Origin of the sequence: Acinetobacter sp. TY2 (genome assembly GCF_046269225.1) — a bacterium.
Lineage (GTDB): Bacteria > Pseudomonadota > Gammaproteobacteria > Pseudomonadales > Moraxellaceae > Acinetobacter.
Genome location: NZ_JBJZOR010000009.1, coordinates 1 through 115343 on the forward strand (window position 1 = coordinate 1; position 115343 = coordinate 115343).

General features: G+C 37.5%; 94 protein-coding genes, 2 tRNA genes and 1 pseudogene (1 of these 97 running past the window's edge). 46 read left to right on the forward strand and 51 right to left on the reverse strand.

Annotation, left to right across the window (positions count from 1 at the left end; genetic code table 11):
• Positions 1 to 4642 (reverse strand): GLUG motif-containing protein (locus ACK1JC_RS07395; RefSeq protein WP_409511223.1); only part of this gene is annotated, 4642 nt, incomplete at its 3' end.
• Between the two features lie 513 nt (positions 4643 to 5155).
• Here ACK1JC_RS07395 and ACK1JC_RS07400 point away from each other — a divergent pair.
• The gene (locus tag ACK1JC_RS07400) at positions 5156 to 7885 is read left to right on the forward strand and encodes a M66 family metalloprotease (RefSeq protein ID WP_409511224.1); all 2730 of its coding nucleotides are present in this window, start codon (positions 5156 to 5158) and stop codon (positions 7883 to 7885) included.
• Positions 7886 to 8391: 506 nt separating this feature from the next.
• On the opposite strand, the gene ACK1JC_RS07405 is transcribed toward ACK1JC_RS07400, so the two are convergent.
• Together ACK1JC_RS07405 and greB are read right to left on the reverse strand one after the other, a co-directional pair.
• Positions 8392 to 8481: transfer RNA gene (locus ACK1JC_RS07405), tRNA-Ser, on the reverse strand.
• Between the two features lie 102 nt (positions 8482 to 8583).
• Positions 8584 to 9063: a transcription elongation factor GreB gene (gene greB, locus ACK1JC_RS07410; protein ID WP_409511225.1), complete on the reverse strand. Its 480-nt coding sequence runs from the start codon at positions 9061 to 9063 to the stop codon at positions 8584 to 8586.
• Positions 9064 to 9417: 354 nt separating this feature from the next.
• On the opposite strand from greB, the gene ACK1JC_RS07415 reads away from it, so the two are divergent.
• Complete coding sequence (locus tag ACK1JC_RS07415) at positions 9418 to 10530, forward strand: transglycosylase SLT domain-containing protein (protein ID WP_409511226.1); 1113 nt, start codon at positions 9418 to 9420, stop codon at positions 10528 to 10530.
• A 133-nt stretch (positions 10531 to 10663) separates the two neighbouring features.
• Here ACK1JC_RS07415 and ACK1JC_RS07420 read toward each other — a convergent pair whose 3' ends face one another.
• Positions 10664 to 11047 (reverse strand): SCP2 sterol-binding domain-containing protein, encoded by a 384-nt coding sequence (locus tag ACK1JC_RS07420; RefSeq protein WP_409511227.1) that lies wholly within the window; start codon positions 11045 to 11047, stop codon positions 10664 to 10666.
• A 233-nt stretch (positions 11048 to 11280) separates the two neighbouring features.
• Positions 11281 to 12189, reverse strand: a complete 909-nt coding sequence (gene ttcA, locus ACK1JC_RS07425; RefSeq protein ID WP_409511228.1) for a tRNA 2-thiocytidine(32) synthetase TtcA — start codon at positions 12187 to 12189, stop codon at positions 11281 to 11283.
• Between the two features lie 591 nt (positions 12190 to 12780).
• On the opposite strand from ttcA, the gene ACK1JC_RS07430 reads away from it, so the two are divergent.
• Positions 12781 to 13575, forward strand: a complete 795-nt coding sequence (locus ACK1JC_RS07430; protein ID WP_409511229.1) for a lytic transglycosylase domain-containing protein — start codon at positions 12781 to 12783, stop codon at positions 13573 to 13575.
• Between the two features lie 322 nt (positions 13576 to 13897).
• On the forward strand, positions 13898 to 14803 hold the full coding sequence (gene htpX, locus ACK1JC_RS07435) for a protease HtpX (RefSeq protein WP_409511230.1): 906 nt from the start codon (positions 13898 to 13900) through the stop codon (positions 14801 to 14803).
• 106 nt (positions 14804 to 14909) lie between these two features.
• Here htpX and ACK1JC_RS07440 read toward each other — a convergent pair whose 3' ends face one another.
• Genes ACK1JC_RS07440 through ACK1JC_RS07450 form a run of 3 tightly spaced genes read right to left on the reverse strand, consistent with a single transcriptional unit; the run spans position 14910 to position 19042 of the window.
• A complete protein-coding gene (locus ACK1JC_RS07440) occupies positions 14910 to 15263 on the reverse strand; it encodes a hypothetical protein (RefSeq protein WP_409511231.1) in 354 nt (117 codons plus the stop codon).
• A gap of 35 nt (positions 15264 to 15298) precedes the next feature.
• On the reverse strand, positions 15299 to 15883 hold the full coding sequence (locus ACK1JC_RS07445; protein ID WP_409511232.1) for a DUF4112 domain-containing protein: 585 nt from the start codon (positions 15881 to 15883) through the stop codon (positions 15299 to 15301).
• A 54-nt stretch (positions 15884 to 15937) separates the two neighbouring features.
• Positions 15938 to 19042, reverse strand: a complete 3105-nt coding sequence (locus ACK1JC_RS07450) for a multidrug efflux RND transporter permease subunit (RefSeq protein WP_409511233.1) — start codon at positions 19040 to 19042, stop codon at positions 15938 to 15940.
• 289 nt (positions 19043 to 19331) lie between these two features.
• Here ACK1JC_RS07450 and ACK1JC_RS07455 point away from each other — a divergent pair, with 289 nt between their 5' ends.
• Positions 19332 to 20483 (forward strand): glycerophosphodiester phosphodiesterase, encoded by a 1152-nt coding sequence (locus ACK1JC_RS07455; protein WP_409511234.1) that lies wholly within the window; start codon positions 19332 to 19334, stop codon positions 20481 to 20483.
• A gap of 140 nt (positions 20484 to 20623) precedes the next feature.
• Positions 20624 to 20998, forward strand: a complete 375-nt coding sequence (locus ACK1JC_RS07460) for a diacylglycerol kinase (RefSeq protein WP_409511235.1) — start codon at positions 20624 to 20626, stop codon at positions 20996 to 20998.
• Between the two features lie 113 nt (positions 20999 to 21111).
• On the opposite strand, the gene ACK1JC_RS07465 is transcribed toward ACK1JC_RS07460, so the two are convergent.
• Positions 21112 to 22266, reverse strand: a complete 1155-nt coding sequence (locus ACK1JC_RS07465) for an MFS transporter (protein ID WP_409511334.1) — start codon at positions 22264 to 22266, stop codon at positions 21112 to 21114.
• 212 nt (positions 22267 to 22478) lie between these two features.
• Between ACK1JC_RS07465 and ACK1JC_RS07470 the strand changes: the two genes are divergently transcribed.
• On the forward strand, positions 22479 to 23249 hold the full coding sequence (locus tag ACK1JC_RS07470) for an AraC family transcriptional regulator (RefSeq protein WP_409511236.1): 771 nt from the start codon (positions 22479 to 22481) through the stop codon (positions 23247 to 23249).
• A gap of 98 nt (positions 23250 to 23347) precedes the next feature.
• On the opposite strand, the gene groL is transcribed toward ACK1JC_RS07470, so the two are convergent.
• The 4 genes from groL to ACK1JC_RS07490 all read right to left on the reverse strand — a co-directional run bounded on the left by groL (position 23348) and on the right by ACK1JC_RS07490 (position 27221).
• A complete protein-coding gene (gene groL / locus ACK1JC_RS07475) occupies positions 23348 to 24982 on the reverse strand; it encodes a chaperonin GroEL (RefSeq protein ID WP_409511237.1) in 1635 nt (544 codons plus the stop codon).
• Positions 24983 to 25051: 69 nt separating this feature from the next.
• The gene (gene groES, locus ACK1JC_RS07480; RefSeq protein WP_409511238.1) at positions 25052 to 25342 is read right to left on the reverse strand and encodes a co-chaperone GroES; all 291 of its coding nucleotides are present in this window, start codon (positions 25340 to 25342) and stop codon (positions 25052 to 25054) included.
• 201 nt (positions 25343 to 25543) lie between these two features.
• A complete protein-coding gene (locus ACK1JC_RS07485) occupies positions 25544 to 26302 on the reverse strand; it encodes a metallophosphoesterase family protein (protein ID WP_409511239.1) in 759 nt (252 codons plus the stop codon).
• Positions 26283 to 27221: a diacylglycerol/lipid kinase family protein gene (locus tag ACK1JC_RS07490; protein WP_409511240.1), complete on the reverse strand. Its 939-nt coding sequence runs from the start codon at positions 27219 to 27221 to the stop codon at positions 26283 to 26285. The genes ACK1JC_RS07485 and ACK1JC_RS07490 overlap by 20 nt, the downstream gene beginning before the upstream one ends.
• A 409-nt stretch (positions 27222 to 27630) precedes the next feature.
• On the opposite strand from ACK1JC_RS07490, the gene ACK1JC_RS07495 reads away from it, so the two are divergent.
• Positions 27631 to 29460, forward strand: coding sequence for a phosphoenolpyruvate carboxykinase (GTP) (locus tag ACK1JC_RS07495; RefSeq protein WP_409511241.1), 1830 nt, complete (start codon positions 27631 to 27633; stop codon positions 29458 to 29460).
• A gap of 130 nt (positions 29461 to 29590) precedes the next feature.
• On the opposite strand, the gene ACK1JC_RS07500 is transcribed toward ACK1JC_RS07495, so the two are convergent.
• Positions 29591 to 30145, reverse strand: a complete 555-nt coding sequence (locus ACK1JC_RS07500) for a flavodoxin family protein (protein ID WP_409511242.1) — start codon at positions 30143 to 30145, stop codon at positions 29591 to 29593.
• 230 nt (positions 30146 to 30375) lie between these two features.
• On the opposite strand from ACK1JC_RS07500, the gene ACK1JC_RS07505 reads away from it, so the two are divergent.
• Positions 30376 to 30756 carry a winged helix-turn-helix transcriptional regulator gene (locus ACK1JC_RS07505; protein ID WP_409511243.1) on the forward strand — a complete coding sequence of 127 codons (381 nt, stop codon included), beginning with the start codon at positions 30376 to 30378 and terminating at the stop codon, positions 30754 to 30756.
• 83 nt (positions 30757 to 30839) lie between these two features.
• Here ACK1JC_RS07505 and ACK1JC_RS07510 read toward each other — a convergent pair whose 3' ends face one another.
• From ACK1JC_RS07510 to rplU, 8 genes are all read right to left on the reverse strand, one after another.
• The gene (locus tag ACK1JC_RS07510) at positions 30840 to 31319 is read right to left on the reverse strand and encodes a tRNA (cytidine(34)-2'-O)-methyltransferase (RefSeq protein ID WP_409511244.1); all 480 of its coding nucleotides are present in this window, start codon (positions 31317 to 31319) and stop codon (positions 30840 to 30842) included.
• 89 nt (positions 31320 to 31408) lie between these two features.
• Entirely contained in the window at positions 31409 to 32803 is a 1395-nt protein-coding gene (gene cysG / locus ACK1JC_RS07515; RefSeq protein ID WP_409511245.1) for a siroheme synthase CysG, read from the reverse strand.
• An 11-nt stretch (positions 32804 to 32814) separates the two neighbouring features.
• Positions 32815 to 35730, reverse strand: coding sequence for a UvrD-helicase domain-containing protein (locus ACK1JC_RS07520; RefSeq protein WP_409511246.1), 2916 nt, complete (start codon positions 35728 to 35730; stop codon positions 32815 to 32817).
• A gap of 104 nt (positions 35731 to 35834) precedes the next feature.
• On the reverse strand, positions 35835 to 37106 hold the full coding sequence (gene serS, locus ACK1JC_RS07525) for a serine--tRNA ligase (RefSeq protein WP_409511247.1): 1272 nt from the start codon (positions 37104 to 37106) through the stop codon (positions 35835 to 35837).
• 144 nt (positions 37107 to 37250) lie between these two features.
• On the reverse strand, positions 37251 to 38051 hold the full coding sequence (locus ACK1JC_RS07530; protein ID WP_409511335.1) for an RsiV family protein: 801 nt from the start codon (positions 38049 to 38051) through the stop codon (positions 37251 to 37253).
• 198 nt (positions 38052 to 38249) lie between these two features.
• The gene (gene lolA, locus ACK1JC_RS07535; RefSeq protein ID WP_409511248.1) at positions 38250 to 38945 is read right to left on the reverse strand and encodes an outer membrane lipoprotein chaperone LolA; all 696 of its coding nucleotides are present in this window, start codon (positions 38943 to 38945) and stop codon (positions 38250 to 38252) included.
• A 234-nt stretch (positions 38946 to 39179) separates the two neighbouring features.
• Entirely contained in the window at positions 39180 to 39434 is a 255-nt protein-coding gene (gene rpmA / locus ACK1JC_RS07540) for a 50S ribosomal protein L27 (protein ID WP_409511249.1), read from the reverse strand.
• 19 nt (positions 39435 to 39453) lie between these two features.
• The gene (gene rplU, locus ACK1JC_RS07545; protein ID WP_005011534.1) at positions 39454 to 39765 is read right to left on the reverse strand and encodes a 50S ribosomal protein L21; all 312 of its coding nucleotides are present in this window, start codon (positions 39763 to 39765) and stop codon (positions 39454 to 39456) included.
• A gap of 489 nt (positions 39766 to 40254) precedes the next feature.
• Between rplU and sdsA the strand changes: the two genes are divergently transcribed.
• The 9 genes from sdsA to ACK1JC_RS07590 all read left to right on the forward strand — a co-directional run bounded on the left by sdsA (position 40255) and on the right by ACK1JC_RS07590 (position 52183).
• A complete protein-coding gene (gene sdsA / locus ACK1JC_RS07550) occupies positions 40255 to 41238 on the forward strand; it encodes an All-trans-nonaprenyl-diphosphate synthase (protein WP_409511250.1) in 984 nt (327 codons plus the stop codon).
• A 21-nt stretch (positions 41239 to 41259) separates the two neighbouring features.
• Positions 41260 to 43314, forward strand: coding sequence for a site-specific recombinase (locus ACK1JC_RS07555; protein ID WP_409511251.1), 2055 nt, complete (start codon positions 41260 to 41262; stop codon positions 43312 to 43314).
• Positions 43315 to 43476: 162 nt separating this feature from the next.
• A complete protein-coding gene (locus ACK1JC_RS07560; RefSeq protein WP_409511252.1) occupies positions 43477 to 44088 on the forward strand; it encodes a phosphatase PAP2 family protein in 612 nt (203 codons plus the stop codon).
• Positions 44089 to 44114: 26 nt separating this feature from the next.
• Positions 44115 to 45362, forward strand: a complete 1248-nt coding sequence (locus ACK1JC_RS07565; protein ID WP_409511253.1) for an efflux RND transporter periplasmic adaptor subunit — start codon at positions 44115 to 44117, stop codon at positions 45360 to 45362.
• A 12-nt stretch (positions 45363 to 45374) separates the two neighbouring features.
• A complete protein-coding gene (gene adeJ, locus ACK1JC_RS07570) occupies positions 45375 to 48554 on the forward strand; it encodes a multidrug efflux RND transporter permease subunit AdeJ (RefSeq protein WP_409511254.1) in 3180 nt (1059 codons plus the stop codon).
• Positions 48554 to 50014 carry a multidrug efflux RND transporter AdeIJK outer membrane channel subunit AdeK gene (adeK, locus tag ACK1JC_RS07575; protein ID WP_409511336.1) on the forward strand — a complete coding sequence of 487 codons (1461 nt, stop codon included), beginning with the start codon at positions 48554 to 48556 and terminating at the stop codon, positions 50012 to 50014. The genes adeJ and adeK overlap by 1 nt, the downstream gene beginning before the upstream one ends.
• A 191-nt stretch (positions 50015 to 50205) precedes the next feature.
• Positions 50206 to 50574, forward strand: a complete 369-nt coding sequence (locus ACK1JC_RS07580; protein ID WP_409511255.1) for a YbjQ family protein — start codon at positions 50206 to 50208, stop codon at positions 50572 to 50574.
• 3 nt (positions 50575 to 50577) lie between these two features.
• The gene (locus ACK1JC_RS07585; RefSeq protein ID WP_409511256.1) at positions 50578 to 51012 is read left to right on the forward strand and encodes a YbjQ family protein; all 435 of its coding nucleotides are present in this window, start codon (positions 50578 to 50580) and stop codon (positions 51010 to 51012) included.
• A gap of 139 nt (positions 51013 to 51151) precedes the next feature.
• Positions 51152 to 52183, forward strand: coding sequence for an agmatine deiminase family protein (locus ACK1JC_RS07590; RefSeq protein WP_409511257.1), 1032 nt, complete (start codon positions 51152 to 51154; stop codon positions 52181 to 52183).
• Positions 52184 to 52304: 121 nt separating this feature from the next.
• Here the strand turns inward: ACK1JC_RS07590 and ACK1JC_RS07595 are convergent, their stop codons facing one another.
• The 3 genes from ACK1JC_RS07595 to ACK1JC_RS07605 form a co-directional block, all read right to left on the reverse strand.
• A complete protein-coding gene (locus ACK1JC_RS07595) occupies positions 52305 to 53003 on the reverse strand; it encodes an ATP-binding protein (RefSeq protein WP_409511258.1) in 699 nt (232 codons plus the stop codon).
• Positions 53004 to 53005: 2 nt separating this feature from the next.
• Entirely contained in the window at positions 53006 to 53803 is a 798-nt protein-coding gene (locus ACK1JC_RS07600; protein WP_409511259.1) for an SDR family NAD(P)-dependent oxidoreductase, read from the reverse strand.
• 114 nt (positions 53804 to 53917) lie between these two features.
• Positions 53918 to 54619, reverse strand: coding sequence for a hypothetical protein (locus tag ACK1JC_RS07605; RefSeq protein WP_409511260.1), 702 nt, complete (start codon positions 54617 to 54619; stop codon positions 53918 to 53920).
• A 374-nt stretch (positions 54620 to 54993) separates the two neighbouring features.
• On the opposite strand from ACK1JC_RS07605, the gene ACK1JC_RS07610 reads away from it, so the two are divergent.
• The 3 genes from ACK1JC_RS07610 to ACK1JC_RS07620 all read left to right on the forward strand — a co-directional run bounded on the left by ACK1JC_RS07610 (position 54994) and on the right by ACK1JC_RS07620 (position 59841).
• Positions 54994 to 57888 carry a valine--tRNA ligase gene (locus tag ACK1JC_RS07610; protein ID WP_409511261.1) on the forward strand — a complete coding sequence of 965 codons (2895 nt, stop codon included), beginning with the start codon at positions 54994 to 54996 and terminating at the stop codon, positions 57886 to 57888.
• 64 nt (positions 57889 to 57952) lie between these two features.
• A complete protein-coding gene (locus ACK1JC_RS07615) occupies positions 57953 to 58840 on the forward strand; it encodes a hypothetical protein (RefSeq protein ID WP_409511262.1) in 888 nt (295 codons plus the stop codon).
• Positions 58841 to 58845: 5 nt separating this feature from the next.
• Positions 58846 to 59841, forward strand: a complete 996-nt coding sequence (locus ACK1JC_RS07620; RefSeq protein ID WP_409511263.1) for a 5'-nucleotidase — start codon at positions 58846 to 58848, stop codon at positions 59839 to 59841.
• A gap of 46 nt (positions 59842 to 59887) precedes the next feature.
• On the opposite strand, the gene ACK1JC_RS07625 is transcribed toward ACK1JC_RS07620, so the two are convergent.
• Complete coding sequence (locus tag ACK1JC_RS07625) at positions 59888 to 60946, reverse strand: molecular chaperone DnaJ (protein WP_409511264.1); 1059 nt, start codon at positions 60944 to 60946, stop codon at positions 59888 to 59890.
• 181 nt (positions 60947 to 61127) lie between these two features.
• On the opposite strand from ACK1JC_RS07625, the gene ACK1JC_RS07630 reads away from it, so the two are divergent.
• The 3 genes from ACK1JC_RS07630 to ACK1JC_RS07640 all read left to right on the forward strand — a co-directional run bounded on the left by ACK1JC_RS07630 (position 61128) and on the right by ACK1JC_RS07640 (position 64663).
• Positions 61128 to 61667 carry a hypothetical protein gene (locus ACK1JC_RS07630; RefSeq protein WP_409511265.1) on the forward strand — a complete coding sequence of 180 codons (540 nt, stop codon included), beginning with the start codon at positions 61128 to 61130 and terminating at the stop codon, positions 61665 to 61667.
• Positions 61668 to 62551: 884 nt separating this feature from the next.
• Positions 62552 to 63739 carry an ammonium transporter gene (locus ACK1JC_RS07635; RefSeq protein WP_409511266.1) on the forward strand — a complete coding sequence of 396 codons (1188 nt, stop codon included), beginning with the start codon at positions 62552 to 62554 and terminating at the stop codon, positions 63737 to 63739.
• Between the two features lie 201 nt (positions 63740 to 63940).
• Positions 63941 to 64663 (forward strand): phosphatase PAP2 family protein, encoded by a 723-nt coding sequence (locus tag ACK1JC_RS07640; RefSeq protein WP_409511267.1) that lies wholly within the window; start codon positions 63941 to 63943, stop codon positions 64661 to 64663.
• 120 nt (positions 64664 to 64783) lie between these two features.
• Here the strand turns inward: ACK1JC_RS07640 and ACK1JC_RS07645 are convergent, their stop codons facing one another.
• The 4 genes from ACK1JC_RS07645 to ACK1JC_RS07660 all read right to left on the reverse strand — a co-directional run bounded on the left by ACK1JC_RS07645 (position 64784) and on the right by ACK1JC_RS07660 (position 69947).
• On the reverse strand, positions 64784 to 66109 hold the full coding sequence (locus ACK1JC_RS07645; protein WP_409511337.1) for an ATP-binding protein: 1326 nt from the start codon (positions 66107 to 66109) through the stop codon (positions 64784 to 64786).
• 3 nt (positions 66110 to 66112) lie between these two features.
• Entirely contained in the window at positions 66113 to 66796 is a 684-nt protein-coding gene (locus ACK1JC_RS07650; protein WP_409511268.1) for a response regulator transcription factor, read from the reverse strand.
• Between the two features lie 27 nt (positions 66797 to 66823).
• Positions 66824 to 68488: a phosphoethanolamine transferase gene (locus ACK1JC_RS07655; protein ID WP_409511269.1), complete on the reverse strand. Its 1665-nt coding sequence runs from the start codon at positions 68486 to 68488 to the stop codon at positions 66824 to 66826.
• A 187-nt stretch (positions 68489 to 68675) separates the two neighbouring features.
• Positions 68676 to 69947 carry an MFS transporter gene (locus ACK1JC_RS07660; protein WP_409511270.1) on the reverse strand — a complete coding sequence of 424 codons (1272 nt, stop codon included), beginning with the start codon at positions 69945 to 69947 and terminating at the stop codon, positions 68676 to 68678.
• Positions 69948 to 70158: 211 nt separating this feature from the next.
• Between ACK1JC_RS07660 and ACK1JC_RS07665 the strand changes: the two genes are divergently transcribed.
• The 5 genes from ACK1JC_RS07665 (at position 70159) to putP (ending at position 75139) form a co-directional block, all read left to right on the forward strand.
• Positions 70159 to 70794 carry a 1-acyl-sn-glycerol-3-phosphate acyltransferase gene (locus tag ACK1JC_RS07665; RefSeq protein WP_409511271.1) on the forward strand — a complete coding sequence of 212 codons (636 nt, stop codon included), beginning with the start codon at positions 70159 to 70161 and terminating at the stop codon, positions 70792 to 70794.
• Between the two features lie 56 nt (positions 70795 to 70850).
• On the forward strand, positions 70851 to 71768 hold the full coding sequence (locus ACK1JC_RS07670) for a patatin-like phospholipase family protein (protein WP_409511272.1): 918 nt from the start codon (positions 70851 to 70853) through the stop codon (positions 71766 to 71768).
• 208 nt (positions 71769 to 71976) lie between these two features.
• Positions 71977 to 72453, forward strand: coding sequence for an NfeD family protein (locus ACK1JC_RS07675; protein ID WP_409511273.1), 477 nt, complete (start codon positions 71977 to 71979; stop codon positions 72451 to 72453).
• A gap of 10 nt (positions 72454 to 72463) precedes the next feature.
• A complete protein-coding gene (locus tag ACK1JC_RS07680; protein WP_409511274.1) occupies positions 72464 to 73318 on the forward strand; it encodes an SPFH domain-containing protein in 855 nt (284 codons plus the stop codon).
• A gap of 324 nt (positions 73319 to 73642) precedes the next feature.
• A complete protein-coding gene (gene putP, locus ACK1JC_RS07685) occupies positions 73643 to 75139 on the forward strand; it encodes a sodium/proline symporter PutP (RefSeq protein WP_409511275.1) in 1497 nt (498 codons plus the stop codon).
• A 109-nt stretch (positions 75140 to 75248) separates the two neighbouring features.
• On the opposite strand, the gene ACK1JC_RS07690 is transcribed toward putP, so the two are convergent.
• The 3 genes from ACK1JC_RS07690 to prpF form a co-directional block, all read right to left on the reverse strand.
• On the reverse strand, positions 75249 to 76160 hold the full coding sequence (locus tag ACK1JC_RS07690) for a polyprenyl synthetase family protein (RefSeq protein ID WP_409511276.1): 912 nt from the start codon (positions 76158 to 76160) through the stop codon (positions 75249 to 75251).
• 190 nt (positions 76161 to 76350) lie between these two features.
• Positions 76351 to 77313, reverse strand: a complete 963-nt coding sequence (locus tag ACK1JC_RS07695; protein ID WP_409511277.1) for a GGDEF domain-containing protein — start codon at positions 77311 to 77313, stop codon at positions 76351 to 76353.
• 427 nt (positions 77314 to 77740) lie between these two features.
• Positions 77741 to 78928, reverse strand: coding sequence for a 2-methylaconitate cis-trans isomerase PrpF (gene prpF, locus ACK1JC_RS07700; RefSeq protein ID WP_409511278.1), 1188 nt, complete (start codon positions 78926 to 78928; stop codon positions 77741 to 77743).
• 313 nt (positions 78929 to 79241) lie between these two features.
• Here prpF and ACK1JC_RS07705 point away from each other — a divergent pair, with 313 nt between their 5' ends.
• Both ACK1JC_RS07705 and ACK1JC_RS07710 read left to right on the forward strand, forming a co-directional pair.
• Positions 79242 to 80594, forward strand: a complete 1353-nt coding sequence (locus ACK1JC_RS07705; protein WP_409511279.1) for an amino acid permease — start codon at positions 79242 to 79244, stop codon at positions 80592 to 80594.
• An 86-nt stretch (positions 80595 to 80680) separates the two neighbouring features.
• Positions 80681 to 80756: transfer RNA gene (locus tag ACK1JC_RS07710), tRNA-Arg, on the forward strand.
• Between the two features lie 33 nt (positions 80757 to 80789).
• Here ACK1JC_RS07710 and ACK1JC_RS07715 read toward each other — a convergent pair.
• Entirely contained in the window at positions 80790 to 81554 is a 765-nt protein-coding gene (locus ACK1JC_RS07715; RefSeq protein ID WP_409511280.1) for an SDR family NAD(P)-dependent oxidoreductase, read from the reverse strand.
• A 1374-nt stretch (positions 81555 to 82928) separates the two neighbouring features.
• Here ACK1JC_RS07715 and ACK1JC_RS07720 point away from each other — a divergent pair.
• Together ACK1JC_RS07720 and ACK1JC_RS07725 are read left to right on the forward strand one after the other, a co-directional pair.
• On the forward strand, positions 82929 to 84398 hold the full coding sequence (locus tag ACK1JC_RS07720; RefSeq protein WP_409511281.1) for a long-chain fatty acid transporter: 1470 nt from the start codon (positions 82929 to 82931) through the stop codon (positions 84396 to 84398).
• A 321-nt stretch (positions 84399 to 84719) separates the two neighbouring features.
• Positions 84720 to 85841, forward strand: a complete 1122-nt coding sequence (locus ACK1JC_RS07725) for an OmpP1/FadL family transporter (protein ID WP_409511282.1) — start codon at positions 84720 to 84722, stop codon at positions 85839 to 85841.
• A 64-nt stretch (positions 85842 to 85905) separates the two neighbouring features.
• On the opposite strand, the gene thrH is transcribed toward ACK1JC_RS07725, so the two are convergent.
• Complete coding sequence (gene thrH, locus ACK1JC_RS07730) at positions 85906 to 86523, reverse strand: bifunctional phosphoserine phosphatase/homoserine phosphotransferase ThrH (RefSeq protein ID WP_409511283.1); 618 nt, start codon at positions 86521 to 86523, stop codon at positions 85906 to 85908.
• 198 nt (positions 86524 to 86721) lie between these two features.
• Here thrH and ACK1JC_RS07735 point away from each other — a divergent pair, with 198 nt between their 5' ends.
• Complete coding sequence (locus ACK1JC_RS07735; RefSeq protein WP_409511284.1) at positions 86722 to 87456, forward strand: phosphoadenylyl-sulfate reductase; 735 nt, start codon at positions 86722 to 86724, stop codon at positions 87454 to 87456.
• 171 nt (positions 87457 to 87627) lie between these two features.
• Positions 87628 to 88983: pseudogene (locus ACK1JC_RS07740) on the forward strand (WS/DGAT/MGAT family O-acyltransferase); the annotation flags it as partial.
• A 263-nt stretch (positions 88984 to 89246) separates the two neighbouring features.
• On the opposite strand, the gene ACK1JC_RS07745 reads toward ACK1JC_RS07740, so the two are convergent.
• The 6 genes from ACK1JC_RS07745 to ACK1JC_RS07770 all read right to left on the reverse strand — a co-directional run bounded on the left by ACK1JC_RS07745 (position 89247) and on the right by ACK1JC_RS07770 (position 94002).
• Entirely contained in the window at positions 89247 to 89420 is a 174-nt protein-coding gene (locus ACK1JC_RS07745) for a PA1571 family protein (RefSeq protein WP_409511285.1), read from the reverse strand.
• A 129-nt stretch (positions 89421 to 89549) separates the two neighbouring features.
• Complete coding sequence (gene rng, locus ACK1JC_RS07750) at positions 89550 to 91004, reverse strand: ribonuclease G (RefSeq protein ID WP_409511286.1); 1455 nt, start codon at positions 91002 to 91004, stop codon at positions 89550 to 89552.
• A 38-nt stretch (positions 91005 to 91042) separates the two neighbouring features.
• Positions 91043 to 91609, reverse strand: coding sequence for a Maf family nucleotide pyrophosphatase (locus ACK1JC_RS07755; RefSeq protein ID WP_409511287.1), 567 nt, complete (start codon positions 91607 to 91609; stop codon positions 91043 to 91045).
• Positions 91597 to 92094 (reverse strand): rod shape-determining protein MreD, encoded by a 498-nt coding sequence (gene mreD / locus ACK1JC_RS07760; RefSeq protein ID WP_409511288.1) that lies wholly within the window; start codon positions 92092 to 92094, stop codon positions 91597 to 91599. The genes ACK1JC_RS07755 and mreD overlap by 13 nt, the downstream gene beginning before the upstream one ends.
• Positions 92081 to 92938 (reverse strand): rod shape-determining protein MreC, encoded by an 858-nt coding sequence (gene mreC / locus ACK1JC_RS07765; RefSeq protein ID WP_409511289.1) that lies wholly within the window; start codon positions 92936 to 92938, stop codon positions 92081 to 92083. The genes mreD and mreC overlap by 14 nt, the downstream gene beginning before the upstream one ends.
• Positions 92939 to 92955: 17 nt before the next feature.
• The gene (locus ACK1JC_RS07770) at positions 92956 to 94002 is read right to left on the reverse strand and encodes a rod shape-determining protein (protein ID WP_409511290.1); all 1047 of its coding nucleotides are present in this window, start codon (positions 94000 to 94002) and stop codon (positions 92956 to 92958) included.
• Positions 94003 to 94135: 133 nt separating this feature from the next.
• On the opposite strand from ACK1JC_RS07770, the gene gatC reads away from it, so the two are divergent.
• The 4 genes from gatC (at position 94136) to ACK1JC_RS07790 (ending at position 98213) form a co-directional block, all read left to right on the forward strand.
• Positions 94136 to 94450 (forward strand): Asp-tRNA(Asn)/Glu-tRNA(Gln) amidotransferase subunit GatC, encoded by a 315-nt coding sequence (gatC, locus tag ACK1JC_RS07775; RefSeq protein WP_409511291.1) that lies wholly within the window; start codon positions 94136 to 94138, stop codon positions 94448 to 94450.
• Between the two features lie 49 nt (positions 94451 to 94499).
• A complete protein-coding gene (gene gatA / locus ACK1JC_RS07780; RefSeq protein WP_409511292.1) occupies positions 94500 to 95978 on the forward strand; it encodes an Asp-tRNA(Asn)/Glu-tRNA(Gln) amidotransferase subunit GatA in 1479 nt (492 codons plus the stop codon).
• Entirely contained in the window at positions 95978 to 97453 is a 1476-nt protein-coding gene (gatB, locus tag ACK1JC_RS07785; protein WP_409511293.1) for an Asp-tRNA(Asn)/Glu-tRNA(Gln) amidotransferase subunit GatB, read from the forward strand. The genes gatA and gatB overlap by 1 nt, the downstream gene beginning before the upstream one ends.
• A gap of 97 nt (positions 97454 to 97550) precedes the next feature.
• Positions 97551 to 98213 (forward strand): hypothetical protein, encoded by a 663-nt coding sequence (locus ACK1JC_RS07790; protein ID WP_409511294.1) that lies wholly within the window; start codon positions 97551 to 97553, stop codon positions 98211 to 98213.
• A 118-nt stretch (positions 98214 to 98331) separates the two neighbouring features.
• Here ACK1JC_RS07790 and ACK1JC_RS07795 read toward each other — a convergent pair whose 3' ends face one another.
• Positions 98332 to 98511 carry an ATP-binding protein gene (locus ACK1JC_RS07795; RefSeq protein WP_409511338.1) on the reverse strand — a complete coding sequence of 60 codons (180 nt, stop codon included), beginning with the start codon at positions 98509 to 98511 and terminating at the stop codon, positions 98332 to 98334.
• A gap of 43 nt (positions 98512 to 98554) precedes the next feature.
• The gene (locus ACK1JC_RS07800; protein WP_409511295.1) at positions 98555 to 99073 is read right to left on the reverse strand and encodes a hypothetical protein; all 519 of its coding nucleotides are present in this window, start codon (positions 99071 to 99073) and stop codon (positions 98555 to 98557) included.
• 157 nt (positions 99074 to 99230) lie between these two features.
• On the opposite strand from ACK1JC_RS07800, the gene ACK1JC_RS07805 reads away from it, so the two are divergent.
• Both ACK1JC_RS07805 and yddG read left to right on the forward strand, forming a co-directional pair.
• Positions 99231 to 100025: a DUF4850 domain-containing protein gene (locus ACK1JC_RS07805; RefSeq protein ID WP_409511296.1), complete on the forward strand. Its 795-nt coding sequence runs from the start codon at positions 99231 to 99233 to the stop codon at positions 100023 to 100025.
• A 158-nt stretch (positions 100026 to 100183) separates the two neighbouring features.
• Positions 100184 to 101101 (forward strand): aromatic amino acid DMT transporter YddG, encoded by a 918-nt coding sequence (gene yddG / locus ACK1JC_RS07810; protein ID WP_409511297.1) that lies wholly within the window; start codon positions 100184 to 100186, stop codon positions 101099 to 101101.
• A gap of 24 nt (positions 101102 to 101125) precedes the next feature.
• On the opposite strand, the gene ACK1JC_RS07815 is transcribed toward yddG, so the two are convergent.
• Together ACK1JC_RS07815 and ACK1JC_RS07820 are read right to left on the reverse strand one after the other, a co-directional pair.
• Complete coding sequence (locus tag ACK1JC_RS07815; RefSeq protein WP_409511298.1) at positions 101126 to 102127, reverse strand: hypothetical protein; 1002 nt, start codon at positions 102125 to 102127, stop codon at positions 101126 to 101128.
• 189 nt (positions 102128 to 102316) lie between these two features.
• A complete protein-coding gene (locus tag ACK1JC_RS07820) occupies positions 102317 to 103201 on the reverse strand; it encodes a LysR family transcriptional regulator (protein ID WP_409511299.1) in 885 nt (294 codons plus the stop codon).
• Positions 103202 to 103348: 147 nt separating this feature from the next.
• On the opposite strand from ACK1JC_RS07820, the gene ACK1JC_RS07825 reads away from it, so the two are divergent.
• Both ACK1JC_RS07825 and ACK1JC_RS07830 read left to right on the forward strand, forming a co-directional pair.
• Positions 103349 to 103960, forward strand: a complete 612-nt coding sequence (locus ACK1JC_RS07825) for a chromate transporter (RefSeq protein ID WP_409511300.1) — start codon at positions 103349 to 103351, stop codon at positions 103958 to 103960.
• A gap of 3 nt (positions 103961 to 103963) precedes the next feature.
• A complete protein-coding gene (locus ACK1JC_RS07830) occupies positions 103964 to 104485 on the forward strand; it encodes a chromate transporter (protein WP_409511301.1) in 522 nt (173 codons plus the stop codon).
• Positions 104486 to 104535: 50 nt separating this feature from the next.
• Here ACK1JC_RS07830 and sbmA read toward each other — a convergent pair whose 3' ends face one another.
• A complete protein-coding gene (gene sbmA / locus ACK1JC_RS07835; RefSeq protein ID WP_409511302.1) occupies positions 104536 to 105732 on the reverse strand; it encodes a peptide antibiotic transporter SbmA in 1197 nt (398 codons plus the stop codon).
• A 226-nt stretch (positions 105733 to 105958) separates the two neighbouring features.
• On the opposite strand from sbmA, the gene ACK1JC_RS07840 reads away from it, so the two are divergent.
• Entirely contained in the window at positions 105959 to 106537 is a 579-nt protein-coding gene (locus ACK1JC_RS07840; protein WP_409511303.1) for a DJ-1/PfpI family protein, read from the forward strand.
• 108 nt (positions 106538 to 106645) lie between these two features.
• Here the strand turns inward: ACK1JC_RS07840 and ACK1JC_RS07845 are convergent, their stop codons facing one another.
• The 3 genes from ACK1JC_RS07845 to mtgA all read right to left on the reverse strand — a co-directional run bounded on the left by ACK1JC_RS07845 (position 106646) and on the right by mtgA (position 110604).
• Positions 106646 to 107170, reverse strand: a complete 525-nt coding sequence (locus tag ACK1JC_RS07845) for an aldehyde dehydrogenase family protein (protein WP_409511304.1) — start codon at positions 107168 to 107170, stop codon at positions 106646 to 106648.
• 459 nt (positions 107171 to 107629) lie between these two features.
• A complete protein-coding gene (gene ppk1 / locus ACK1JC_RS07850; RefSeq protein WP_409511305.1) occupies positions 107630 to 109708 on the reverse strand; it encodes a polyphosphate kinase 1 in 2079 nt (692 codons plus the stop codon).
• 221 nt (positions 109709 to 109929) lie between these two features.
• Positions 109930 to 110604, reverse strand: a complete 675-nt coding sequence (mtgA, locus tag ACK1JC_RS07855; RefSeq protein ID WP_409511306.1) for a monofunctional biosynthetic peptidoglycan transglycosylase — start codon at positions 110602 to 110604, stop codon at positions 109930 to 109932.
• Between the two features lie 73 nt (positions 110605 to 110677).
• On the opposite strand from mtgA, the gene ACK1JC_RS07860 reads away from it, so the two are divergent.
• Positions 110678 to 111490, forward strand: a complete 813-nt coding sequence (locus ACK1JC_RS07860) for a rhomboid family intramembrane serine protease (RefSeq protein ID WP_409511307.1) — start codon at positions 110678 to 110680, stop codon at positions 111488 to 111490.
• Between the two features lie 85 nt (positions 111491 to 111575).
• Here the strand turns inward: ACK1JC_RS07860 and ACK1JC_RS07865 are convergent, their stop codons facing one another.
• Together ACK1JC_RS07865 and ACK1JC_RS07870 are read right to left on the reverse strand one after the other, a co-directional pair.
• Positions 111576 to 114113: an ABC transporter permease gene (locus ACK1JC_RS07865; protein WP_409511308.1), complete on the reverse strand. Its 2538-nt coding sequence runs from the start codon at positions 114111 to 114113 to the stop codon at positions 111576 to 111578.
• A gap of 11 nt (positions 114114 to 114124) precedes the next feature.
• Entirely contained in the window at positions 114125 to 114892 is a 768-nt protein-coding gene (locus ACK1JC_RS07870) for an ABC transporter ATP-binding protein (RefSeq protein WP_409511309.1), read from the reverse strand.
• Between the two features lie 82 nt (positions 114893 to 114974).
• Between ACK1JC_RS07870 and ACK1JC_RS07875 the strand changes: the two genes are divergently transcribed.
• Positions 114975 to 115343, forward strand: partial view of an arylesterase gene (locus ACK1JC_RS07875; protein ID WP_409511310.1) — the 5' portion only. Its footprint extends 210 nt past the window's final position; 369 of the gene's 579 nt are visible here — the first part of the coding sequence; the start codon lies at positions 114975 to 114977; the stop codon falls past the right edge of the window.

Below are 115343 nucleotides of genomic sequence, written 5' to 3' on the forward strand. Positions count from 1 at the left end.
TGGCTTGGGTTTGCAGATTCGTTGAAAGCGCGTAGTTGCCTGCATCTGTACCATTTAAAGCACCTGATACATTCACACTCTTATTTGAGCCTGCAGTTTTATCGCTAAATTGACCTTGTGCTGTGATATTGACATTGTCACCACTAATCACACCATTCAGACTACCATTCACAATCGCATTGGTCGTGCCATCGTAGACTTTGTCTTGTGCACTAATTGAGCCTGTGATTTGTTTTTTGGCAATATCCAATACGCCATTTTCATACACAATATTATAGTTAGCACTAGACTCTGCACCTGATACTGTATTCTGATATTGGCCTGCATTTTTACCACTTGCAGCCGTATTGCCAATATTACCTAAAACACCTTGTTTATCATTACCTTTCAAACCTGAAACGACATATCCACCTTGGTTTTGTACTATTCCATTATAAGTCGTATCGAGATTATTTCCTTTGACAGTGGCATTGGCTTTGGTGATGGTATAAGTTCCTTTTTGGAAGGTAATATCATAATTTTTATCACCACTTCCATTTTTATATGCAGCCAAATGATCGTAGGTGCCTGCATCTTTACGTGTAGCAAGTGCATTCACACTGTTGGCTAAAACACTTTCATTCTCACCATCGACCAAACCTTCAGCCTTAAAACTATTTATCTGTTGATTAAATCCATTATATTCACGAGTTTCATCTAGAGCAGTGACAGTAATTTTTTTCTTATTAATAATAAATTTACCATCGACATAGACAATGTCGTAATTCTGAGTTGACTGATTTTCACCTGTCACTTTATTGTCATAAGTTCCTGCGTCTTTACCTGTTACACCTGAAGCCGAAATTGAACCCAATAATATTTCACTCTCACCATTGACCATACCACTCACGGTATAGTCTGGACGGCTCATGGACTGATTTTGACCATTATAAATTTTGTCCGTTTCACTCGAACCAGTCACAGTGACTTTTGCTTTATCGATGGTTAAAGTGCCTTCATTTCCAATAAAGTCGTAGCCTTGTTGATCATCTGAATAATAGGTCGCTTTATAGTCGCCTGCATTTGTTCCACTAACTTGACCTTGAGCTTTATACTTAGACTCATCTAATCCCCAAACATCTGCGAAATGCTGTTCCTTACCGTTATAGATGGTATTTTTATCTTTGAGCGATAAATCAACTGTTGTTAAGTACCGACGTAACAAGGGGCTTGTATTTCCCTCATAGATTCGCCAAACCGTATCTTTACCGCCTAGTTGACTATCTTCATTGAGGAATGAAAAGTTTTTAGCATGTTTCATTTGTTCAGTAGTCAGACCTATTGCATCACCTAAACCTTCGCCTACACCTTTCGATGTCGTTTGTTGATGATCGGTATTCCAATAGGTTGCTACCAGCGTACCGTCATTTTGACCAACTACACCACCGACTTTGCTTGCTCCCGTCACAGTTCCTGTTGTAAAAGCATTTTTAATATTCGCATTTTGGCTATTAAATCCGACCAAACCACCAACCTGATCGACACCTTTGACATCTCCAGTACTATAAATATCCTGAAGTATTCCTGTGTTTTGTCCAACTAAACCACCGACTTGCTGTTGTCCACTTACATTCGCAGTGCTATACACTTCATGTACAGTCTGATTGTTACTTCCGAGCAGCCCACCTACATGCTTCTGCCCCGTAATCGTACCAGAACTATAGATTTCACTCACTTGCCCTTCGTTTTGACCAATTACACCACCAACAAAATCACGTCCCGTAATGTTGGCATCTTTTATACTGAGATGATTAACTGTGCCCTGATTGATTCCAATTAAACCCACTTGGTCGCTATTTTTTCGGTCTATATACAGTTCTTTTATCTGATGACCTAAACCATCAATTACACCTGTAAATGCAGTGTCTTGATCACCAATAGATTTAAAACCATTACCTTCAGAATCACCCCAACTTTGCGTAGCACTGGCATCAATGTCATTACCAATAAGATAATGCCCATCGAGTTGATTATTCACCGCTTGTAATTGTTGAATGGTTTGAATCACACCATAAAAGGCGCCTGTAACATCATCTTTCTTAATGACCTGATTGCTACCTTTGTGATTTTGTAAATATGGCGTGGTTTGATCATTGGCATTTCCCCAAACGGTGTCAAAATCAAAACCGATAAACTGATCTGCTTTGAACATATCCTGACTTGCTAGACCATTTTTATTTGCACTGCCTGCACTCGTCGTTTGACCTGTTCGGTCTTTGTCCCAATAACTGTTATTTACAGTGCCTTGGGTATTTTTCGCGACCAAACCACCTGCAGTCTTATCTGTCGCTGCAACTTTACCTAAGGCATAACTAGTATTAATACTCGCAGCAAGATTTTCACCGACTAATCCACCCACAATGTTATTGCCTGTCACTGAACCGACTGCATAACTGTCTTTAATTTCTGAACCGTAATATGAGTTTCCAGCTAAACCTCCGACATTGCTCCCCCCTGTAACTTGACCTGTTGCATAACTGCGATCAATCACGGCATTGTTATTATTATCTCCGACGAGTCCACCGACAATTTCATCACCTTTCACTGTCCCAGTGGCATAGGAGTTTTCAATCTGAGCGTTGTCATTTGCACCTGCTAGACCACCTACATACAGTGAAAAATCTCCACCTGTTACATTTCCTGTCGCATGAGAATCTTGAATTTGACTGCCATCGTAGTTGCCTCCGACCAAACCGCCAATCGTCGCAATTCCTTCCACATTGGCACGGCTAAAGCTATTTTCAATCAAGCTATTGTGACTTTGTCCAACCAAACCACCAACAAAACTATCACCACGAATGCTGCCACTTTGAACACCAACATTTCGAACAATAGCATCTTGGATTGAGCCAAATAACCCTACACCATAAGCATAGCTTCGATCGATATTGAGACTAGAAACCTTGTGTCCTAAGCCATCAAAACGTCCTGTAAAACTGCCATCCCACTCATTGCCAATTGGGTTAAAACCTTGTTCATCAAAACTCCCCCAATCTTTCGTTACAGTCGCATCAATATCTGCACCTAAAACATAATTTCCAGATAAATCGCCATTGATCCCCTGTAAGTCTGTACCTGATGTTGAGCCCTCATTCCCTAACTGTGTAATGACTGTATAATCAATACGATTGACTGTATTTGTGCCTTTTTGGGTACTAAAATTTTGACCTGCTTGTAAATTGATTTGAGCATTATTATTTAAATAATAGTTGGCATTTTTTTCACCATTTTGCCCATATAGTAGTTCAACTTTTCCATCTTGATGTTGAGCTGTAATATTGGCATTGATGTTGATATCGTTATGTGCTTTTAGCGTAAGTGTAGTGTCTTTATTCCATGTCACTGCTGCGTTGACATGGATATCACCTTTTTCACTTCCTGTATTTTGTGTTTCAAGCTGAATTGAGGTGTTATTCAAATTATTTTGTAATGTGATCGCTCCAATTCCGCTACCCGTTGCTGCCCCTGTGCCCCCATGAATAGTGAAATCAGTTGGATCGATAAGCCATGTACCTGTCTTGGCACCCTCGGCCTTGGTCGATACCTGAGTATCTTGTCCAATATGAACCGTAGCAGCTGAGGTTTCAATAAAGCCTCCATCTTGCCCATTTTTTCCTTCAGCTTTCAGCACACCATTAATATTGGCTGTACCTTGCTCCATATCCGCGAGAAGGACAATTTCACCTTTGGCATTTTTCGTTAAACGGTTGGCTTCGATAATCCCGCTATGATTAACAACTGCTTTACTTAAACTATCTTTGGCTTTCGCAGTTAAATATACAGCGCCATTATTAGCGAGAATAGCGCCTTGGTTGTCAATCAAACCTTGTAAAGTTCCAATATCGACTTGATATTCAGTCAATTGACCATCTTGTAAATGCAAAGTTACCTGATCTGCGGCAGTAAAATGAATCACGCCATTTTTAGACTCAACATTCCCCGTATTAATCACATTCGGCGCAATAAAAGCAATCACACCACCATTGGCAATAATGGAACCATGGTTTTCAACTTTACCTGCACCACCCTGATTTTTTAGAGTAAAGTTGCCACTCATAATATCGCCATCTGTTACATTTAATGTCGATGCAACAATCCCCCCGACATTCACTTGAGCCGTTTTTGAAAAAATGACACCATTCGGGTTCAGTAAAAATACCTGACCATTGGCGTTCAATTTCCCCATAATTTGGCTAGCATTACTATCTAAAACACGGTTTACAGCAATAGAAGATGAATTTGGCTGATGAAAGTTAACCGTAGCATTTTGTCCAATATTGAAATCATTCCATTGAATTCCAACATTTTGACTATTTTGATGAACATTCAGCGTATTGTTATTTTGACTAATTTGAGCCGAGCCAACAGTTATATTGCCTCCTGTTGGTAACTGAGTATCGTAAATACTTGCCCATACAGATAATGGAAGTAGGGCTAAACTTAATAAGGCTAGTCGAGCAAAATCAAACCAATTTTTTTGTACTTCTACAGGTTTGACTTGGGATGAGGACTGACTGTTTTTTGAATACCCTCTACTTTGTTCAGAAGTTACTTGAGAGCAATTTAGACGCTTATTCCATACTGTCTTATAAACCTTATTCATTTATAGCCTACCTTCAAATTTAATTTTAACACTGAGTATCTATTTCTGTTTTATTTTCAATCAGAAAATGTATTCACAATTTAAATTATGTGACCTCAATATCATTTCCGATAAAAAATAATAATAGATTATTATTAATAAAGTAAGAAAACCAACAACAAAGAAAGATACATTGTTTTAATTAATATAAATATACAAAAAATTAAAAATAAAAGAACAAATAATAAAAATTGATCATTTATAACAATAATTGTCAAACTACTATTCAAACTCACACATTATAAATTAACAAATAATAAATAATTTCAACAAATTAACAAGATGTAGTTAAAATAAAAATAAAAAAAATTGACTTTTTCTATGTTTTAAAAATAAAAACAACAACAAAATCACATATTATAAAAATCTAATTATCTACATTTAAATAATATTTAATATATTATTTAAACAACATCCAAATAATATACAGAACATATTATTTATCAAAAAATCATCAATTTGGTCAATATTGGTATGAAAATCTCAAGAAAATATTCAATTAGTACATTATCACTTTGTATATCGGCACTATTATTTGCCGCATATGATGAAAACTCACAAAATACAACGGAGAATAATCATTTAGAATTAATACCTAGTTCTGCACCAGTACAGGCATCTATTGAGTCACGCACATTGACAACCTATGCTACATATCCAGAACCAACTAAGGATATTTTTGACGACGCAACACTCGGCTTTTATGATCAAGACGCAACTGGAAATACTCGTGTGGTTCGTAATGACCTCACGGGTAATTTTGCAGCGATGATTCAATTTGCACAAAACCATACGGTTGATCCACAAGGCAATGCAGCAAAACAAATGCCTCGTTTAACCAGTGAAAAAGATGCGCTGTTATTGGTCACGCCCACCCCAGAAATGGGCGAGATAGAAAGCTTAAATGCTGAGATTTATTTGAATAGTCGATTAATACGCCGTATAGCACTACAAGATCCTACTCAAATCCCTGCTTCTGACCAAACCAATACCGATCGACCAGCCGTCCAGTATTCTAAACGTGCCTGGAGCGCAGCTTTAAAGTGGGATGAGGTAAAACCCGGTTTAAATATTAGAATTGTAGATGCAAAGTCTCGTAAAAATGGTCGTTTAGCAGCTGATTTAATTGATTTTGCTGCACCGGGTGAGTTGCTTGTCCAATCTATTCGTTTAGGTATGTTGACCAATCCACCTAATGGCAATTATTTATTTTTGAACCAACCTGAGCAGGCTGGTTCAGATTATTTACAGACGATTCCTGCTGCAAAAATTACTGTTAGTCGATACGATGATATGATTTTAAACAGAGTCATGGTGGGATCTGGCAAGATTTATGATGCCATCAGTGATACTAGCGGTGATGTATATGGTGGTGACATGCGTGGTGATACTGCAAAATCCACCTTTAGTACAGGGATCAATCTCGCTAACTGGGGTGTTACTAGCTCAGGTATGGTGAGTCAGCAGCAACCGCAAGTGACCCAAAGTGTCGTGATTCACCATGCACGTGGCAAATACCAAAATGGAGATGTTACACATGGTTTAAGTGGAGGAAATGGAATTCTAACGCTGATTGATTCTGTAGATAATGAATTTAGTCATGAAATTGGTCACCACTATGGTTTAGGACATTATCCTGGTCAAAGTGGTGAGAACTATTTTTGGGCCTCTCATCACCACGACAGCGGTTGGGGATATATGGCACATCGTGATCGTATGCGAGGCAATATTCGTTGGAATGTTACAGATTTATCAAACCGTCTAAACGGTACAGTATTATTCAATAATCAATATACATTTGCACCTGATTCAATGGCTGGGGGAAGTTTCCAAAGCTCATTATCACGTTATACGCATTATACGGGTTATAGTACCTATCATAAAATTCAGCCTGCTTTTAGCAAACCCGTTTGGGATCAAACTTCTCCAACAGGGTATAAAGTTTGGAATGCGACTACACGTCAAATGGAAGTTTATCAACCCAAAGTACCTAACTCGAATCAAGTTTGGTATAACAGTGTAGATGGTAATTTTTTAAAACCGACTCAGTTTGGTGTGCCTGTGTTTACCATAGTCGGTGGTTATGATCCTATTGCTAATACAGGTCTTCTATATCCTGCCGCACGTGGTAATTGGGGTAATGTATTTAGTCTACCAAAAACCAATACCAATCTGAATAATGCCAGCTGTTGGTTACATATTAATTATAGCAATAAAGCAGCAGAAGACATTGCTTTAGCACCTACACGTATGGGCAGCAACGCCAATAAAATTCATGTGAATTTAGCACAAAATGACAACCCTCAACAAGTTGATTTATATTGTAAACAGGTGAACCAACAAGCCATTAAGCTATCATCTATTAATATTCCTGTGTATGCAAACCCATTACCACCAGCGGTTATATTTGGTCAGAAATATGGTTTTGATGCACTACGTAAAGTCGAATTACCAGAGCTGGAGCTAGCTTTGTTAAACAATCAAGGTAAGGCTATTCCAAGCCTATCTACGCGTAATAAAGTACTTTACAAGGCTTATCGTGACTATAGACAAGAGTTATCACCTGCTGCCTCTGCTGAATTAGATCGCTATGAAGCACAAGAAAAAATATTGTATCGTTTAAATCGCTGGATCAATGTCTATCATACTGATTTAAAGGGTAATGTTAACGCAGCGAATATTGCTTTGAAAAATTTTGTCAGTACGCTTGGTCTCAATAACAGTGATCCTATGGCTGGGGCAACCATGTTGGTCATGCCAAATATGAATTCCGCTTGTATGAAAACTGAAATTTCGACAACAACAGGATTACCTGAAGTCTTTATCAGTGGTAAAAACGGTTGTGATGGCAGTAACTCAACGTTATGGATTCATGATGCCGTAGGTAAGGTCCATAGTGTTCAATATCCTGCATATTGTTTATCTGGAGCTGCGCTAGCTCAATGTAATAACAATACGAGTAATCAAATTTGGGAAACACCTATTTCAGGCTCTACTCAGCAATTTCGACAAAACAACAGTTGCCTTGATTTGAGTGGTGGTTGGACGCCTACACCAGATGGTCGTGGTAAATTAATCACTTATGGTTGTGGTGGTGGTAACAACCAAAAATGGACAATTACTCAACAGAGCCAAAACTTTATTCTCGCTGCAGCGACAGGGCAAAACCTTCCACTTTTAAATAATGCATTGAACTCTCAATAAAATTAATTTTTTCATTTCGAATAGGAGGATTTATTATCCTCTTATTCGAGTCACTTTTTATAAAAACTCTATTTTATGTTTAATTTTAATAATTTGTTATTGATTAAATTATAGACACTTTAAAATAACTAAATTATTTCATTCCTTCAAGCATTTAAAGATCATCTTATTGCGAAATATCGCTATTAGATCTCGAAAATGCTTTAGTCAATATCATCTAATATCTCATGATTTAAATACATATTTGCACAACCAACTCAGTGTTTTATTTTCTTATTATTTTCATCATAAGCTAATCACGCATATTCTGAAATAACATCTTCCCTAATGACAACTCATTCTTTTTATGTAGAGTTAGACTATCTGTATCACTTTTTCACTTTAAATCAGCTCCTGTATGAAATGATAAATACTATTTATTGTTAAAAACTCTTCATACGAATTATTTTTTGTTATAAACATAAATGAAAAAAAGCCCTTGCAAATACAAGGGCTTTTTAGATATTTGGCGGAAGCGGTGAGATTCGAACTCACGGAGGACTCACACCCTCGTCGGTTTTCAAGACCGGTGCATTCAACCGCTCTGCCACGCTTCCATGGGCGTCATAATATAAATAATTTTGATTATAAGCAAATACTTTCACCTATTTTCAAATCAAGTGGGTAAATTTAGAACAATTTTAACGCCATTGTATAGTTTAATCCTGTTTGTAGCGAATTGAGTTGATATACCAATGCTTTTTACCCAACGGCGTTACCACCTCAACCTCATCATCGACCTGTTTCGATAACAAAGCTCGAGCCATAGGTGAATCAATGGAAATATTTTGAGGATGGTGATCATAAATTTCATCGATACCGACAACACGCAATGTTTTAACATCACCCTCATCATTTTCAATATCAACCCATGCACCAAAATAAACCTTACCATCCTGTTCAGGTGAAAAATCAATGATACGTAATTCTTCCAAACGCTTACCCAAATAACGTACACGGCGGTCAATTTTTCTAAGTATTTGTTTATTGTACTGATAATCAGCATTTTCCGATCTATCACCAAGGCTTGCTGCCCAATTTACTTTTTTAGTAATTTCAGGTCTTTCTTCATGCCAAAGCCGCTTTAATTCCGCGACCAATAAATCATGTCCCTCACGGGTAATTAAGTTTGATTTCATAATATAGTCTGTGATCAATCTTACATACGTTTACTTAATATCGCATGTTATAACGTATTTTAATTACTAAAGTTGGTAAATATTTTTAATATTATATATCAACAACTTAAATCATTACAAAATACGTAAAATTGTACAAAATTTGACAAGTCAAAAAATAAGCAGTATTATACGCGCCATCTTTAGTAACATTACTATTTATTTTTGTAGTTTTTCTACAAATATTTCCCATATGTCATTATGAATGACGTCCATGAATTGCCCACCCTTATTGTATTTAAACACTTTTAAGAATTCATTTGGCTCCATAGCTGTGAATTTTTCTGGGCAGTAATTACCTGTAGCGGAGACAACATGCACAGTAGTTCAACTTCTGGGTCGAGGCTTAGCCTAAACTCATTTTTTCAACCACTCCCTCTGAAAATTCTTGTATTAAGTTGCTTATTTGTTCCATTCCACACAATCAATGCAACAAAAGCAAATCAGTACAATACCGTACTTAACTCAAACAAACTGACCGTAGTTGCTGTATCCAATCCATCTATTGTCTTTAAGGATGGTCGCTTTAAACATGGTTTTGCACACGACCTTGCGAACAACTACGCTCGTAGTCTAAATGTAAAACTTGATTTGAAAACAGTTCCTGATAATGCCACTGCATTGAAAATGGTTTCACAAGGTAAAGCAAGCTTTGCCATTACTACAGCCGATATCCAAACCATTGAGGAAAAAAAACTCACAAGTTTTTCAGCAACCTGTGGAGATTTTAGTAGCCTGAGTAAAAATGGTCTGAGTAATAAGATCAATTGGGTATTCAAAAGTAGTGAAGACCCTTTGACCGATACTGCAAGTGGTTTTATCTGTCAAAGTAAACAGAATGGTTCAATTCAACAACTTGCCTCTTTTTATAACCGTAATGTGATTAAGCAGCAAGATTGGAATATCATTCAACGTGATCTGAGCAAACGCATGCCCATCTATAAGGCAAGCTTTCAGAAAACGGCACAGCAATATGATCTAGATTGGCACTTCTTGGCAGCCATTGGTTATCAAGAATCATATTTAAAACCCGACTCTGTTTCTCCCACAGGTGTTCGTGGCATTATGATGCTGACTAATAATACGGCGAAAGCGATGGGCGTAAGCAACCGTACTGACCCTGCTCAAAGTATTCAAGGCGGCGCAAAGTATTTTGATCAAATGCTGTCTCGCTACTCCCACATTCGTAACCCCGATCGTAACTGGTTTGCGTTAGTGGCTTACAATATGGGGCCAGGTGCTGTAGATGGTATTCAAAAACGTCTACGTGCTCAGGGCAAAAACCCAAATGATTGGATGACGATGTATAACTTTTTACAGCACAATCAGGCGAGTAATGGACGTTATAAACAAGCCGTTCAATATGTAACGCGTATTCGGTCATATCTCGAACACATTAAGACTTCACCGAAATTACTTGAAATTTAAGTCATCTCGTTTCAGCAAATCTACATTCTAAATGAATAGGCTTCTACGTCATTTCATTTAAGCAAAAAAAAAAGCTTATCTCTAGACTAGAGATAAGCTTTTTTTCAATACTGTAATTGATTTAGAGCTTCAATTACGCAGTTTGTTCAAGAACTTTCTTGAATAAATCTTTTTGTTCTTGGCTTGGTTTTGCAGTTTGCAAAGCCATAAGTTGAGACATATCACCTTGAACTTTTATTTTACCTGTCATGAATGCTTGCATTGCGGCAGCCATATCGAACTCTAAGAATACTTTACGTAACGTTTCAGCATCCATATTTAGTGTTGTTTTAGCACTTGCAGAACTACCTTTAACAATCTTTCCGCCATCTAAAGCAAGTTCTGTATCACCAGACGCATCAGAAACAACTAGGTTAATTGCAAGACCAGCCAATGCAGGTGGCAAGTTTAAATCACCAGCTTCTGCTGTAAGTTTTTCGACAGTTGCAAACCAATCATCAGTTAAAAATGCAGCCATGATCATTCCTCAATGTATTTATTCAATTTATTGTGTTGTCTATCCCAACAACATCAGGGTGAAGCTTTTTTGCTTGCATAATGTTATAGCATGATAATTTTACTTTGGGCTAACGTTTTTTGTACGCAGTGTTCAATTTTTACATGATTGAACAAAATTCAAATAAAAATCAGGCACTCACTATAAAATGAATGCCTGATCAATGGTTTTTTTAAATGTTTTAGTACAACAAATTAATCTGCTGCAATACTCAAATTGACCACATCAAGACGATTTTTCGTTTCTTCTGTATCGCATTTCATATCAAACTCTCGTTGCTCATCTAACTTTTCAAAGTCAAACAATTCACGGTCAGCCAGTTGTGATGGCGATACATTTTGTAAAGCACCAAAAATACTATGTAAACGTTTTGGATGTTGTTTATCCCAGTCACGTAACATGTCATTCAAAATTGCACGCTGTAAGTTTTCCTGAGAACCACACAAATTACATGGAATAATTGGGAACTTACGCATTTCTGCATACTTGATGATGTCTTTTTCCTCCACATAAGCAAGTGGACGAATCAGGATATTTTTCTTATCCGAAGACAACAATTTAGGTGGCATGGCTTTTAAGCTACCACCATGAAACAAGTTTAAGAAGAATGTTGCCAAAATATCATCACGGTGATGCCCAAGCGCTACTTTGGTTGCACCAATCTCTTGCGCAAAGCCATATAGTGAACCACGGCGTAAACGTGAACACACTGCACAGTAGGTTTTACCTTCAGGTGTAAGACGCTTAGTAATCGTATAGGTATCTTTTTCCAAGATGTAATACGGAATATTGTTTTCTTCCATATAACGTGGCAAAACATCTTCTGGGAAACCAGGCTGTTTTTGATCTAAATTAACAGCAACGACATCAAAATTGATGGGTGCAATACGTTTAAACTGCAACATAATATCAAGCAATGTGTAACTGTCTTTGCCGCCAGAAACACAAACCATCACCTTGTCACCTTCTTCGATCATTTTAAAATCACGAATCGCATGACCAACCTGACGACGAAGCTTTTTCAATAGACGATGATAAGCCGAACTATCTGGTAGTTCAGGCTTGAAATTAAACCCTTGATCGGACTCAACTGGCGAGTACATAGACGAGTATTACCCATAAAAAAATACCGCACGATTTTATCTGATTTCACCTCGCTACGCATCTAAAGATTATTTATTTTTACTACAGCCTACCTTTCGTCATCTTTTTGACATCATGTGAACTTTACAATCATTGGGCTTCACTTATTTTGGCTAATTAACACCCAAGTTGCTTATCTTTTGGACTTTTCCACAGTTCTCCACAAAATCTGTGGATAAAAGTGTGGATTCTTTAGGGCTTGACAGCGCTATGCCCCTAGATAATGGGCATCCTGATTAAATTGATCACTTTTTAACCACTATTTTTTTCACATTAAAATCATATGCTTACTCAAGTCAATAGACCTATATGAAAAAATAAATTAAATATTTTTTGATTATTAAGCCAACAATAACGACTTGATTTTTTCAAAAGATTTAGGTAAAAATTAATTCAAGGTTTTTCTTCTGAATTAACTTTGATAAACTCCTGCTTGTCAGTTGAGGTTAAAACTAATTACTACAATGAAAAAATTTATTCAAAATTCATATTTTTTAATTTTTGGGGTGATCGGTGCTACATCGGTAAACCTATCTGCCTACGCAGGCCAAATGTATATTTATAAAGATAAGAATGGCAGCACATTGCTCACCAATCGCAAAAGTTCAGATCAATCGCTCACTAAAGTTAAAGCGACCTATTATGCTGACAGTAACATTCACAGTTATAGCAATTGGGGGAATTCTGAAGCAGCGGTATTACCAAGTTATAGCCGTGGCAAAAATGCGTATGACCATATTATTCGTCAAGCAGCACAAACGCATGGTGTTTCGGAAGGTTTAATTAAAGCTGTTATGCATACAGAGTCGGGCTTTAATTCAAATGCTCGCTCGCCAGTTGGTGCGCAAGGACTAATGCAACTCATGCCTGCAACAGCACGGCGTTTTAATGTTTCTAATGCCTACGATCCACAACAAAATATTTTCGGTGGAGCAAAGTATCTAGGTTGGTTAATAAAACGGTTTAATGGCAATACCTCACTTGCATTAGCGGCTTACAATGCGGGTGAAGGAAATGTTGCAAAATATGGTGGTATTCCACCTTTTCGTGAAACACAGGATTACGTTCGCCGTGTTACGAGCCGTTATTCCAATTTATATGCTGGTGGAATTTCTTCAGCCAATAGCAATACTAATGCCTTAGTCAGCGAATCAGCACCACAAGGGCAACTGATTGCTTCAGGCTCATCAAACAATTCCAACAATAGTCGTAACAACACATCAAATTCGAATAGTCATTCACCACGTCAAATTATTGTTTCTTCAGATGGTACATTTACAGATGCTCCTGGCTCATACTCAACCAATAATGCAACAGCATCTGCACGTATTACAATTGAAAATTAATACCTAATTTAGTTCTAATTCAATATAGCGCTACATTAAAAGTTCAATCTGCGTTTAAAAAAAAGCCAGTATGAGTATTTTTAAACTATTCAATATATTTAAAATAAACGCTATTCTCTAAAAATGAGAATAGCGTATATTTTACATTTTAATTATTTGTTATTTATGCACCTAATATCGATATAAATAATTACTCCTGCCCCACAGCCACATCGTTTTTTTCGATTATTCTTGAATTTTCAAAGGCTAAACCGCATATTAATTTAAGATTTATATTTTTTATAAATTACCCTATATCATTTTTAATAAAAGGATACTCTCAATGATGCGGATTGGTTTGTTTTTGCTAACCAACCTCGCTGTGGTTGTAATCGCTGGTATCATCCTGTCTGTACTGGGTGTTGGTAGCTATCGCAGCGCCGGCGGTTTAGACCTAAGCAATCTCTTAGTGCTATGTTTTGTCTTTGGTATGGTTGGCTCAATTGTGTCGCTGTTCATGTCGAAATGGATGGCGTTAAAAACAACAGGTACTGAGTTAATTGACCCTAATGCCCCACGTAACCAAGCAGAGGCATGGTTGCTACAAGAAGTTGCTCAACTTTCAGAGCGTGCAGGCATTAAAATGCCTGACGTGGGTATTTTCCCATCGTATCAGTCGAATGCTTTTGCAACGGGCTGGAACAAAAATGATGCACTAGTTTCCGTGTCTACAGGATTACTTGAGCGTATGAACCAAGATGAATTGCGTGCTGTTCTTGCGCATGAGATTGGTCACGTGGCAAATGGTGACATGGTTACCCTTGCGCTGATTCAAGGTGTAGTCAACGCCTTTGTCATGTTCTTTGCTCGTATTGTAGGTGACTTCATTGACCGAAATGTCTTCGGTCGTGCCGATGATGCACCTCCAGGATTGGCATTTATTGCAATCACGATGGTACTCGATATTGTATTTGGTATTTTAGCGTCTTCAATTGTCATGTGGTTCTCACGTCAACGTGAATACCGTGCCGATGAAGCAGGTGCTCAACTTGCAGGTAAAGAAGCAATGATTTCAGCTTTATTACGTTTACAAGCTGAGTCTGAAATGCCTGATCAAATGCCAAAAGAAATGAAAGCATTTGCAATTACTGAAGGTAAAGAACAAGGTTTCAGTTTGGCTGCATTATTCCAAACGCATCCAAGTATTGAACAACGTGTTGCGGCTTTACGCCAATTGAATGTAAATTAAGTCAGAAATCTAAGCAATTTCATATTTTCATAATAACAAAGCCTCCTTAATGGAGGCTTTGTTATTTTATATCCTAAAATGCAAAATACGATTTTTTATATAAAAATTAATCTATTTGAATACATCGTATGAGACTTCCATTGGGGTCAATGACACAAAATAGCTCTATTTCCTCTGAACACTCTATTTCGGTGATTCGTGCATTTGGAAACTTTGTCCAATCCAATGCTTGCCAAACATGAAAAAGATCATGCATTGTATGTGTTCTTAAACACGCACTAAACCATGACTCTTTTCGGTCAAGTTGAGGATGATGAAAAAACTCTAGCATAAGGCTATCTTTGCTTAAAATCATCCATTGTTCAGATTGATAATCACACTTAAAACCTAAAAATGCATAAAATTGACGTGTATGATCAAAATCAATGGCAGGAAGATTTGCCGAAATATAGTCTTGCATAACATCACCCTATTTTATCGACCTACGCTTTAAAATCATGTCGCCTTTAAACTTTGATACCAATCCCACAACACATTGAGCCCAAACCACATCGCTAGGCCAATCAAAATTAAGACAATAAGTCCCAATAGATCTGGAATATGTAGCCATACCCAAACCACAATGGGATTACGCCAAAAAGCTGAATTTTGCTGCTTTTGTTCAAGTTTTTCATGTAAAAATGGATGTACGATATGATCATCAGACTGAATTTGGTATTCTGTACGAATATGATCATGCACGACATCTAAAGCACGGCGACTTGGTCTTATAAAAATATCAAATATTGTCCCCACAATCGGGATTAAACCTACGACACCATCCATAACAGCAAGCTTCAACACACCATTGAGCTTACTTTGCGGCACACCAATTTGTTTGGCTTTATACACCGCATAACAGGTTAATATAAAGCCTGCTACATCACCCGCTACAGGAATCGTACTCAATGCAGCATCGGCACCTACACCTTGCTTAGTGAAAGGGATACGTACCACCGAGTCCATCATATTGGCAAACTTCGCTAAATCTCGCTCTAAGCGGATGACATCTTGAGTCGCTAATTTTTTTTCTTGTCTCACAACGCCCTACTTTTCATAAAATGATGCCGAATGTTCAGTATCAGTATAAATGATTTATTCTATAGGTTGATCTAATTTTGCTTTAAACAAAGTACGTATCAGTACATACAAAAACGGAATAAACAACAATACTAAAACCGTACCAAAGATTACCCCGCCCAATACGCTCACACCGATTTCTTGACGACTTGCAGCACCTGCACCAAGCGCAAAAACTAAAGGAAGTACACCGGCACCAAAAGCTAAAGATGTCATCAGAATTGGCCGTAAACGAAGCCCTGCTCCTTCCAGTGCTGCAGCAACTGCTGTTTTACCTTTCTCTTGTGCCAAAGCCGCAAATTCAACAATCAAAATTGCATTTTTACATGACAAACCAATGGTCGTGAGAAGTGCAATTTGAAAGTAAATATCATTTGGGAAGCCAACTAATTTACTGAATATAATATTTCCACCTATCCCTAAAGGGATCGCTGCAATCACAGCTGTCGGAATCGTCCAACTTTCATATAAGGCTGCCAAACAGAGAAAAATAAAGCCGATGGAAATGAGATACAGTAAACCTGATTGCCCACTCGATTTTTGTTCCTCAAAAGATAGACCACTCCAAGCCACATCCAAACCATCATTTTGATTGACCAAGTGTTGGATATCACTCATCGCTTGACCAGAACTGCTGCCCTTAGCATTGATCGCTTCCATTTGCACAGCCGTATAACCTTGAAATCGATTCACAACATCAGGACCACCTTCCCATTCAATCGTAGCAAAGTTACTAAAAGGAATCATTTGATTCTGTGCATTGCGAACAGTCCACGTTTGTAAATCTTCAGGCTTTGAACGGAACTCGGCATCGCCTTGCATCATCACCCGTTTAATTCGTCCACGATCAATAAAATCATTCACATACGAACCGCCCCATGCCGTTGATAAAGTACTGTTAATTGCAGTTTGTGACAGACCATTTGCTAATGCTAGTTTCTGATCTACATAGATTTTCAACTTGGCTTTATCAGGATTAGAGCGTTTATCTAAATTTTCAAAAGAGCTAAATTGTTTCGCTTGCTCTTGTAAAGTGCTGAATTGTTGATTTAAATACTTACGCCCCTGTCCATTTACATCTTGCAACCAAAACTCCAAGCTATCACTATCACCTAAACCGTTCACAGAAGAAGGTAAACTGATGGTAATGCGTGCATTGGGGTTTTGACTAAAATATTTCATGGCACGTTCACGAATGGCTTGTGCAGAATTATCAGTTCCTGAACGATCATTCCAATGTTTTAATGCAATAAATCCCGTTCCTAAATTTTGTCCTGTTCCTGAAAAATTTCGACCATAACGAATTAAGACAATCTCTACATTTTGCTTTTCTTGATCTAAGAAATACTCTCGAATACTTTCTCCAATCTTCTGACTGCTCGACATCGGCGCACCATCGGCTAAACGGAACTGTACACTGAGCATGCCTTGATCTTCACTTGGAATAAAACTTGTTGGTAATGTCCGATAGGTCAGCGCAAACACTGCCATTAAACCGACTAACAGCGTTAGAACCACCCATTTTAAATTTAAGGTTTTTTTGATAAGGGTAATATAAGCCAGTTTTAAATTTTCTAGTTTTTCATTAAACCATGTTGCCCAACGCATCGGCTTTGGATTAGGTTTCAAAATGATGGCACATAAGGCAGGTGTCAGAATCAAAGCCACCAAGAGTGATAAGGTCATCGCAGCCACAAGTGTGATGGAAAATTGCCGATAAATCACACCCGTAGACCCTGTAAAAAATGCCATCGGAATAAATACAGCAGTCAAAACCACGGTAATCCCAATCAATGCACCCGTCATTTCCTGCATTGACTCAATTGAAGCTTCTTTAGCAGTCAAACCTTGCTCATGCATAAGCCGTTCAACATTTTCCACGACGACAATTGCATCATCGACCAACAAACCGATCGCCAATACTAAAGCAAATAAAGTTAATGTGTTAATACTCATACCAAGCACATTCAACACAGCAAATGTACCCAAAATTACAATCGGCACAGTAATAGTTGGTATCAACGTGGCACGCCAACTTTGTAGAAAAATGAACATTACCAAAACCACTAAAATGATGGCTTCTAATAATGTTTTTATGACTTCTTTAATCGACTCTTGTACAAATGGTGTGTTATCTCGTGGATAAACAATTTTATAACCTTGAGGCAATTTTTCAGAAATTTTTACCAATTCAGCTTTTATTAGAGCTGAAGTTGCTAGCGCATTTGCACCTGAAGACAATGAAATTGCCATTCCCGAAGATGGATAGCCATTAATAGTATTAAAAGATTGGTAGTTTTCCGCACCCAATTCAATACGAGCAACATCTTTTAAGTAGACATAACTGCCATCAATATTGGATTTGACAATGATATTTTTAAACTCATCGACCGTTTTTAAACGCGAGCCCGCAGTGACCTTAGCATTTAGATATTGATCTGCCACAACCGGTAAATCACCGACACCGCCTGCAGCCACTTGAGTATTTTGTGCTTCAATTGCACTACGAACATCACTTGGCATCAGTTGATATTGACGAAGTAAATTCGGATTTAGCCAAATTCGCATGGCATATTGCGAACCAAACACATCCAATTCACCAATGCCTTCAATTCGTGATAATTCATCTTCAATGTGATCAGATAAATAATCACCCAATTCGATGTTGTTACTTTTGCCTGTTTCATCGTACAGCCCAACCACCATAAACGTATCACCGAGTGATTTATTTACCGTAACTCCTTGACGTTGCACATCGTCAGGTAATCGATTCAGGACACCATTAATACTATTTTGTACTTGGACTTGTGCAGTATCGGGATCTGTACCGTTTTCAAAACTAATGCTAATTCGAGCGCGACCTGAAGAATCACTACTCGAACTAAAATAAAGTAAATTATCAATCCCTTTAATTTGCTGCTCTAAAACCTGAGTCACGCTTTCTTCAACAGTTTCGGCATCTGCCCCTGTATAAGTGGTGGATACAGAAATTCGAGGTGGTGCAATATCGGGGTAACGCTCAACGGGCAAATTTAAAACCGAAAAAATACCTAAAGCCATCACGATAATGGCAAGTACACAAGCAAAAATGGGACGTTGAATAAAAAATTTTGAGAGCATCAGATTAGGTTCTGTGTCAAATGAATGTGATTAATGTCACTGCCAATCATCACTAGCAATAAGTAATTCCGTTTCTTGCAATGATCTTGTGTGACTTAAGGCAAAAATTCAAGAGAAATAACAGAAATCCGAATCATCAAGCCAAATATGGAGAGATTGTGAATATGCGATTCGAGTTAACCTAAAAATAACGAGTCGATTTCATCAAATTTTCACCGTACTGTCGTCATATTGTCAATTTCTAGCGACATAGTCATTTGCAGTTTATAAAGAATGATCCGAGTTAAAAATGATGAAAAAAACATTACTCACAACGGGTTTCGTTGCTTTATTGTCTGCGTGTAATGATGACAATAACGACTATCGCTTTGAAGTAGAAAAAGACAATAAAGAACCTAAAATTATTGTGGTTGGACATCGTGGTGCAAGTGCTTTACGTCCTGAACACACCCTAGAAAGCTATCAAAAAGCCATTGATGATGGTGCTGATTTTATTGAACCCGACTTGGTTTCAACCAAAGATGGTGTTTTAGTCGCACGCCATGAAAATGAAATTAGTGGAACAACCAATGTCAGTACTTTGGCACAGTTTGCAGACCGTAAAAAAACCAAAATTATAGATGGTGTTGAACTGACTGGTTGGTTTACTGAAGATTTCACTTTAAGTGAGCTGAATCAACTCAAGGCTCGTGAACGGATTCCTGCATTACGTCCTAATAATGTCCAATATAATGATCAGTTTAATATTCCAACTCTTGAACAAATTATTGAACTTGCAGAAAAAAATTATAAAAAAACTGGCAAAATGGTAGGTCTTTATATTGAAACCAAACACCCAACTTATTTCCAACAACAAAATTTAAGTTTAGAAGATCCATTACTCAAAACTTTGGCTAAATATAGCTATACCCGAGACATTGCACCCATTTATCTACAATCTTTTGAAGTCACTAATTTAAAATATTTCAAAGACCAACTGACGCTACATAAAACATTAAAGCGCGCTAAAATTATTCAACTATATGATGAAAAATCTATGCGCCCTGCTGACTTTGTTGCACAAAACGTGAATATCACTTATGCAGATATGGCAACAGCACAAGGACTCAAAAATGTAGCAACCTATGCCAACGGTGTCGGTCCATGGAAACCATATATTTTTAATGACACTTATACAGCACCATCAGACTTTATTAAAAATGCACATGCAGTAAATCTAAAAGTGCATCCTTATACTTTCCGTCCTGAAAATAACTTCCTTGCTCCAAACTTAAAGTGTAATGGTCTTGCTGAAAATGCGGCTCAACGCTGTGAAACAGGTGCAAATAAAGAATTTGAAATGTATTTTAAAGCAGGTGTTGATGGTATTTTTACTGATGATCCTGCTTTAGGACGTAAAGCTGTTGATGCTTATCTAAAAGCCAATTCAACTACTATGTAAAATGAGATATTAATCATCGTTAAAGCAAGCCATTCATCGGTTTGCTTTATTTTTCTTAACTTGTTTGATTTTTTTTCAAATTAAGACCAAATTAAGTTTAAAATAATACACTTGTTCAAAAATATAGTGGCATTGATTTTATGAGTGATTATTCACCGTTTAAGGGTACGACAGGTTTTAAACGCATTTTAAATGCAACAGGTTATTCTTTAGCAGGTTTTAAAGCTGCTTATCAAAATGAAGCTGCTTTTCGTCAAATTATATGGATTAATATTGTCTTAATTCCGATTACATTTTTTGTAGATGTCACGCCTATCGAACAAGCCCTCATGATTGGTGTCTGTTTATTTGCAATTATTGTCGAACTTTTTAACTCAGCCATAGAAGCTGTAGTAGACCGTGTTTCCTTAGAACGCCACCCGCTGTCTAAAAATGCCAAAGATATGGGTAGTGCAGCACAGTTTGTGGCGCAAGCGATTATTTTCTTTACTTGGGTGATTATTCTTTTTAACTGATTGAATCATAACTTATTATAAAAATTAAATATTTAATTTTTATCGACAATAAAGCGCCGATCAGATTCAGGCGCTTTATTGTTATAAACCACATCAAACTCAATCAAAAATACTTAAGATTTTCCATTGGTTTTCGGCAAGAAAACTGTTGCTAAACCTAATAACGGAATAAATGAACATAGTTTAAATACCCATTCAATCCCATGCTGATCTGCCAAAGCACCCAGTGCTGCTGCTGCAATCCCACTGATTCCAAACATTAAACCAAACATCATGCCTGCAACCATGCCTACACGCCCTGGAACAGCTTCTTGCGCATAAACCACCATGGCTGCAAATGCAGAAGAAAGAATCAGCCCAGCAAGCATTGCAAAAACAACTGTCCAAAATAAATTGGCGTGTGGCAACATTAAAGCGAATGGAAGCATGCCTAAAAATGAAATCCAAATCACGGCTTTACGCCCAATTTTATCCCCAATTGGTCCACCACCAAAAGTCCCAACAGCAACAGCTGCTAAAAATGCAAATAGGTACAATTGCGCATGTTGTAGCGATACTTGGAATTTATCCATCAAATAAAAAGTATAATAATTACTTAAACTTGCGATATAGGTAAATTTCGCCAATACTAAAATACACATTATAACTAAAGCACGAATCAGCATTTTACCTTGTAATTTATATTGGGTCGATGCTGCATTGCTGACGATTTTATGCGCATATTTTACCGTCCATTGACTAACTTTAAATAAAACACATACCGCAATAAATGCAAAAATCATAAACCATGCAGTTGCCATCTGCCCATACGGAACAATAATGATGGCTGCCAACAATGGGCCAATTGCAGAACCTGAATTACCACCAACCTGAAATGCAGATTGAGCTGTGCCAAAGCGACCACCCGATGCAAATCTTGCCACACGAGAGGCTTCTGGATGAAAGGTCGAAGAGCCGATTCCAATTAAGGCAGCAGCAACCAATAAGATCGTAAAACTTGGGGCAATTGCCAAAATACCAATACCGATCAAGGTCACAATCATTCCCAGAGGTAATAAATAAGGTTTTGGATGCTTGTCTGTGTATAGCCCAATCCACGGTTGTAATAGTGATGCAGTAATTTGATAAACCAGTGAAATTAAACCTATTTGGGAAAAACTCAGCGAGAAATTATCTTTTAATAATGGATAAATTGCAGGCAATGATGCTTGAATCAAATCATTAAGTAGATGAGCAAATGCCACTGCACAAATAATTGAGACAACCATATTTTGCGCTTTATCTTGGCTAGTTCCGTGTATAGTTTCTTGGGTTTTTTCGATATTTGATGATGATTGAGCAGGTGCTTGCATGAAATATTGCCCTCCTTTACGCTTAAGTTTATTATTTTAATTTGTCATCCATAAGCTTAAGTTCCAACATTCATCGTATAAGTGACAAATTTAAATATTTTAGTATCCCTTTTTGATTTGAGGTTTTTATGATTCAGGACATTAAACCTTCTCAAAAGCTCATAGTGGGTTTAGGTTCTCAACATACGTATCGCAGTAATATTGCACCACATACTCATAACCGTGCCCAGCTTTTATATGCTTCTGAAGGTGCAATTCGTGTTTATACCGCAGACAATGTTTGGATTGTTCCACCGCAATGTGCGTTGTGGATTCCTGCGCATATTGAACACAGTGTTGTTTCTCTAAGCGAAGTACGTTTAAGCACAGTGTTAGTGGAAAAAAATGCAGCTAACTCTCTTGGAAATCATTGTTTTATTGTTCGAATCAGTAAACTTTTGCGTGAATTAGTTTTACGTTTTAATCAATTAGATTATTTGGAGTTTGAACCAAACCTTAAAGAAAGTGAAATTGAAAAATCTTTACAGCTGTTGATTTTTCATGAAATCAAGCAGGCTTCTTCTTTTCCGATCGTAATTCCTTGGCCTAAAAATCCTCGTTTAATTCGCATATGTGAAGAGCTGATGGAACATCCTGACAATCCTAAAAATTTAGGTGCGTGGGCAGACCAAATTGGCACCAGTAGTCGAACACTAATTCGGCTTTTTCAAAAGGAAACGGGATTGAATTATCGTACTTGGGTTCAACAAATGCACATAGCACTTGCTTTAGGTAAGTTGTCACGAGGTGAATCTATTTCTAGGATTGCAATCGCTTTAGGTTACTCAAATCCTAGTGCATTTAGTGCCATGTTTAAAAAGCATTTAGGTGAAGCACCACAGCATTTTAGGAAAGAATAATTTAATAGAATAACGCACCTCGTTCTAGCTACTTATCAAAATAAAAAAATCCCCGCTAAAAGCGAGGATTTTTTTTAGATTATATAGTCTAAATGATATTACATCATTCCGCCCATACCACCCATGCCGCCCATATCAGGCATAGCTGCTTTATCTTCTGGAATGTCTGTGATCATACATTCAGTCGTCAACATCAAACCTGCTACAGATGCAGCATGCTCAAGTGCAGAACGCGTAACTTTAGCAGGGTCAAGAATACCCATTTCAAGCATATCGCCATACTCTGAAGTTGCAGCGTTATAACCGAAGTTACCTTCACCGCTTTTCACAGCATTGATCACAACTGATGGCTCATCACCCGCATTTGCAACAATTTGACGAAGTGGTGCTTCAATTGCGCGACGTAAAATGTTAATACCTACAGTTTGGTCATCGTTTGCACCAACAATACCATCAAGCGCTTTAGCAGCACGTACGAGTGCAACACCACCACCTGCAACAACACCTTCTTCAACCGCAGCACGCGTTGCATGAAGTGCATCGTCAACACGGTCTTTCTTCTCTTTCATTTCAACTTCAGTTGCAGCACCGATTTTGATCACTGCAACACCGCCTGCCAATTTAGCAACACGTTCTTGAAGTTTTTCTTTATCGTATTCTGAAGTAGATTCTTCAATTTGCGCACGGATTTGAGTAACACGTTCAGCAATTTGAGCTGCATCACCTGCGCCATCAACAATCACAGTATTTTCTTTAGAAACAGTTACTTTATGTGCTGTACCTAAATCTTGAAGACCTGCTTGTTCTAAAGTCATACCCACTTCTTCAGAAATCACAGTTGCGCCTGTCAAGATCGCGATATCTTGTAACATTGCTTTACGACGGTCACCAAAACCAGGGGCTTTAACCGCACATACTTTAATAATACCGCGCATGTTGTTCACTACAAGTGTAGCTAACGCTTCACCTTCAACATCTTCAGCAATAATAAGAAGCGGCTTACCTGTTTTAGCTACAGCTTCAAGCACTGTAATCAATTCACGAATATTGCCAACTTTTTTATCAACAAGAAGAATGAATGGGTTTTCAAGTTCAGCAGTCAAAGTTTCAGGTTTGTTTGCAAAGTACGGGCTAATATAACCACGGTCAAACTGCATACCTTCAACAACATCAAGCGCATCTTCAAAGCCTGAACCTTCTTCAACTGTAATTACGCCTTCTTTACCAACGCGTTCCATTGCTTGTGCAATAAGTTTACCTACAGTTTCATCAGAGTTTGCAGAAATCGAACCCACTTGTTCAATTGCTTTGGTATCTGAAGCAGGTTTTGCAGTTGCTTTAATTTCTTTAACTAATGCTTTAACAGCAAGGTCAATACCACGTTTTAAATCCATTGGGTTCATACCTGCAGTTACAGATTTGATCCCTTCATTTAAAATCGCTTGAGCAAGTACAGTTGCAGTAGTCGTACCGTCACCTGCGATGTCATTGGTTTTTGAAGAAACTTCACGAACCAATTGAGCGCCCATATTTTCAAATTTATCTTTTAGAGAAATTTCTTTAGCAACCGTTACACCATCTTTAGTGATGTGCGGCGCACCGAAAGAACGGTCGATAACAACGTTACGACCTTTAGGACCTAAAGTTACTTTTACTGCATCTGCAAGGACATTTACACCTGCGATCATTTTTGAACGCGCTGAATCACCAAACTTTACATCTTTAGCTGACATGCTTATCTCCAAATATTTTTAAATTTTTCAATTCATTGATTGTTCAGAACAATCAAATTCGTTCTGCAATTAGCCTTCAAGTACAGCAAGGATGTCAGATTCTTTCATCACAAGAAGCTCTTCACCATCAACTTTTACTTTAGTACCTGCATAAGCACCAAACAATACGTTGTCGCCAACTTTTACATCTAATGGGCGTACACCTGTATCAGTTACTTTACCGTTACCGACAGCAAGGATTTCACCTTGAGCAGGTTGTTCAGCAGCTGAAGTGCTTAGAATTAAACCACCCGCAGTTTTAGTTTCTTTTTCAACACGGCGGATTACTACGTTGTCATGTAAAGGACGAATGTTGCTCATTAGAAACTCCATCGACATTTTAAAATGTCATTGATTACGATGTGAAGATGACTCTTATTCCTAGGTCATCGACAAAATTTATTCATGACACATTTGTGGGGATTGAAATAAATGCTTCAAGGGTAAAATATAAAAAAAAATCAAAAAATGTGTGTTTTTTACACGTTTACATCAAATTGCTCATTATTTAAAAATTCACCCTCAAATTTGGGCAATAAAATCCTGTTGTTGCTCATCAAAAAAATAATGCTTAAATGAACCATCACTACTAATAACATTAAAACTGTTGGGTATATTTTTATGTAAGCGACTAGAAATAGCCGTTCCTGCATGAACTTCATAAACAGCTTGACTAAGATTTAATTCAAACTCTTGATTTAAATCATAAACAGCAACCAAGTGCAAATGCCCATGTAACAAAGCATAAAGTTGATGTTTCCCCCATTCTTGAATGGCAAATTGGCCTAAAGCAGGACAATCTTTCAAATGATGATTTTCTTTTGCAGTATAAAATGGTTGATGGCTGACAATAATTTTTAATTTATTCGCAGGTGCTTGCATCAATTGTTGATCAACTTTTTGAATTTGTTCTAAAGAAATAGAACCACGTGTGTGATAACGACGTCGAATACTATTCATTCCAATCAAATAAAAATGTTGAGTGACCAGCGTATTTTCCAAACTGCCAAAAAAAAGTTGGTACAAACCAAATGGACGAAAAGCCCTATTCCATAAATGATACAGCGGAATATCATGATTTCCCGGCACGACAAAATATGGTATTTTCAAGGATTCTAAAAACTGCTTACATGCCAAAAATTCCCTAAATTTTGCACGTTGTGTCAAATCACCACTCACAACCACCACTTCTGGTTGCTGTTCAATACAAAACTTTTGAATCGCTCGAATACATTCAGGGCGCTCTGTACCAAAATGTAGATCAGACAGATGTAGCAGCATGAGGCACCATAATATTTAATGCATTTTTTTCTACATGTAAGTGTAGTGGCGTAGACATTGATACAATTTCTCCATCAATCGCGACCGTTAGTTTAGGCTTTTGCGAATAGACTGTGACTTTTTGCGCACCAAAACTATACACATCCGATGCTTGTTCCAACTTGCCTCGAATGGTTTGAAATAAGGTTTTAAATAAAGTCAGCTTGTCCCCTTTAGCAATCACCACACCCGCAATTTCACCAAACTCAGCACATTTAGACACTTTAAGATTTAACTCTTCGAGTTGTAATTGATTATTTCCAAAAAAGATCAGTGGTGTTTTAACAGGATATTTTTTGTCATCGACTTCAACTTCGAGTTTTAATTCTTTCCAATCTCGAATCAGCACATCTAAACCAGATGTATAGGCATTTAAAGGAAAACGCCCAAATTTACGGTTATATTCTTCTCGTTTTTTAATAAATAAAGGATACAGCCCCAAACTTGCGTTATTTAAATAAATTTGATCATTGATACATGCCACATGTGACGCACGTTGTTCACCTGTCGCAATTACTTCAGCAGCCTGTAAAATATCAAGCGGAATATGCAAAACTCTCGCCACGTAATTAAAAGTACCTAAAGGTAGAATACCCATTGGAATTTTTTGATTGAGCATTTGTGATGCTACCGCATTGAGCGTACCATCCCCACCCGCAGCGACAATCACACCTTGATGTTGATATTTTTCATGGCGTTGAAATACTTTTTTCATTAAGCTTTGTATATCTCGCTCAGCTTTAATATCAAAAACTTGAATTTCAAAACCATACGATGTCCAAAGGGTCATCAATTGTTCATAAATTTCATCATGATGACTTGCATGAAAACCAGACTTTTCATTGTAAATCATCGAAAGTGGTTTTAATGCTGATTGCATAAGATTGATTCTTTTAAAGTCTTTATTCTAATTTCGTTGATTATGTATGCAAATAAAAGCACCTTTATGTAAAATTCAAATTATAATCATTCATTAAATCAATGATACTTTTTTGCAAAACAGCAACTACTATCCCACTGTAAACAAATACTATTTATATTTAAAATATCACACATAAATACCATTAATATGAATATTTTAACAGCATTAACCATAAAATATTATTATAATTCAATATTTTAACAAAAATGTTGAATTTGGTATCTTTTACGCCTTTAGTCTTATTTTTTACATGAATATGTGGTTTAATATGCCCACTTTTTTTCATACTTAAAATCTAAATGTAGTAAACCTGCATTTTGATTATTATTTGTACATAAAAATGTACATTTTTTAGATAGGCCTCACCATGACCCAAGTGAACGCACCAGAATTTGTTCGTCATCCCAAGCTCATTGCATGGGTTGAAGAAATTGCAAAATTAACGAAACCAGCAAAAATTGAATGGTGTGACGGTAGTGACGAAGAAAATCAACGTTATATTGATTTAATGATCGCTAACGGCACAATGCAAGCGCTTAACCAAGAAAAGCACCCTGGTTCTTACCTTGCCAATTCTGATCCTTCTGACGTTGCTCGTGTTGAAGGTCGTACGTATATTTGTTCAGAAAAAGCTGAAGATGCTGGTGCAACAAACAACTGGGAAGCTCCAGCTGAAATGCGTACACGTCTCAATGGTTTATTTGATGGTGCAATGGAAGGTCGTACTTTGTATGTTGTACCTTTCTCTATGGGGCCTTTAGGTTCACATATTGCACACATCGGTATCGAATTGACTGATTCGCCGTATGTTGCTGTTAGCATGCGTAAAATGGCGCGTATGGGTAAAGCTGTTTATGATGTATTGGGTACAGATGGCGACTATATCCCATGTGTACACACAGTAGGCGCACCGCTTACTGCAGGTCAAAAAGATGTTGCTTGGCCATGTAATCCTGAAAAATATATCGTTCATTACCCAGAAACTCGTGAAATCTGGTCTTATGGCTCAGGTTACGGCGGTAATGCATTATTGGGTAAAAAATGCTTAGCGTTACGTATTGCATCTTCTATGGGTCGTCAACAAGGTTGGTTGGCTGAACATATGTTGATCCTTGGCGTAACAAATCCACAAGGTGAAAAACATTACATCGCAGCAGCATTTCCTTCTGCATGTGGTAAAACCAACTTTGCAATGTTGATTCCTCCTGTAGGTTATGAAGGTTGGAAAATTGAAACTGTAGGTGACGATATTGCTTGGATCAAACCAGGTGAAGATGGTCGCTTATATGCAATCAATCCTGAAGCTGGTTTCTTTGGTGTTGCACCAGGTACAAATACAAAAACCAATCCGAACTGTATGGCTACATTGACTAAAGATGTAATCTATACAAACGTAGCTGTGACTGACAACGGTGAAGTTTGGTGGGAAGGTCTTTCTAAAGAAGCTCCTGCTAACCTTACAAACTGGAAAGGACAACCGCACGTTACGGGTGAAAAAGCTGCGCATCCAAATGCACGCTTCACTGTTGCCGCGGGTCAATGCCCTTCTATTGATGCTGACTGGGAAAATCCAGCTGGCGTTCCAATTTCAGCATTCATCTTCGGTGGTCGCCGTGCAGACACTATTCCATTAATCTCAGAAGCATTTGACTGGGTTGATGGCGTATATAAAGCTGCAACAATGGGCTCTGAAACGACTGCTGCTGCTGTTGGTCAACAAGGTATCGTTCGTCGTGACCCATTCGCAATGCTTCCATTTGCGGGTTACAACATGGCTGACTACTTCACACACTGGTTAGAACTAGGCGAAGAAGTTGCCACTAAAGCTGCTGCAAACGGCAACAAACTTCCAGGTATCTACAACGTTAACTGGTTCCGTCGTGATGCTGAAGGTAACTTTGTATGGCCTGGTTTCGGTCAAAACATGCGTGTTCTTGAGTGGATCATTGACCGTTGTGAAGGTCGTGCTGATGCTGTTGAAACACCAATTGGCTTAGTTCCAACATATGAACAGTTGAATTGGACAGGTACAGATTTCACTAAAGAACAATTTGACCTTGTAACGGGTCAAGATAAAGACCAGTGGATCAAAGAGCTTGAAAGCCATACTGAACTGTTTGACAAACTTGGTGAGCGCTTACCTGTTGCACTTAAAACACGTCAAGCTGAGTTAATTGCTGCCGTTAAATCTGCTTAATTAGCCTTTAATTTCCCTCTTTTTAAAAGAGGGATTGAGGCAGAGTAAAAAAGACCGCTTTTATGCGGTCTTTTTTACTCTGCTTTTTTCTAAAATAGAAAAAATCTATTTAATTACAACATAATCATATTTAACCAATAAATTTATCAGTCACAGTTTTAATGCGTTTTGCATATGCTTTTGCTGTGTCTAAATCTCCACTTGGAATTTCATCTGCACTTGCATCTGCTGGTGATTGAACCAACAAACCAACAGAACCACCTAGACTATTCACATCTTGGCGTGTCGAAACTTTTGTATTTGAAGGTGCAAGACCAAGACTCACCCAAATACCACCATGCTGTGAAGCAAGCGTTTGTAGGCTAATTAAGGTGACTTGTTTATCACCATTTAAGCTTGCACTGTTGGTAAAACCTGCAAAAATTTTATCTTGCCAAACCCGTGTAAACCAACGTTTAGAAGAAGCATCAGCAAACTTTTTAAATTGCCAAGGTACACCACCCATATAGGTTGGTGCACCAAATACAATGGCATCTGCTTGATCTAAAGTATCCCAATCTGCATCGGCAATATTTCCTTCCTGATCAACTGGAACCAAATTTGCCTGAATTTCATTGGCAAAAGTTTCGGCAATCACTTTGGTGTGACCATAACCTGAATAATAAACGACGGCGATTTTTGACATATGAATACTCTTTAGCATTGTATTAAAAATATTTTATTTTTTATTCAATTATGAACTTCAATCTAACCATTTATCTAAACAGTAAAATATTGTATCGATTATTGAATACACATAAAATGAATAAATTAATGATATACTTTTGAAATCTAGTATCAATTAGTTACCACCAAGTAACCACTCTATATTTTAGTATTACTGAGTATAAATTGTATTTATTAAGGCTGTCTTAAATGAATAAAGTGATAAATTTCAATATATTTAAAACAAATTGCCCCGCTCGATCTTTTTTTGACAAATTTGCAGATAAATGGATTTTATTGATTATTTACCAACTTGCATCACAATCTATGTATTTCAATGAACTAAAAAAAAGCTTAGATGGTATTTCACCTAAAGTACTTTCACAAAAAGTCAAAATTCTTGAACGTGATGGTTTTATCTCACGAACTATCCATGAAAATAAAGTCATTCGAGTTGAATATGCAATCACAGCTTTAGGTGCTGAATTTGCACAAACCGCACTATCTTTTAAAATTTGGGCTGAAGGCAATATGCAACACGTCATGAAAGCACAAAGAGAATTTGATGAAGCACAATATAAAACTATGTAATTGAGTCAACTTTGACTATAAACCTTGAAATAAAACCTCATCATCAAGATGGGGTTTTATACTAATCTAAACACTAAGCTGAGTTATTTTAGCTCTTTAAAACCTTGCTGACGCCATGCTTCATACAAAATTACAGCTGTTGCATTAGACAAGTTCAAACTACGTGAGTTTGGTGCCATAGGTAAACGAATCCAATGTGCTTCGGAAAATATTAAACGCACACTTTCAGGTAAACCACGAGTTTCAGGCCCCATTAATAATGCAATAGGACGGTTTAAATTTGAGGTATGTGGTGTTTCAGAACCTTTCGTCGTTAACGGATAAATTGCATCATTTTCAATACCCTGTACTTTTAAATACGCTAAACATTCAGCAAAGTCTTCCCACACTTTCATATGCGCCCATTCATGATAATCCAATCCTGCACGACGCAACTTCTTATCATCCAGCTCAAAACCCAAAGGTTTGACTAAATGTAATTGTGCACCTGTATTGGCACATAAACGGATAATATTTCCTGTATTTGCAGGAATTTCAGGCTCAAATAAAACAACATGTATCACAAATTTTCTCAACGTCTCTTAAACCGCTCCTAACCCCCTTCAAAAAGTGAGGAAATCCCTTCTTCCTTAAAGCGGGGTTAGGAGGAGTTTTATAACCACTGTAACTGTTCGCGCAAACTCACCACTTCGCCAATAATGGTCAGTGTAGGCGCTTGAATGTAGTTATTCTCTACTTTTGAGGCAATATCGGCAAGTGTTCCAACCACAACTTTTTGCTCAGGTGTCGTCCCTTTGGAGATCAATGCGACAGGCATATTAGAACGCTGACCATGCTCGATGAGTTTTTGGCAGATTTTTTCCAAACCTACCAAACCCATATAAAGCACAAGCGTCTGATTTTCATAAACTAATTCTTTCCACGGCAATTCAGGCGAACCCTCTTTTAAATGCCCTGTTAGAAAACGCACACTTTGAGCATAATCACGATGAGTCAATGGAATACCTGCATAAGCAGAACAACCTGAAGCAGCGGTAATCCCTGGAACAACTTGAAATGTAACACCCGCCGCAAAGAGTTCCTGTATTTCTTCGCCACCCCGCCCAAAAATAAACGGATCACCGCCTTTTAAACGACAGACACGCTTACCTTGCGAAGCATATTCCACAAGCAAAGCATTTATGCCCTCTTGTGGAACAGAATGATTAGATCGTGCTTTGCCTACATAAATTTTCTCAGCATCACGGCGACATAACTCCATAATCGCAGGTGAAACAAGGCGATCATAAATCACAACATCGGCTTGTTGCATCAAACGCAATGCTTTCAATGTTAAAAGCTCAGGATCACCTGGTCCCGCACCAACCAAGTACACTTCACCTTTCGGCTTTTGCCACCCTAATAATGCCTGTTCAATAAGGCGATCCGCTTCTGCAACATTATCGTTAAATACTTGTTCTTTCAGCGGACTTGCGTATAAATCTTCCCAAAAAATACGACGCTCATCAGGATTGATAATTTTTTCTTTAACGATTTTACGCCATTTCCCTGAAAATTCAGCAAGCTTACCCATACCATGCGGAATAGATGCCTCAAGCTGAGTACGAATTTGACGAGATAGCACAGGAGAAGCACCATTAGTCGCAATAGAAATCACCAAAGGTGAACGATCAATAATCGCAGGCACCATGAAACGACAATGTGGTAAATCATCCACACTATTCACCAGCACATTCAAAATTTCACAATGTTCAAATACAGTTTGATTGACTAACTTATCATTGGTTGCAGCAATCACTAAACGGTACAGATTCAAACTTAATCCATGATGAGATAAACCTGATTGCATATCATAAGCATGTGCAACATACTGCCCCTGAGTAGCATGCACCAAATCTAATAATTCAGGCTCAATTTCAGGTGCAATTACATCAACGCACGCACCTGCCTTTGCAAGCAGTAAAGCTTTACGATAAGCAATGCGCCCACCACCAACCAACAAACATTTTTGTTGTTGTAATTTCAAAGAGATGGGAAAAATATCCACGTTACGCCCCTTTAGGATTCAGCCACAATTTTATCATCATATTTGCGCCCAATAATATCAAAAAACATTGATGAACGATTTCGGTATTCTTGATCCTTTTTTTCAAGTGCTTTCAGCGAATGCTCTAAAATTATAGGATCAACTTTATCCGCACCTGTTTTATATGCATAATCTAAGCCAATCGGTTCTTCTTTATAATAATCAACACGCTTTACATCCATAGTTTGATAAATTGGATGCCACTCACCATTGATCTTCATCACCAATTCAGGGTTCAACATATATTGCCCACGCCCCACGCGCTTAAAGAGTTTCTTATTGTATTTATCAGAACTACAAACTTCATTTTTTGAGAACAAACTGCTGATATACGTGCGTTTTTGACGTTTTTTATCAAATATATGCTCAGGCAATCGTTGTAAATACTCCAACAATAAAGTGCTATCGAAAGCTTTTTCCAACCAAACATAACGCTGATAGCCATGAATCAGACTCATCACATACATCAACTGAACAATCAAATATTCAGGTTGGTTGGACTCCAACTTAAATAAACGATGATTAATTTGTAGAACCAAACTATTCTGTTCTAAGTTAGGAATCAGTTCTGCAAAGTTCGATATATTTTTTTGCGAGAGCACACTACGCTGTAATGCGATTTGAAATACATTTAAATGATGACTATCAATCAATTGTGCATCAGCACCATCTTGCAATAGTTGCTGATAGAACTCAGCATTCCCCACCCAAACTGCCGCCATGAGTGGCGTGTGATTAAACTCATTACGGTGGTTAATACCGAATTTTTCTATTTTCTTAATTAATGCTGTCGGATGCTTCACCTGATAATTCATATAATATTTGGCTAAAATTCCCTGTTCAGCTTTATGTGCTTGCACGACATTTGCCTGATTGAAAATACTCAATGCAGGTTTAAAACCACTTTCCGCAAGCTTCATCAAATATGCCTGATGCTGATACACTACAGCATACTCAAACAAGGTTAATTGCGCCTTTTTATTCTTTAATATTAAAGCTTGATGAGCGAGTTGTATTAATTCACTGCTGTTCAAAGTCACCCAATTCGGTGTTTCTTCTTTTAAAATTTCCTTACGAATACGTGCCGCTTGTTCTCTTTTACCCTGTAGTTCAAGTTTTTGTGCTTCTTTCTGCCACTCTTTTAAACTCGATTGCTGATCTGCCAAATCTAAATAATCGGCGGCTTGATCCAACCCCAATAAATGAAAAATACGATGCTGATCTTGTTGCTCTACCCAATAAATATTAGACATTGCCCGCGTTAGTCCCACATACAAAGCATTGATATAAAACTTATAAAGTTCGAGTGATTTATCTGCCTTATCTTTATTTCTCGCATAAACAAAATCATTTTGTAAATCTTGCACACCAATCTCAGCACAAATATCTGAAAAATGTGAAGCAGACTGACTGACAAAATTATAAAGAATAATATTTTGATATTCCAAGCCTTTGGCTTCTTGAATTGCAAAGACCAATGGCGTTTTGAATACACGCTGTGCCATGCGCTTTTGTGATTCATGCATCACCACAACAGCAAATTGCGTAGAAACGGCTGTCTTTTGATCCAGTTCATGTAAAACATCAGGTACATTTTTTAGAAAATATACACCACCTTGAATATCAGCATTACTTTTAACTAAATAGTGGCTTTCTTTATCAATCGAGCCGAAACGCGCATTCTTAAGTAACAAAACACGATTGGATACTTCAGTAATTCTTTGTGCATTACGATAGTTATGTTGCAATATATGAGTAATTTCAACGCCATGATGTAAGGATTCATACTCATGAAATAGCGTTTTAACTTTCGCCCAAGAAAAGAAATTCGGATGTACAATTTGATTGGCATCACCGCACATCAAAAATTGTCCAGATTTACTTAGGCTATTTAAAATCAAATAGAGTTGAATGGCTGTAATATCCTGCACCTCATCAATCACTACAAAATCATAGGCAGGTTTGATTTTTTGCAAATACTCAAAGCTAAGTACATTTACATCACTCAGATTATTTTTCCCCAACGCTACAAGATATTCACTAAAAATTGCATAAACCTCAGTGCGTTCTTCAACATTAAAAATAGACTGTTTAATGCCTAAATTTAAATAATCAGGTTTAGATAAATAAGCTTTTTCAGTGATTGCACCTGTCAAAACCCCTTTAAATTCTTCATACAAACTATGTGCGCTAAATTTATGTTTATAATTTTCTTTATACCACTGCATAAAAAATGCAGTATCCGCCACACCTTGATCTGGTACAGCGATGCTTTCTAAAAACTCTTGGTAGGAATAAAAATCGACTAATTGTTGATCATTATAATAATGGTCTGAATAATAGAGTTCACGTGAGTTTTTGACTAAAAAAGCAGATAAAGTCACATACAATACTTGCCCGTCTAGTTGTTTCATTTTTTCTAATAAAATCGCAGTTTTACCACTACCTGCTGAACCAATAATCACCAAAGGAGGCGCATGACGATAAATTTGCTGCTGCACATCATCAAAAGAAATAAATTTATTTAAATATACAAACTGAGGATTATTCTGATTGATATAGACCATCTGTTCATCAATAGTTAACTCATCTGCAGACTGCACTACAGGCACAGCATCTTCATCAATACCAATGTTTGCATTTAAAAAACGTGAACCTTGATAGTCATGCTTTTTCAAATACTCTAAAAGCAAAATATAGTTTTTTTGTTGATATTGATAAATCGAAAATAAAATGCGATCACTGCGATTTAATTTGGCACGATATAAATTATTTTGAATTTTTTTAACATCGGCAGATTTAAAATCATCTGCTTTTAAGTGAGCAATTAATTTATCTAAACCCGTTATTTTTTGTGTATCGAGTTCATTATAAATTAATACATCCATGCCTCACCCTACCTAACGATTGATTTCATTCATCATTATTTTACATAAAAAAATAAGCCAAATATAAAATTTGGCTTATTCAAATAACAATATAATTTCAGCGATTAATCAATAAATGCTACACCGCCCATATATGGACGTAATACTTCAGGAATCTCAATAGAACCATCTGCACGTTGGTAATTTTCCATCACAGCAAGCAATGTACGACCAACAGCCAAACCTGAACCATTTAATGTATGAATAAACTCAGTTTTCTTTTGGTCTGCACGATAGCGTGCTTTCATACGACGTGCTTGGAAATCCCACATATTTGAACATGAAGAAATTTCACGATACGTTTCTTGGCTTGGCACCCAAACTTCTAAATCGTAAGTTTTGCATGCGCCGAAGCCCATATCTCCACCGCAAAGTAAAATTTTACGGTATGGTAAACCCAATGCTTGCAAAATACCTTCAGCATGACCTGTCAATTCTTCTAAAGCATTCATCGAATCTTCAGGTTTAACAATCTGAACCATTTCAACTTTGTCGAACTGATGTTGACGAATCAAACCACGTGTATCACGACCATACGAACCCGCTTCACTACGGAAACACGGAGTATGTGCAGCATATTTGAGTGGTAAACGTTCAGGATCAATAATCTCGTCACGGACAAAGTTCGTTACAGGAACTTCAGCAGTCGGTATCAAATAGTATTCTTTTTCACCTTGCAATTTGAATAAATCTTCTTCAAATTTAGGCAATTGCCCTGTGCCACGCAAAGAATCAGCATTCACTAAATACGGTACATACGCTTCAGTATAACCATTCTCAAGTGTATGCGTATTTAACATAAACTGGGTAATTGCACGTTGTAAGCGCGCCAATGGACCTTTCAAAACACTAAAACGAGTTCCTGTGAGTTTGGTCGCAGTTTCAAACTCCAAACCACCCATCATTTCACCAAGGTCAGTATGATCTTTCACTTCAAAATCGAACTGACGAGGCGTGCCCCATTTTAAAATTTCAACGTTGTCTTCTTCACTTTTCCCTTCAGGTACAGATTCATCAGGTAAGTTTGGAATAGACATCAATTTTGCATCAAGTTCAGCTTGAAGTTCATTTAAATCAACTTCAGCGGCTTTGATTTCATCACCAATGGCAGACATACGTGCCATGATTTCAGACGCATCACCGCCAGCTTTTTTGATCTGACCGACCTGTTTTGCACCAGCATTTCGCTCTGCTTGTAAGTTTTCAGTTTTGGATTGTATGTCTTTACGGCGTGCTTCAAGCGCAGCCCATTCCGCTGTGTCCAATTGAACACCACGTTTTGCTAAGGCTAAATTTACAGCCTCAATATTAGTTCTGAGTAATTTCGGGTCGATCATAGCCAATCTGAATATTTAGAAAAAAACTGTTCATAGTGTAAACTTTTCACCATGATAAATACAGTGACAGGAATATTTCAGCCCTGGAATTGCATATTTAGACAACAATCATGCACAAGACTCAATTTCCTTACACCACCTTAATTAATTTTCCTGCTTAACAGGTTGATCTGCCTTAATCTGTGGCAACGCAGGTAAATATTCGGCTTTGACCAAATCTTTTGCAATTTGATAAGGCAAACGTAGCTCTGGCATACCTTCAGCATAAGGTGCTAGCTCATATAAAGGGTAAACAAAAACAATGCCATTTACACCATAAAAATAGTTATCACTCAACTGCAACTTGTCACGTGTGATGTCATGTTGCGTTAACCAACTCGCATTAGCATCATAAAGTTGCTCAGCAACCTTAGCCTCCACATTGGGTTTTAAAATATCTGTGAGTGCTAAACGTTTTTGTGTATTTAAATCAAAGGTCACAAATTCATTGTGCTGCATACCATGTGCCGAACCAGCAACATAAGTATAAGATTGAATTACAAAAGTTGCCAAATTGTACTGCTGTGAAATAAAACGTACATAAATACTATTTTGATTAAGCCCCTTAGGAGATGTCACAGCCACATCACTCGCTGTCTGCGTCTGATGCGCATCGACTGAAAAAGCCATAGGTACATCTTTTTTCATACGATCTAGAAAGTAAGCATCAATCCAATCTAGATTGGTTTTAACATTCTGAAAATCATATTGTGTGCAACCATCTTCATCACAAAATTGCTTTTTTGGTAATTCAACACGTTCAATTTTAGCTTCAATTAAAGCTACAGTTTTAACTGCCGCAGTGACCTGTTCTGCCTGTGGCTCTGGCTTTTCCTGACAAGCTGTCAGTACAATTGCAGAAACCAACGCAGAAACAGCAAAACCAATTTTAAAATTCACGTTCATTTCCATATTTTTACAGCATAATCAGACTTATTTTAATCATAAAGCTCCCAACATTAAATAAACATTTTTAATTGTTATTCATACTCATAATTTCTGTATTTTTAAACACGAAATATCAACCTATAAGATACGATCAGCCATAAAACAACAATCAAAAAAAAGCAGTCCAAAGACTGCTTTCAATAGATTGAATGAAAATTATTGATCAATTACATCTGTACCTTTAGGCGGTACAAAATTAAAAGTTGAAGCTGGAATCGTTGCATTAACTTTAACATCATTAAAACGAATAGTAGTTGTTTGCCCTAAAGAATCTTTTAAAATCATTAGTGTCGGTGCATTTTTTGCGCCAAAACTAATAGTCAAACTTTGAAATGCACCATCTTTTTGTTTAGGATAAAGCGTGTAATAAGTTTTAGCAGCATCAGGCATGGTAATTTTATATGCATTCATAATCTGCTTAGTATTTCCAGATAACAGTAATGCAGGTGTATTTGCCACTTGCTCATCTAGACTTTGACGAACCGCTTGTTGTAAATCAGGATCATAAATCCATACTGTACGCCCCGAGGTTACAATGGTTTGTTTCGCGGGCGATGTTGTTTGCCAATAGAATTTACCTGGACGCTCAACCTTCATTAAACCTTTGAATGTTTGATTCATGTGCTGTGCGGTTAAACCTTTTTTAGGCGCTATTTTACTGGCATCTGTTGCTTTCGTGGTTTGTTCAAAATTAGCAGTTAAACTTTTAATATCACCCAGTTGTTTAATCAGTTGTGCTGTCGCTTGTTGCTCCGATGCAGCACCTGCTGCAAAAACATGGGTACTCATTATCGGTGCAAACACAGCCGCACTTATTACTACTGCACCAACCGTTTTACGAAGCATATTCATAGGTTCACCTTATATTGATTTGTTTTGCTTAATCGCAATTTTTTCAGATGTTTTATCTTAAACTAGATTGAGTGCTAAAGAATTGAGAATGAATGAACTTTTGTATTGTTCTTTATATAAATTGTTGAAATTTATCCATCATGATGAAGAACAAATCACTGTATTTAAAATTTTAGCTTTTTTATAACAGACATAAAAAAACCCGCAATAAAGCGGGTTTTTTACTATTAAAGCTTACACTTCAACAGATACGTAGCGACGGCCAAACTGACCTTTCACTGCGAATTTAATTACGCCGTCTGCAGTAGCAAACAAAGTATGGTCACGGCCCATACCTACGTTTGTACCAGCGTGGAATTCTGTACCACGTTGACGAACGATAATGTTACCAGCAGTCACAGATTGACCACCGTACATTTTAACACCTAACATTTTTGGGTTTGAGTCACGACCGTTACGTGTCGAACCACCGGCTTTTTTAGTTGCCATGTCTATTTACTCCTCGTAATTAGCCTGAAATAGCTGTAATTTTCAACTCAGTGAACCATTGACGGTGACCTTGTTGTTTACGATAGTGCTTACGACGACGCATTTTGATGATGCGGATTTTGTCGTGACGACCATGGCTAACTACTTCAGCAGTTACGGTAGCACCAGCAACAACTGGAGCACCAATTTGAATGCTGTCACCGTTTACAAGCATTAATACGTCATCAAACGTAATAGTTGCGCCTGTTTCAGCTTTCAACAATTCTACTTTAAGGGTTTCACCCTCAACAACACGGTGCTGTTTACCACCGCTTTGGATTACTGCGTACATAATGTACTCCAACATTCCCGTGTCGTCGTGCCGATAAAGGAAGATACCGAGCTTAAGACGAACGCCACTGGGGTTATACAAAGGCGAAGATTTTAAGTGATAATTTATTAAACAACAAGTGATTTTGTCTAATATTTCCGATATCCCACCCCTCTACATTTCATTTTTAGTCTTTGCACTTCAATGTCAGCATTAACTCATGATATAAATCAAACAACTATCCACCTTTAAAAGGTAAGTTATGATCATTTTACTGTTTATTCAAATTGAAATGGTAATTTCAAATCAATCCGCTACTATGTAGACAATAAAGTAGTTCAGAAAATAATAGCAATGACTCACTTTCAAAAAATCATTCAAATTTGGACAGATTAAGTACAAAGCTGTATGGTTTTGATCAATTACTGTATTGCTTAGGCAACATTCAGTCGTGATAAATTGTTACACTAGCCTTGAAATTCAACGCATTTGCATGAGGAATCCGTTCACATGACCATCGACTTTAAGCAAGATATTCTCGCTCCTGTAGCAACTGACTTCACTGCGATGGACACGTTTATTAATGAAGGGATTACTTCAAAAGTTGCTTTAGTCATGGCAGTCAGCAAACATGTTGTTGAGGCAGGTGGTAAACGTATGCGTCCGATTATGTGTCTACTTGCAGCAAAGGCATGTGGTGCTACCGACATACAAATGGAACCTTACCGCAAACTTGCCGCAATCATTGAAATGTTACATACCGCAACATTGGTACATGATGATGTGGTTGATGAATCGGGTTTACGTCGTGGTCGTCCAACAGCCAATGCAACATGGAATAACCAAACTGCGGTTTTGGTTGGTGATTTCCTGATTTCACGCGCATTCGACCTTTTAGTCGATTTAGACAATATGGTCTTGCTCAAAGACTTCTCTACAGGAACATGTGAAATTGCTGAAGGCGAAGTCCTTCAACTTCAAGCACAGCATCAACCTGATACTACTGAACAAACTTATCTCGATATTATTCACGGTAAAACATCACGTTTATTCGAACTTGCAACCGAAGGCGCAGCCATTCTTGCAGGAAAACCTGACTACCGTGAACCGATGCGTTTATTTGCAGGTCACTTTGGTAATGCATTTCAAATCATTGATGATATTCTCGATTACACCTCTGATGCTGAAACATTAGGTAAAAATATTGGTGATGATTTAATGGAAGGTAAACCGACTTTACCGTTAATCTCAGCACTACAAAATACTACAGGTGAACAGCACGAAATTGTTCGCAAGAGCATTGCAACAGGTGGTACAGAACATTTGGAACAGGTAATTCAAATTGTGCATCAATCAGGTGCTCTTGATTACTGCCGTCAACGTGCACATGAAGAAACCGACGCTGCTTTAAAGGCATTACATCGCCTTCCTGAAAGTGAATATCGTCAAGCCCTCTACAATTTAGCGCAGCTTGCTTTACATCGTATTCAATAATTTAGACGCTTTAATTTGCCTATGCATATAAAATTTCATGACTTATTCCAACAAATACGAGAGCAGCAGAACACACCTCTGGCTGCTCCGAACCCCAATATCCTGATTGAATTCATCAATCGGATACGACCTCAAGAAGTAAGCAATACTGAAGAAATCCATCAAAAATTAAAGGCATTGATCCAAGCCTTACTCATTACACCTTCTGCTGCAATTGACCTACAATGTTATTTACTTCGACTGATCAATCATTACAAACAAACCAGTTTATATACTGACAGCGGTATTTTATCTTTAGATGGTTTTTGGAATCAGTTTGGACAACGTCTAGGCGCACATATTCTTCCCTTACTGAGAGATGAAACCGATCTACGTGATTTAATTGGAAAAATTTTCCATCAACCAAGTGATCCACAATGGCTTGAACGTATTGATGATGAACTTTGGCGAGAATTTTTTAAACTGTTAAATAATGGTTATGGTTCTGCAAACGAAAAAACCACCATTAAAAATGAACTCATCAAAGCCATTACGGTCTTATCTTATCGCATTAGTGGTATTGGCTTATATCAAGAGTTTATTAATGCACAACCTGAACTTTCGGAATATGAGTCACCCTTTTTAGTACAAAACCGTGAAATTATTGAATTCATTGAAGCCTATAAACAGCAATATCGCTCTATAGGTGATATTGCTGTTTTTGTGCCATCCGATGCTGACCAAGCCTTAGTCATACTTGAACAATGCCGAGATGTCGTTCTTAAGATTCGACGTGCGACCAAACGCATTGGGGTCAGTCTAAGCCTAACTTATCTTTTAGCACTACTTGAACAATGCTTAGATCGTGTCGAAATTTTATTAAATTTGTTGGTTGACGATGATGATTTGCTTTATGACTCTATGGGTGAGCTACTCACTCATGTGGTACATGCTCATTACACCGAAACCAGTGTTCGCGAACTCATGCGTACTAATAGTGAACTGATTGCACTACAGGTCACTGAAAATGCAAGTAAAACAGGCGAGCATTATGTAAGTACTGACAAAAAAGGCTTCTTTGGCATGTACAAAGCTGCGGCGGGTGCAGGTGCCATTATTGCCATAATGGCAACACTAAAGATTTTAACTGCCCGACTCGTCCTTGCCCCATTTTTACATGCTTTTTTATATAGCATGAATTATGCATTGGGCTTTATACTTATTCATGTCTTACATTTTACAGTTGCGACTAAACAACCTGCTATGACGGCTGCTGCACTTGCATCAACCGTTCAGCGTAGCAAAGGCTCTAAAACTGCACAGATTGCAGAGCTCGCCGCCTTAATTATCAGTATTATACGTACCCAATTTATTGCAATTTTAGGTAATATTTCCATTGCCATTCCTACAGCCGCACTCATTACATGGCTATGGCAAATAGGTTTACAAGAGCCACTTTTGACTCATACTAAAGCCACTACACTTTTACATAGCCTAAATCCATTTACCTCACTTGCCATTCCACATGCAGCTATTGCTGGAGTGTGTTTATTTTTATCGGGCTTATTGGCAGGCTATTTTGACAATATGGCTGTTTATAGAAAAGTTGGCCCTCGTTTAAAAGCACACCCTTTTCTTAAAAAACAGCTTGGACAAGCAAAACTCGATACATTTTCGAATTATATTGAACGAAATTTAGGGGCATTGGCAGGAAATTTCATCTTCGGCATCATGCTTGGCAGTATGGGAACGGTTGGCTTTATTTTAGGTTTACCTTTAGATATTCGTCATATTGCTTTTGCTTCAGCCAACTTTATACAAGGTTTAATGAGCATTAATGGGACACCTGAAATGGGTTTAATTATTGTTTCCTTCCTAGGTGTTTTACTCATTGGACTGACTAACTTATTTGTCAGCTTCACTTTAACCATTATTGTCGCCTTACGTGCACGTCAGGTACGTTTTGAACAGTGGAAGCCTTTAGCCAAGCTTGTTTTTACCCACTTTACGACTCGCCCAATTGATTTTTTTTGGCCGCCAGCACAACCAATTGATATTCAAAACACCACAAATACAAACAGTCCGCCAAAACATTAGACATTTTGTTATGATTTTGTGCATTTTCTTACATCGCACATAAAAAGATTTTAATATAAATCTTCCGTTTAGTCTGACTTGAAAAAAAGTGTACTGGCTAGTACACTTTGCAATGAAATCTGATCTGGCTTGTGATATTTTATAAACTAAACAGGTCAATTTATGCCTTTTTTACTTTTGATTTTAGGCTGTATTGGTTTAAGTATAAGCTGCATAGGACTACATATTCCCCTTATACATCAATTCGATACATCAACCATCGTATGGATAGCTTCGCACCGTAATGCATATCTCAATGCAATTACGGTCGTTATGTCTGTATTGGGTGGATTACCATCGACACTGATCATCAGCGGAATAGGATGTCTCATCCTAAGTAAAAGTAAAAAGTATACGGAAATTTGGTTCGTATTATTGAGCATTACTGGGAGTGCTGCGCTAGGTTGGTTGCTCAAATATGCAATTGACCGTCCCCGCCCCGATGAAGTTTATCGGATGGTTGAGACTTACGGTGCTTCATTTCCAAGCGCACACAGCATTTATGCTGCTGTTTTAGGCTGTAGTGTTATGTTTATTTTCCGTAGACATAAACAAGCTAAATTGTTCATTATGCTCGCTTGTTTCTGGTTGGTTTGTATGGGGCTATCGAGAATTTATCTTGCAGCACATTATCCAACAGATGTTTTGGCTGGATGGGGAATTGGATTGATATGGACAACCTTTGTGTGGTTTGTACTCTCTCATTACGCATTGAAAAGAAACAAATTATTTTAGATAAAAAATCCTAATGAGGTGAAATAATGATGTCGGCAAAGCTTTGGGCACCAGCCCTGACTGCTTGTGCTTTAGCAACAAGTATTGCACTTGTCGGTTGCAGCAAAGATCCTAAAGAAGCAGAGCAAGCTGCTGCTGCCCAAAAAATGCCGCCGACAGAGGTTGGTGTCATTGTTGCTCAACCACAAAGTGTTGAACAGTCGGTTGAATTATCAGGCCGTACTTCAGCATATCAAATTTCTGAAGTACGCCCACAAACAAGCGGTGTTATCTTAAAACGTTTGTTTACAGAGGGTAGCTTTGTACATGAAGGTCAGCCTTTATACGAAGTTGACTCAAGTATTAACCGTGCCAATCTTGAAAGTGCCAAAGCTTCTTTAGTTCGCCAACAAGCCAACTTAAATGCACTGCAAATTAAAGCTAATCGTTACCGCCAATTGGTCGGCATCAATGCCGTATCTAAACAGGAATATGATGACTTAGTTGCACAAATCAAATTAGCGGAAGCTGACATTGCAGCATCGAATGCTGCTGTGAAAAATGCACAAATTGATCTAGGTTATTCAACTGTTCGCTCACCTATTTCAGGTCAATCAGGTCGTTCTTCGGTGACTGCTGGTGCGTTGGTTACAGCAAATCAAGCCAATGCTTTGGTGACAATTCAACAGCTTGATCCAATCTATGTCGACATTAGCCAATCAAGTGCTGAATTGCTACGTTTACGTCAACAATTGAGTCAAGGTAGTATCGACCGTAGTAACAACACCAAAGTTCGCCTAAAACTTGAAGATGGTAGTTTCTACGCTGTTGAAGGCAACTTGGCATTTTCAGATGCAAGTGTAAACCCTGAAACAGGCTCTATAATGCTACGTGCTGTCTTCTCAAACCCAAATCATTTGTTGTTGCCAGGTATGTTTGCCAATGCACAAATTGTTCAGGGTGTGATTCCAAATGCTTACCTCATTCCACAGGCTGCCATTACACGTACGCCAACAGGTCAAGCAATGGCGATGTTAGTTAATGCTAAAGGTCAGGTTGAAGCGCGTCCAATCACAACAACTGGTGCACAAGGTCAAAATTGGATTGTGACACAAGGTCTACAAACAGGTGATAAAGTTATTGTTGATGGTATTGCGAAAGTAAAACCTGAACAGCCTGTTGTTGCTAAACCTTACCAAGCTAAACCTGATGCAACGCAAGCGCCTGCAGCTGCAAAAGAAGGTGCGTCAGCAACTCAACCTGCTCAGCAGCAAAAAGCTACTTCAAATACATAAGGGGTAGACTTAATGGCTCAATTTTTTATTCATCGCCCCATCTTTGCATGGGTGATCGCATTGGTCATTATGTTAGCGGGTATACTCACGCTCACAAAAATGCCAATTGCACAGTATCCAACCATTGCTTCGCCGACTGTTACAATTTCTGCAACATACCCTGGTGCTTCTGCTGCAACTGTTGAAAATACAGTGACACAGATTATTGAACAACAAATGAATGGTTTGGATGGTTTACGTTATATCTCATCTAACAGTGCAGGTAACGGTCAAGCCTCGATTGAGTTGAACTTTAATCAAGGTATTGACCCTGATATTGCACAGGTTCAAGTACAGAATAAACTTCAATCTGCAACAGCTCTTTTACCTGAAGATGTTCAACGTCAGGGGGTAAAAGTAACTAAATCGGGCGCAAGCTTCCTACAGGTTATTGCATTTTATTCTCCAGATGAAAGCTTATCTGCAGCCGACATTAAGGACTACGTAAACTCAAATATTTCTGAGCCCCTCAGCCGTGTGGCAGGTGTGGGTGAAGTACAAGTATTTGGTGGTTCTTATGCAATGCGTATTTGGCTAGACCCTGCCAAAATGACTAGCCTCAATATAACACCAAGTGATGTTGCAGCAGCAATTCGTGCGCAAAACTCACAAGTTGCAGTAGGTCAATTGGGTGGTGCTCCAGCAATTGAAGGTCAAATGCTTAATGCGACCGTCAATGCACAGAGTATGCTGACAACACCTGAACAATTCAAAAATATTTTCCTCAAAAACACCACATCAGGTGCTCAGGTTCGTATTGGTGATGTTGCTCGTGTTGAATTAGGTTCTGAAAACTATCAGTTCGATTCAAAGTTCAATGGTAAGCCAGCAGGTGGTGTAGCAATTAAACTTGCAACAGGTGCAAATGCGCTTGATACAGCCAAAGCTGTTGAAGCACGTTTGGTTGAATTACGTAAAAACTATCCAACAGGTATGTCTGATAAATTGGCATTTGATACAACGCCATTTATTAAACTTTCGATTGAATCTGTAGTACATACACTCGTAGAAGCTATTATTCTTGTATTCTTCGTGATGTTTTTGTTCTTACAGAACTGGCGTGCAACCATCATTCCAACCATGGCTGTTCCAGTTGTTGTACTCGGTACATTTGCTGTAATTAATCTTTTCGGCTTCTCAATCAATACTTTGACAATGTTTGCCATGGTTCTAGCCATTGGTCTACTCGTCGATGATGCGATTGTTGTTGTTGAGAACGTTGAGCGGGTCATGCAAGAAGATCATCTTGATCCGCTTACAGCCACTGAAATTTCAATGCAACAGATTTCAGGTGCATTGGTTGGTATTACAAGCGTATTGACAGCGGTATTCGTACCGATGGCATTCTTTAGTGGAACCACAGGTGTTATTTACCGTCAGTTCTCTATTACGCTTGTAACGGCAATGATTCTATCGTTGATTGTCGCATTAACCTTCACCCCTGCCCTATGTGCGACCATTCTTAAACAGCATGATCCTGAAGCAAAACCGAGTAACAATATTGTTGCCCGCTTCTTCCGTGGATTTAACAATGTATTTGATCGTACTGCCGAAAAATATAAAGGCGGTGTAGACTTCATGGTGCATAACAAAATCCTTTCGGGTATTGTTTATGCGGCAGTGATTGGCGGTTTAGTTGTTTTATTCAAAATGTTGCCTTCTTCGTTCTTACCGGAAGAAGATCAAGGCGTGGTAATGACACTTGTTCAATTACCACCAAATGCAACATTAGATCGCACTGGTAAAACGATTGATACCATGACCGATTTCTTCTTGAATAAAGAAAGTAAAACTGTTGAATCGGTATTTAGTGTTTCAGGCTTCTCATTTACAGGTGTCGGTCAAAATGCCGGACTTGCTTTCATTAAATTAAAAGATTGGGAAGAACGTACTGCGCCTGAACAACAAATTGGTGCGCTGATTCAACGTGGTATGGCACTGAATATGATCGTCAAAGATGCATCGTACATCATGCCATTACAACTACCAGCAATGCCTGAACTTGGTGTAACTGCTGGTTTCAACTTACAGTTGAAAGATCCAGCGGGTCAGGGTCATGACAAACTACTTGCTGCACGTAATGCAATTTTAGGTATGGCATCTCAAGACAAACGTCTTGCAGGTGTACGTCCAAATGGTCAAGAAGATACGCCTCAATACCAAATCTATATTGACCAAGCTCAAGCTGGTGCAATGGGTGTGAGTATTGCTGAAATCAACTCGACGATGAGTATGGCTTGGGGTGGTTCATACATTAATGACTTCGTTGACCGTGGTCGTGTAAAACGAGTTTATGTTCAAGGTGAAGCCAACGCGCGTATGATGCCTGAAGATCTAAACAAGTGGTACGTTCGTAATAACAAAGGTGAGATGGTTCCATTCTCTTCCTTTGCATCAGGTCAATGGACTTATGGTTCACCTCGTTTAGAGCGCTATAACGGTGTTTCTTCTGTTAACATTCAAGGTACACCTGCACCAGGTACAAGTTCGGGTGATGCGATGTTAGCAATGGAAGAAATCATTGCCAAACTTCCATCTATGGGCTTAACAGGCTTTGACTACGAGTGGACAGGTTTATCTTTAGAAGAACGCGATTCAGGTAATCAAACTTTACCTTTATTAATTCTTTCTCTACTCATTGTCTTCTTATGTCTTGCAGCACTCTATGAGAGTTGGTCGATTCCATTCTCTGTTCTTTTGGTTGTACCTCTAGGTATTGTTGGTGCATTTGCATTAACTTGGCTTGGTATGGTGATCAAAGGTGATCCTAACCTATCCTTTAACATCTACTTCCAAGTCGCAATCGTGGCAGTCATCGGTTTGTCTGCGAAAAATGCGATTTTGATTGTAGAGTTTGCCAAAGAACTGCAAGAAAAAGGCGAAGATTTGTTTGAAGCAACTTTACACGCAGCGAAAATGCGTTTACGTCCAATCATCATGACCACATTGGCATTTGGTTTCGGTGTACTTCCACTCGCGCTTGCGACGGGTGCAGGTGCAGGAAGTCAGCACTCTGTCGGTTTCGGTGTATTGGGTGGTGTAATCAGCTCAACATTCCTCGGGATCTTCTTTATTCCAGTCTTCTTCGTATGGATTCGTAGTATCTTTAAATATAAACCTAAAAATCAAAATATTCAGGAGCATAAATCGTGATGCAACAAGTATGGTCTATTTCAGGTCGTAGCATTGCGGTATCTGCACTTGCGCTTGCTTTGACTGCATGTCAAAGCATGCGTGGTCCAGAACCCGTAGCTCAAGCAAGTATTCCAGAAGGCTTTTTAACAAATGCATCTTCTGGTCCATCAATCGCTGAACAAGGCTACAAAGATTTTTTCTCTGATCCTCGCCTGATTCAGACGCTTGATCTTGCACTTGCCAATAACCGTGATTTGCGTACTGCAACACTGAATATTCAACGTGCTCAGCAGCAATACCAAATTTCTGAAAACAACCAATTGCCAACCATTGGTGCAAGTGGTGGTGTGCTACGTCAAGACACTCTGAACAGCAAGCCAATGACCACTTACAATGTTGGTTTGGGTGTAACCGCTTATGAGCTCGACTTTTGGGGGCGTGTTCGTAGCCTAAAAGACAATGCTTTAGATAACTATTTGGCAACGTCTAGTGCTCGTGATGCAACGCAAATTGCATTAGTCGGTCAAGTAGCTCAAGCATGGTTGAATTACTCATTTGCCAATGCTCAGCTTAAGTTGGCTGATCAAACATTAAAAGCACAGTTAGAATCTTACAATCTGAACAAAAAACGTTTTGATGTCGGTATTGACAGTGAAGTTCCTGTTCGTCAGGCACAAATTTCTGTTGAAACTGCACGTAATGATGTTGCGAACTATAAGACTCAAATTGCACAAGCTCAAAATTTACTGAACTTGCTTGTGGGTCAGCAAATTCCGACAAACTTACTCCCTGCGCAGCGCGTGACTAAAATTGCTAGTGCTTCGACATTTACATCAGGTCTACCAAGTGATTTGTTGAATAACCGTCCAGATGTTAAATCTGCCGAATATCAACTGTCTGCTGCGGGTGCAAACATTGGTGCTGCTAAAGCACGTATGTTCCCAACCATTAGCTTGACAGGTTCTGCAGGTTACGCATCGACCGATTTGAGCGATTTGTTTAAATCAGGTGGTTTTGTTTGGTCTGTAGGCCCAAGTATTGATATTCCGCTTTGGGATTGGGGCACACGTAAAGCGAATGTAAAAATTTCAGAAACAGACCAACAAATTGCGTTATCTGATTATGAAAAATCTATTCAATCTGCTTTCCGTGAAGTCAATGATGCCCTAGCCGTTCGCCAAAATATTGGTGATCGTTTATCTGCGCAAAGACGTCTTGTTGATGCAACAAATACAACGTATAAACTTTCAAATGCCCGTTTCCGTGCTGGTATTGATAGCTTCTTAACTGTATTGGATGCTCAGCGTTCTTCTTATGCAGCTGAACAAGGCTTATTATTGCTTGAACAAGCCAATTTGAATAACCAAGTTGAATTGTATAAAACGCTTGGTGGCGGTGTAAAAGCCAATAGTTCTGACCAAGTTATTCAGCAACCCTCTAGTGCTGGATTGAAGACTCAAAGTAAAACTGAACAATAAGTTCTAAGTTTTTAAAATGCTCACTTCGGTGGGCATTTTTATTACCTTTCACTCTCCTAATCAAATAATGTCTGTCTAAAAGAAAAATAGAAAAACTTCAAAATATGACTCACTTTCTCAGATACACCTGAAATTGCAATTTAGCCTTATTTTGATTATCTTAAAACTAAGCACATCATGTTAAAAATCGTATGCAACTAAGTAATTTAGAAAGTGTTCCTGGTCATGACATTATTCAACAAATTGATGTCGTTTATGGCAGTACTGTCCGTAGTAAACATGTCGGTCGAGATTTTATGGCAAGCCTTAAAAATATTGTCGGTGGTGAACTCAAAGGCTATACCGAGCTTTTAGAAGAATCACGCCAAGAAGCCATGGATCGTATGATTCAAAAAGCACAACAGATGGGTGCAAATGCAATTGTTGGTATTCGCTTTTCAACATCAAATATTGCTCAAGGTGCTTCTGAACTTTTTGTTTATGGTACGGCTGTCATTGTTCAACCGAATCGAACTATTAGTGCTTCTTCGCTGCCTAATCCATTTCCAACTCAAGGATAAGTTATGGAAGGATTGATTTTTAAGATCGTCCTCTTTGTCCTTTTATTTAGTATTGGATGGTTAGTCGGACGACATGTTGAACAGAAACATTTGAGAGAGCTTGAAGAAAAAGAGAAAAAATTGGCACATATTAAAATGGATACCAATAAATTCCAAACCTCTCAAAATTCAGGACAACTCATTGAAAGTAATGTTGTTATTTCTAACGATTATTTTAAATATGTAATTGCACAAATTCAAAATTTCTTTGGTGGACGCCTAACAACTTATGAATCAGTTGTAGATCGTGCACGGCGTGAAGCAATTGTTCGCTTAAAACAAAAAGCTGTAGATGTTGGAGCAAATCAAATTATGGGGCTACGTTTAAGCACGACTGAGTTGGGAATGGAAGGTGGTATGGTTGAAGTTTTTGCTTATGGAACAGCGATTAAGTATTAAAAATACAATGGATTTTCATTAATGCCTGATTATTTTTATTAACAAGCATATGAACGAATAAACATATATACCTTGTTTCTCTCCTAATGACTCATCTATATTGAGTATAAAAAGGGCAATATATTATGTTGGTCAAAAAATGAAAAACTTATTTTTAACAATGAGCATGGCTATAATACCGATGATTTCTTTAACAGCGAAAGCTGAAGTAATTGTATTGGCATCGCCTCAGAGTGAGGATACGTATTATGCAAAAATGGTTGATGATATTTTTGACTTCCATATTAATTATGCAAAACAAATTATTAAAAATGGAGATAAAGTCCTTATATTAACAGACAAATATCTTTACCCAGATTATGTCAAAGCAATAGGTCAAAATCATGTTGTGATTGCACCTATGCAAGATATTTGGATGCGTGACTTTAGTAGTGCAAATCCAGATCAACCGACCCTTTTTCGTTATACAGCGGCTGGACAAGGTGGAACTAAAAAAGCCCAAGCTATTTCTGATGATGTTCAATCTGACTTTAAACTTTATAGCCAAAAAGCAGGTTTAAAATTTATACAGACCCAACTACTCAATGATGGCGGAAATTGGGTTGAAGATGGTTTTGGTAATGTTGTCATTAGTACTAAATTTTTATCGGATAATCGTCTATCTGAAAAAGTAGCACGTGAAAAATTAATCGCTTTGACCAATGCTAAACATATTGCATTTATTGATGCGGATGAACAAGGTGGCTTAGAACATGCTGATGGTGTCGTCAGTTTCGTAGATCAGACTACCTTAGTGATGAACACTTATCCTGAAGATCCTGATTATACAAAAAAATTAAAAGCAGATTTAATACGTGGTATTCCAAATATTAAAATTCATGAAATAATAACCCCTTATGATGGAAGCCAAATCTATGATAAAAAATTCGGATCTGCATGTGGTTTATATACCAATATGTTAGTAACGCCTGAGCACATATATTTCCCACAATTTGGTATCAAAGAAGATTCTGTTGCATTACAACAAATTCGAGCAATCACTAAAAGAAAAGTTATTCCAGTTCAATCTAATCATGTTTGCTATATGGGCGGTGGGGTTCGCTGTATGTCATGGCAGTTAAGAGGTGAAAATGCTGAATTGTTATTAAATTACGTCAATAAAAAACATTAAAAAATTAAATCATCGCTATCAATAAAATAAATTTAAAAATTGATATTATTAATTTATTCTACATCACTTATGATGATAATTACTGTCCTGACCATTTCAAATGACAGGACAGAAAAACTGCTTATTCAAAAATAGCTTGCCAATAGTGATAGGTTTTTTCTTCGCCATCGGCTAATTTAAATTCATACATCATTTTACGTGTTTCAATAATGTTAAAATCTACGGGATGGCTAAATAACTCGCCGTCATATGCAAACGTATGATATTCGCCATTTTCACCACAAATATCGACATCGTTTGGCATTAAGTCAATGCTTACCGAATTAATGTCCTTTCCAAGAAAAGTTCCATCGAGTTTACTGGCATCAGTGACGATAATTTTTGTTTTTATTCCCGAAGCTAAAAAGTCTTGCATCACTTCAGTCGAGTTGGGATTCCACAATGGTTCAACCACTTCTATTCCCAATGGATGTAATCTATCTTCTCTATATTTACGCACATCTGTTAAATAAATATCACCAAAAATAAAATGTTGCACACCTTGTGCCTTAAAGTGTTTTGCCGCATTTAACATTCTTAGCTCATAAATCTCAAGATTTTTAGGCAAAAATACGGGATAAAGTGGAATACCAATACTCTCAGCTTGTTTTATCATAAGTGTATGAGGAATCGCATGCATTGAAGAGAGCTTTGTTTCTTCATTGACTGTTGTTAATAAGGCAACAACTTCAAACTGGTTCTCTTGTAACACTTTAGAGAGTGCTAAAGCTGAATCTTTACCACCACTCCAATTAAATACTGCTTTCTTACGAATATGCACAATTACTTCACTTTCATTTTACGAATCATTTTATACAATATTGACGGTGAAATACGTGAAACAAATACGCCAAGTTTCTCTTTACGTCCACCAATCACTATATATTCTTCACCTTTTAATAACGCTTTGACCGCTTGATCAGAAAACTCTTCCGCGGTTAAACCATTTGCAGTGGCTTCATTATCATAACCTTGCGCTTTACCTTCGCCGTTTAAAGCATTGATCGACACATTGGTCTGTACAAACCCTGGAAATAACACAGAAACGCCAATGCCATCTTGTGCAACTTCAGCACGTAAACTGTTTGCCCACATATGAATAGCGGCTTTTGCTGCCGAATAAGATGCACGATACTGTGTCCCTAATAAGCCTGCCACACTCGATACATAGACAATACGTCCCGATTTTTGCGATAAAAATGTAGGCAAAACCAACTTAGTCAGAAACACTTGTGAAAAGTAGTCGACTTCCATAATCGCACGTTCAGTTTGCATACTTGTTTCAGCAATCAAGGCACGTTGGCTTAAACCTGCATTATTAATCAGCCAATCAATACGTCCTTTTTCTTTCAATACTTGTGCATATGCATCACGTACTTGAGCTTCATTGATAATATCCATTGCAATAGAAATATGCTGATCTGAGTTTGGCAAACTTACACGCACATTTTCCAACTCTTCAAAGCGTCTTGCGCTCAACACAATTTGCGCTCCCTGCGATGCTAGTGTTGTTGTCAATGCTTTTCCTAAACCTGAAGATGCACCTGTAATCCACACTACTTTTCCTTGTACGTTTTCCATAGCAATCCCTCATTTTTTTGAATGACATTATTTTACTCACGACTATGCCATAAAAATGCGATCTATGAAAAATAGTTCACATAAAAATAGTTTTAAAGAATTGAATCAGTTCATTTAAACTTCAAGTACAAATTTTGAAAAATGATGACCATAATGTTTTAATTTTTCATCATTACTACTCGATTTTTCATAATCATCAGCCACCTTTTCAAGGCGTTTATAACCTGTACTTGTTACCATACTAATGACACCATTTAAGGTTTTATCGACCACAAAATTAAATTTCAACAAAGTTTTAGGATCGCGAATAAATTCTGAAACCCCCAAATCTATCACCTGAATCAAATTTTTCAGCGTGCCTCGCAAATTTTGTACATCGCCCTGCTGAAGTTTTTGTAAATCGTTAAATGAGTTTTCACCCAAATGCTTATCTAGTTGATAATGCATTACCACTTCAGCATTTTCTGAAGCATCAAATTTTTTCAAAATATGATTAGCAACTGGTTTTAGACGCTCATTACTAAATAAAGAAATAGACCAAGGCATGTACTTTTTCATTGCGCTTTCAATTTGATTAAAAATCTGCTCAGCCTCTTTTAAGCTCTTTTTACCCTCGGCACTGAGTTGTGAGTTTGCACGCTGTTCTTCAATAAGTGTACCAAAAAGCTGATCAAGTACCTGACATGACATGTCCGTAAATGCTTGCCCCAATTCTTTTGCAACATCCTTTTTTTCACCTTTGTTAAGATGTTGGCTAATATTGACCAATTGTTGATAGGTCTGTTGCTTGATTAATAATTCAACTCTATAACTCATTTTATACTTCCATTATTTTCATTATTGGGGCAGTCCATGCATCTTAACAAAGCGAATGTGTAACAACATTGTCTTTAAGTACCGTCCATTTCAAATATTATTTTCTATGTTTTATTTTTTTAATCAAATAGTTATTTCTATATATTTGTAAAGCTGACTATTTTTTCTAAAACAATTACATTCACAAAAGCTATTTATTTGCCCTACCTAAAACAATTGACATGAATAATCATTCTTCATGCTTGTTTTATTCATTGCATTCAACAGAATAGTCTCAAAAACACAGTATTTCAGCATGTACAGGAAGCAACAAAGATGGAATTTTTTTGCTACAATGGATCTAATTTTTTATTCTATTTAAAAATTTTCGAGCTATGACTGATTCAGCGCAAAACATCTCTACGACTTACGATCCAACTGAGATCGAAAAAAAATGGTACCAAACTTGGGAAGAGCGTGGCTACTTCAAACCGTCTGAAAAAGGCGAATCATTTTGTATCATGATTCCACCACCAAACGTCACAGGTAACTTGCACATGGGTCATGGCTTTAACAATGCCATTATGGATGCCCTTACGCGTTATAACCGCATGTCAGGTAAAAATACTTTATGGCAACCGGGTACAGATCACGCGGGTATTGCAACGCAAATGGTTGTAGAGCGTCAGTTGGGTGCGCAAGGTGTCAGCCGTCATGACTTAGGTCGTGAAAAGTTCATCGAAAAAGTATGGGAATGGAAGGAACAATCTGGCGGAAATATTACTAACCAAATTCGTCGTTTAGGTTCATCTGTAGATTGGTCTCGCGAACGCTTTACGATGGATGAAGGTTTATCGAATGCTGTAAAAGAAGTTTTCGTTAAATTACACGAAGATGGCTTAATCTACCGTGGTAAACGCCTCGTTAACTGGGATCCAAAATTACAAACTGCCCTGTCTGACTTAGAGGTTGAGTCAGATAAAGAAGAACAAGGCTCACTTTGGCACTTTAAATATTTCTTTGAAGATAAAACTGTTCGTACACATGATGGTAAAGATTACATCGTTGTAGCAACAACTCGTCCTGAAACATTACTCGGTGATACCGCTGTTGCAGTCGCATTGGATGATGAGCGTTATACGGATCTTGTTGGCAAAAATATTATTTTGCCAATTACAGGTCGTGCAGTTGCGATCATTAAAGATGAATATGTTGATAAAGAATTCGGTACAGGCTGTGTAAAAATCACCCCTGCACATGACTTCAATGACTATGAAGTGGGTAAACGTAACGAACTCCCAATTATCAACATTTTCAATAAAAATGCTGAAATTTTGGCTGAGTTTGAGTTCATTGCCAAAGCAGGCGAACAAATTTCTAAAACCATCACAGCGCCTACTGAATATGTGGGTCTTGAGCGTTTTGTTGCACGTAAAAAATTGGTTGAACAAGCGGAAGCTGAAGGTTGGTTAGATCAAATTCAACCGTATACGCTTAAACCACCTCGTGGTGACCGTTCAGGCGTAATTGTTGAGCCACTTTTAACAGACCAATGGTATGTGAAAATTGCGCCACTTGCTGAGCCTGCAATTAAAGCTGTTAAAGATGGCGACATTAAATTTGTGCCTGAGCAATACAGCAATATGTACATGGCATGGATGAACAACATTCAAGACTGGTGTATCTCTCGTCAATTGTGGTGGGGTCACCGTATCCCTGCATGGTATGACGTAGATGGCAACATTTATGTAGGTCGTTCTGAAGAAGAAGTCCGTGAAAAGAATGGCATCCCTGCTGATGTTCAACTGGATCAAGATGAAGATGTACTTGATACATGGTTCTCATCGGGTCTTTGGACATTCTCAACTTTAGGTTGGACTGGTGATGCGAAGAAGGATGCGGAAAACTATTTCTTAAATACTTTCCACCCAACTGACGTTCTTGTCACTGGTTTTGACATCATTTTCTTCTGGGTTGCCCGAATGATTATGATGACCATGCATTTCATGAAGAATGCCGATGGTACGCCTCAAGTTCCGTTTAAAACGGTGTATGTACATGGTTTAGTCCGTGATGGCGAAGGTCAGAAAATGTCTAAATCTAAGGGCAACGTTCTTGACCCATTAGATTTGATTGATGGGGTTGACCTTGAAACTTTGGTACAAAAACGTACTACAGGTTTGATGAATCCGAAACAAGCAGCGAAGATTGAGAAGTCTACTCGTAAAGAATTCCCAGAAGGTATTCAAGCTTACGGTACAGACGCTGTTCGTTTCACTTTCTGTGCACTTGCCAACACAGGTCGTGACATCAAGTTCGACATGAAGCGTGTTGAAGGTTACCGTAACTTTGCCAACAAAATTTGGAATGCGACGCGTTTCGTGATGATGAACTGTGAAGAGCAAGTGATTGGTCAAACAGAACATCAAGACCTTTGGGAATTGCCTGAACAATGGATTGTGAGCCGTTTACAAAAAGCGGAAGCTGCGGTGCAACAAGCATTTGCAACGTATCGTTTAGATTTAGCCGCACAAGCAATTTATGAGTTCATTTGGAATGAATACTGTGACTGGTATGTTGAGCTAACTAAGCCTGTTCTAAATGATGAAAATGTTTCAACTGAACGTAAAGCAGAAGTTCGTCGTGTTCTGCTTGCGGTAATGGAAGCATCTTTACGTCTTGCTCATCCAATCATGCCGTATTTGACTGAAGAAATTTGGCAAACGCTTGCGCCTAAACTTGGCATTACTGCTGAAACCATCATGCTTGCGCAGTACCCTGTTGCCAACCCTGAGCGTGTAAATGAACAAGCTGAAGCAGATATGCAATGGCTTCAAGGTTTGATTGGTGCTGTACGTAATATTCGTGGTGAAATGGGCTTAGGTAATGCACGTTTATTGCCTGTTCTTTTACAGAACACGACTGAAGCTGAAAAAGCACAGATCACTCGTATTGAACCTTTGTTTAAAGCATTGGCGAAAGTTGAAAGCATTACTTTCTTGGCTGATGGTGAGCAACCACCATTGTCTTCATCTTCTGTCGTTGGTCATGTGTCTGTATTTGTTCCAATGAAAGGTTTGATTGACCCGAAAGCAGAACTTGGTCGTCTGCAAAAAGACTTCGACAAAGTGCAAAAGCAACATGACCAAATTGCCTCTAAACTTGGCAATGAAGGTTTTGTGGCGAAAGCACCTGCTGCGGTAGTTGAAGGCGAGAAAGTAAAACTTGCTGAATTTGCTGATCAATTAGCGAAAATTAAAGCGAATATGGAGCAGATTGCCGCGCTTTAATGTGTTGATAGTTTGATCTAAGATGTAGTATAAAGGGCTGATTATTCAGCCCTTTATTATTTAAATGAAAAAAATTGATATTATCTCGCATATTAGTTCTACTTTTATTAGAAAGGGAAAAGCTCTAGTTACTATCCAAACCAAATCAAACGACAACAAACAAGAAGTAGAAAAACAAGAAGAGCATGAGGAACGTTTAAAAAAACTTTATTATATAGCTGTCAAAACTCGTAACTTTGAAATAACACAATTAGTCCAACGAAACAATTTCTTTATGATTTTTCAAGGCGTTCTAATTGCCTGTATTATTTATTCAAACAATACGGTCCCTTTTATACATACAGCTGTTTGCTTTGTAGGTATATTTATTTCTTTTTTTCAAATGCAGATCGCTGCTGGAGCTAAATTTTGGCAGGATTATTGGGAGTCAGAAGTAGACCTATGTGAAAAAAATCTTAAAAATTTCTATGAAAATGTTAAAAAAATACATTTTCATCAACTGTTTAATAAGGATACTGTAGATATACAACATACTCTTTATTCTAAATATTTTAAGAAATTAAAAACACGTCTTTTCATAGAAGAAAAATATGATACTGAATACTTTCTATCTCGTAGTACATTAACGACTTATAATCCTTTTTCTAATATAAATGATCGCATTCTTACCAAACCATCAGTCAGTAAAATTCCTATAAAAACAGCAAGATTACTATTAATAACTTGGATTTTTCTATTTATCTCATCAACATTTATAGGTGATTATATTTATAATAACACTTTATCACATCATATCTTTACAGGATTCCCTGGTAAGTCTGTAGCTAGTATAGATATCCGCAATCAACTGTCTCCTGATAGAGACGATGGTCACGATGATAATAGATATAAAAAAGAAGATTTAGCCTATTGCATCTTGATATGGTGCAAAGATAATAAAGAGGAAAAGTAAAAACTATGAGTGGGTATGATTTAGAACAAAAACTTGTTATTGGTTTAGCCTCTAGTGCTTTATTCAATTTAGAGGAATCAGATACGGTTTTTAGAACTCAAGGGGAACTTGCCTATCGTGAATACCAACGTGAACATGAGAATACCCTATTAGATCAAGGTGTAGCTTTTCCGTTTATTCAACGGCTTCTTGGTTTAAATAGTATTTTCCCCAAAGATAAGCCATTCGTTGAAGTCATTCTACTTTCACGTAACGATCCCAATACAGGTTTACGTGTGATGAATTCCATAGAACATTATGGATTAAATATTAAAAGAGCTATCTTTTTACAAGGGCGCACACCACATAAATATATCAATGCTTTAAATATTAGCTTATTCCTTTCGGCGAATGAAACTGATGTTAATCAAGCAATCCTTGCAGGATATCCTGCCGGTTTAATATTAAAAGGGCATATATTTGATGTCGCTCATGATGAAGAGTTACGTATTGCTTTCGACTTTGATGGAGTTATTGCAGATGATTCATCAGAACAAATTTATAAAGAAAATGGATTGGGGGCATTTATTGAAAATGAGAAAAATCTAGCGGACCAACCTGCAATTGCAGGACCTTTACATAAACTTCTCAAAGAGTTATCCACTTTACAAAAAGAAGAACTAAAATATCAAACACAATATGCCGATTATAAAAGTAGATTGAGAATCTCCATCGTTACAGCACGTAATGCACCAGCTCATAAACGAGTAATTAACTCTTTACGATCGTGGGGAATTAATACAGTAAACGAAGCTTTTTTCTTAGGAGGAATTGAAAAACGTAAAGTGCTAGAAATACTACAACCACATATTTTCTTCGATGATCAAGTTGGACATTTAGAAAAAACTGCAGATAGCATAGCTTCTGTACATATTCCTTTTGGAGTAGCTAATAAAAAAGCTGCAGCTACTCAGTCCACGCAAGCTAAAGATATAACTCAACTAACTACTCAAGATAGTTAATTTTTTCGCACCACGCCCCTCTCCCAAAGGGAGAGGGAGAAAAGCATCAAAGCACCCCATTCTCCAACAACACCTCCAACCCACTCACTTTCCCCATATATTTCAAACGCTTTTTTTCCCTTTTCACTTGTTCTTTTAAAGTCATCACATCTGCATCTATTACTTTATACACATCTTTGACCTGCATATTTTTAGGCTTCGGCTTTTCACTCCAATGAAAAGCATCGGTAATATCATCAATCTGACTCGCTAAACGCTGACTTTGCGCTTCTAACGCCATTTTATAAAACTTCAAATGCTCATCACTTAAAGCTTTCGAATTTAAACCCTTATTGGTTTCAAGCTGTAATTGCAATTTGAGTAAATAAAATAAATCTTGCTGTGCATACGCTTCATTTACCACCTGCAACAACTCATTTTTTTCAACTTTTTTACTTTCATCAGGTTCACGGTCAGGGTGAATCATCGCAGTAATTTTTAAATACACTGTTTTTAAAGACTGCTCTGCCAACTTTTCAGCCTGTTCACGTTTTTGCGCTAAACGTTTACGTTGATGCTCTTCACGTTGTCGCTCGTATTGCTCAGTATTCCAATCTTCAAACTCAATATGTTCAAAATTTGAATCTATATTTTCAGACTCCATTTGCTCTGAAGAATTAATGTTTTGAGAACTTATTTCCGATGATTTTTTCTGTTTTTTACTCTGCTTTTTATTTTGACTATACACACGATCTTGTTGATAAAAATGATGAACTTCATCCACTAAATTCATTTTTTTAGTATTTATACTTTGTGATTTCTTGAGTGTTTTAGCCAATGATTGTAATTTGGCATCGAGCTGTTCTAAATCAGCCTTAGAAAAGTCCTGTTGTTGTAAATATATCCATAATTGTTCAAGTTGCGAAAATAACGTGCCATGTAATTCTGTATAAATCGGCAATAGTTTTTGGTGCATATAACTTTGAATTTCGTGTTGCATATTCTGCCACATGGCTAAATCCAGCTTTTGTTGTTCAATTTGTTCAATTAAACGTTGCAACTTTTTATGCTGTGGCGATGCCAATACAACATCTGGTAAAAGACTAATTTTTAGATCAAAAGACATAACAAAAATGAAAAATAAAACGTTCTAAAGTGTAGCAATTTTTACCCAACAAAAGCATATAGAAGCTCGCCATTTTAAAAATTAGACTTTGAAAGAAGCTATATAACGGTATTTTATGTCCTATCTAAAAGGCTAAATTCATCCTAGACTTACTCTAAAGCGATAAAAATAGAGGAAAAATATGCCTTTAACGGAAGCTAATTTAATTTTCAATCAAGAACTCGCAGCATGGGTACAAGCCATTGGCTCAGTCATCGCTATTTTTGTTGCTGTAGCAATTCCACTTTACTTTGACCGGAAACAACATAGAGATGAACAACAAGTTGAGGAGAATCAAAAACAAAAGTTTTTAATTACATTACTTCCAACACTGTATCAACTTCGTAATAGCACCCAAATATTTTTAGAAAAGTTTCAAAATCAACATGAAATGAATGCAATTCACAGTCTAGAATCTGAATACTTAAAATTAATTCCTGTTTTTGCCAAGGAATTACATATTTTTGTACATAGTAATATTTATGATGAGCAAGTGAATCAATTGGCTTTTGAGTTATTTCATTCTGAAGAAATTTTATCTCAGTTTTTAAAACATGCTGAAAAAGATCAATGGCAAGCTTCACAGAAAAAACTCATGCAGCATGCCACTTATATTCTGCAATTTACCTCAATGATTATTGAAAAAACAGAACATCATTATGCAGATAAAATTACCGAATGAATAAGGCTAAAACCTATCATACAATCAATTACTCCTGTTATATAAACAAGTATACTTCGCCAAATTAGTTCGTTCAGGAAACATCTATTTTGCTTTAACCCTACTACTTAATGGTATGTACCACGACAAAGTCAATAGGTCGAAATTAAATATATTCCGATACTGTTATTTAATGCTACCTCGTGATCAAATCTCTATTTAGATGCTCCTTATATATTGTTTTAGGCCTTGTTCAGCGCTTATTAAATAATGTGGTTTGAAATGAACAGCACCAGATATTCCACCCTTTGCAAAGGACAAGAGCATATTGATATTCAATTTTCTATCAGAATGTAGGGATCGACTTCTTTACATTCATTTATTGAACAATAAACTCAGCACTAAGAACTTCCATAGCCAACTAAAAAATTCATGTACTCCTACCAGTAATAAATAAATTTACAAAATTAGGTCGACCTTATATCCAAGTTGTCACTTAAATTGGAGTAGTTTAGAATCATTTTGATTTTTGGCGTTTTATGTAACAAAGCCATTCAGTTTAAAAATTTATCACGACTATTTAAGCCTACGTTTTAAATTATTCTATGCCCTTTTATTCAACTTGAATCATTTTTGTAGTTTTACAACATGCAATAACAAACTAAATGGAAAAAATTAATTTTAAAATAACCTTAAATATCAATTAATTAAGATTTTTATAAAACTAACTTTGCACCAAATTAATACTAAAACACCAAAACAGTGCATGACTCGCTTTATATCGAGTCTTGATCATATTTTGAATGATTTAATCAATTTTTCCCTACAGCAAAAGTATTCCTGTTCTGTTTTAGATCGTTATACTTGAACCGAATTGTGACATATAGCACTAAAAAGAATCATCTATGCAAAATACAGACTTACTCTTTCTCCTCCTCGGTGCAATTCTTGTGCTTGCAATGCATGCAGGTTTTGCATTCCTTGAACTCGGGACTGTTCGCCATAAAAATCAGGTCAATGCACTCAGTAAAATTTTGACCGACTTTTCTATTTCAGCCATCGCCTACTTTTTTGTCGGTTATTATATTGCCTATGGTCAGCATTTTTTTCATGCAGGTTCACAACTTGCTGCCGAGCATGGCTATAACCTCATGCGATGTTTCTTCCTACTGACCTTTGCTGCAGCAATTCCTGCGATTATTTCAGGCGGAATTGCTGAACGTGCCAAAATGAAAACACAGGCAATTGCGACTTTATTTTTAGTTGCGCTAATTTATCCATTTTTTGAAGGTATTGCATGGAATGGTAACTTTGGCATTCAAAAATGGTTAGAAGCCACATTCGGTGCAGGTTTCCATGATTTTGCAGGCTCAGTTGTGGTGCATGCAATGGGAGGATGGATTGCCCTTGTCGCCGTACTTTTACTCGGTGCGCGTCATGGACGGTATAAAAAAGATGGTCGTGTCAGTGCACATCCACCATCATCCATTCCATTTCTTGCGCTTGGTTCATGGATCTTAATAGTCGGTTGGTTTGGCTTTAATGTCATGAGCGCACAACGTTTAGATGCTATTTCAGGGCTTGTTGCAATTAACTCACTCATGGCAATGGTTGGCGGTACAATTTCAGCTAACTTCTTTGGTAAAGAAGATCCTGGTTTCTTACATAATGGTCCACTTGCAGGCTTAGTTGCCATCTGCGCGGGGTCTGATATTGTACATCCTGTTGCTGCACTATTCATTGGTGCAATTGCAGGCTTTCTCTTTGTAAAACTCTTCACTTACACTCAAAATAAACTCAAAATTGATGATGTTCTGGGTGTTTGGCCATTACATGGTGTTTGTGGTGCATTTGGCGGTATTGCAGTTGGAATCTTCGGTCAACAATGGATGGGAGGGCTAGGTGGTGTTTCACTGTGGTCACAATTATTGGGTACGATGTTTGCCATTATCGTGGCACTTATAGGCGGTTTTGTCGTATATGGAATATTAAAAATGACCATGGGTATTCGCTTAACACAAGAAGAAGAATTCCGAGGCGCAGATTTATCTATTCATAAAATTTCTGCCAACTCTGAAGATGCGATGTTTTAAATCATACGTTTAAAGTCATTTTTTAAGTTTTTTGCTGACAGCATGTTCACAAGAATATGCTGTTTTCTAGTGAATATTTTGTTCTATATTTGAGTATAAATTTCACAGTATCACTAAGTACTATTATAGAATACGCTAGCTTTTAAGCTTTGATTAAGCAACTCACTGAATAATTCTAAAATCTAAAAAAGAACCTAAACCATGCCCTTCGATTTCAAAAAATTTATGCTTCGAATCAGTGCTATTCTGATCTTTAGTTTAGCTATTTTGATTTATGTTTTTCCTATTTATGGAAAAATTGATCTTGCATTAATACAACCTTGGATGGATCAATTCGGGCATTTTACTGAACGCAATAATTGGTACCTCGTTCATCTTAATCATAAAGTTTTTAAACAACTACTGATTGCTGTTTATCTTTCATTCTTGGTTCTATGGTTGGCTTCCTTTAAGATCGAAAAGCTCAGACCTCAACGCTGGCTATATGGCTATATGTTTGTGGTCAGCATCTTGTCCACTGCACTCATTGGTATTTTAAAATCCCAATCTGCACATGCTTGTCCTTGGGACATGACCGAGCAAACGGCAACAGGTTTTATTTGGAACTTTACTGCAACACACGGTCATTGCTTTCCGGGTGGTCATGCCAGTACAGGTTTTGCCCTCATCACAGGTTTTTTTGTCTTTCGCCTAGTTCAGCCTAAACGTGCATGGTTTTACCTTATTGCTGGGCTACTGCTTGGTTTTATGATGGGTTGGGGACAAATGATGCGTGGTGCACATTTTTTAAGTCACAACTTATGGACAGGTTGGATTATTCTGTGTTTTAACACCGCTTTGTATGCATACTTCTATAAATTCTTTGAGCAACAAAAGCAATCTACCTTATCAAAAGATATATCAGCTCTACCTTTAGATGACTGATGTATTCACTCTATAACAAAAAAGTACTTCAAAGATTGATTTTATTATCCATGTTGATTTCACTTCAATGACTCAATGTTGACAATAAACCACTTCAACTATCCTGATTTATCATCTTTTTTAGTGAAATTCATATTTCATGGGTAGTTTTACCAAACTACTTAACCCACCTAAATCTGCACTTTTAGATAAAATCAACTCCCCGCCCAAATGCTGAATGGCTTTATCAACAATAGACAGTCCTAAACCACTTCCGACTTCTAAGTGATGATGCACACGATAAAAACGCTTACGCACTTGATCATACAATGCAGGATCAATACCAGGACCACTATCTTCAATTTGAATACATGCCATACCAGATGTATCTTGAAACACTGAAATATTAATTATGCCTGATGACGGTGTGTACTTAATTGCATTATCAATCAGGTTAAACACAATAGAATGAATACTTTGCTCAATACTGATCATATGTATAGGATCGTTGCGCTCAAAGCCCAAGTCTATTTCTTTTTCCATTGCCAAATTCATTAACTGCTCAACACAATTCAAAGCAACATCATTCAACTTTAAAGCCGTCGGCTGTGATTGCACGCTAAGCGAACCATCTTGTTTTGCAAGCGTAAGTAACTGCGTGACCAAATGTTGCATTCGTGCCAAACCTTTACTCAAATTATGCAAATTATTTTCTTCAGGAAATTGACTAAGTAAAATTTGAGTTTGCAAATTTAAAGCTGTAATAGGCGTACGCAACTCATGTGCTGCATCTGCGACAAATTGCCGCTGTTCTTGTTGTGACTGAGAAATCCGTTCAAATAAATGATTCATTTCATTGATGGTTGGTAGCAGCTCTTCAGGATAGTTTTGCTGTTGTATCGCCTCTAACGAAGTAGAATTCCGCTGTGATAATTCTTCTTTAAAATCATCTAAAGGTTTCAATCCACGGCGAATAACCAACGCTAAGCCGAACAAAGCAAATGGTGTAATTAACAAATAAGGCAAGAACATAGTTCCCGCCAACTCTATTGCCAAATGCTGACGTACCGATTCCTGCTGACTCACTTGGATTTGATATTTGTCAGTTGGAATGACATACGTCCGCCACATGCCACTTGCTGCATGCTGCGTATAAAAACCTGCTTTTTGCTTCGGTTCTACTAATATGTGATGTTCATGCGTTAAATGACTTTGTTTGGCATATTCCCAAACATCCACAAATAAATCTTCTTCTTGGTAACGCTTATGAGTATTGAAATGGCTTTGAATTGGTCGAGCATCCACAGCGACACGCTCTGCAAGATATTCCATCTGCGCATCCAAAATTTCATCAATTTCATGAAGCGCACTTTTATATGCAGTAAAAACAAGAATGCATCCCAACAGGATGCAAAACGCTGAAGTAAACCCTATCAGCCTCTTTTTCAGTGAATAATGTCTTGGCAACACTTAAACACCTCTTGCCTGACCTAAACGATAGCCCAAACCACGGATGGTTCTAATAATATCTTTACCCAATTTAGAACGAATATGGTGTACATAGACTTCAATGGTATTACTACTGACTTCATTGTCAAAATCATATAATTTATCTTCCAAATTAGCTTTGGAAAAGATTTTATTGGGATGTGTCATTAGTGGAACTAAAATCGCCCATTCACGGTTTGAAAGCTCAACCTCTTCACCTTTTAGTTTGGCAATATGTTGTTCAACATCAAGTTCAACATCACCATTTTTTAATACACAGTCACTATTTACTTGTTGTAGAGTGCCACCAACACGGCGTAATAAAGCTTGAATTCGTGCAATAAGCTCATCAAATTCATAGGGTTTAATTAGGTAGTCATCTGCCCCTGAATTTAAACCATCTACACGATTTTGTAGTTGATCTCGCGCAGAAATAATCAACACAGGCAACGTGGTTCGCTGACGAATTTGTTTGAGTACTTGCATACCATCCATCATGGGTAAACCGAGATCAAGCAATACTAAGTCAAATTCATTGTTGGTGAGTTGTTTTATACCATCCAAACCATTATTTACCCATTCCACTTCATATTGATGAAAGCGCAATAAGGTCATAGTGGATTCTGCAATCATAAAATCATCTTCAATCATCAGAATTTTTGTCATGGTCGTGTTCCTGAGTATTTTGTTTGATTAACTGCGTAAGCTGCATTGTTTTAACATATTGATATTCTGATCAATCACACGCGTTTGTATATCAAGTAAACTGAGCATACTTGGAAATAAATTATCCTGACTCAATGTTGCTGAACTTTGTTGAGTTAAGCAATTAATTTGTGGTGATGCAATATTTTTCCACGCATCGGAGAACCACATCATCATAGGTACATGTGTCTGCTGTGTTGGTGCAATGGCATAAGGTGCGCCATGTAAATACATACCATGCTCACCTGTTGATTCACCATGATCCGACAAATACCAAAATCCTGTACGATAATTTTTCTGTGCTTTTAAAGTATCAATGACCTGACTTAAAATATGATCGGTATACAAAATTGTATTGTCATAAGCATTCACCAATTCTTTCGATGTACAACCTTGAATCGCATTGGTTGCACACTCAGGCACAAACTTCTTAAATTCATTTGGTGCACGTTTATAGTATGCAGGGCCATGGCTTCCCATTTGATGTAACACAATCAAACGCGGTGATTTGTCATTTTCAGGAATCGTTTTTAAATACGTTTGTAATGCATCGACCAACATACCATCTTGGCACTCATCATCTTTACACCATTTTTGTTTTAATGATTCAGGAATCACATACTGTTCAACACGGTTACATGTCCCTTTACAACCTGAATTGTTATCAATCCAAGTGACTTTATAACCTACACGCTTGGCAATATCCAGTAAACCTTCACGGTGGCTAGCGAGTTGTTCATCATAATCGGTTCGCTTCATTCCCGAGAACATACACGGTACAGAAACAGCCGTTGCTGTACCACAAGAACTTACTTGGCTAAAGTTAATTAAACCCGCCTGTTTAGACAATTCAGGATTGGTATTTTGATTATAACCATTCAATGAAAAACTTTCTGCACGTGCTGTTTCACCCACCACCAAGACCATCAATTTCGGCATATGTTGATTCGATACTTCTTCAACCAGATGCGCATCTTCACCATAATGAATTAAAGGTAAATCTTTTTTAGGTGACTTTTTATGGTAATACGATAGCGTTGATGAAATGACATTCTGCGGTGAAATCATGCCTTTTAAATCACGATGTTCACGAAAAATTGCTGCATAATCGACATAGAATACATAGAGTAAACTGCCAACCAATGCCAAAGATGCCACAACATTCAATACTTTTTTCAATACAATTTTAGGTTTTGAGGTTTCAGAACCAATTTGAATGCGACTAATTACTGCAATAGGAAAAACAACAAAAAAGAAAATCCATACTGCAAAACGTAATGACAATAAATCTGTTGCTTCAGCCGAATCAGTTTGCATCATATTTTGAATTTGATCAGGAGAAATCACTACACCCAATGAGTTGACAAAATAAGCACTAAACCCACCAATAAAAACTAAAATGATTGAAAAAAATTTAGCCGTCCATTTCCAATCTAAAATTTGCAAAATAAAATTGTATAAGGCAATCAATAAAATTGCTGTCGCACCAATAAAGGCATAAGCCTTAAATCCTTCGTATGGTGTAAGAGTTTGAATTTTATTTAAAAATGAAAAATTCAACACTAAACCTAACCATACCGCAACCATCAGGTTGAAGCTTGTTAGAGACAACGCTATTTTACGTTGTTTTAAGTTATGTAAAAAATTAAGCATCATTCGTTTCACGACTGCCCGAGTATTATGTTTTAATTTATTTCCTAAAACTTAAAAGCAACTTAATTGGTCAAATAAATTATTATTTATACCCATAAAACAATTACTTATTATTCTTAATAATTAGTTATTTTTTAAGTTTTCTATCTCTTCATTAACGCTACAACACTTCAATATTTTTTTATATCTATTTTTTAACTTTTTCAATTCGTACCCATTCATAAATTGGCACGAGTGTAAAAATTGCAACCACAGTAATCACCAACAGATAATTAAAATAGCCCAAATAATCTCCCGCAAAACCGCTCAGCGTATAAAGTACACCACTGACTGTTGCCATTAATGACACCTGAAAAGTAAAGTCTGTTGCGGCATATTCTTTACGACTGTATTGCATCACTAAGGTTAAAATCACCACAAGTAGCATGGCTGCAAACATATCTTCAAAAGCATTGATTAGATAAATCCATTTAGGCTGAATGCTCTGCCCTTGGTTATGTAAAAAAGCCAACCAAACAAATCCCGTTAAGCTGATCACTTTAAGTATTGAAAATAGAATGAGGGCTTTCGCACGAGAGATTTTACTTAAAACTAAACTCGCTAAACCTGCACCAAACAGTGCAGCCAAAGCACCTAGCATCGTGATATAAATGCCAATTTGAGAAAATGACAACCCTAAGTCGACCAATAAAGGTTTAATAATCGGACCTGATAGACCATCAGCAATTTTAATAGAACCCAAAACCACTAGCCAACTTAGCATCACTCGGCTATCCATAAAATAACGCAAGTAATGCTTTAAGCGCTGTCCAATTGTTCCCTGTATTTTAGAATCAGCCACATATTTTTGATGTAATGAAACCGTTGAAATAAATTTTTCATTAAAAAATAAAATCGGTAGCGTATTTAAGGCAACCAAACCTGCCAAAATTAAAAAGGTACTTTGCCAATTAAGCCAATCTAAAGCCCATAAAATTGCACCACCACCGACAATAAAGCCTAAACGTGAACCTATCACTTGGAACATATTGCCCCAATGCTGTTGATCACCTTTTAAAATACTCACAGCTAAACCATCGGTGGCAATATCTTGCGTTGCTCCCGTACTATTCATGACAAATAAAGCCACAAAAAATGCCAATAAATAACTTGGCTGATTCAAGGTGTGAATTGGAAGAAAAGATAAGATTATCAGAATCACTACAGTCAACAATTGAGTCGGTAAAATCCAACTACGATAATGCCCAATACGATCACTACCGAATTTATCGACCCATGGTGCCCAAAAAACTTTAATCGCCCATGGCAACATCAGCAAACCAAAACCACCAATATGCGCCAAAGACACACCTTGCGCACGTAAAACTACAGGAAGTGCATGAGTCATAAAACCCACAGGTAAACCCTGCGCCCAATACAAGGAAAACAATAGTAGATAAAGCTGTGTGTGTTTTTGCATTATATTTTCTGCAACATATTTTTTTGCATGGTCGTGCTGTGCCTTTATCTGATGAATATTATCTTGATCGGATTGGAAGCTTATACATCAATTTTATATAAATAATTTTAAATATGACGTATAAAAATATGACTATCTTGTTTACCTTTTCGCAATAATTCAAAATAGAACATAGGTTTATACTATTCAAAATTTCAAGATCATCATTAAAATGACAAAAAAATTTCCAATATTACCCGATCAAGTTCCATCACGTGGAACGCAGCTAAGTCGAACAATTTTTAAAAACTTGTTTCTAGCACAAGGTTGGCGTTTTGAAGGTGAATTTCCCAATTTACCCAAAGCCGTTGCCATTATTTCACCACATACGTCCAATTATGATGGTTTATATGCTTTTCTTGCACTACTTGGACTGGGCTTAAATGTCACAATTTTTGGCAAAGATACACTGTTCAAAACACCGTTCAAAGGTTTTTTTGAATGGATTGGCGTTATTCCTGTAGAGCGAAATTCGACACATGGATTGACTCAGCAAATTGTAAATATTATCAGCACTCGTGACAAAATTTGGATTGCCATTGCACCTGAAGGCACACGAAAGACCGCACAATCCATTAAAAGTGGCTTTTATCATATTGCTCATGGCGCACAGATTCCAATAATCATGTTTGCCTTCGACTATGATCATAAAGTCATACGTTGCTTAGGCATACTGCATCCGAGTGATAATTATGAACATGATTTAGAACAAATCCTAAACACATATAAAGGAAAGTTTTCACCTAAAATTGCTGAACGACTTGCTATTCCTTTACAAAAAATATGGCAAAAAGACATAGAGAAATAAGTGTTAATCTGTTCAAATATAAAGCACATTTTTTTGTTTTTTGATGATTAGTTTATATGTATTTGAAACGCTTAGGATTACTGAGTTTATTGGGTTTAGCATTGGTTGGTTGCGATAAAAATGTCAAAACACCAACGCAAACCACGGTGATCAAAGCCCGTGAACCCGTTATTGCTATTGCATTGGGTGGCGGAGGTGCCAAAGGTTTTGCACATATTGGCGTATTGAAAGTACTTGAATCACATGGTATTAAACCGAAAATTGTGACAGGAACAAGTGCAGGCAGTTTTGTGGGTAGTATTTATGCAAGTGGTAAAAGCCCCTATCAACTTCAGCAAATTGCACAACAACTTAAAGAATCAGATATTCGTGATTTGACTTTGAATAGTCAAGGTATTGTGCTTGGGCAAAAGTTACAAGACTATGTCAATCGTAATGTTGGCAATAAGCCTATTGAGCAATTTCCCATTCGCTTTGCTGCTGTCGCGACACGTTTAGACAATGGTAAAAAAGCAGATTTCATTAAAGGTAATGCAGGACAAGCCGTTCGTGCTTCATGCAGTATTCCCAATGTTTTTGTACCAGCGACTATTGGTAAGAGTAAATATATCGATGGGGGTTTAGTCAGTCCAATCCCTGTACAAACAGCCAAAGATATGGGTGCAGACATTGTGATCGCTGTCGATATTTCAGCACGCCCAACGGGTGCTCAATCGATGAATATGTGGGGCTTACTTGACCAAACCATTAACATTATGGGGCAACAAAGCATTAATTATGAATTGAGTCTTGCCAATATTGTGATTCAACCCAAAGTTGGACATTTGGGAACACTTGACCTCAAAGCGAGTAACCAAGCTATTTTAGAAGGTGAAAAAGCTACTCAAGGAAAAATTACTGCCATTCAGGCAGCAATTACTAATTTCAAAAAATCACCTGCTGCCTTTAAACCTGCACCAAAAGCAAAATTCTAAACTCAAAAATATATTTTTTGATGCATTACACGCTTGCTGAATGTCATAATGAATTGACATTCAGCATTTTTATTACGCCCTCATTTCATGCGCTACTTTGTTGTAAAAATATTGAAAAAACACGTTTTTCTAGTCGAAGGTTTTTTAATCTGATACATTGTTATTGATGATGCGTCATCCATATCAACATAACAAACAGAGTGAATGTATGGATTTTATCTTTGAACCGTGGCATTGGTTTGTTTTGGGCATTCTGCTCATTTTATCGGAGCTGATCTTACCTGCATTTGCTGCTCTATGGTTTGGTATTGCAGCCGTTGTGGTCAGTATTCTTTTGTGGCTCTTTCCCAATATGAGCTTTACTGTGCAAATGGTGTGTTGGATATTTTTATCCATTAGTTGCACCATTGCTTGGTTTAAATTTATCAAACCATTATCTGTCGATAAAACCAAAGCAGGACTTCCTCGTGAAGCGACGATAGGACAAGTCGGCATGGTCATTCAAATCGGGCTTGCACACGACCAAATCAGAGTTCGCTTTCCAATGCCTTTACTCGGTTCAGATGAATGGAACTGTCGAACATCTTCGCCTGTACAAATAGGTGATCGTGTTCGTGTGACTGATATTTTAGGCAATGACCTTTTGGTTCAGCCACATTCATCTTCTTATAATCAACAATCATGAGGAATAATCAATGGGTTTTGGTTCTATAGTTGTCTTAGCACTCTTTGCTTTTGTTGCAATTACGATTTTCAAAGGCGTGCGTATTGTTCCGCAAGGTTATAAATGGATTGTGCAGCGTTTAGGTAAATACCACACCACGCTCAATCCTGGTTTAAACTTTGTCATTCCTTATGTCGATGAAGTTGCTTATAAAATCACTACAAAAGACATCGTACTTGATATTCCATCACAAGAAGTGATTACCCGAGATAATGCTGTTTTAGTGATGAATGCTGTAGCCTATATCAACATCACCACCCCTGAAAAAGCGGTGTATGGGATTGAAAATTATAGTTGGGCAATTCAAAATCTTGTACAAACATCACTACGTTCAATTGTAGGTGAAATGGATTTGGATGATGCCTTATCTTCACGAGATCATATCAAAGCTAAACTCAAAGCTGCAATTTCAGATGATATTGCTGATTGGGGAATTACACTTAAAACTGTTGAAATTCAAGATATTCAACCATCCAATACCATGCAAGCGGCAATGGAAGCACAAGCAGCCGCTGAACGTCAGCGTCGTGCAACTGTAACCAAAGCTGATGGTGAAAAACAAGCAGCGATTCTAGAAGCAGATGGTCGTTTAGAAGCTTCTCGTCGTGATGCAGAGGCACAAGTTGTATTGGCAGAAGCTTCACAGAAAGCCATTACCATGGTGACTTCAGCTGTGGGTGATAAAGAAATTCCTGTGTCTTATTTATTGGGTGAACAGTACATCAAAGCTATGCAAGATATGTCGAAATCAAACAATGCTAAAACTGTGGTCTTACCTGCCGATATTATGAATACCATTCGTGGTGTGATGGGGCGTAATTCGTAATCTAATCCTCATATTTATACCATTTTAAATAGGCAGTTTAGACTGCCTATTTTTACATCCATAGGATTAGATTTAAATACAAACGTTTTTCTCAAAATACTTCACTACTCAATTCCACATCTATCCCCCCTATTTAACTTGTTCCTCATGCTTTTTCATATGGGATTCTATTTTAAATGATGAGATCAAGTCGCTTAATGACGTGTGCTTATGGTCAAGAATGACTCAGCAAAAATAATCAATCTGTGGTTAAATTTCGCCTGAATTGAATATTTTGACAAACTCCTTGTCGCTTTACCGCCATTCTGAGTCAATGGATACCGTATGAATCTCCTGAATCCCACGCTAATCACTTTCTTTTTTTATATTGTCGCCATGGTCGTCATTGGCTTATTTGCCTACCGTGCAACAAATAGTTTTGATGACTACATTCTCGGAGGGCGGCGCTTAGGAAGCTTTGTGACTGCACTTTCTGCAGGTGCATCCGACATGAGTGGTTGGTTACTGATGGGGCTTCCTGGCGCAATTTATCTCTCAGGCTTATCTGAAATGTGGATTGCAATTGGTCTAATTATTGGTGCATGGCTTAATTGGTTATTGGTTGCAGGGCGTTTACGTGTTCACACTGAAGTGCAAAACAATGCACTCACTCTCCCCGATTATTTTTCCAATCGATTTAATGATCATAAAAAAGTACTTAGAGTCGTATCTGCATTTGTCATTCTGATTTTCTTTGCCATTTACTGTGCTTCAGGCATGGTCGCAGGTGCACGTCTATTTGAAAGTATGTTTGGTATGTCATATGAATCTGCATTGTGGATTAGTGCGATTGCAACCATTAGTTATGTATTTATTGGTGGATTTCTTGCAGTCAGCTGGACAGACACCATTCAAGCTACCCTGATGATTTTTGCATTACTCCTCACTCCTGTCGTTGCGGTGTTAAGCCTTGGTGATATGGCAACGATTCATGCGGCACTTGAAGTTGCTCGTCCACAAGCCTACAGCTTATTTTCAGATTTAAGTGCTGTTGCCATTATATCCCTGATGGCATGGGGCTTAGGCTACTTCGGACAACCGCATATATTAGTGCGTTTCATGGCAGCTGACTCGGTAAAATCCATTCCAAATGCCCGCCGAATTGGTATGGTGTGGATGATTTTATGTTTAGGTGGTGCAGTGGCTGCTGGCTTTTTTGGAATCGCCTATTTCCAAATTCATCCTGAACTTGCAGTAACAGTGAATCAAAATTCTGAAACTGTGTTCATGGAATTGACCAAAATCCTCTTTAATCCTTGGATTGCAGGAATCGTACTTGCCGCCATTTTAGCTGCTGTCATGAGCACACTCAGTTGTCAGTTATTGGTTTGTTCAAGCACATTAACAGAAGATTTTTATAAAGCCTTTATTCGTAAAAATGCTTCACAAAAAGAACTGGTTTGGGTCGGTCGTTTAATGGTTTTACTGATTGCAGTCTTAGCAATTGCGCTTGCAAGTAACCCTGAATCTCAAGTTCTTGGCTTAGTCGCTTATGCGTGGGCGGGCTTTGGTGCCGCATTTGGTCCACTCATTTTGCTGTCATTGTTTTGGAAACGCATGAATTTGGCAGGTGCACTTGCAGGAATGATTGTTGGTGCTGTAGTCGTCATTCTTTGGAAAAATATCCCAGTCTTTGCTGATACTAAAATCTATGAAATTATTCCTGGATTCATCAGTGCAATGATCGCCATTATTGTCTTTAGCTTAATCACTCGTGCCCCTGAACAAGATGTTATTGATCGTTTTGAAGAAGCAGATCGTGCCTATAAAGATGTAAGTTAAAATATGTACGCATAAATCAGTACAATAAAAAACCGAAGCAAAATGCTTCGGTTTTTTATTCAATTTAAATGTACTTAACGACATTTAATCAAGATTATTTCAATTCAAATTAGCTTTGACGTGACAGTAAAAATTGCGAAATTTGATTTAATTCAGTCGCATCATCAGCAAAATATTCTAATGATTCAAAAGCTTGGTCATGCAATTTCTGAGCATACTGTTTTGCCTGCTCTAGCCCCATTAATGCAGGATATGTAGACTTTTCAACTTGCTCATCTTTGCCTGCTGTTTTGCCTAACATTTCAGTATCGGCAGTGACATCTAAAATGTCATCTTGCACTTGAAATGCGAGCCCAATCGCTTGACCAAATTGACGTAACTTTGGAATAGCAGGATCAGTACCTTCAAAAATGGTTACAGCCGCCATCATGATTGCGGCTTGAATCAACGCACCCGTTTTATTACGATGAATTTGTTCTAAATGTTCCTGATCAACATGCTTACCTTCAGCTTGTAAATCAAGTACTTGCCCACAAACCATTCTTGAACTTGCCGTCGCTAAAATCTGAATTTGACGCAAAACAATCTCAGCAGGTACAACTTGACCTTGATCAAACAAACGGCTTCCCAACACTTCAAATGCCATCGATTGTAGAATATCACCAGCCAACAATGCAGTATCTTCACCAAAAGCCACATGACAAGTCGGTTGTCCACGGCGCAATAAGTCATTGTCCATACACGGTAAATCATCATGTGCAAGCGAATAACAATGAATCAATTCAATGGCTACAGCCGCTCTACGCGCTGCCGCAAAACAAGGATGATTCGGTTTCAAATGAGAGGTTGCATAACACAGTGCTGGTCTTACACGTTTTCCACCCAACATCACCGCATGATGTACTGCACCTTTTAACGGCTCAGGAATAGAAAATGCATTAAGTGCGAGTTGTAAATCTTGCTGAATTTGTTGTTGCGCTGACTGTAAAACGTTTGCATGTACATGGGGTATAGATGTCACTTTTACGCCTCAAATGTTTGTACTCGTGTCTACTGAACCGAGCTAAAAATCTTGCCCTATTCTACATACAATACATACAACACTCACCCTCTAAATGCTCTGAACATCTTGAAATCTTTTTATCAAACACAGAATGAACAATTCTTCATATCATCTTGTCGGACTCGAAGCACTCCCCGCTTATTGCCTTTTATTCAGGCATCATATAAATAGTGTTACTACCTTGCGATTTTGCCTGTTGCACAGCCTCCCCCATTTTCTGTAAAAGCTCATCTTCAGATAATACGGTGTTCGCTGCTTTATGAACAATACCAATACATGCCGTCAAAGATTCGGTAGAGTTTCCAGTTAGTTCTAAATTTTGTTGCGCAATTGCACATTTTAAACGCTCTGCAACGGTTAATACTGACCATTCTGTTGCATCAAACATCACCACCACAAAATTCGCAGAATTCATCCGAAAATACTTCGCATTATCTTGCGAAAGCTCTTCTGTTAAAATTTCTGCAACTTTTTCTAAAACTTTATCACCACAAGTATAACTATTAAATTGATTAAACTTTTTAAAGCTATCTAAATCAATTTTTAAAAACGAAATACGCTGTGTCATTAAGTCTAAATTTTCAGGATCAATTAAAAATTGTCCAAATGCGATTTTATTGGGTAAGCCTGTGACAGCATCTAAATATAAATGATCATGCAGTTTTTTATTATTGAGTAATAAAACATTTTCACGGCGTTTTAGACGAGTAATATCCGCACATACCACGACAACAGCAACGATTTCTCCATCTTGATCTCGAAGTGCCTTATAATAGGAGAGATAAAAATGGCCTCGACCATAAAACTCAAAATCGACTTCATTTTTGCCATTCTCAAACAATGGAATGACATCTAAAAACTGATGGTACACAAGTGTTGAAACACTTTTCAGTAATTTACCATTCAAATACAGTGCATCACTTTCATAAAAATCAGCAAACCCCTGATTTAAACCAAGAAAACGAGATTCTCTACTAAAAATTGCAACAGGTATAGGTAACTGAGCTAGAAAAGAAACCAATTCCATTTTTTCAGTTTTTTGAATTAAATCAAGAAATTGTTCATCTTGAATCATTACCTTAAAACCACTCTCAACATCAACTTTATTCATGACATTTCCTCACACCTATTTATTCAAGGAATTATCCTTTTCGCTGATCTCATCATTAATTTTTATATTAAGAATAGATTGATCGAAATGTGTAAATTTATAATCTTTATTGCATCGAATCTTTGAGTAAAAATAGCATAATTTTATTTTTATGAGAACAGGTTATCATTTTATAGTCTAGGATTTTCAATTACTTTATACAGATTGTAATCAATAATTTAAAAAAAAATCCATAATAAAATACTGTCAAAGCAATGTATTTCGAATAGATTAAAACAACAAAGACCTTATTTTTCTTCTTTAAAATAAGGTCTTTAGATACAAAAGATACGTTCTTAATGATTAAAAATGATATGATTTAAACAATCTACTCTCAATTTTTAAAATGCCACATCCATTTGTCTGATTTTTTTTATCAAAATAAGTATTAAAAGCTATCGGCTGGAATTCTTACCCAACCTTCCATCAAAACACGTGCGCTACGACTCATAATGGCTTTTTTGACTACCCATTGTCCATTTTCTTGCGAGGCTTGTGCACCAACACGTAATGTCCCTGATGGATGTCCAAAACGTACAGCTTCACGTTCATCACCACCTGCAGCCAAATTGACTAAAGTACCTGGAATTGCTGCTGCTGTACCAATCGCAACTGCTGCTGTACCCATCATGGCATGATGTAATTTGCCCATTGAAAGTGCACGCACCAATAAATCAACATCCGTTGTATTTACTTGTTTACCACTTGAAGATACATAGGCTTTTGGAGCAGATACAAAAGCCACTTTAGGTGTATGTTGGCGTGTTACTGCTTCACTTACATCTTTAATTAAACCCATTTTCAAAGCACCGTAAGCACGAATGGTTTCAAAACGAGCTAAGGCATCGACATCATTATTGATAGCATCTTGCAATTCAGTTCCCTGATAACCAATCTCTTCTGCATTTAAAAATACAGTCGGAATACCAGCATTGATCAGTGTAGCTTGAAATGTACCAATGCCAGGAACGTCAAGTGAATCAACGACATTACCTGTTGGAAACATTGCACCGCCATCTTCACCATCATCCGCTGGATCAAGAAATTCAATTTGTACTTCTGCCGCAGGGAATGTCACACCATCTAATTCAAAATCACCCGTTTCTTGTACCTGACCATTTGTCACAGGGACATGCGCAATAATGGTTTTTTGAATATTAGCTTGCCAAATACGTACAGTGCATAAACCATTTTCAGGAATGCGAGAGGCATCGACCATGCCATTACTAATTGCAAATGAACCGACTGCCGCTGTTAAGTTGCCACAGTTTCCGCTCCAATCGACAAATGCTTTATCGATGGATACTTGTCCAAATAGATAATCGACATCATGTTCAGGCTGACTGCTTTTAGACAATATTACAGTTTTACTTGTGCTTGAAGTCGCTGCCCCCATACCATCAATTTGCTTGCCGTAAGGATCTGGACTACCAATCACACGAAGTAGTAATTGATCTCGAGCTTGACCCGCAACTTGAGCCTGTTCAGGTAAGTCTTTTAAATTGAAAAATACGCCTTTACTCGTACCACCACGCATGTAAGTTGCCGGAATTTTAATTTGTGCAGCAAAGCTCATTGGTCTATATCCTTTAAATTCTCATTGTGATTCAATTTTTTTAACTCTCTTCTGTCAAATCACTCAGATTCAGCAGAAATGTCTTTCATTTCCTTTAAAACAGTATAAAACAGATCCTCATCAAAAAAATGAATTTAGATTCAATATTTTTTTACTTTAGTCTTAAAAAATTATTCTATTGTTTTTTAAAAGAATAGTTTTTTAAATCAATTTATGACCCATGCATTCAGTCGAACATAAGGGTGTACTACTAGGCTAAGTGTTACCAATCATTTACAATTATTAAATTCCATTAAAAAAAGAGCTGAATACTTTGAGCAACGAGTCTACAAATCTTCAGCGGGGACTTAAAAACCGGCATATCCAACTCATAGCCATGGGTGGCGCGATTGGTACCGGATTGTTTTTAGGATCCGCACAAGTCATTCAATCTGCAGGACCTTCTATTATTCTAGGTTATGCCATAGGTGGCTTAATTGCATTTCTCATTATGCGTCAATTGGGTGAAATGATTGTTGAAGAACCTGTCGCAGGTTCATTCAGTCATTTTGCCAATAAGTACTGGGGAAAATTCCCTGGTTTCTTAGCCGGTTGGAACTATTGGATTTTGTATGTTTTGGTTGCAATGACCGAATTGACAGCCGTTGCCAAATATATTCACTATTGGTGGCCGCAAATTCCTGCTTGGTCATCGGTATTGTTCTTTTTCATTGTCATTACCATTGTTAACTTGGGCAATGTGAAGTTTTATGGTGAATCTGAATTTTGGCTTGCCATTATTAAAGTTGCCGCTGTTGTTTCTATGATCGTGTTTGGTCTGTATTTGCTTTTAACAGCAGATGTTGGCTCAACTGCCTCATTTAGTAACTTATGGATGCATGGTGGTTTCTTTCCACATGGCTTTGATGGCTTATTCTATATGCTTGCCTTCTTGATGTTTGCCTTTGGTGGCATCGAGTTAATTGGTATGGCGGCAGCTGAAGCTGAAAATCCTGAAAAAACCATTCCGAAAGCGATTAACCAAGTGGTTTTTCGTATCTTGATTTTCTATGTCGGCTCATTAACCATTTTACTCTCGCTTGTACCATGGAATCAGCTCGATTTAGGTGGTCTAGATAAAAGCCCATTCGTAATGATTTTCAGCCAATTGGGTATTGGTTGGGCAGCGCACTTGTTAAACTTCATCATTTTAACAGCGGCACTTTCTGTTTATAACAGTGGCATGTATGCGAACAGTCGTATGTTATTTGGTTTGGCAAAACAAGGCAATGCACCGAAAGTCTTTGAAAAAGTGAATAAACATGGTGTGCCTATTCCTGCAGTATTGTTCTCAGCATTACTGATTTTTGGCTGTGTATTATTGAACTATTTTGTTCCAGAAGATGCTTTAAGCCATCTTATGTATATTGTGGTTGGTGCATTGGTCTTAAACTGGGCAATGATTAGTTTAACGCATTTGAAATTTAAACAAGCCATGGATAAATTAGGCAAAGTTTCTAAATTTCCTGCACTTTGGGCACCAATCAGCAACTATTTGGTATTGGCATTCATTTTGACTGTTTTGTACATTATGTGGACACAAGGCTTTAAAGAATCTGTAATCATGATTCCTATTTGGATTGTAGTAATGGCAGTTGTATTTAAACTACTGAATTCAAAAAAATAATAACGCTATAAATTTTATGAAAAAAAAGTTATTGCCTTGGCAATAACTTTTTTTTTATTTATTTTTGGGTTAAATTAGGTGTCCTTGCGCTCTTAGCTTAATTGGATAGAGCAGTTGCCTCCTAAGTGACCGGCGTGGGTTCGACTCCCGCAGAGCGCACCAAATCAATCAAACGATACAATAAAAATGTCTCTCTTAAAGTGCTGTCACGCCTCCATCTACCGCAATTGCCTGCCCTGTCATATAGGTATTTTGGGGTGAACATAGCATTAACATCACATCGATAATTTCATCTGACGTTGCCAAGCGTTTCATTGGCGAAGAGTTATTTAAAAATTCAATTTTATCAAATAGCTGACTTTCAGTAACTAAGGGGGTTTGCGTATAAAATGGGCAAATTGCATTGATTCGAATATTCTTTTTAGCATACTCCACAGCAGCCGTTTTCGTTAGTCCAATCACAGCATGCTTAGATGCTGAATAAGATGCCAATTTCGGTGCTGCACCCAATCCCGCAACAGACGACACATTTAAAATTACACCTGATAACTCAGACTTAATCATCGCTGAAAGTTGATGTTTCATCCCTAAAAATACACCTTTGGTATTTACATTCATGGCAAAGTCAAAATCAGCTTCTGAAATTTCATGAAAAGAACGCATCGGGGGACAAATACCTGCATTATTCACTGCAATATCCAATCGCCCCCATGTATCTAATGCTAATTGTACAAGCGCAACTTGATCTGTATTTTGACTCACATCACATACATTAAAAGCAACTTGAATATCTAACGCTGTCAGATCAGCAACCACTTTTTGAAGTGCTATTTGATTTACGTCACCTAAAATGAGCTTCGCACCTTGTTTGCCTAGTGCAAAAGCTAAAGCCGAACCTAGACCACTTCCCGCACCTGTAATAAGTGCAACTTGATCTTTAAATTTTTTATTAAAATCCATATATACTCAATCCATCACTATTCTAAAAATTATTTTAATGGAATTATGTTTTAATACTTATCATATTATGACAACATTAAATAATGTAATTAGTATTTTTATTTAATTAAAATTATTTTATTTTTCACTAAAACATTTAATACAAAGTAAACAGCTCAAAATATTTATCTAAAACAATAAAATCAATACAACATCCAAAAATAAAAAATCTTCAGGAAATAATAAAACAGCAACTCATTCAAAACAATATAGATTAACCATTAGCATAGTATAATTTAGAAAAAACGAAAATATACATTAAATAAAATTCATTTTTATTTTCTACAATTTTTTATATTTGCATTAAAAATATACAATATATCTTTTTTCAAAAAAACCAAAAAAAATATTGCAAAATTATGAATAATGGATAGATAAAGTTATATTTTTTATATATAAAATAATATATTACAATGCCTCCAACTTAAACAATATCGTTATAAAACTCAAGTAAAAAAGCAATAAATCTAGGTTTTCATAAAATAATTTACCAAGACCTATTATTAAGAACACATAAACACGCACATTACTTAAAATTATTGAACATAAAAACAAAAAAACGTCTTGTAATACTCATTGAACCATTCATTGAAAATATCGTTCAATTAGCAATTTTAGATGTAGATGAAACTTAATAAAAACTAACTTAATTTACGCTTTGAAAATGCTTAATAAAATTGATTTTAAATTTTGATTACACAAGACTCAGATAAAGATCGTTAAATGAACCAAATACTATTAAAATACGTAATTTAAACCAACACCAACAAAACAATATCAAATTAGTTCAACTTGAAATAAATCATCGAACTCATATTCTATTTACATACATCAGGAACACCTAAAGCCGTTTAGATTCAAGCAAAAGGTATTTTAAGATTTACTTATATTCATGATTTTTCTCCATTCTAAGAAACTGATCATGTAGCGCATATTAGTATTCCAACCTTTAATACTTCTCTATCTAAAAAATATGGAAGCAATATTAAATGGAGTCAAACTATTTATTATTTCTAAACAAAAAAATTTAGGATAGTCATAAATTTAAAGAAAATATTTAAAAAAATAAAATTGCTGTTATAGCAATTACAACACAACTATTAACTTTAACTAAAGAGTGTCCGCAAAATCGGTGAATATTCAGTACTAAAAATAAACGCTTCAGTTTACATTTTTTTTACTAAACCTTGCTCTAGAGTATTTACTCTTATTTTTTATATGATATTTTGTAAACAGAAGTAAATTACGTATTGGATTATGTAAAGCGTGTGTTATTTCAAATATACAAACAAGTGCTTCAAATTATTCATTTTATACATTTAGGGAAAGATTAGAATGAAATTAAAAACATTAACATTGGCTCTTCTTGCAACAACTATTCCGACAACTGGTGTTTTTGCTGCAGCATTAGATCGTTCAGGTCAATCTATTTCTGCTTTCTTACAACCAGACAACTATTTTGAAGCAGGTATTTCAATTTTAGATCCAACTGTTGAGGGTCAAGAAGCAGGTACATCACCTACACGTCGTGATATTAGTGACATGGGGGATGATTACTACTTCCCTTCAGCAGCAGTAAAACTACAAGTTACAGATAAATTTTCATTTGGTCTTCTTTACGATCAACCTTTTGGAGCAGATGCGGCATACAAAGGTAATAATGCATTCGTTTCAAATCCTGGTGTAGATACAATTTTACCTAAAACACAGCTTGACGCTCTAGCAGCGGCTGGTGTTGCTAAAGTTACAGCTTATATGCAATCTGATGCAGCCAAACAAGCGATTGGCGGCTTAATGCAGCAAGGTATGTCACAACAAGCCGCTACTCAAGCTGTTTTAGCAAAAGCAAGTGAGCCACTTGTTGCACTTAGTAAAGGGCTAGCTGATGCAAATGCTAATCTTGGTTCAGGTAGTACCGCAGTTGAAGTTGATACCCAAAATCTTTCAATGATTTTTGGCTTCCAACCAACAAAAAACTTTAACTTCTATGGTGGCGGTGTTTACCAAACGATCAAAGGAAATGTAAGCCTTCGTGGTACAGCGTACAGCTTATATAACGGTTATGACGCTAAAATTAAAGAAACAGGTGGCGTTGGTTGGTTAGCAGGTGCAGCATTTCAACTTCCTGAAATTGCCTTAAAAGCATCTGTCACGTATCGCTCTGAAATTGATCATGATGTAGATGCAGTAGAAAATTTAACTGTTGAAAAAGCACTAGATGCAAATCCTGCTGTATTAGGTGGCTTAGGTGTTACTCCAGCACAAATTGCAGCAATGAAATCTACTGGTGAAACTAAAATCACTACACCACAATCTGTAAATGTCGATTTCCAAACAGGAATCATGGCTAATACTGTTGCATTTGCAAACTTACGTTGGGTAAATTGGAAAGACTTCTCTATTCAACCATACAAATTTGGTAAGGTTTCAGAAGCAATTGGTGGCTTAGTGGGTCGTCCAAATGGCTTTAACCTTGTTGAATATTCAGATGATCAATACTCTGTCACTGCTGGTGTAGGCCGTAAAGTAAATGATCATTGGGCAGGTAACGTTTCTGTAGGTTGGGATTCTGGTGCAGGTAATCCTGTTTCGACTTTAGGTCCAACAGAAGGTTATTGGAACGTAGGTCTTGGTGTTCAGTATAGCCCTACTCCTGCAACATTCATTTCAGGTGGCGTTAAATACTTCTGGTTAGGCGATGCTAAAGCTCAAACTGGTGCTCAAGCAGGTGGTAGTGATTACGTTGCTGAGTTCAAAGACAACAATGCGCTCGCTTATGGCTTGAAACTTGGTTATAGATTCTAATTCTATACACTTCGTATAAAGTCTAAAAAGACCATGATTTATCATGGTCTTTTTTATTATTCTCATTTTTATTTTTGACTGTGTTTTAAAATCAACCAATTGAATGAAAACAAATAACTTTTAAAATTAAAATAATTACTCTAATTTAATTATGACAAGTTATTAATATACAAACATATTTATAGGCTATTTACTCTATTCAAGCTTTTTTTATACATCCTGAGTTCAAATTCTAAACAGCATCAAGCATTTACAGATTGTAAAATTGTGTTAACTTCCCTCCCTGTTTTAAAAAAGTAAGTCATATCAGGGAAATGCATCATGCAATTGACTAAGCTTCACACAGCTATTCTATTAGGTTTACTACCGACAACTTCCGTATTTGCTGCTGGTCTAGATCGTTCAGGGCAATCTATCCAAGCATTTTTACAGCCAGGTAATTATGCAGAAGCTGCAATTACAGTTATTGATCCTGACGTAAAAGGTCAAGCGATTAATCAACAAAATGTAAATGACATGGCAGATGATTACTACTTCCCATCAGCAGCAATTAAAGTTCAAGCGACTGATAAAATTTCTCTAGGCTTAATTTATGACCAACCTTATGGCGCTGATGCACAATACGGTTTAGAAAATCCAGTTTTCTCACAAAATGGACAGGGCACAAAAGTTGAGGTCAGAACTGAAAATCTAACAGGTTTAATCGGTTACCAACCAACTAAAAACTGGAATTTTTATGCAGGTCCTGTTTGGCAAACAGTAGAAGCTGACATTGCTTTACGTGGTATGGCTTATAAAAACTCAGGTTATAATATTAAAGTCGATAAAGAAGAAGCTTGGGGTTGGCTCGCAGGTGCGGCGTATCAAATTCCTGAAATCGCATTAAAGGCTGCTATCACTTATCGTTCTGAAATTGAACATAATGCAACAGCACATGAATCTTTTGGTTTAGGACTTTTAAAAGTACCAACATCGACTTTACAAGCTACCACACCTCAATCGGTAAATATTGATCTACAAACAGGCATTGCAAAAAATACACTTGCTTTTGCCAATATTCGCTGGGTACATTGGGATCAATTCGCTGTTACGCCAACAGCTTTAAAAGCTAAATCTGGTTTTAATCTTATCGATTACTCTGATGACCAATGGTCTGCAAATGTTGGTCTAGGTCATAAATTTAATGACAAATGGTCAGGCTCAGCACTTATCAGCTATGATACAGGTGCAGGCAACCCAGTCACTACACTTGGTCCAACAGAAGGCTATTGGGGCATCGGCTTAGGCGGTCAATTTAGCCCAGCAGAAAACTATTTTGTACAAGCAGGTGCCCGCTACATGTGGTTAGGCGATGCAAAAGCACAAACTGGTGGTACAGTTGTTGGTGAGTTTAACGACAATACAGCTTTAGCCTATACTTTAAAATTCGGTTATCGTTTCTAAAACTAAACGATGCAAGCAAAGTAAAAAAGGCACGTAATGTGCCTTTTTTACTTTAATCAAAATATTAAGCTGGAATATCTCGGTTCGATGCATTACGAATTGCTTCTTTTAATGCTGCATAACCATGAATAGGTGGGAATTGAGGAAATTCTGCAATCACATTATCTGGTGCATCAAATAAGAAACTAGCATCTGCTTCACCAAGCATTGTGGTGTCATTATAAGAGTCACCTGCCGCAATCACACGGAAATTCAAACCATGTAATGCTTGTACTGCTTTGCGTTTCTGATCAGGTTGGCGAAGTTTATAAGCAGTAATCACACCATTTTCATCGGTTTCAAGTTTATGACAGAAAATGGTTGGCCAACCCAATTGTTTCATGAGTGGATGTGCGAACTCATAAAAAGTATCGGATAAAATAATCAATTGAAAATGTGTACTCACCCACTCTACAAATTCTTTTGCACCTTCAAATGGTCCCATATCCGCAATCACGGCTTGAATATCGTTTAAACCCAAACCATGCTGTTTGAGAATATTTAAACGCTGAGTCATTAAAACATCGTAGTCTGGAATATCACGCGTTGTTGCTTCTAGCTCTTTAATTCCTGTTTTTTTTGCAAAATTGATCCAAATTTCTGGCACTAAAACGCCTTCAAGATCTAGACATACGACTTCCATGAATCATTCCTCTGTTTTATTAATAAAATTCAAACTATCATAGCTTATGTTTACAACATTTCCTCGCTCTTTATTAATTCCATTTTTTTCATAACTAATTAATTTTTAGTGATAAGTCAAACTTATGAATTCTAGTAAAATAGTTATAAAATTATTTAATATAGGTTTCATAGTTCCAAGCCTATAGCCAGGACAGATATGACAACAATCCCTACTATTGATCTAGTTGATGCACTTGCTGCTGAATATCTAGATCAGTCCCCAATGGACATTTTAAAACTTGCACTTAGCCAATCAGGTGATGTAGCAATCTCATTTTCAGGTGCTGAAGATGTGGTCTTAATTGATATGGCTGCAAATTTGGGTAAACCTTTCCGTGTATTTAGCTTAGATACAGGTCGTCTACATCCTGAAACTTATCAATTTATTGAAACTGTGCGTAAGCATTATAAAATTGATATTGAAATTTGCTATCCAGAAACGGAAGCCGTGCAAAATTTTGTCAAAGAAAAAGGCTTATTTAGCTTTTTTGAGGATGGTCATCAACAATGCTGTGGCATTCGAAAAGTCCAACCCTTACGTAAAAAATTAGCAACACTCGATGGTTGGATTACAGGTCAACGTAAAGATCAAAGTCCAGGAACACGTAATGAAATTCCTGTGGTTCAAGCAGATGTAGGATTTTCAGGTCCAAATAAGCAACTCATTAAATACAATCCACTTGCTAATTGGACTAGTGCTGATGTATGGAACTACATCCGTATGATGGAGATTCCTTATAATTCATTACATGAACGAGGCTTTATTTCAATTGGTTGCGAACCTTGTACACGTGCTGTTTTACCGAATCAACATGAGCGTGAAGGTCGTTGGTGGTGGGAAGAAGCAACACACAAAGAATGTGGTTTACACGCAGGAAATCTAAAGAAATAATAATAAAAGCCACTCATTTTGTAGTGGCTTTTCATTGTGACGCAGCATTTCAAAAAAATTTAGATATCTCGTAAAAAAAGCTCTATACTCAAAAACTGATTTGATAATTCTAAAAATCCAGCACTCAGACAAGAGCGGCTGTTGTATTTGCAGTGAGGCAACCAAAAAACCATGCGCCCATTACACCCGATCGATTTCATCTTTCTAAACTTAGAAAAACGCCAACAACCCATGCATGTGGGTGGTCTATTTTTATTTCAGATTCCTGAACATGCACCGTCGACTTTTATTCAAGACCTTGTTGCAGATATTCGAAACTCGAAAAGTATCCCTGTTCCACCCTTCAATAACCGCCTCAATGGTTTTTTTTGGGATGAAGATGAAGAATTTGATATAGACCATCATTTCCGTCATATTGCGTTACCACATCCTGGTCGTATTCGTGAATTGCTTATCTATATTTCTCAAGAACATAGTTCACTCATTGACCGAGCAAAACCCCTGTGGACCTGTCATATTATTGAAGGCATAGAAGGCAACCGCTTTGCTATGTATTTCAAAATACATCATGCCATGATTGATGGTGTAGCAGGCATGCGCTTATTAGAGAAATCCTTTTCTAAAGATCTAAACTCAAAAACGATCGTTCCACCTTGGTGTATTGAAGGTAAACGTGCAAAACGCTTAAAACAAACGCGATTAGGTAAAATTAAAAATATTCTGTCCACCATTAAAGGACAGCTTGAAGTTGCACCTACTGTGACCCAAGAATTATTTAAAACTGTCTTTACAGAAATGGGCAAAAATCCAGATTATGTTTCAAGTTTTCAGGCACCAAGCAGTTTATTTAATCAGCGTGTAAGTTCATCACGACGTTTTGCGGCACAGTCTTTTGATTTGGGTCGCTTTAGAGCGATTTCCCAAGCACTTGGTGTAACCATTAATGATGTTGTTCTTGCTGTTTGCTCAGGTGCATTACGTGATTATTTGATCACTCAAGATGCCCTACCTAAAAAACCCTTAATTGCGATGGTTCCTGCATCATTACGTGATGATGACTCAGATATGAGTAATCGAATTACCATGATCTTAGCCAACTTAGGTACTCATAAAGAAGAACCACTTGAACGCCTAGAAATTATCAAACGTAGTGTACAAAACTCCAAAACACGCTTTAAACGCATGAGTTCTAATCAAATCTTAAATTATAGTGCATTTATATATGGTGCCGCAGGTTTAAATATTGCTTCAGGCTTAATGCCAAAACGCCAAGCTTTTAACGTGATTATTTCTAATGTTCCAGGACCACGCGAACCGTTATATTGGAATGGTGCAAAATTAGATGCCATATATCCTGCATCTATTGTTCTAGATGGACAAGCACTTAACATCACAATGACAAGTTATATGGATAAACTAGAAGTCGGACTAACAGGCTGCCGTAAAACATTGCCTAAAATGCAAACTTTACTCACACACCTAGAACAAGAAATTCAACGTTTTGAACAATTGATTCAAGTCACTCAACCTATACAAGCTAAAATTATTAATGTTCCTGCAACTGAAAAAGTAAAATCTGAATCTGTTAAGAAAGCATCTATTCCTAAAAAATCTGCTGAAATTGAGTTGCCGAAAAAGCAAGTTTCAGCAAAAAACGATATGGAAGAAAATGCAACTTTGAATAAGACTGAAATTGAACAAACTAAACCAATTTAGATTTTTTATTTTTTAAATATGAACTTATTTTATAAATTTTAGATCAAAAAATTAAGGGGCTTTAAATGAGCCCCTTAATTTTTCACGCTACGACATTGTTTTAATAATTGATGACACACTGAAACAACCATATCTTTAGTGATATGCACTTCTCGTCCTTTATCATCTAACATCACACATGTATTCTTTGCTTGATTTTCAAGGACATGCTGCAAACCGCGCGTTATCATTTTTTCTGTTACATTCATTTTTGACCTCACTTGCTCAGACAATTTTACTTTTGTCTTTGGCTACCTAGATGTTATTAGTATTGTAAAATCAGCAACGAATGTAAAATTTCAGATGTAACAAGTGTTTAACGATATCCTGTTACAATTTCAACTTAAAATGATATCGTACTGCTCTTGAGTATATAAATTTTCGACTTGGAACTTAATCACACGCTGAATAAAATGTTCTAAATCAGCCACTGCTGTTGCTTCCGCAGTCAATAAACGATCGATCACGGAAGGATGAGCAACAACGGTGAAGCCACTTTGCGACTCATAAGCACGCGTATAACGTAAAATCTCACGAAATATTTCATAACAAATCGATTCTGCCGTTTTAACAAAACCACGCCCCTGACAAGTCGGGCAAGATTCACATAATAAGTGTTCCAATGATTCTCGTGTACGCTTACGGGTCATTTCAACCAAGCCCAACTCTGAAACTTGGGTAATTTTAGTCTTTGCATGATCACGCTCAAGCATTTTTTCAAACTGGCACATGACTTCATCACGATGAACAGCTTCCTGCATATCAATGAAATCAATAATAATGATTCCACCTAAATTACGCAGACGCAGTTGACGTGCAATGACGAGCGTTGCTTCCATGTTGGTTTTGAACACCGTATCTTCAAGTGTTCTTCCCCCCACATATGAACCCGTGTTCACATCAATCGTGGTCATGGCTTCGGTTTGGTCAATCATCAGATAACCACCTGACTTCAACGCAACTCGTGTTTGTAATGCTTTTTGAATATCTTCTTCGACATTATATAAATCAAAAATAGGACGCTCGCCAGGATAATGACTTAAACGTTCCTTCATATTGGGTACAAAAACATCGACAAATTCTTTTAATTTACTATGAATTTCACGAGAATCGACTAAAATTTTTGCGGTTTCATCATTGGCAAGATCACGAATTACGCGCTGTGGCAGTGGCAATTCTTCAAAAATGAGTGAAGGTACAACCACGCTTCTCTGTCTACTTTGGATATATTCCCAAAGTTTCGCAAGGTATGCCATATCTTGAGCAATTGCTTCTTCTTCAATTCCTTCTGCTGCAGTACGCACAATCACAGAGCCAGGTAATTTATGCTGTGTTTGAATCCGTTCAATCATCGAACGTAAGCGGTCACGTTCAACTTCTGACTCAATTCGCTGTGAAACACCTATATGATGACCAAAAGGCATGAGTACCAAATAACGCGAAGGAATAGAAAGGTCTGTACTTAAACGAGCCCCTTTCGTTCCTAACATGTCTTTCATGACCTGAACCGTCAAAATTTGACCTGGTTGCAGAAGTTCGAAAACATTTGGTGTTGGTTGGTTTTTTGGCCACACCATATCATTGATGTGTAAAAAAGCAGTTCGAGATAAACCAATATCGACAAAAGCCGCTTGCATGCCTGGAAGCACACGCACAACCTTCCCCTTATAGACATTGCCTACAAGACCACGTTTGGCAGCACGTTCAACAAATAACTCATTGACCGTCCCATTTTGAATTAAAGCCACACGACATTCCATAGGTGTGACATTAATCAGTAATTCGTCAGACATAACAAAACTCAAAACATTATCAAATTTTTTTGAGGCAATTAATGCTGCGTGTTAACCGCCCGAAATAACTGCATCGTCTCATATAAAGGCAGACCAACGACGTTGCTATAACTGCCCTCTATACGAGGAATATATTGTGCTGCAATACCTTGGATTGCATATCCACCGGCTTTGCCAATCGGTTCACCTGTTGCCCAGTAATCTTCCATATCGCTGAGACTTAATTTTTGAAATTCAACCAATGTACGCACGACAATTTGATGTTTCTGGTGAGCATTTGCTACACAAACGCCAGTCAAAACTTGATGTTTACGCCCAGATAACAATGACCAAATATCAAAAGCATGTTGCTTAGATTCAGGTTTTCCAATGATGATACCATCAATCATGAGTGTCGTATCGGCGGCAATAACACAAGCATCTACATATTGTGATAAAACTGCTCTCGCCTTTGACTGAGCAAGCCTTTGCACATATTGATCAGCTTGTTCATTCGGCAACACAGATTCGTCAATATCTGGGCTATGGATATCAAAAACCAATCCCAATTGCTGTAATAACTCTCTACGTCGAGGTGAACTCGATGCTAATATTAAATTCGCCATTTCTTTAACAAATAGTACTGAATTGGCCAAAATAAAAGACTACCTAACAGCGGTTGCCAATGTCGTGCAATTGAAAAATGTACACCCATTATTGCTTGCACAAACAATAAAATTACCAAGTATGCTAGCAAGGCTAAAGTTGCAATAATCCATAAATTACTAAAAGTCAGTACACGTCTTTCTCTTATAAAATAACGAGAGAAAAAACAAATAATAACAAAACTCAGTGCGTTTATGCCAAGTGGCGCTCCAAGTAATAAGTCGGTAAATAACCCCATCGTAAAGGAAAACCATACCCCACACCATGTTGGTTGACAGAGCACCCAAAATAAAGTGATTAGTACCATAAATGCAGGACGCCATCCTGCAACGGCATAAGACAATGGATAAACCGTTAGAATAGAGGCAATCACAACTGAAATCACGATCACAAACAAAGGATCGCGATTCTTCTTTTCTTGAGGCAATCTCTTAGCGATCAACATTTGGCTGCTCCATCGCTAAAGAATCTGAAAACAACACCACGACATGATGACCACCCGCGAGTTGCGCTGCTGGTTTAACATCAATTTGTGCAAACTCACCCGTATTATGGCGCATCACTTTAGATACAGTCCCTACTAAATAACCTGCAGGAAAATGCTGTCCTAGACCTGAGCTATAGACCTTATCACCGACTTTAATATTGGCACTTGTCGGTACATATTCCATCTTCAATCGCCCTAAATCACCCGTACCCGTGACAATTGCACGCATACCCGAACTTTCTAAACGAACTGACAATGAATGTTCTTTATCCGACAGCAACATCACTCGACTACTGTGAGGGTAAACATTAATAATTTGCCCCATGATCCCTTGATCATCAAGTACGGTCTGACCGACTCGTAATTGACTACTCGAACCACGGTTAATAATAATGATATGGCGTAATGGATCAGCATCTGTTCCAATCACCTCTGCAATTTCCATACGACCATCAATAATCAATGGTGTATTGAGGAGACCACGTAAACGGGTATTTTCTGCTGAGAGTTCAGAAAGTTTTTGCAAGCGCACCTGTGCCTGAAGGAGCTCAGCCTGCATTGCCGTATTTTCACGACGCAACTGTGCTTCAGACTTGGTTTGCTGATTCAGCCATTCTTTCGACAACACCGGGTAGCTTGCAAGGGCATAAATTGGATTATATGCCGCATACAAAACTTCTCTTGCAGGTTTCACAACGCTTGAAAAGCGCCAATCAATAAAAAGCACCACAAAGCATGTGATCACTGCAAGAATGAAGGAGCGAAAAGATGGCGGTTGTCTTGAAAAGAGATTCGGTTGCACCGCCCGTCCTTAGCTTATTAGCCTACAAAAAGCATATCGTGGTTTGGATTATCGAAGAACTCGAGAACTTTACCACCACCACGTGTTACACAAGTCAACGGCTCTTCTGCAACCACAACAGGTAACCCTGTTTCTTGTGAAAGCAATTTGTCGAGGTTACGAAGCAATGCACCACCACCTGTCAATACAATACCACGCTCTGCGATATCTGAAGATAACTCAGGTGGTGTTTGTTCTAATGCAGATTTTACTGCAGAAACAATACTTTGTAATGGATCAGAAATTGCTTGTGAAATTTCATCAGAGGTGACAGTAATCGCACGTGGTACACCTTCTGCAAGGTTACGACCACGAACTTCAATCTCAAGCGGTTTTGCACCCACTTCAGGTAAAGCCATACCCACTTCTTTTTTAATGTTTTCAGCAGTTGTCTCGCCAATTACACAACCATGCGCTTTACGCACATAATTGATAATTTGCTCATCAAATACATCACCACCAATACGAAGCGAGTCCGCATAGACACAACCCTGCAATGAAATAATCGCAATTTCAGTTGTACCACCACCAACATCTACCACCATTGAACCACATGCTTGTTCTACAGGCATGCCTGCACCAATTGCAGCAGCCATTGGCTCTTCAATCAGGCGAACATCTCGTGCACCCGCATTAAATACCGCTTCTCGAATCGCACGGCGTTCAACAAGTGTTGATTTGCATGGTACACAAACCACAACACGTGGTGCAGGTGGAAATAAGCGTTTTTCATGCACTTTACTAATAAATTGATTTAACATAGTTTCAGTGACTTCGAAATCTGCAATCACACCATCCTTCATTGGACGGATTGCAGAAATATTTGCAGGTGTACGACCAAGCATTTGCTTAGCGTCTAGACCTACGGCTGCAACAATTTTCTGCGAACCACTGTGACGAATCGCCACAACTGTTGGTTCATTTAATATAATGCCCCTTCCTGGTGCATAAATAAGTGTATTTGCAGTACCTAAATCAATGGCAAGATCTGGCGAAAACAAGCCAATTAGTCGTTTTAGAATCACAGGTCGTTCTCAGTTTAAACTTTATATGGACGCAAGATGGCAACTTTAACTAAATGTGATGCTTTGGACAAGTCAATCGCTTATTATAAAGCACTATATTTTGAATTTTTTTAATACTGATCAGGTGAGAAACATGTCAACTTCAGATGCACAGCAATCTGCCGAGTTAAATGCACAAACTGTTTCAGCTATCGCCAATCTGGCTCGACTGGAGCTAAATGAGGCGCAATCTGCTGAATATGCTCAAAGTTTAAACAAGATTTTGGGGATGATGGAAAGCTTAAAAGGTATTGATACTGATGGTGTTGAGCCATTGAAAAGCCCATTTGATAATCCTCAACCACTTCGTGCAGACCGCGTGTCTGAAAATAATCAGCGTGATACATATCAGGCAGTAGCTCCTGCTATTCAGGATGGTTACTACCTCGTCCCTCGCGTGATTGAATAATATTTAATCGGTTTAACCTTTTTAAAAATTAACGTAAAGAATTGTACCCATGACTGATTTACATCGTTTATCGATTCGTGAAATGACTGAGGGCTTAAACTCAGCTCAATTTTCGTCACGCGAATTAACGCAGCACTATTTAAACCGTATTGCTCATATTGACACACAAGTTCATTCTTATATTACCGTAACTGCTGAGCAAGCTTTGGCACAAGCTGATGCTGCTGATGTAGTGCTTAAAGCAGGTAATGCTCCTGTTTTAACAGGTGTGCCAATTGCCCACAAAGATATTTTTTGTACGCAAGGCATTAAAACCACTGCGGGTTCCAAAATCTTAGATAATTTTATCTCTCCTTATGATGCAACTGTCGTTGCTAAAGGCAAAGTTGCTGGTCTAGTCACTTTGGGTAAAGTGAATATGGACGAATTCGCAATGGGTTCGACCTCTGAAAATTCATTCTATGGCGCAACGGCTAATCCATGGAATTTATCTCATGTTCCAGGTGGCTCTTCAGGTGGTTCTGCGGCAGCTGTAGCCGCTGATCTTGCACCATTTGCAACAGGTACAGATACAGGTGGTTCGATTCGTCAACCTGCATCTTTTTGTGGTCTTACAGGCTTAAAACCGACGTATGGTCGTGTTTCTCGCTTTGGTATGATTGCTTATGCATCATCATTGGATCAGGGTGGTCCAATGGCACGTTCAGCAGAGGACTGTGCTTATTTGATGAATGTTATGGCAGGTCACGATGCAAAAGATTCAACTTCAGTTGAAAAAGACGTCGACAACTATGTGACAAACTTAAACGCTACATCGGTTAAAGGCTTACGCATTGGTATTCCTAAGCAATACTTCAATGTTGCAGGTTTAGATGCTGACGTTAAAGCACGTGTTGAAGAATCTCTGAGAAAATTGGAAGAGATGGGCGCAACATTGGTTGAGATTGACCTCAACATGACTGAAAGCTATGTTCCAACGTATTACCTAATTGCCCCTGCTGAAGCATCTTCAAACCTACAGCGTTATGACGGTGTGCGTTATGGCTACCGTTGTGAAAATCCTGTCGATTTGACTGATTTGTACAAGCGTTCACGTTCGGAAGGTTTTGGTAAAGAAGTTCAGCAACGTATCCTCATTGGTACGTATGCACTTTCTGCTGGTTATTACGATGCGTACTATGTGAAAGCACAAAAAGTACGTCGTTTAATCCAACAAGATTTCTTAAAAGCCTTTGAATCTGTTGATGTGATTGCAGCACCATCTTCGCCAACTACAGCGTACAAAATCGGTGCAAATTTAAGCCCGACTGAAATGTATTTGGGCGACATTTACACTCTTGCTGTGAACTTAGCAGGTCTTCCTGCGATCAACGCACCTGTTGGTTTTGACCATAACAACTTGCCTGTGGGCTTACAGTTGATTGGTAATTATTGGTCAGAGTCTCAATTGTTGTCTGTGGTACATCAATATCAACAAGCAACGGATTGGCATACGAAACGTGCGGCAATTGCTGAGGAGAATGCATAATGGCTCAAGCTCAAAAGAAACCTAAATCTTTATTGATTCATGGTTGGGAAGTCGTTATTGGTATCGAAATCCATACGCAACTTGCAACAAATTCTAAAATTTTCTCAGGTTCTTCAACAGAATTTGGTCAAGACCCAAATACACAAGCGAGCCTTGTCGATTTGGCAATGCCAGGCGCACTTCCTGTTTTAAACAAAGAAGTGGTTGATCTTGCGATTCGATTTGGTTTAGGCATTGATGCTTACATTGACCAAGCTTCTATATTTGCACGTAAAAACTATTTCTACCCTGATTCGCCAAAAGGCTACCAAATCAGTCAAATGGACAATCCCATTGTTGGTTTGGGTCATATCGATATTCAACTTGAAGATGGCACTGTAAAACGTATTGGCGTGACACGTGCGCACCTTGAGGAAGATGCAGGTAAATCGGTTCATGACCAATTTGAAGGCATGTCAGGCATCGATTTAAACCGTGCAGGCACACCGCTTCTTGAAATTGTTTCTGAGCCTGATATGCGTTCGGTTGAAGAAGCGGTTGCTTATATCAAGTCTATTCACACATTAGTGCGTTGGTTAGGTATTTCTGACGGTAACATGGCGGAAGGTTCATTCCGTTGTGACTGTAACGTGTCTTTGCGTCAACCGGGTGATGAGTTCGGTACACGTTGTGAGTTGAAAAACCTCAACTCGTTCCGTTTCATTGAGCAAGCGATCAATGTTGAAATTGAACGTCAAATGGATATTTTGGAAGATGGCGGTAAGATCGACCAAGAAACCCGTTTATTTGATCCTGTGAAGATGGAAACTCGTTCAATGCGCTCGAAAGAGGAAGCGAACGATTACCGTTATTTCCCTGATCCTGACTTGTTGCCTGTAATCATTGCTGATGCGCAAATTGAAGCAGCGCGTGCTGAGTTGCCTGAGTTACCGAAAGCTCGTCGTGCTCGTTTTATCGCTGACTTTGGCGTGACTGAGTACGACGCTCACGTTTTAACTTTGACTCGTGAGCTTTCTGAGTTTTATGAAGATGTGGTGAAAGCTGCTGGCGGTGCTGCGCAAGGTAAAGTGTCTGCAAACTGGGTGATGGGTGAATTCTCTGGTGCTTTAAACAAAGCGAGCCTAGAACTCCAAGACTCTCCTGTATCGAGTGAAAAATTGGGCGGTATGATTGCTCGTATTGTTGATAACACGATTAGCGGTAAGATTGCGAAGCAAGTGTTCGGCTTTATGTGGGATGAAGGCAAAACTGCGGACGAAATTATTGCGGAAAAAGGCTTGAAACAGGAAACTGATACAGGTGCGATTGAAGCAATTATTAAGGAAGTTCTTGCTGCCAACGAGAAGATGGTTGAAGAGTTTAAAGCAGGTAAAGAAAAAGCCTTTAATGGTCTTGTTGGTCAAGTGATGAAAGCGTCTAAAGGAAAAGCCAACCCTGCTCAAGTAAATGAATTGATGAAAAAATTGCTTGGTTGATTTATTCGCTAATTATTTGATTTCATGTTATAAAAACCTCACAAATGTGGGGTTTCTTATTAATACCTAACTCAATACGTTAAAATAGTTGAAAAACATGAAAATACGTTGTCGTTCTTGTAGTCACTCAGAAACGCTAAACAAAGAATTAATTGTTACTCTACTTGGTGGTGCAGTGGCAGGATTTGGTTTTTGGGCATGGGTTTCATTCCTATTCGCAGGAACTGGGTTCGCAATGCCAATATGTATTGCACTTGTAGTAGGTGGCCCTGCATTAGTCATAAAATACGGTGATGAAATTGTCGAATGGCTTGCTAAACATGGCTATACATGTAAAAAATGTGGTGCTAACGATTGGATGGCTTTAACTGAAGAAGCAAACCAACAGTTAGATGATAAAATGATCAATATAAATTTAACTACTACAACAGCACAGGGATACAACTCGATAGATATTTTAAAAGAAAATTTTAATACTTTATATCCGTCGTTGATTTTCACAAAACGAGCATTAAAAAATATTTCTAATTTAAATAAAAATAATCAGAATCAACTTGAAAGAATATTTGGACAATTACAATACACCTCGGAAGTGCTCGCACTTGATAATAAAGTTTCTGGGACTGACGTTATAGAATTAGGATTAGAGTTTTTAGATTCCGTTCTTTATATTCAAAAAGAACTTTCATCTTTTTTAATTATATCAATTGCTGTTAAAAATACATCTTCTGAAATAGATTATATTAAGGAAAACTATTAGGAATAGATCGGGTTTAAATATATAGAAATGAGAAACTTATAATAATTTTCTCATTTTAAATTCCTATGCTTTTTTCAATATGATGTGATCCATTTACTGGTAATAACCACCTTAAAAACTACACCCTTCTCTTATTCTCAACCTCTACCCAACCACCATGCAACTTCACAATGGACTGAACAATCGACAAACCTAAACCACCCGTTTGCGCTTTTTTATGACGAATGCCATCCACCTGATAAAACCGATCAAGCAGATGCGCCAAATGCTGTTTACCTATAAGCGTATTTGTATCAATACACCTGCTTTAGCTTAATATTCTGTAACTCAAACAAGAGGGATCACTCCCCTCTCACCACACCTAATTTATTCCAAAGATCAGGTGTTAAAAAAGTCACCACCAACTTATTTAAATCGATATATTTCACCACACCATTTAACTGCTGTTTAATCTCAGGAGTTTTCAAAATTTCTTCACCTGTAATACTCCCTAGCTCCTGAAAACTCTCACCAACAGCTTGCAAACCTTCTGCCTTAATCACTGCTTGTGCTTGTGTAGAACACTGTTCCGTTAAAATTCGCTGTAAAGTCTGCGCTAAATTTTTATCTAAAGCCGTTTTTTGCTCAGGCGTTACATTGCTAAAAGCTTTCAATTCAGGATGCTGTGCCAATGCAGTAAATGTCCATTGTAACACTGTGGTTTTATCTGCTGCGGTGGTCGATTTCACCAAACATTCACTGAGCTGATTGACTGCCTGCCCTGCATTAGCAAATTGAGTCGTACCCAACACACCTGCAACCATCAACACGGATGATGCCAAACGAGAAAATTTAAAACGCATAGATACAAAAGCCGACATGGGCAAAGCTCCAAATAAAAATCAGCTTAGTTGTATCACATCGCAATTTTAGCGCTGTTATAACTCTGTAAAAAAGTCTTCATCATTCACTTTTCAAATACAGCATTCGTACAGATCATGCTATTTTTGAATCACACTATTTTTCAGAAGAACAATAATGATTGACCTCTCACGCTTAGCTTTCGTCAATTCATCTTTAGCCAAGTTAGGTCTAAGCACACTATTTACACTGTCAGCAACATTATTCAGTACACAGATTTTTGCAGAGATCAAAACATTTAACCCGCAGTTCCCACAATTTTCAGAGAATGCAATTGAACGTAAAAAATCTAACCGTTTCTATTCATTGGGCGATGCAACATTTTCACATGGCATCAAAATTCCTGCCTATGGTGTAACGGTACAAAACCCGATGGATGATGGATTACTCAAAGACAGTGAACCATGTACGAAAAAAACCTGTAATTTTAATTTCACACTCAAAGCACAAGATGCGACACAACTTAAACTGATCGAATTACCGAGCATTGGTTATGTACTTATTCCACGCCATTGGACAGATATTTCTGCGGGAGCAGGGGCAAATGGTACAGGTTCAGCACTGATCATGAGCCCAAATCAAAAAGAGGCGATTACATTGTATAATTCATCGGTATGTGCAGGTTGTGGTTACCCAAATGCAAGTCTGTATTTTCCACAATTACTCAAACAAAGCTTGGAATATGAATATGGTGGCGTGCAAGATCGCAATAAAAAGTTAACATTGGTTTATCCATTAAAAACGACTGCATTTTTTAGTTATCAAATTCCCAATATCAGTGGGAAAACGCATGGTGTTGCCAAGTATATAGATGATGGTGATTTCAATTTTGTAAACATTCACCTGACCTTAGAACAACAAAATCAACACTTAGCTACCCCTATTTTAAATTTTTACAATGCAACGCATTAATCTCATATTTAATATTTTTTTCAATCCTATTTTGTATGGCTTTTTTTCATAATACTTACACCTAAATCACTCATCTCTATGCTGTCACATGCAAAGGCTTGGTTGTATAATTCATTTGAAATCTTGGCTGATTTCATCCCTTTTCATCTGAGTACATCATGTCCAAAACTTTGGCAACGCTGATTGGCTTTAGCGCCATTTTACAATGGTCTGCAATTGTAGGTTTACTAAAAAAAATCAGTTTTAGTATAGGTGCTGATTTGGCAGTTACTTGTATGTATAGCTTCAGTGCTGTCATTTTGTTGTTGATATTCCGAATCCCCAATTTAAAGCTGATTCCGAAACCTTATCTGATCTTTGCCACGCTTTTGTTTGTGGTGTATGAGCTATGTTTTTCTTATGCCATTGCTTTAGCACAATCTGCACAGCAAGCCATTGAAATTAGTTTGGTCAATTATTTATGGCCAAGTATGACCATCATTGCACTTATTTTATTTAAAGAAGTCAAATTCAATCCTTTTGTAATTATCGGTTTAGCGGTCAGTTTAGGCGGAATTGTGCTGATTCAAACAGGCAATGGTCATTTCAGTTGGACAACGATTTTTAGTAATATTCAACAAAATCCTGTGAGTTATCTTTTAGCCTTTGCAGGTGCATTGTTATGGTCACTATATTGTGTTATTACCCGTAAATACAGTCAGGGGCATAACCCAATTGCACTGTTTTTCTTAGTGATCACTATCGTGCTGTGGGCAAAAATGTTGCTTTTACATGGTGTTCCTGAATTTCCGAGCATTGAACCAGATATTCTCATTTATATGCTGTTGCTTTCAGTCGTCACAGCACTCGGTTACGCTGCTTGGAATATCGGGATTATTCAAGGTAATATTGCCATTTTGGTGGCTTTGTCGTATTTCAGCCCCATTTTTTCAACACTTATTTCTATGACTATTTTACAAACAAGTTTACCTATCGAATTTTGGCATGGCGTATTGTTGGTGACAGGTGGCTCTTTAATTTGTTGGGTATCGACCAATTGGCAACAAATCAAAGAACGTATATTTCCCGTAGCTTAAAAATAAATCTTTAAAAAAGGCACATTACTTCAACTGTTTAAGCATTTGTTTTGCACCTGCATGGTTATAGCTACTTGCCAAATTTTGTAAAATTTTCTTTGCACGATCATCTGCATTATTGAATCTGCGACTATAAGCAGGAATACTCGTTAAACAACGTGCAACGAGCATGCCTGATTCTGCGTATGCATTAACACCTGTATTTCCTCTTAATCGCCCATAACCATACGCGAGTTCCGCATTATTACAGGCATTAATTTGATTCTGCCCACGACCTAAATCTTTACGTGCAGCAGCATATAATTGCATTTGTTGTGTTTGTGGCGAAACCGTAACTTTTACAGATGGCGTAATAGTCTGTTGATTGATTACTTTTTTATCATCTAATTTCTTCTCCTCTATTTTTTTCTCTTCTGTCTTTTTGTCCTGTTTTTTCTCTAGTGTTTTTTTATCATCTTTTTTCTGCGTAATCACATTTTTCTGATTTTGCGTATTATTTTTTTCCGTCACATTCTTCATGCCGTAAAATTGATTGATTTCATCCAAAGATAAAACCTTTGTTTGCAAGGCAACTAATCGGGTTTCGCTGTCTTTTGCCAGTTTCTTTTCAGCAACAGGTTCAATCGACACCAACCACGTAGAACCATTATTTTCTAAGCATTGATATGCACCAATACCCTGCTGAACACTGCTGTATGTGCTCAATAATTTATGTGACCATTTATCTTTAATCAATTTCATCGAACTTTTATGTACTTGTTTAAGCTTACCGCCTTTGGCTGTACAATAAGCCGCTAAAGTCAATTTAGGTGTCAATGATTGTACATTCTGCTGACCCTGTTTTGGATCCCAGTAATAAACATAATCTTTTGCTGTACCATTGGTAGTATTCAGATTTTTCTGATCAATGACCTGTTGTGGTGAGCTATAGCTCTTAAAGGCATCTGTGCTAAAACCACCCATGCTCGCACAACCCTGTAAAGCAATACCTAAACTTCCTGTCAGGAAAAGTGCTTTTAAATTCACATCTGATTCTCTATGACTTTGAAATATTGAAAATATATGAAAATCAAACAAAAAAATAGAGTCAAAATATTGATTTTATTGTTTATTTTTACCAAATAAAATATGACTTAATATTGTAATTTCACTATAAATGCCAAACTTGAAACATTTATAATCCAAAGCATAAAACAAATAACATTTTTCTTTCAGCTATTTCAATAACCTTAAAATATGACTTAAACGTATATGGTTAAAATCTTGCTTATACACCGCATAAATTGGTGCGATACAGGGTATATCTGCTTGTAAAGTCTTATAAACAATTTGATTGTTCCAAAAATCTCGAATGGCTTCAGGAACAATCGATAAGCCAATACCTGCGGCTATCAAATTTAAGCTTGATGTTAAACGTGGTGCCTCCTGTACAATATTTGGACTAAAGCCTGCCTGATAACAACTCGCTAAAATATTATCAAACAAATCCTGCCCTGCTAAACGTCTATATAACACAAAATCATAAGGCTCTAAATCTAAAAGGTGAATGCTCTCTTGCTGTATTGCGAGTGGATGATTATTAGGTAAAGCCACAATTAAAGGCTCATCTAAAACATGTAAACTCGTTAAACCCAAACCAATCGGAGCAGGTTTACGTAGAAAAACAATGTCATTTTTTTCATTGAGAATAGAGTCAATAAGCGCATTGCTTCCATCTTCTTCTAAATGAATGGAAACGGCAGAAAATGCATCACGAAAATTACGTAATAATGCGGGCAAAAATGGATGCAAACCGACTGAATTCGTAAACCCAATATTCATCTGACCTTCTAAGCCTTGCGCAATATTTTGTACACGTTTAGGAATGGCTTGCGCATGTGCCAATATTGTCACTGCTTCTTGATATAAAGCTTTCCCTGCTTCTGTAACCTCAACTCCACGTGGTAATCGCTTGAGTAATGTTGTATTTAACTCATCTTCTAAACTTTTGATCATGCGAGTGAGTGGCGGTTGCTGCATATTTAAACGAACAGCTGCACGAGAAATATTACTTTCCTCAACCACAATAACAAATGCATTCAGTTTATGAATCTCTATCATTCCAACCTCATTTATTCATACTTTATTGATATGGATAACAGCAAAAATAGCATTTTTAAATATATCTAAACAAGCGCATACTTTCCTCAAGTTCTAATCAGTCAGATCATTTTAATTTGTGCAATAACATAGATAGCGAGATGAAGCATGAATACTGAAACAATTCCAATGGAGCACATACAAGATATTCCCAATTGCAAAGCTTTATTCTCAGGCTTCATGAAACTTGGCTTAATGGGCTTTGGTGGTGTACTCCCTTTAGCACATCGTTTAATTGTTGAAGATCAAAAATGGCTCAATGCGGAGGAATTTACAAACTTACTCGGTGTTTGCCAAATATTACCTGGTGGTAATATTGTCAATATGGCAGTTGCAATTGGTTATGACTTTCAGGGAGTCAAAGGCGCAATCAGTGCCATTTTTGGATTAATGCTCGCCCCCACTTTAATCGTCATTAGCTTATATGAACTTTATGCACAGTTTCAGTCTATTCCAACTGTACAACACATGATTGAGGGGTTGGCTGCAGCAGCGGCAGGGTTATTATTTGCAACAGGTTTAAAAATGCTTAAACCAATTATGAAAAAAAAACTGACCTATTTTACCATCGCGCTCACAGTCATTTTTATGTTGCTCTTTAAACTGCCTTTGGCACTGACTTTATTGATCTTAGTGACTGTAAATATGATGGTTCTGATGATTCAACAAAAGAATATGCTACACACAAATATCCAAAATGCTAAAGAAGATCAGGAGTAAAATATGCTTTATGTTCTCGTTGCGCTTACTCTTGTTTTTACTCAACTTTCATTATTAGCCTTTGGTGGTGGTAATGCCATTTTACCTGAGATGCAACATCAGGTTGTAACAGTACATCAATGGATGACAGCTGAACAATTTAGTTCAATGTTTGCCATGGCACAAGCCGTTCCTGGACCAAACATGATGATTGTACCTTTAGTGGGTTGGCATGTCGCAGGCCCTATGGGCTTATTCGTGACCTCTTTTGCAAAGTTTGGACCATCTTCAGTCATTACCATTTTTGCACTCAAATTTTGGAATAACTTTAAAGATCATCCTTTACGTGGCAAATTTGAAAAGGCTTTAAAGCCAATTACAGTCGGTTTAGTTTTAGTCAGTGCATGGATTATTGCAGGAACATCGGCGCAGAATGTTCTACTGGTCATGATTGTTATTATTGTCGCTTGCTTAAGTTTATTTAAAAATGTACATCCTGTTTGGTTAATGCTGATAGGGGCAGGAAGTGGTGCGTTATTTTTATAAATAATATTGAATAAAAAACCCGCAATTTGCGGGCTTTTTATAGACTCAATTTAATCTTTTAAAACAGCTTCAAAAGCTTTTAAACGCTTATAAATTGAGAGTAGCTCAATAATAGTCTTCCATGAGCTAACTAAGTATTGGAAAGATTCACGAACTTTATCAAAAACATTACCAATCTGATTAAGCAAACCTAAGGTCATAGTTCCTGCTGCAATGGATGGAAATAAAACAATTAAACTAAATAAAACATCAAGCTGTGCATACCAAGTACTGACTAAATTAAAATATGCATAATGAAAATACAAACGGAAATAGTTTTTACGTACATTACTAAATAATTCTTTTAATGTCTGTGGTTGTGCACGTTCTTCATAATCTTCACCATAAACCAATTCTTTACGATATGCTGCTTCAACTTTTTGATTATTAAATTCTAAACCTGGTAATTTAATCCCAACACCCATTAATAATGCTGTACCAAAAACAGCCCATCCTACAGCAGCCCAAACCAACGAATATTTTACTTCACCAATAATAGGCAAAACAGGTACATGCTCGGATAATTGAATAAGTACGGGTAAGAAAGCAATTAAAATCATAATTGCTTTAATAAAACTCACTCCAAGTGCTTCCAATGTTGTGGCAAAGCGCATTGTATCTTCCTGCACACGCTGTGAAGCACCTTCAATAACACGTAATTGTGCCCAATGTTCCGTATAATATTCATTCATTGCAGTACGCCAACGGAAAATATAATGGCTAACAAAAAATGAATTCATCACAGCGACAGTGACAGCAACCATTGCAATTAAAAGAAATGTCAAAGTTCCCATATATAATTGCCGAATATCTCCACCACCACTACTTAACATTTTCTGAATTAAGTCCCAAAATGGACCATACCAAGCATTAATAGAAACACTGACTTGTACACTAAACCAAATATTAAATAGAATAAATGCAGAGCCCCATACTGACCATCTTTGCCATGGATTTGTTGATTTTAATTTCCAAAAGGTAGCAAAAATTGCAGTTGAAATGAAAAACCATAAATAGAACCAAATAAACTGTGCTGACCAAAAACGACTAACACTAATAGGTAACTCATCTGTTGCATAATTTGTAGGAAAACCAATAAAAGTACCCCATGAATTACCACCTGAATACCACAATGCAAGGTTAATCAAAAACCACAACACAAATGAACTAAAAAACCACTTTGGATTTGGAAAAAATGACTTAAACATTTAGCTTGGCTTTCCTTAAAATATTATTTTGGCTATGCTATGCATCTGATACTAATCCTAAAAACTTAAGTTTGCTTAAAATTTTGTATTTATTTTATAACGAATATAACAACATTTATGTCGTCATTATTAATACTAAAGATTTCATTTTCTGCAATTTTATTGTTACTACTACATGCTATATTCAAAAATATTCAATAAAAATGGATTTCAAAAAGGATACGATATGTCTAAAAATATTCTCATGTTGGTCGGTGATTACGCAGAAGATTACGAAACCATGGTGCCATACCAGTTCCTAACCGGTTTAGGCTATAACGTGCATACGGTTTGCCCCGATAAAAAAGCAGGTGATAGCATTGCGACCGCCATTCATGATTTTGAAGGTGAACAAACTTACAGCGAAAAACGTGGTCACAACTTTGCCATCAACTATGATTTTAATACAGTTGATAGCACAGATTATGTAGGTTTAGTCATTCCGGGCGGTCGTGCACCTGAATACTTACGTATGAATGATCGTGTAATTGAAATTGTCCGTGAGTTTGATTCTGCGAAAAAGCCAATTGCAGCCGTATGTCACGGTGCACAAATATTAGCAGCGGCAGATGTACTTCAAGGCCGTTTATGCTCAGCTTACCCTGCCTGTGCGGCTGAAGTAAAACTTGCTGGTGGACAATATGCCGATATTGCAGTGACAGAAGCAGTAACCGATGGTCATCTTGTCACGGCACCAGCATGGCCTGCTCACCCTGCTTGGATGGCACAATTCATTAAAGCATTAGGCGCAACTGTGACAATTTAATTTTTCTAAAAGTTTGCATTAAAAACCTCGACCATTGACTCGAGGTTTTTTACATATTTAACTTTCATGCATATGAATTAATTTAAATCATGAAATCTCAAAACAAAATTAAATCACGCCTGCCGTGATGGTGATATTTTTATATTCAATAAAATCATCCATTGTAGCCACTCCATTCATACAACCTCGATCTGACTTTTTATAACTGCCTTCTTCAAATTCATCGTAAATAATCGCCCAATCATTAATCCAAAAAGTGTCCGCTAAAATTTTACGTGCGACATGTAGCGGGCAGTTAATATCTTGTGTCCAAATACTTGCCACAAAACCATATTCACTGTTATTTGCAAGTTCTTCTTCTCTATCAAAAATCAGCATAGAAAGTACAGCACTAATAACTTCTTTTTGAACGATATCTACATTTGGATCGGTCACTTGTAAAAGTGTTAGACGGTAGAATGCACCTTTAGACAAAGGAGTCTCGGAAACAACACCACCTCGTACAATCACTTTTGCACCATCACTAATGGATTTTTCTACCATACCATTGACATGTTCTATATTTGGCTTATCAATCCAAGGTTCCATGTCACTACTTAAATCTGATGTAGAACCTCGTTTGACATTCTCCAAACGCTCAGCAGGCGTTTCGTCAGATCTTCAACAAAGCCATGTTGTATAAGTAAAGTGAAACTGCCATACAAAACTGACCTACAAATACAGTCAAACTCTTTTCCTGTTTTGGCAAGGCATCATCAAGATTGGCATCATTGAACACAATCATTGCCAATGCAGTTGTTATATTTTTTTATCTCTCAGGCACTTAAATTCATTTAAATAAATTCAAGAAAATTTTATTAAGAATAAAAATTTATTCGGCCTCCAATTTAACACTCATCATTGTCTCTGTTATCTTTTTTTAATAATATTATTAATTTAAACTTGAAAAATGATTTTAATCTAGCTGAGAATTTAACTGATTAAAAGATTTAAGACCAAATTGACCGTTAATTACCATTTATTGAATTAAAAACCATCCCAAGAATTATCGGGATGGTTTTTTATAAAGAGCCGAGTTAGAGCAAATAAAAATTAGCCCATCACTGTTGCAAGTAAAATCTGCTGTGCATTGTGTGCTATATCACCCTCTTGAGCTGTTACACGCACCCATATACCATCGGCCTGTAACTCCCACGCTTGTTGATTATCTTTCAAATAGTTGATCAAACCTTGTTGGTAAATACGTTTTTTCAAGCCAGGCTCCTCAATTGGAAAACAAGCCTCAACGCGACTAAATAAGTTACGATCCATCCAATCTGCACTTGAACAATAAATCCGCGCATTCCCTGCATTTCCAAAGTAAAATACACGTGTATGCTCAAGAAAACGTCCGACAATTGAGCGCACACGAATATTTTCAGACAAACCAGGTAAACCTGGACGTAAACAGCAAATTGAGCGAATGATTAAGTCAATTTGCACACCTGCTTGTGAAGCCTCATATAATTTATTGATAAGTTGAACTTCTGTTAAAGCATTTACTTTAATAATAATTTGCGCAGGCTTACCTGCTTTCGCATTTTCTATTTCTTCATCGATAAAAGTCACGAGTTGAGCATGTAAAGTAAATGGTGCATGTAAAAGCTTTTTTAATTTCGCCATTTTGCCCATACCCGTCAACTCTTGGAAGATACGATGCACATCTTCGCACAGTTCTTTATCTGTTGTGAGTAATCCATAATCGGTATAAATACGTGCATTGGTCGCATGGTAATTTCCTGTGCCCAAATGTACATAACGTACTAATTTATTGTTTTCACGGCGCACAACCAAAATCATTTTGGCATGCGTTTTATAACCCACTATACCGTACACCACAACGGCACCAGCTTCTTGTAATACATTTGCCACTTCAATATTTGATTCTTCATCAAAACGTGCACGTAGCTCAATAACTGCGGTGACTTCTTTACCATTACGCGCCGCTTCAGCAAGTACTTGTACAATTTCAGAATCTGCACCACTGCGGTATAGCGTCTGCTTAATTGCGAGTACTTGAGGATCACGTGCGGCTTCTCGTAAGAGATTAATGACAGGTGCAAAAGATTCAAATGGATGATGCAGTAAGATATCTTGCTTCTGCATTGCTAAGAAAATATTTTCAGTTTTTTTCAATACTTTTGGTAAGACTGGCACATGAGAGTCATATCGCAAATGTGGCACTTTAAAGTTCGAAACAAGACGTGCCAAGTTAACAGGGCCATCTACCTTGTAGAGTTGTTCCTCATGTAGATCAAACTCATCAAGCAAATATTCATAAATATGCTTTGGACAATTATGCGTAACTTCCAAACGTACCGCACGACCAAAACGGCGTGAACTTAACTCACCAATTAATGCTTTCGCTAAATCTTCAACATCTTCATTTAAAGCTAAATCGGCATTTCGAGTCACACGGAATTGATAACATCCTGTCGCTGTCATACCTGGGAATAAATCAGAAACATGCTCATGAATAATGGCAGACAACATGACAAAATGCTCTTTCCCCCCTGTCAACTCATCAGGTAAACGTACCACTCTAGGCAACGATCGGGGTGCAGGAACAACGGCTAAATCAATTTGACGACCAAAAGCATCTTTACCTTCAAGCGTGACAATAAAATTCAGGCTTTTATTAACTAAACGTGGGAATGGATGTGCAGGATCTAGACTAATTGGTGTGAGTACTGGTGCAACTTGTTCTTGGAAATATTTTTTAATCCATACCGATTGCGCAGGCGTTAACTCTCCACGACGTAAGAAACTAATATCCGCTTCACGTAGTTTTGGGAAGATTTCATCATTTAAAATACGATACTGACGATCAATGGCTTCATGCGCCGTCCGAGAAATTTGCTCTAGTACCTGTTTTGGCGTTAAACCATCGGGGCTACGGCTTTCATTTTCAAGCATCAACTGTTCCATGACACCTGCAACACGAATTTCAAAGAACTCATCCATGTTACGAGAAAAAATCAGCAAGAAGTTGAGTCGATCCAATAACGGATGCAACGGATCCACAGCTTGTTCCAACACTCGAAGGTGAAAATCGAGAATGGAAAGCTCACGGTTAATGAAGCGCTCATTATAAGTATATTCTGTAGACGTTGTCGTTACTGCGGTATTCATGCAAAACAGCCTGCAATCTAATGATATTTACAGAATAGTATGCTTCAATTTTGTGACAATTTCATAAAAAAACACAGTACATAAAAATTATTTTCCATGTTTTAGTAATACCATCTTTGAGAACAATCAAAATCATTAAAATCGTACATTCGTTTAGTTCACTAAATAGCGATGACTATGATCAATGCATTATTGCAAACTGCTTCTTTTCAATATCTTAGTTACTTTGGAATTCGCGTGTAACGCATATATTTCAGTACCATCCGTATTTTATTTTGCAATTTACGATCATCTCTGTGATCTTGATAATATTTCGGGTTAGGTAAAATTGATGCTAAAAATGCAGCCTGTTCACGATTTAAATTTCGTGCGCTTTTACCAAAATAATACTGCGATGCCGCTTCAACTCCATAAATATGATCACCAAACTCAACCGAGTTCATATAGACCTCTAAAATTCGTTCTTTACTCCACATTCGTTCCATCATTGTAGTTGCAATCGCTTCCTGACCTTTACGAAAATAAGAACGTCGATTATAAAAAAATAAATTTTTTGCCAATTGTTGTGAAATCGTTGAACCACCTGCAACAACTTTATCTTTTTTCATATTCTTTTGTAATGCATCTTCAATTCCTGTCCAATCAAAACCATGATGATCGATAAAACGGGCATCTTCCGCAGCAATAATCGCATGTTTGAAATGATCGCTAATGTCATCATACGCCCGCCATTCATGCTGAATTGGCTTAAAATCAGACAAATATGTCCAACGCATAAACATTGTATTTTCTACAGGATTAGTTCGCCAATAGACCAAACTTGAAAAAATCCACAGTTGAATAATAATCAGCACACTGACAATGATTAACAAAGTTCTAACAATAAAAGCTTTCATGTCAGTGTGTTACTCCTGAAATTTAAATGATTCGTGCTAAGCTGAAAGATAATATCAACCCAGAACATTTAGTATGTCGAATTACGATTCCAATCCAATACATGCATATCCCCCCAACCAACCACGTAATGGTGTAGGTAAACTCACTTTGCTGTTGATTGGAATCAACGTTGCACTTTTTGTATTACAAGTGCTCAGTGGGGTAGATTTTTCTAGTCCATCTACACGTGATGCAATGCATTGGGGTGCAGATTATGCACCTTTAACCTATCTTTCGGAACCATATCGACTATTTTCAAGTATGTTTTTCCACTTTGGCTTCATGCATTTACTCATGAATATGTGGGCATTGTTCGTTTTTGGCAATATCGCCGAACAAGTTTTTGGACGTGCATATTATTTGGGTTTATATATTCTTGCAGGCTTAATGGGGAATTTATTGAGTGGCTATTTGGACATTCTAAATAGTTATGCTTATTTGCAACATCCTGCACAAGACCTGATTCCACGAGTGTCCGCAGGTGCTTCAGGCGCAGTTATGGGACTTGGCGGTGCGCTGACAGCACTGTCATTTTTTAGAAATGTGCCTTATTTAGACCGTAAGTCTTTACTCATCATTATGATTGCCAACGTCGGCTTTGGTTTCTTTGCTTCAGGCATCAATAATATGGCACATATTGGCGGCATTATTATGGGCGTTATTCTTGCGCTCGGTTGGCACTTTACACAAAAAATGTATGCAGGAAAAATCATGCCGATGATTGTTTTAGGTCTTGGCGTTGCGCTGTGTTTTGTATTTTATCAATACAATCAACAACAAATTCAGGGGCTTTTAGCGCTTTGGCAAGATGCAGCCAGTCAAATGAAAACTTTGTTGATAAACTAAAGCTGAACTTATTTTCCAAAATAAAATGGGTATCATCACCATGAATCACCCATTTTATTGCAACATTCAAACTAGAAATAATCAATTAAGAATTCAATTCTCTTAAACTTTGTAAGGGCGGAATATCTGACAAATAACTCAAACGATAACGTCCAATCACAGCACATAGCACTGTCATCACAAGGGGGAGGATTAACCAGATTTCAAGATGTAATTGCATTTCCATATTCATACGCCAACATGCAATCGCACTAATCACTTCGGCAAAGAAGCAAGATACAATTCCTGCAATAAAACCAATCAGACCAATTTCAATCGTCATCATGCGTTTCAGTTGTGCTTTAGAGCTACCGAATGACCGCATGAGAGCCACTTCTCTTTTGCGCTCATCCATGAGTAAATTAATACAAGCAACCAAGACCAAAAAGCCTGAAATACTGACCAATAATGCCAGTACACTAATGATCTGCATCAACACATTTACAAGACGTTTCACCTCATCCAAAATAGCAGAAACATCAATAAAGACGGTATTGCTGAACTGTTGTACTATGCCAATGAGCTGCGACTTTTCAGCAGGTGGCGTATAGAAACTACCTAAATAACTGCCTGAGTTTTCATCCAAACTTTGCGGTGCAAAAATGAAAAAGAAGTTCGGGCTAAAACTACGCCACTCTACCGTTCTGAGATTTACCACTTTTGCATGTAATTCACCTTCAGGCAAAGTAAATGTCAGTGTATCGCCAACTTTAATACCCAATTCTTCAGCCAGTTTACTTTCAACTGACACTTCACCACTTTTTTGCAGTGCTGCATTTCCTTGAATAATCTGATTATCTTGCGGATATTCATTGGACTGCGTCAGGTTTATTTCACGGCGTAAGGCATTAATTTGTGCCACTTGCTGTACCGAAAAGGCTTGATCATTTTTAGCAATCAAGCGTCCACGGACATTGGGATATAACGGTGTACTTCTCCAACCCTTTTCTTGTAATTGTTGTCTAAATTGCTCAACCTCAAAAGGTGGCAATCCATAAACAAACTGATTTGGTGTACCTTCTGGCAATTGTTGTTGCCAACGCTCCAATAAATCTGTGCGTAAAACAGCAAGCACACTAATTAAACTGAGTCCAAGTGCCAAAGCTGTAATTTGTAATGCTGTCTGTGATGGTGTTCGAACATAAGCTGAATAACGATTTTTTAAGGCTTTTAACCATTTGAGTAACAGCCAAATTATGCCATACAACACACCGCATAAAGCAAAAATACTCGATACAACAATCAGACTCAGCTTTAGATTTTCAGTCAATAAAATACTAAAAACAACCAAACTGAAAAGCCCTGCACTCAAAGTCAGTACAATCGATTCTACAGATTTTTCTTGCTGACGAATTACACGAACAGGTGGTGTATTCAGCAGTTGTAAAAGTCCTGGTAAAATAAAACCCAAAAGCACCACTGCACTGGTAAAAATCGCAATCGGTAATGGACCAACAAGCATCTGTAATACTGAAAATTGTAGTTCTAAATTTGGAATCAGTTGAAGAATTAACTGCAACAAAGCATAGCCCATACCCAAACCAATCGCACTACCAAAGACTATTGCAATCAGGACAATCAATGATAATAACAATAGAAAAGTTCTAAAAATTTGTCCTCGCCCTGCCCCCATACAACGCATTAATGCAATATGATCTTGGTTCTGCTGTACATAACGTTGGCTGGTCAATGCAATCGCGATACCGCAAAGCAAAATCGTTAAAATATTGGCAAGCTGTAAAAAGGTATCTAAGTTTTCAATGGGTTGAATCAGACGTGTATTGGCATCACTAGCTGTGCGTAAACGCAGACTATTTAAGGTCATCGCATCGTTTGGATTAACTTCTGCACCATCTGAACTCGCTACTTGTGTTGTATCTTGCATTTGCTGTGATGCATGGCTGAGTTTCAACTTTTCAGCTTTAACAAAAGCCTGAAAAACATCAACAAAGCGCTGGGTATTTTCTGCTGAACCTGCAAGTAAAAGTCGATAATCAATACGGCTTCCCACCTGAATAGCATTGGTTTTAGCAACATCATCTTGATGAATAATCACAGTCGGTGAAAATGCTGAAAAGCCCATTTCCTGATTGGAATCATGCGTAATAATACCGCCCACTTTAAAATCGCCATCGGCAATTTTGATCTGGCTACCGACATTCACATGTAATAAATCTTGAGCACGTTGACTCAGCCAAACTTCGCCTGATCGTATATGTGCTTGTTCAGGTGCTATACGTAATTCGCCGCGTAAAGGAAACTGAGGTGCTATGGCTTTAACATTGACCATGACAAACTGATCGTTCGTTGATGCCATTGAGCCAAATAAGGTGACTTTTGTCTGTTGTAATTGTAAAGATTCAGCTTGTTTTTGCCACTTGGCATCAATCGGAATATTATCACTAAGAACCAAGTCTGCCGCCTGCATTTTAGCAGCTTGCAATGCCACTGCATTTTGCACTTGCTCATTGCTAAACTTCAGCGCAGTCGTTGCACTAATGGCAAGCGTCAGTGCGATAATAAGCAAATAAATACCTGTCGTAGCGAAACTTTGTCGTAATAAAGGCTTAAAAAGTGCAAACATTTTCGAGCCTCCTATGACAAAACCTGACGATGATTCAATTGTTCCACTTTCTGCTCAATCAATTGTCCATCTTTAAGCTCTAAGTGACGTTGACATTGTGCAGCCAAGTCAGCATCGTGCGTCACAATCACTAAAGTTGTGCCTGTTTCGCGGTTTAATTCAAATAATAACTGTTCAATTTCACTTGCAGTATGACTATCCAAATTGCCCGTTGGTTCATCTGCAAAAATAATTTTAGGTTCAGTAATCAATGCTCTCGCAATCGCAACACGTTGTTGTTCACCACCCGACAATACTTTTGGTGTTTGACTGCTTTGACGCTCTAAGCCAACCCGTTTAAGCAACTGCAAGGCTTTCTGCTCTGCTTCCGCATAATGAAATTGTGGCTGTAAGCGAAGTGGTAACATGACATTTTCAAGCGCTGAAAGATGTGGTAAGAGTTGAAAAGACTGAAAAATAAAACCAATATGACGTAAACGCACCAAAGCTCGCTGTTCTTCATTTAAGGTATGGACTGCTTCACCATTGACCCATAGCTCCCCTGAACTCGCTTGATCAAGTGTTGCCAAAATGCCGAGCAAAGTTGATTTCCCTGAGCCTGAACGCCCTGTAATTGCCACCAACTCGCCTGCAAAGATATCAACATTTAAATTTTCAAAAATCGTTAATGTTTTTTGCTGTAATGGTATCGATTGTGTGAGATGTTGTGCAGAAATTATCGGTTGTGGCATGATGGAGTCTGTGTGATTAGACTGAGCTTTGGGCTGAAAAGTGGACATAAAAAACAAACCTTATATACAAAATCATCAAGTATTAAATGTAGGCAAAATAAAAAAAATCACGAGCTGTCTATTTTTTAGCATGATCTGCCTTGTTCCTGCGAGTAGTTTTGCAAAAACTATCATGATTGTCGGTGACAGTCTGAGTGCAGGTTATGGCATTAACCCACAACAAGGTTGGGTAAATCTATTGCAATCACGTTTAAATCAACAATTTCCAAAACAACATAACGTGGTCAATGCGAGCGTCAGTGGAGAAACCACGAGTGGTGCTTTAGCACGTTTACCAAAACTTTTACAGGTACATAAACCCGATATTGTGGTGATTGAACTCGGTGGAAATGATGGTTTACGTGGACAACCTCCGCAAATGATTCAAAAAAATCTTGCTCAATTGGTACAACAAAGTCAACGCAGTAAAGCTCAAGTGATTGTATTAGGAATGAAAATT

Coding starts and splice junctions, on each gene's coding strand:
- ACK1JC_RS07420 (WP_409511227.1), bottom strand. CDS start 11,047: ATGGCTGCATTTTTAACTGATGATTGGTTTGCAACTGTCGAAAAACTT.
- adeK (WP_409511336.1), top strand. CDS start 48,554: ATGCAACAAGTATGGTCTATTTCAGGTCGTAGCATTGCGGTATCTGCA.
- gatA (WP_409511292.1), top strand. CDS start 94,500: ATGACTGATTTACATCGTTTATCGATTCGTGAAATGACTGAGGGCTTA.
- rpmA (WP_409511249.1), bottom strand. CDS start 39,434: ATGGCAACTAAAAAAGCCGGTGGTTCGACACGTAACGGTCGTGACTCA.
- ACK1JC_RS07470 (WP_409511236.1), top strand. CDS start 22,479: ATGATTCAGGACATTAAACCTTCTCAAAAGCTCATAGTGGGTTTAGGT.
- ACK1JC_RS07460 (WP_409511235.1), top strand. CDS start 20,624: ATGAGTGATTATTCACCGTTTAAGGGTACGACAGGTTTTAAACGCATT.
- ACK1JC_RS07495 (WP_409511241.1), top strand. CDS start 27,631: ATGACCCAAGTGAACGCACCAGAATTTGTTCGTCATCCCAAGCTCATT.
- ACK1JC_RS07505 (WP_409511243.1), top strand. CDS start 30,376: ATGAATAAAGTGATAAATTTCAATATATTTAAAACAAATTGCCCCGCT.
- ACK1JC_RS07605 (WP_409511260.1), bottom strand. CDS start 54,619: ATGAGTTATAGAGTTGAATTATTAATCAAGCAACAGACCTATCAACAA.
- ACK1JC_RS07715 (WP_409511280.1), bottom strand. CDS start 81,554: ATGGATTTTAATAAAAAATTTAAAGATCAAGTTGCACTTATTACAGGT.
- ACK1JC_RS07665 (WP_409511271.1), top strand. CDS start 70,159: ATGACAAAAAAATTTCCAATATTACCCGATCAAGTTCCATCACGTGGA.
- ACK1JC_RS07745 (WP_409511285.1), bottom strand. CDS start 89,420: ATGAATGTAACAGAAAAAATGATAACGCGCGGTTTGCAGCATGTCCTT.
- ACK1JC_RS07465 (WP_409511334.1), bottom strand. CDS start 22,266: ATGGTTGTCTCAATTATTTGTGCAGTGGCATTTGCTCATCTACTTAAT.
- ppk1 (WP_409511305.1), bottom strand. CDS start 109,708: ATGAATACCGCAGTAACGACAACGTCTACAGAATATACTTATAATGAG.
- gatB (WP_409511293.1), top strand. CDS start 95,978: ATGGCTCAAGCTCAAAAGAAACCTAAATCTTTATTGATTCATGGTTGG.
- ACK1JC_RS07430 (WP_409511229.1), top strand. CDS start 12,781: ATGTATATTTATAAAGATAAGAATGGCAGCACATTGCTCACCAATCGC.
- ACK1JC_RS07620 (WP_409511263.1), top strand. CDS start 58,846: ATGAGTGGGTATGATTTAGAACAAAAACTTGTTATTGGTTTAGCCTCT.
- prpF (WP_409511278.1), bottom strand. CDS start 78,928: ATGAGCTTTGCTGCACAAATTAAAATTCCGGCAACTTACATGCGTGGT.
- ACK1JC_RS07440 (WP_409511231.1), bottom strand. CDS start 15,263: ATGCAAGACTATATTTCGGCAAATCTTCCTGCCATTGATTTTGATCAT.
- rng (WP_409511286.1), bottom strand. CDS start 91,004: ATGTCTGACGAATTACTGATTAATGTCACACCTATGGAATGTCGTGTG.
- ACK1JC_RS07800 (WP_409511295.1), bottom strand. CDS start 99,073: ATGTCGGCTTTTGTATCTATGCGTTTTAAATTTTCTCGTTTGGCATCA.
- ACK1JC_RS07660 (WP_409511270.1), bottom strand. CDS start 69,947: ATGCAAAAACACACACAGCTTTATCTACTATTGTTTTCCTTGTATTGG.
- ACK1JC_RS07675 (WP_409511273.1), top strand. CDS start 71,977: ATGGATTTTATCTTTGAACCGTGGCATTGGTTTGTTTTGGGCATTCTG.
- rplU (WP_005011534.1), bottom strand. CDS start 39,765: ATGTACGCAGTAATCCAAAGCGGTGGTAAACAGCACCGTGTTGTTGAG.
- ACK1JC_RS07670 (WP_409511272.1), top strand. CDS start 70,851: ATGTATTTGAAACGCTTAGGATTACTGAGTTTATTGGGTTTAGCATTG.
- ACK1JC_RS07590 (WP_409511257.1), top strand. CDS start 51,152: ATGAAAAACTTATTTTTAACAATGAGCATGGCTATAATACCGATGATT.
- ACK1JC_RS07415 (WP_409511226.1), top strand. CDS start 9,418: ATGCACAGTAGTTCAACTTCTGGGTCGAGGCTTAGCCTAAACTCATTT.
- sdsA (WP_409511250.1), top strand. CDS start 40,255: ATGACCATCGACTTTAAGCAAGATATTCTCGCTCCTGTAGCAACTGAC.
- ACK1JC_RS07830 (WP_409511301.1), top strand. CDS start 103,964: ATGCTTTATGTTCTCGTTGCGCTTACTCTTGTTTTTACTCAACTTTCA.
- ACK1JC_RS07650 (WP_409511268.1), bottom strand. CDS start 66,796: ATGACAAAAATTCTGATGATTGAAGATGATTTTATGATTGCAGAATCC.
- ACK1JC_RS07725 (WP_409511282.1), top strand. CDS start 84,720: ATGCAATTGACTAAGCTTCACACAGCTATTCTATTAGGTTTACTACCG.
- ACK1JC_RS07455 (WP_409511234.1), top strand. CDS start 19,332: ATGATGAAAAAAACATTACTCACAACGGGTTTCGTTGCTTTATTGTCT.
- ACK1JC_RS07695 (WP_409511277.1), bottom strand. CDS start 77,313: ATGAATAAAGTTGATGTTGAGAGTGGTTTTAAGGTAATGATTCAAGAT.
- ACK1JC_RS07580 (WP_409511255.1), top strand. CDS start 50,206: ATGCAACTAAGTAATTTAGAAAGTGTTCCTGGTCATGACATTATTCAA.
- ACK1JC_RS07585 (WP_409511256.1), top strand. CDS start 50,578: ATGGAAGGATTGATTTTTAAGATCGTCCTCTTTGTCCTTTTATTTAGT.
- groES (WP_409511238.1), bottom strand. CDS start 25,342: ATGAGCAACATTCGTCCTTTACATGACAACGTAGTAATCCGCCGTGTT.
- ACK1JC_RS07400 (WP_409511224.1), top strand. CDS start 5,156: ATGAAAATCTCAAGAAAATATTCAATTAGTACATTATCACTTTGTATA.
- ACK1JC_RS07625 (WP_409511264.1), bottom strand. CDS start 60,946: ATGTCTTTTGATCTAAAAATTAGTCTTTTACCAGATGTTGTATTGGCA.
- ACK1JC_RS07485 (WP_409511239.1), bottom strand. CDS start 26,302: ATGCTGCTACATCTGTCTGATCTACATTTTGGTACAGAGCGCCCTGAA.
- ACK1JC_RS07840 (WP_409511303.1), top strand. CDS start 105,959: ATGTCTAAAAATATTCTCATGTTGGTCGGTGATTACGCAGAAGATTAC.
- mreD (WP_409511288.1), bottom strand. CDS start 92,094: ATGTTGATCGCTAAGAGATTGCCTCAAGAAAAGAAGAATCGCGATCCT.
- ACK1JC_RS07720 (WP_409511281.1), top strand. CDS start 82,929: ATGAAATTAAAAACATTAACATTGGCTCTTCTTGCAACAACTATTCCG.
- serS (WP_409511247.1), bottom strand. CDS start 37,106: ATGATCGACCCGAAATTACTCAGAACTAATATTGAGGCTGTAAATTTA.
- ACK1JC_RS07555 (WP_409511251.1), top strand. CDS start 41,260: ATGCATATAAAATTTCATGACTTATTCCAACAAATACGAGAGCAGCAG.
- ACK1JC_RS07630 (WP_409511265.1), top strand. CDS start 61,128: ATGCCTTTAACGGAAGCTAATTTAATTTTCAATCAAGAACTCGCAGCA.
- thrH (WP_409511283.1), bottom strand. CDS start 86,523: ATGGAAGTCGTATGTCTAGATCTTGAAGGCGTTTTAGTGCCAGAAATT.
- ttcA (WP_409511228.1), bottom strand. CDS start 12,189: ATGTACTCGCCAGTTGAGTCCGATCAAGGGTTTAATTTCAAGCCTGAA.
- ACK1JC_RS07820 (WP_409511299.1), bottom strand. CDS start 103,201: ATGATAGAGATTCATAAACTGAATGCATTTGTTATTGTGGTTGAGGAA.
- mtgA (WP_409511306.1), bottom strand. CDS start 110,604: ATGAAAGCTTTTATTGTTAGAACTTTGTTAATCATTGTCAGTGTGCTG.
- ACK1JC_RS07520 (WP_409511246.1), bottom strand. CDS start 35,730: ATGGATGTATTAATTTATAATGAACTCGATACACAAAAAATAACGGGT.
- sbmA (WP_409511302.1), bottom strand. CDS start 105,732: ATGTTTAAGTCATTTTTTCCAAATCCAAAGTGGTTTTTTAGTTCATTT.
- ACK1JC_RS07860 (WP_409511307.1), top strand. CDS start 110,678: ATGTCGAATTACGATTCCAATCCAATACATGCATATCCCCCCAACCAA.
- ACK1JC_RS07500 (WP_409511242.1), bottom strand. CDS start 30,145: ATGTCAAAAATCGCCGTCGTTTATTATTCAGGTTATGGTCACACCAAA.
- ACK1JC_RS07805 (WP_409511296.1), top strand. CDS start 99,231: ATGATTGACCTCTCACGCTTAGCTTTCGTCAATTCATCTTTAGCCAAG.
- ACK1JC_RS07600 (WP_409511259.1), bottom strand. CDS start 53,803: ATGGAAAACGTACAAGGAAAAGTAGTGTGGATTACAGGTGCATCTTCA.
- ACK1JC_RS07790 (WP_409511294.1), top strand. CDS start 97,551: ATGAAAATACGTTGTCGTTCTTGTAGTCACTCAGAAACGCTAAACAAA.
- ACK1JC_RS07490 (WP_409511240.1), bottom strand. CDS start 27,221: ATGCAATCAGCATTAAAACCACTTTCGATGATTTACAATGAAAAGTCT.
- greB (WP_409511225.1), bottom strand. CDS start 9,063: ATGAAATCAAACTTAATTACCCGTGAGGGACATGATTTATTGGTCGCG.
- ACK1JC_RS07565 (WP_409511253.1), top strand. CDS start 44,115: ATGATGTCGGCAAAGCTTTGGGCACCAGCCCTGACTGCTTGTGCTTTA.
- ACK1JC_RS07450 (WP_409511233.1), bottom strand. CDS start 19,042: ATGCTCTCAAAATTTTTTATTCAACGTCCCATTTTTGCTTGTGTACTT.
- ACK1JC_RS07640 (WP_409511267.1), top strand. CDS start 63,941: ATGCCCTTCGATTTCAAAAAATTTATGCTTCGAATCAGTGCTATTCTG.
- ACK1JC_RS07635 (WP_409511266.1), top strand. CDS start 62,552: ATGCAAAATACAGACTTACTCTTTCTCCTCCTCGGTGCAATTCTTGTG.
- ACK1JC_RS07755 (WP_409511287.1), bottom strand. CDS start 91,609: ATGGCGAATTTAATATTAGCATCGAGTTCACCTCGACGTAGAGAGTTA.
- adeJ (WP_409511254.1), top strand. CDS start 45,375: ATGGCTCAATTTTTTATTCATCGCCCCATCTTTGCATGGGTGATCGCA.
- ACK1JC_RS07530 (WP_409511335.1), bottom strand. CDS start 38,051: ATGAACGTGAATTTTAAAATTGGTTTTGCTGTTTCTGCGTTGGTTTCT.
- yddG (WP_409511297.1), top strand. CDS start 100,184: ATGTCCAAAACTTTGGCAACGCTGATTGGCTTTAGCGCCATTTTACAA.
- ACK1JC_RS07865 (WP_409511308.1), bottom strand. CDS start 114,113: ATGTTTGCACTTTTTAAGCCTTTATTACGACAAAGTTTCGCTACGACA.
- groL (WP_409511237.1), bottom strand. CDS start 24,982: ATGTCAGCTAAAGATGTAAAGTTTGGTGATTCAGCGCGTTCAAAAATG.
- htpX (WP_409511230.1), top strand. CDS start 13,898: ATGATGCGGATTGGTTTGTTTTTGCTAACCAACCTCGCTGTGGTTGTA.
- ACK1JC_RS07615 (WP_409511262.1), top strand. CDS start 57,953: ATGAAAAAAATTGATATTATCTCGCATATTAGTTCTACTTTTATTAGA.
- putP (WP_409511275.1), top strand. CDS start 73,643: ATGAATCTCCTGAATCCCACGCTAATCACTTTCTTTTTTTATATTGTC.
- lolA (WP_409511248.1), bottom strand. CDS start 38,945: ATGAATATGCTTCGTAAAACGGTTGGTGCAGTAGTAATAAGTGCGGCT.
- ACK1JC_RS07825 (WP_409511300.1), top strand. CDS start 103,349: ATGAATACTGAAACAATTCCAATGGAGCACATACAAGATATTCCCAAT.
- gatC (WP_409511291.1), top strand. CDS start 94,136: ATGTCAACTTCAGATGCACAGCAATCTGCCGAGTTAAATGCACAAACT.
- ACK1JC_RS07560 (WP_409511252.1), top strand. CDS start 43,477: ATGCCTTTTTTACTTTTGATTTTAGGCTGTATTGGTTTAAGTATAAGC.
- ACK1JC_RS07680 (WP_409511274.1), top strand. CDS start 72,464: ATGGGTTTTGGTTCTATAGTTGTCTTAGCACTCTTTGCTTTTGTTGCA.
- ACK1JC_RS07610 (WP_409511261.1), top strand. CDS start 54,994: ATGACTGATTCAGCGCAAAACATCTCTACGACTTACGATCCAACTGAG.
- ACK1JC_RS07735 (WP_409511284.1), top strand. CDS start 86,722: ATGACAACAATCCCTACTATTGATCTAGTTGATGCACTTGCTGCTGAA.
- ACK1JC_RS07870 (WP_409511309.1), bottom strand. CDS start 114,892: ATGTCCACTTTTCAGCCCAAAGCTCAGTCTAATCACACAGACTCCATC.
- ACK1JC_RS07655 (WP_409511269.1), bottom strand. CDS start 68,488: ATGCTTAATTTTTTACATAACTTAAAACAACGTAAAATAGCGTTGTCT.